This window comes from Catalinimonas alkaloidigena (assembly GCF_029504655.1).
Lineage (GTDB): Bacteria > Bacteroidota > Bacteroidia > Cytophagales > Cyclobacteriaceae > Catalinimonas > Catalinimonas alkaloidigena.
Window position 1 is genome coordinate 7,155,344 of sequence record NZ_JAQFIL010000001.1, and the last position, 115,343, is coordinate 7,270,686.

Annotated in this window: 92 protein-coding genes and 1 tRNA gene (2 of these 93 running past the window's edge); 26 read left to right on the forward strand and 67 right to left on the reverse strand. The window is 40.9% G+C overall.

The window, feature by feature from the left end; genetic code table 11:
- Both trkA and OKW21_RS29065 read left to right on the forward strand, forming a co-directional pair.
- Positions 1–1,185 carry the 3' portion of a Trk system potassium transporter TrkA gene (gene trkA, locus OKW21_RS29060; RefSeq protein ID WP_277486643.1) on the forward strand. 156 nt of this gene lie to the left of the window's left edge, so 1,185 of the gene's 1,341 nt are visible here — the last part of the coding sequence; its start codon lies off the left edge, out of view; the stop codon is at positions 1,183–1,185.
- Positions 1,182–2,642 carry a TrkH family potassium uptake protein gene (locus OKW21_RS29065; protein ID WP_277486645.1) on the forward strand — a complete coding sequence of 487 codons (1,461 nt, stop codon included), beginning with the start codon at positions 1,182–1,184 and terminating at the stop codon, positions 2,640–2,642. The genes trkA and OKW21_RS29065 overlap by 4 nt, the downstream gene beginning before the upstream one ends.
- A gap of 69 nt (positions 2,643–2,711) precedes the next feature.
- On the opposite strand, the gene OKW21_RS29070 is transcribed toward OKW21_RS29065, so the two are convergent.
- The 5 genes from OKW21_RS29070 to OKW21_RS29090 all read right to left on the reverse strand — a co-directional run bounded on the left by OKW21_RS29070 (position 2,712) and on the right by OKW21_RS29090 (position 8,276).
- Positions 2,712–4,430 carry a M56 family metallopeptidase gene (locus tag OKW21_RS29070; protein ID WP_277486648.1) on the reverse strand — a complete coding sequence of 573 codons (1,719 nt, stop codon included), beginning with the start codon at positions 4,428–4,430 and terminating at the stop codon, positions 2,712–2,714.
- Positions 4,423–4,797 (reverse strand): BlaI/MecI/CopY family transcriptional regulator, encoded by a 375-nt coding sequence (locus OKW21_RS29075; RefSeq protein WP_277486649.1) that lies wholly within the window; start codon positions 4,795–4,797, stop codon positions 4,423–4,425. The genes OKW21_RS29070 and OKW21_RS29075 overlap by 8 nt, the downstream gene beginning before the upstream one ends.
- Positions 4,798–4,945: 148 nt before the next feature.
- A complete protein-coding gene (locus OKW21_RS29080) occupies positions 4,946–5,284 on the reverse strand; it encodes a hypothetical protein (protein WP_277486651.1) in 339 nt (112 codons plus the stop codon).
- 223 nt (positions 5,285–5,507) lie between these two features.
- Positions 5,508–6,806 carry a nucleoside hydrolase-like domain-containing protein gene (locus OKW21_RS29085; RefSeq protein ID WP_277486653.1) on the reverse strand — a complete coding sequence of 433 codons (1,299 nt, stop codon included), beginning with the start codon at positions 6,804–6,806 and terminating at the stop codon, positions 5,508–5,510.
- Between the two features lie 33 nt (positions 6,807–6,839).
- On the reverse strand, positions 6,840–8,276 hold the full coding sequence (locus OKW21_RS29090; RefSeq protein WP_277487825.1) for a DUF1593 domain-containing protein: 1,437 nt from the start codon (positions 8,274–8,276) through the stop codon (positions 6,840–6,842).
- A gap of 519 nt (positions 8,277–8,795) precedes the next feature.
- Between OKW21_RS29090 and OKW21_RS29095 the strand changes: the two genes are divergently transcribed.
- The 3 genes from OKW21_RS29095 (at position 8,796) to OKW21_RS29105 (ending at position 15,412) form a co-directional block, all read left to right on the forward strand.
- Positions 8,796–10,694 (forward strand): aldolase/citrate lyase/malate synthase family protein, encoded by a 1,899-nt coding sequence (locus tag OKW21_RS29095; protein ID WP_277486655.1) that lies wholly within the window; start codon positions 8,796–8,798, stop codon positions 10,692–10,694.
- A gap of 75 nt (positions 10,695–10,769) precedes the next feature.
- The gene (locus tag OKW21_RS29100) at positions 10,770–13,676 is read left to right on the forward strand and encodes an FAD-binding and (Fe-S)-binding domain-containing protein (RefSeq protein ID WP_277486658.1); all 2,907 of its coding nucleotides are present in this window, start codon (positions 10,770–10,772) and stop codon (positions 13,674–13,676) included.
- Positions 13,677–13,723: 47 nt separating this feature from the next.
- Positions 13,724–15,412 (forward strand): L-lactate permease, encoded by a 1,689-nt coding sequence (locus OKW21_RS29105; RefSeq protein WP_277486660.1) that lies wholly within the window; start codon positions 13,724–13,726, stop codon positions 15,410–15,412.
- Positions 15,413–15,652: 240 nt separating this feature from the next.
- On the opposite strand, the gene OKW21_RS29110 is transcribed toward OKW21_RS29105, so the two are convergent.
- Both OKW21_RS29110 and OKW21_RS29115 read right to left on the reverse strand, forming a co-directional pair.
- On the reverse strand, positions 15,653–16,747 hold the full coding sequence (locus OKW21_RS29110) for a Gfo/Idh/MocA family protein (protein ID WP_277486662.1): 1,095 nt from the start codon (positions 16,745–16,747) through the stop codon (positions 15,653–15,655).
- On the reverse strand, positions 16,744–17,679 hold the full coding sequence (locus tag OKW21_RS29115) for an aldo/keto reductase (RefSeq protein WP_277486664.1): 936 nt from the start codon (positions 17,677–17,679) through the stop codon (positions 16,744–16,746). The genes OKW21_RS29110 and OKW21_RS29115 overlap by 4 nt, the downstream gene beginning before the upstream one ends.
- 241 nt (positions 17,680–17,920) lie before the next feature.
- On the opposite strand from OKW21_RS29115, the gene OKW21_RS29120 reads away from it, so the two are divergent.
- The 5 genes from OKW21_RS29120 to OKW21_RS29140 all read left to right on the forward strand — a co-directional run bounded on the left by OKW21_RS29120 (position 17,921) and on the right by OKW21_RS29140 (position 22,188).
- Entirely contained in the window at positions 17,921–19,024 is a 1,104-nt protein-coding gene (locus OKW21_RS29120; RefSeq protein WP_277486665.1) for a formylglycine-generating enzyme family protein, read from the forward strand.
- A 236-nt stretch (positions 19,025–19,260) separates the two neighbouring features.
- On the forward strand, positions 19,261–19,932 hold the full coding sequence (locus OKW21_RS29125) for a TetR/AcrR family transcriptional regulator (protein ID WP_277486667.1): 672 nt from the start codon (positions 19,261–19,263) through the stop codon (positions 19,930–19,932).
- Entirely contained in the window at positions 19,925–20,776 is an 852-nt protein-coding gene (locus OKW21_RS29130) for an ABC transporter ATP-binding protein (RefSeq protein WP_277486668.1), read from the forward strand. Before OKW21_RS29125 ends, OKW21_RS29130 begins: the two co-directional genes overlap by 8 nt.
- Entirely contained in the window at positions 20,773–21,474 is a 702-nt protein-coding gene (locus tag OKW21_RS29135) for a fluoroquinolone export ABC transporter permease subunit (RefSeq protein WP_277486671.1), read from the forward strand. Before OKW21_RS29130 ends, OKW21_RS29135 begins: the two co-directional genes overlap by 4 nt.
- A 3-nt stretch (positions 21,475–21,477) precedes the next feature.
- Positions 21,478–22,188, forward strand: a complete 711-nt coding sequence (locus tag OKW21_RS29140) for an ABC transporter permease (protein WP_277486672.1) — start codon at positions 21,478–21,480, stop codon at positions 22,186–22,188.
- A gap of 27 nt (positions 22,189–22,215) precedes the next feature.
- Here the strand turns inward: OKW21_RS29140 and OKW21_RS29145 are convergent, their stop codons facing one another.
- From OKW21_RS29145 to OKW21_RS29210, 14 genes are all read right to left on the reverse strand, one after another.
- A complete protein-coding gene (locus tag OKW21_RS29145) occupies positions 22,216–23,469 on the reverse strand; it encodes an alkaline phosphatase family protein (protein WP_277486674.1) in 1,254 nt (417 codons plus the stop codon).
- A 166-nt stretch (positions 23,470–23,635) separates the two neighbouring features.
- Entirely contained in the window at positions 23,636–24,214 is a 579-nt protein-coding gene (locus tag OKW21_RS29150) for a hypothetical protein (protein ID WP_277486676.1), read from the reverse strand.
- Positions 24,215–24,479: 265 nt separating this feature from the next.
- Positions 24,480–25,988, reverse strand: a complete 1,509-nt coding sequence (locus OKW21_RS29155) for a mannitol dehydrogenase family protein (RefSeq protein WP_277486679.1) — start codon at positions 25,986–25,988, stop codon at positions 24,480–24,482.
- 15 nt (positions 25,989–26,003) lie between these two features.
- The gene (locus OKW21_RS29160) at positions 26,004–27,719 is read right to left on the reverse strand and encodes a purine-cytosine permease family protein (protein ID WP_277486681.1); all 1,716 of its coding nucleotides are present in this window, start codon (positions 27,717–27,719) and stop codon (positions 26,004–26,006) included.
- Between the two features lie 999 nt (positions 27,720–28,718).
- The gene (locus tag OKW21_RS29165) at positions 28,719–29,744 is read right to left on the reverse strand and encodes a zinc-binding alcohol dehydrogenase family protein (RefSeq protein ID WP_277486684.1); all 1,026 of its coding nucleotides are present in this window, start codon (positions 29,742–29,744) and stop codon (positions 28,719–28,721) included.
- A 155-nt stretch (positions 29,745–29,899) separates the two neighbouring features.
- Complete coding sequence (locus OKW21_RS29170; protein ID WP_277486686.1) at positions 29,900–32,089, reverse strand: hypothetical protein; 2,190 nt, start codon at positions 32,087–32,089, stop codon at positions 29,900–29,902.
- Positions 32,079–32,711, reverse strand: coding sequence for a DUF4230 domain-containing protein (locus tag OKW21_RS29175; RefSeq protein ID WP_277486688.1), 633 nt, complete (start codon positions 32,709–32,711; stop codon positions 32,079–32,081). Before OKW21_RS29175 ends, OKW21_RS29170 begins: the two co-directional genes overlap by 11 nt.
- Positions 32,711–35,098: an N-acetylmuramidase domain-containing protein gene (locus OKW21_RS29180; protein ID WP_277486690.1), complete on the reverse strand. Its 2,388-nt coding sequence runs from the start codon at positions 35,096–35,098 to the stop codon at positions 32,711–32,713. The genes OKW21_RS29175 and OKW21_RS29180 overlap by 1 nt, the downstream gene beginning before the upstream one ends.
- A complete protein-coding gene (locus OKW21_RS29185) occupies positions 35,095–35,922 on the reverse strand; it encodes a DUF5675 family protein (protein WP_277486693.1) in 828 nt (275 codons plus the stop codon). The genes OKW21_RS29180 and OKW21_RS29185 overlap by 4 nt, the downstream gene beginning before the upstream one ends.
- 204 nt (positions 35,923–36,126) lie before the next feature.
- A complete protein-coding gene (locus OKW21_RS29190; protein WP_277486694.1) occupies positions 36,127–36,786 on the reverse strand; it encodes an HD domain-containing protein in 660 nt (219 codons plus the stop codon).
- Positions 36,787–36,840: 54 nt separating this feature from the next.
- A complete protein-coding gene (locus tag OKW21_RS29195; protein ID WP_277486696.1) occupies positions 36,841–38,034 on the reverse strand; it encodes a PepSY-associated TM helix domain-containing protein in 1,194 nt (397 codons plus the stop codon).
- 206 nt (positions 38,035–38,240) lie between these two features.
- Positions 38,241–39,293: a 2-oxoacid:ferredoxin oxidoreductase subunit beta gene (locus tag OKW21_RS29200; protein ID WP_277486698.1), complete on the reverse strand. Its 1,053-nt coding sequence runs from the start codon at positions 39,291–39,293 to the stop codon at positions 38,241–38,243.
- Entirely contained in the window at positions 39,290–41,140 is a 1,851-nt protein-coding gene (locus OKW21_RS29205) for a 2-oxoacid:acceptor oxidoreductase subunit alpha (RefSeq protein WP_420870128.1), read from the reverse strand. The genes OKW21_RS29200 and OKW21_RS29205 overlap by 4 nt, the downstream gene beginning before the upstream one ends.
- On the reverse strand, positions 41,137–42,921 hold the full coding sequence (locus OKW21_RS29210; RefSeq protein WP_277486701.1) for an FAD-dependent oxidoreductase: 1,785 nt from the start codon (positions 42,919–42,921) through the stop codon (positions 41,137–41,139). Before OKW21_RS29210 ends, OKW21_RS29205 begins: the two co-directional genes overlap by 4 nt.
- Positions 42,922–43,457: 536 nt before the next feature.
- Here OKW21_RS29210 and OKW21_RS29215 point away from each other — a divergent pair.
- Positions 43,458–43,529: transfer RNA gene (locus OKW21_RS29215), tRNA-Arg, on the forward strand.
- Between the two features lie 95 nt (positions 43,530–43,624).
- Positions 43,625–44,359, forward strand: a complete 735-nt coding sequence (locus OKW21_RS29220; protein ID WP_277486703.1) for an NUMOD1 domain-containing DNA-binding protein — start codon at positions 43,625–43,627, stop codon at positions 44,357–44,359.
- A gap of 227 nt (positions 44,360–44,586) precedes the next feature.
- Here the strand turns inward: OKW21_RS29220 and OKW21_RS29225 are convergent, their stop codons facing one another.
- From OKW21_RS29225 to OKW21_RS29295, 15 genes are all read right to left on the reverse strand, one after another.
- Positions 44,587–45,057, reverse strand: a complete 471-nt coding sequence (locus OKW21_RS29225) for a DUF6712 family protein (protein ID WP_277486705.1) — start codon at positions 45,055–45,057, stop codon at positions 44,587–44,589.
- Positions 45,057–46,286 carry a hypothetical protein gene (locus OKW21_RS29230; protein WP_277486707.1) on the reverse strand — a complete coding sequence of 410 codons (1,230 nt, stop codon included), beginning with the start codon at positions 46,284–46,286 and terminating at the stop codon, positions 45,057–45,059. The genes OKW21_RS29225 and OKW21_RS29230 overlap by 1 nt, the downstream gene beginning before the upstream one ends.
- A gap of 316 nt (positions 46,287–46,602) precedes the next feature.
- On the reverse strand, positions 46,603–46,992 hold the full coding sequence (locus tag OKW21_RS29235) for a hypothetical protein (RefSeq protein WP_277486708.1): 390 nt from the start codon (positions 46,990–46,992) through the stop codon (positions 46,603–46,605).
- Positions 46,993–47,015: 23 nt separating this feature from the next.
- Entirely contained in the window at positions 47,016–49,307 is a 2,292-nt protein-coding gene (locus OKW21_RS29240; protein WP_277486710.1) for a hypothetical protein, read from the reverse strand.
- On the reverse strand, positions 49,307–50,374 hold the full coding sequence (locus tag OKW21_RS29245; protein ID WP_277486711.1) for a hypothetical protein: 1,068 nt from the start codon (positions 50,372–50,374) through the stop codon (positions 49,307–49,309). The genes OKW21_RS29240 and OKW21_RS29245 overlap by 1 nt, the downstream gene beginning before the upstream one ends.
- A 110-nt stretch (positions 50,375–50,484) precedes the next feature.
- The gene (locus OKW21_RS29250) at positions 50,485–50,994 is read right to left on the reverse strand and encodes a hypothetical protein (protein ID WP_277486714.1); all 510 of its coding nucleotides are present in this window, start codon (positions 50,992–50,994) and stop codon (positions 50,485–50,487) included.
- A gap of 68 nt (positions 50,995–51,062) precedes the next feature.
- The gene (locus tag OKW21_RS29255) at positions 51,063–51,977 is read right to left on the reverse strand and encodes a hypothetical protein (RefSeq protein WP_277486716.1); all 915 of its coding nucleotides are present in this window, start codon (positions 51,975–51,977) and stop codon (positions 51,063–51,065) included.
- Between the two features lie 104 nt (positions 51,978–52,081).
- Positions 52,082–52,537 (reverse strand): SH3 beta-barrel fold-containing protein, encoded by a 456-nt coding sequence (locus OKW21_RS29260; protein WP_277486720.1) that lies wholly within the window; start codon positions 52,535–52,537, stop codon positions 52,082–52,084.
- Between the two features lie 28 nt (positions 52,538–52,565).
- Positions 52,566–53,864 (reverse strand): XkdF-like putative serine protease domain-containing protein, encoded by a 1,299-nt coding sequence (locus tag OKW21_RS29265; protein WP_277486722.1) that lies wholly within the window; start codon positions 53,862–53,864, stop codon positions 52,566–52,568.
- Between the two features lie 38 nt (positions 53,865–53,902).
- Positions 53,903–56,050, reverse strand: a complete 2,148-nt coding sequence (locus tag OKW21_RS29270) for a hypothetical protein (RefSeq protein ID WP_277486725.1) — start codon at positions 56,048–56,050, stop codon at positions 53,903–53,905.
- A 51-nt stretch (positions 56,051–56,101) separates the two neighbouring features.
- The gene (locus OKW21_RS29275) at positions 56,102–57,760 is read right to left on the reverse strand and encodes a hypothetical protein (RefSeq protein ID WP_277486727.1); all 1,659 of its coding nucleotides are present in this window, start codon (positions 57,758–57,760) and stop codon (positions 56,102–56,104) included.
- A complete protein-coding gene (locus OKW21_RS29280; protein WP_277486729.1) occupies positions 57,760–59,946 on the reverse strand; it encodes a hypothetical protein in 2,187 nt (728 codons plus the stop codon). Before OKW21_RS29280 ends, OKW21_RS29275 begins: the two co-directional genes overlap by 1 nt.
- On the reverse strand, positions 59,946–60,428 hold the full coding sequence (locus tag OKW21_RS29285; protein WP_277486735.1) for a hypothetical protein: 483 nt from the start codon (positions 60,426–60,428) through the stop codon (positions 59,946–59,948). The genes OKW21_RS29280 and OKW21_RS29285 overlap by 1 nt, the downstream gene beginning before the upstream one ends.
- A complete protein-coding gene (locus OKW21_RS29290) occupies positions 60,428–60,874 on the reverse strand; it encodes a hypothetical protein (RefSeq protein WP_277486737.1) in 447 nt (148 codons plus the stop codon). The genes OKW21_RS29285 and OKW21_RS29290 overlap by 1 nt, the downstream gene beginning before the upstream one ends.
- Positions 60,875–61,805: 931 nt before the next feature.
- The gene (locus tag OKW21_RS29295) at positions 61,806–62,510 is read right to left on the reverse strand and encodes a hypothetical protein (protein ID WP_277486739.1); all 705 of its coding nucleotides are present in this window, start codon (positions 62,508–62,510) and stop codon (positions 61,806–61,808) included.
- 54 nt (positions 62,511–62,564) lie between these two features.
- Here OKW21_RS29295 and OKW21_RS29300 point away from each other — a divergent pair, with 54 nt between their 5' ends.
- Positions 62,565–63,344, forward strand: a complete 780-nt coding sequence (locus tag OKW21_RS29300) for a hypothetical protein (protein WP_277486740.1) — start codon at positions 62,565–62,567, stop codon at positions 63,342–63,344.
- Here the strand turns inward: OKW21_RS29300 and OKW21_RS29305 are convergent.
- Complete coding sequence (locus OKW21_RS29305) at positions 63,307–64,785, reverse strand: hypothetical protein (protein WP_277486742.1); 1,479 nt, start codon at positions 64,783–64,785, stop codon at positions 63,307–63,309. The two genes, OKW21_RS29300 and OKW21_RS29305, sit on opposite strands and share 38 nt — an antisense overlap.
- The gene (locus OKW21_RS29310) at positions 64,772–65,317 is read right to left on the reverse strand and encodes a hypothetical protein (RefSeq protein WP_277486743.1); all 546 of its coding nucleotides are present in this window, start codon (positions 65,315–65,317) and stop codon (positions 64,772–64,774) included. The genes OKW21_RS29305 and OKW21_RS29310 overlap by 14 nt, the downstream gene beginning before the upstream one ends.
- 613 nt (positions 65,318–65,930) lie before the next feature.
- Between OKW21_RS29310 and OKW21_RS29315 the strand changes: the two genes are divergently transcribed.
- A complete protein-coding gene (locus OKW21_RS29315) occupies positions 65,931–66,668 on the forward strand; it encodes a hypothetical protein (RefSeq protein ID WP_277486744.1) in 738 nt (245 codons plus the stop codon).
- On the opposite strand, the gene OKW21_RS29320 is transcribed toward OKW21_RS29315, so the two are convergent.
- The 5 genes from OKW21_RS29320 to OKW21_RS29340 all read right to left on the reverse strand — a co-directional run bounded on the left by OKW21_RS29320 (position 66,669) and on the right by OKW21_RS29340 (position 69,927).
- Positions 66,669–67,682: a hypothetical protein gene (locus tag OKW21_RS29320; protein WP_277486746.1), complete on the reverse strand. Its 1,014-nt coding sequence runs from the start codon at positions 67,680–67,682 to the stop codon at positions 66,669–66,671.
- Between the two features lie 91 nt (positions 67,683–67,773).
- Complete coding sequence (locus OKW21_RS29325) at positions 67,774–68,025, reverse strand: hypothetical protein (protein WP_277486748.1); 252 nt, start codon at positions 68,023–68,025, stop codon at positions 67,774–67,776.
- A 114-nt stretch (positions 68,026–68,139) separates the two neighbouring features.
- Positions 68,140–68,355, reverse strand: a complete 216-nt coding sequence (locus OKW21_RS29330; protein WP_277486750.1) for a hypothetical protein — start codon at positions 68,353–68,355, stop codon at positions 68,140–68,142.
- Positions 68,356–68,513: 158 nt separating this feature from the next.
- A complete protein-coding gene (locus tag OKW21_RS29335; RefSeq protein ID WP_277486752.1) occupies positions 68,514–68,675 on the reverse strand; it encodes a hypothetical protein in 162 nt (53 codons plus the stop codon).
- A 232-nt stretch (positions 68,676–68,907) separates the two neighbouring features.
- Complete coding sequence (locus tag OKW21_RS29340; protein WP_277486754.1) at positions 68,908–69,927, reverse strand: hypothetical protein; 1,020 nt, start codon at positions 69,925–69,927, stop codon at positions 68,908–68,910.
- A 1,718-nt stretch (positions 69,928–71,645) separates the two neighbouring features.
- On the opposite strand from OKW21_RS29340, the gene OKW21_RS29345 reads away from it, so the two are divergent.
- Both OKW21_RS29345 and OKW21_RS29350 read left to right on the forward strand, forming a co-directional pair.
- A complete protein-coding gene (locus OKW21_RS29345) occupies positions 71,646–73,331 on the forward strand; it encodes a hypothetical protein (RefSeq protein WP_277486756.1) in 1,686 nt (561 codons plus the stop codon).
- A 188-nt stretch (positions 73,332–73,519) separates the two neighbouring features.
- Complete coding sequence (locus tag OKW21_RS29350; protein WP_277486757.1) at positions 73,520–74,059, forward strand: hypothetical protein; 540 nt, start codon at positions 73,520–73,522, stop codon at positions 74,057–74,059.
- A 219-nt stretch (positions 74,060–74,278) separates the two neighbouring features.
- Here the strand turns inward: OKW21_RS29350 and OKW21_RS29355 are convergent, their stop codons facing one another.
- Positions 74,279–74,572 carry a hypothetical protein gene (locus OKW21_RS29355; protein ID WP_277486758.1) on the reverse strand — a complete coding sequence of 98 codons (294 nt, stop codon included), beginning with the start codon at positions 74,570–74,572 and terminating at the stop codon, positions 74,279–74,281.
- 78 nt (positions 74,573–74,650) lie between these two features.
- Here OKW21_RS29355 and OKW21_RS29360 point away from each other — a divergent pair, with 78 nt between their 5' ends.
- Together OKW21_RS29360 and OKW21_RS29365 are read left to right on the forward strand one after the other, a co-directional pair.
- The gene (locus OKW21_RS29360) at positions 74,651–76,678 is read left to right on the forward strand and encodes a hyaluronate lyase N-terminal domain-containing protein (protein ID WP_277486760.1); all 2,028 of its coding nucleotides are present in this window, start codon (positions 74,651–74,653) and stop codon (positions 76,676–76,678) included.
- Complete coding sequence (locus OKW21_RS29365) at positions 76,678–79,551, forward strand: SGNH/GDSL hydrolase family protein (RefSeq protein WP_277486761.1); 2,874 nt, start codon at positions 76,678–76,680, stop codon at positions 79,549–79,551. The genes OKW21_RS29360 and OKW21_RS29365 overlap by 1 nt, the downstream gene beginning before the upstream one ends.
- A gap of 231 nt (positions 79,552–79,782) precedes the next feature.
- Here OKW21_RS29365 and OKW21_RS29370 read toward each other — a convergent pair whose 3' ends face one another.
- A complete protein-coding gene (locus OKW21_RS29370; RefSeq protein WP_277486763.1) occupies positions 79,783–80,343 on the reverse strand; it encodes a hypothetical protein in 561 nt (186 codons plus the stop codon).
- A complete protein-coding gene (locus OKW21_RS29375; RefSeq protein WP_277486765.1) occupies positions 80,343–81,662 on the reverse strand; it encodes a phage integrase SAM-like domain-containing protein in 1,320 nt (439 codons plus the stop codon). Before OKW21_RS29375 ends, OKW21_RS29370 begins: the two co-directional genes overlap by 1 nt.
- Before the next feature lie 410 nt (positions 81,663–82,072).
- On the opposite strand from OKW21_RS29375, the gene OKW21_RS29380 reads away from it, so the two are divergent.
- Positions 82,073–82,732 carry a hypothetical protein gene (locus tag OKW21_RS29380; protein ID WP_277486766.1) on the forward strand — a complete coding sequence of 220 codons (660 nt, stop codon included), beginning with the start codon at positions 82,073–82,075 and terminating at the stop codon, positions 82,730–82,732.
- A 14-nt stretch (positions 82,733–82,746) separates the two neighbouring features.
- Here the strand turns inward: OKW21_RS29380 and OKW21_RS29385 are convergent, their stop codons facing one another.
- The 4 genes from OKW21_RS29385 to OKW21_RS29400 all read right to left on the reverse strand — a co-directional run bounded on the left by OKW21_RS29385 (position 82,747) and on the right by OKW21_RS29400 (position 89,402).
- Positions 82,747–82,914: a hypothetical protein gene (locus OKW21_RS29385; protein ID WP_277486768.1), complete on the reverse strand. Its 168-nt coding sequence runs from the start codon at positions 82,912–82,914 to the stop codon at positions 82,747–82,749.
- Between the two features lie 11 nt (positions 82,915–82,925).
- Positions 82,926–84,257: a TlpA family protein disulfide reductase gene (locus tag OKW21_RS29390; protein ID WP_277486770.1), complete on the reverse strand. Its 1,332-nt coding sequence runs from the start codon at positions 84,255–84,257 to the stop codon at positions 82,926–82,928.
- Between the two features lie 94 nt (positions 84,258–84,351).
- Positions 84,352–86,028, reverse strand: a complete 1,677-nt coding sequence (locus OKW21_RS29395) for a DUF885 family protein (RefSeq protein WP_277486771.1) — start codon at positions 86,026–86,028, stop codon at positions 84,352–84,354.
- 233 nt (positions 86,029–86,261) lie between these two features.
- Positions 86,262–89,402 (reverse strand): VPS10 domain-containing protein, encoded by a 3,141-nt coding sequence (locus OKW21_RS29400; RefSeq protein ID WP_277486773.1) that lies wholly within the window; start codon positions 89,400–89,402, stop codon positions 86,262–86,264.
- 349 nt (positions 89,403–89,751) lie between these two features.
- On the opposite strand from OKW21_RS29400, the gene OKW21_RS29405 reads away from it, so the two are divergent.
- The 3 genes from OKW21_RS29405 (at position 89,752) to OKW21_RS29415 (ending at position 91,410) form a co-directional block, all read left to right on the forward strand.
- A complete protein-coding gene (locus OKW21_RS29405; protein WP_277486776.1) occupies positions 89,752–90,768 on the forward strand; it encodes a pirin family protein in 1,017 nt (338 codons plus the stop codon).
- Between the two features lie 209 nt (positions 90,769–90,977).
- Entirely contained in the window at positions 90,978–91,154 is a 177-nt protein-coding gene (locus OKW21_RS29410; RefSeq protein WP_277486778.1) for a hypothetical protein, read from the forward strand.
- A gap of 31 nt (positions 91,155–91,185) precedes the next feature.
- Positions 91,186–91,410 (forward strand): hypothetical protein, encoded by a 225-nt coding sequence (locus tag OKW21_RS29415; protein WP_277486779.1) that lies wholly within the window; start codon positions 91,186–91,188, stop codon positions 91,408–91,410.
- Between the two features lie 17 nt (positions 91,411–91,427).
- On the opposite strand, the gene OKW21_RS29420 is transcribed toward OKW21_RS29415, so the two are convergent.
- The 12 genes from OKW21_RS29420 to OKW21_RS29470 all read right to left on the reverse strand — a co-directional run bounded on the left by OKW21_RS29420 (position 91,428) and on the right by OKW21_RS29470 (position 106,712).
- The gene (locus OKW21_RS29420) at positions 91,428–92,873 is read right to left on the reverse strand and encodes an aldo/keto reductase (RefSeq protein WP_277486781.1); all 1,446 of its coding nucleotides are present in this window, start codon (positions 92,871–92,873) and stop codon (positions 91,428–91,430) included.
- On the reverse strand, positions 92,874–94,376 hold the full coding sequence (locus OKW21_RS29425) for an APC family permease (protein WP_277486783.1): 1,503 nt from the start codon (positions 94,374–94,376) through the stop codon (positions 92,874–92,876).
- A 64-nt stretch (positions 94,377–94,440) separates the two neighbouring features.
- Positions 94,441–95,346 (reverse strand): hypothetical protein, encoded by a 906-nt coding sequence (locus tag OKW21_RS29430; RefSeq protein ID WP_277486785.1) that lies wholly within the window; start codon positions 95,344–95,346, stop codon positions 94,441–94,443.
- Positions 95,347–95,403: 57 nt separating this feature from the next.
- Complete coding sequence (locus OKW21_RS29435) at positions 95,404–99,543, reverse strand: hybrid sensor histidine kinase/response regulator transcription factor (RefSeq protein ID WP_277486787.1); 4,140 nt, start codon at positions 99,541–99,543, stop codon at positions 95,404–95,406.
- Positions 99,544–99,924: 381 nt separating this feature from the next.
- Positions 99,925–100,272 (reverse strand): hypothetical protein, encoded by a 348-nt coding sequence (locus OKW21_RS29440; RefSeq protein WP_277486789.1) that lies wholly within the window; start codon positions 100,270–100,272, stop codon positions 99,925–99,927.
- A 526-nt stretch (positions 100,273–100,798) separates the two neighbouring features.
- Complete coding sequence (locus OKW21_RS29445) at positions 100,799–102,301, reverse strand: sensor histidine kinase (RefSeq protein WP_277486791.1); 1,503 nt, start codon at positions 102,299–102,301, stop codon at positions 100,799–100,801.
- Between the two features lie 486 nt (positions 102,302–102,787).
- Entirely contained in the window at positions 102,788–103,111 is a 324-nt protein-coding gene (locus OKW21_RS29450; protein ID WP_277486793.1) for a hypothetical protein, read from the reverse strand.
- Between the two features lie 237 nt (positions 103,112–103,348).
- Positions 103,349–103,774 (reverse strand): Fur family transcriptional regulator, encoded by a 426-nt coding sequence (locus OKW21_RS29455; protein WP_277486795.1) that lies wholly within the window; start codon positions 103,772–103,774, stop codon positions 103,349–103,351.
- Between the two features lie 154 nt (positions 103,775–103,928).
- Positions 103,929–104,351, reverse strand: coding sequence for a Fur family transcriptional regulator (locus OKW21_RS32830; RefSeq protein ID WP_420870129.1), 423 nt, complete (start codon positions 104,349–104,351; stop codon positions 103,929–103,931).
- 1 nt (position 104,352) lies between these two features.
- Positions 104,353–105,027: a GTP cyclohydrolase I FolE gene (gene folE, locus OKW21_RS29460; RefSeq protein WP_277486797.1), complete on the reverse strand. Its 675-nt coding sequence runs from the start codon at positions 105,025–105,027 to the stop codon at positions 104,353–104,355.
- A gap of 44 nt (positions 105,028–105,071) precedes the next feature.
- Complete coding sequence (locus OKW21_RS29465; RefSeq protein ID WP_277486799.1) at positions 105,072–106,277, reverse strand: GTP-binding protein; 1,206 nt, start codon at positions 106,275–106,277, stop codon at positions 105,072–105,074.
- Between the two features lie 30 nt (positions 106,278–106,307).
- Positions 106,308–106,712, reverse strand: coding sequence for a MerC domain-containing protein (locus tag OKW21_RS29470; protein ID WP_277486801.1), 405 nt, complete (start codon positions 106,710–106,712; stop codon positions 106,308–106,310).
- Positions 106,713–106,825: 113 nt separating this feature from the next.
- On the opposite strand from OKW21_RS29470, the gene OKW21_RS29475 reads away from it, so the two are divergent.
- Genes OKW21_RS29475 through OKW21_RS29485 form a run of 3 tightly spaced genes read left to right on the forward strand, consistent with a single transcriptional unit; the run spans position 106,826 to position 109,114 of the window.
- Positions 106,826–107,452, forward strand: coding sequence for an ABC transporter ATP-binding protein (locus OKW21_RS29475; protein ID WP_277486803.1), 627 nt, complete (start codon positions 106,826–106,828; stop codon positions 107,450–107,452).
- The gene (locus tag OKW21_RS29480; RefSeq protein ID WP_277486805.1) at positions 107,449–108,675 is read left to right on the forward strand and encodes an ABC transporter permease; all 1,227 of its coding nucleotides are present in this window, start codon (positions 107,449–107,451) and stop codon (positions 108,673–108,675) included. Before OKW21_RS29475 ends, OKW21_RS29480 begins: the two co-directional genes overlap by 4 nt.
- Positions 108,665–109,114: a DUF3299 domain-containing protein gene (locus tag OKW21_RS29485; RefSeq protein ID WP_277486806.1), complete on the forward strand. Its 450-nt coding sequence runs from the start codon at positions 108,665–108,667 to the stop codon at positions 109,112–109,114. The genes OKW21_RS29480 and OKW21_RS29485 overlap by 11 nt, the downstream gene beginning before the upstream one ends.
- A gap of 91 nt (positions 109,115–109,205) precedes the next feature.
- Here the strand turns inward: OKW21_RS29485 and OKW21_RS29490 are convergent, their stop codons facing one another.
- The 5 genes from OKW21_RS29490 to OKW21_RS29510 all read right to left on the reverse strand — a co-directional run bounded on the left by OKW21_RS29490 (position 109,206) and on the right by OKW21_RS29510 (position 114,615).
- Positions 109,206–109,682, reverse strand: a complete 477-nt coding sequence (locus OKW21_RS29490) for a DUF4625 domain-containing protein (protein ID WP_277486809.1) — start codon at positions 109,680–109,682, stop codon at positions 109,206–109,208.
- 80 nt (positions 109,683–109,762) lie between these two features.
- Positions 109,763–110,713, reverse strand: coding sequence for a DUF4625 domain-containing protein (locus tag OKW21_RS29495; RefSeq protein WP_277486813.1), 951 nt, complete (start codon positions 110,711–110,713; stop codon positions 109,763–109,765).
- Positions 110,714–110,820: 107 nt separating this feature from the next.
- On the reverse strand, positions 110,821–111,630 hold the full coding sequence (locus tag OKW21_RS29500; protein ID WP_277486814.1) for a DUF4625 domain-containing protein: 810 nt from the start codon (positions 111,628–111,630) through the stop codon (positions 110,821–110,823).
- 2 nt (positions 111,631–111,632) lie between these two features.
- Positions 111,633–114,038 (reverse strand): TonB-dependent receptor, encoded by a 2,406-nt coding sequence (locus tag OKW21_RS29505; protein WP_277486815.1) that lies wholly within the window; start codon positions 114,036–114,038, stop codon positions 111,633–111,635.
- A 154-nt stretch (positions 114,039–114,192) separates the two neighbouring features.
- Positions 114,193–114,615: a hypothetical protein gene (locus OKW21_RS29510; protein WP_277486816.1), complete on the reverse strand. Its 423-nt coding sequence runs from the start codon at positions 114,613–114,615 to the stop codon at positions 114,193–114,195.
- Between the two features lie 258 nt (positions 114,616–114,873).
- On the opposite strand from OKW21_RS29510, the gene OKW21_RS29515 reads away from it, so the two are divergent.
- Positions 114,874–115,343: the 5' portion of a carboxypeptidase-like regulatory domain-containing protein gene (locus OKW21_RS29515; protein ID WP_277486817.1), read on the forward strand. The gene runs 85 nt beyond the window's last position; the window shows 470 of its 555 coding nt (coding positions 1–470); the start codon lies at positions 114,874–114,876; its stop codon lies off the right edge, out of view.

Here is a 115,343-nt window from a genome sequence, read left to right on the forward strand (position 1 = left end):
ACCTCCTTCAGAGTGCTCAAAGATGCTAATGTGGCAGAAGCAGATTTGCTGATTGCGGTGACAGAGTCGGAAGAGGTAAACCTTGCCACTTCTTTTATCGCCAAGCAACTGGGTGTCAAGAGAACAGTAGCGAGGATCTCCAATGAAGAGTATCTGATGAGCAAAGAAACCCTGGATCTGCGTAAAGTAGGGATTGACGAATTGATTTCGCCCGAATCACTGGCGGCACGTGAGATCAGGCGCCTGCTGCGTATCGCGGCGGTTACTGACTCTTTTGAGTTTGATCAGGGGCTTCTCTCTCTGATCGGCATTACCATTGACCGAGCGAGCCCTTTACTGAATCATTCCCTGGCTGAAACTTCACGTCTCAATCCTCATAATACTTTCGTAACGGTAGCCATACTCCGAGATGGTAAAACGATCATTCCTCGTGGAGATACCCGCATTGAGCCTAATGACCATGTGTATTTTATTGCAGAGCCCAACGGAATAGACAGGGTACTGGACCTTACCGGTAAGAAGAAAATTGAGATCAAGAATATTATGATCCTGGGGGGAAGTAAGGCGGCTTACCATACCGCACGTAAGCTGAGCACCAACTATAATGTTAAACTGATAGAAAGAGACAGAGATAAGTGTTTTGAGCTGGCCGATCAACTGCCTAAATCACTGATCATCAATGGAGACGGCAGGGATGTGGAAATCCTGGAAGAAGAAGGTTTGGCAAATATGGATGCCTTTCTGGCGCTGACAGGAGACTCTGAAACCAATATCATCAGTTGCCTGGTAGCCAAAGATAAGGGCGTGAAAAAAACCATCGCGCTGGTAGAGAATATAGATTACATCCATTTGAGCCAGAACATTGGCGTGGATACGATGATCAATAAAAAGCTTATTGCCGCTAATTTTATTTTCCGTTACATCCGTAAAGGAGACGTAGTTTCTATTACCGGCATACACGGGGTAGAAGCGGAAATACTGGAGTATGAGGTGAATAACAATTGCAGAATCGTAAATAAACAACTAAAAGATCTGGAGTTTCCTAAGGAAGCAGTGATTGGAGGGGTAGTGAGAAATGGTAAGGGGCAGGTAGCCATGGGTAATTTTCAGTTTGAACCTAATGACCGCGTCGTAATTCTGAGCAAAAGAGAAAGCTTGTCAGATGTTGAAAAGTTTTTTAAATGAAGTTTAACTGGAAGGTTATCATCAATATCCAGGGAGCTCTGCTGATGTTTATTGGGGGGTTTATGCTCCTTTGTCTTTTAGTCTCTTTTTTTTATGATCAATCTGCCTGGGAAGCCATTCTGGCCGCGGCAGGTGTTTCTTTTACCGTAGGCTTAATAACCTGGCTGGCTACCAGAAAGCAGGAGAACAAAGAACTGCGAAGTAAGGACGGTTACCTGGTGGTGACCTTAAACTGGCTACTGGTGTCATTCTTCGGTTCCTTGCCCTATGTGTTTAGCGGTACGATCCCCTCCTATCCTGATGCGTTCTTTGAGTCAATTTCGGGTTTTACTACCACTGGAGCTACCATACTTACCGACATTGAAGCATTGCCCAAAGACATTTTGTTCTGGCGAAGTCTTACCCAATGGATAGGGGGTATGGGCATTATCGTGCTGGCAGTGGCCATTCTACCGATTTTAGGGATTGGAGGCATGCAACTCTTTGTAGCAGAGGCTCCGGGCGTAACGCCTGATAAGCTTAAGCCCCGTATCCGTGACACTGCAAAAAGGTTGTGGCTTCTTTATATCGGATTAACTGCACTGGAAACGGTGCTGCTGATGTTTGGCGGCATGAATTTCTACGAATCTATCAACCACGGACTGACAACGATGGCTACCGGAGGCTTTTCTCCCAAGAATGCAAGTATTGCTTTCTACGAGTCTCCCTACATACAGTATGTGATTATAGTCTTTATGTTTCTGGCCGGTACCAGCTTTTCTCTGACGTATTTTGCTTTCAAAGGAGCTTTTAATAAAGTCTGGCAGAATGAGGAGTTTCGTTACTATCTTTTTTCAGTGCTGATCATCATTCTGGTGAGTACAGTAGCTATCTATGTGGTGAGTGATGCAGGCCTGGAGAAATCCTTTCGTGATGCAGCCTTTCAGGTCGTTTCGGTCATCAGTACTACCGGCTACATTACTGCCGACTATACTTCCTGGGCTCCTCTGCTGACGGTGATTTTTTTCCTGCTCATGTTTATTGGCGCCTCAGCCGGGTCTACGGCCGGAGGCGTAAAAATTGTTAGGCACATCGTTTTGCTCAAAAACAGTGTTTTGGAGATGAAAAGGCAGGTTCACCCCTCAGCCATTATTCCGGTACGTCTCAATGGCAATGCCATTACACAGGATATCACCTTCAACGTACTGGCCTTTTTTATCATTTACATCACCATCTTCGCGGTAGGCTCAGTAGCCATAGCCCTGATAGGCGTAGATTTTATGACTGCGGTAGGTTCAGTAGCAACTTCCTTGGGCAATATAGGTCCCGGCCTGGGTACTGTGGGGCCGGTAGATAACTTTGCGCACCTACCGGGGGCTGCCAAATGGATTCTTTCTTTTCTCATGCTCCTGGGAAGGCTGGAGCTATTTACTGTATTGATCCTATTTACGCCTTACTTCTGGAACAGGAATGTGTAGATGGTGGCTCCATAAAAAAAGGACTCATCATTGAGTCCTTTAAGATCAACTACATTAATAGGTAAGCTTTTAATTCTCAGCAATGGATATCGCCATAGGTAGTCCCTGACGTATGGCATCGTACATGGATTGATATTCTTCACTGGCAGAACGATTCTGAGAAATTTCTGAAAATCTAATACCATACGTCTCCTGTGCCCGCTCATCATAAATCTGATAGAAAGCTTCTTTTAAGTGGTACAAGCTTACCAGATAATCTCTATAGCTATCATTGTCACTAAAGCGGGCACTGACTACATAATTGGTATTTTGCTGTGCTATTTGCTCTTTGGCAAATGCATATACTTTTTGCTGGTCAGCGGCAGCCTCATCCTCTTGCATCTGAATTTTCAGCATGCTGATATTATGCTCTTTCGCATATTCATCAGTGATTTTAGGAATACGATAGCCTACTTCTTCTTCGATCTCTGGAGCGGGAGGTAAAAAGATAGGAACCGCAATTTGTTCTCCATTGGAACTCTGCCCCAGATAGATGATTTTCAAACGATTCGCCTTCCTCAGTTCATTTTGCACTTTGCGTACCAGCCCCATTGACTGGTTCTGGTCAATCTGTGTGACTATCACATCATCTGGTGCAGATAAGCTTTTGGCCACTGAGATGATCTGCTCTACTGCTACCGGTTCCTCGTTGATTAACACTTTATTATCTGAAATGCGCAGCTTGAGCGTGTTTTCTCTACTCCAGTCAAACTGTCCTGCTGCGGAGGTGGGTAAAACGGGAACATCCATGTTATTTCCGGCTAAGGAAGCAGAGTTTGAAGATTCGGTTAAAACCTGATCGTCCATGCTGGTATTACACTGCATCATCACCAAACTAAAAATAATGCTGGCGGATAGTACCATTGCCACTTTGGCTTTACCGGCCCATCCTGATTTTTCTATAGTCATCATGCTTATTCTTTTTTTAACGAATGATAAATTAAAGTTATGTATCAACCCGTGAGAGTTGACGCTGATCAATTGTCTCAAAAGCAAGGTCTGATACGTAACTAGGGAGTAACCCTGATCAATCGTTTTTTTATCTGCTATATATTCATGTGTTCCCTTCAGAGATTTTATGAGCTGCCATATTACAGGATTGAACCATAACAAGGCGGCTGCCAGTTGAACAATGAGTAAATCCAAAGAATGTCTTTGCTGTATATGCGTTTTTTCATGCGCCAGTACCTGGTCAAAATCTTTACTATCAAGCATAGCCTGATGAACAAAAACTGAATTCAGGAAGGAAAAAGGTGCGATCTGATGAGTCACTTGAACCACTGTCAGGCCATCCACTGTCTCTTTCTGACTGGAATTCTTAAGTCTCAAAATCCAGCAATATGACCATATCAGCCTTAAAATAACCGCAGCAAAGCCAACACCATACACGATATAAGTTATGTTTAGGAACAATGTCTGCTTATCCTGAATTGTATTGGCTGGATTGCTGTATGTTTTCTCCCGAATAGAAGCGTTGCCCAGACTTTCATGTGTCCAGATATCAAAAGCATCATGGTAAGCTATTCGTACATCCCGCAGTTTAGCAATGGGATTGTCAACAACACTAGCTGATGCAGTTAGCAGATCAAAACTCAATAATGGAATTAAGAAGGAAAAAACTACTATAGCTAACAGAAAGAAGCGGTTGAGACTAAAAAAGGTCTCCTTCCTAAGCAATAGCCAATACAAGGCATAAAGAAGCAGCAGTACGCCACTGGCTTCCAGCAGGTATATAAATAGGCTACTCATTTTTCTGTGACTTAAGCTTTTCCAGCATCTTCATTACTTCATCCAGTTCTTTTTCATCCAGCTTTTTGCTTTCCGAAAAAAAGTTAACCACCTGTTTCAGCGAGTTATTGTAATAATCTGAAACTAATCGGGATAACTGCCCTTTGCGGTACTCCTCCTTAGAGATCAGTGGATAATATTGATGAGAATTACCGTATACATGATAGTCTACAATATTCTTCTGCACCAGTACCCTTACGATGGTAGAGATTGAGTTATAAGGAGGTTTAGGGTCGGGATATTGTTCTTGTATATCCTTGATAAATCCTTGTTCAATATCCCAGAGAATCTTCATGATTTTCTCCTCTGCCTTAGTCAGTTCAGTCATCACTTATTGAGTTTATTGATCAGCTAAAACAAGGATACAACTTAATATTAAGTTAGTCAACTTATTTTTAAATTATTTAACTTAATATTAAGTTTAACAAAAGTTTTAAAGAAGTTTAATATAATTCAGGATATAGCATGCCAACTCCCTACCCCACCCTCACATTGGCAGCAGGACATTTGAAGTTTTCAGTAGATCCCCGGCTGCTGGGGGCTAGGGCAAGAGTCTGCCTGGAAATACAGGCACAATAATCAAAGAGTTGCCGGCATTGCTTTGCGACTTCTTCAAAACCAGTAGCGACAATCAAGCCTTTTATCTCAAGCTCTTTGGCACTAATGAGCTGGCGTACCATGAATTGTTCATCGTCCGGATTGGCTCTCAGGTCTCTGGTAGATCCGGGCTTATATGTTTTATTGCCTGAATCTTTCTGAAATGTGATTAGCGACTTTACCGGCATCAACCAGAAAAATAGGATCAAATGAATCAATGAACTGTTTGCTTTCGTACTACTAATGACTTTTAGGGTAGTGTGGCGTCACAAACTTTGTTTTACCGCACTAGCGTCAAGTAACCATCAACTGTAGCATGCTAATGATCTGCCACTTCATAGGTCCTTTTCTTGGTAAAATGTCTGAACGCCAGCTGTCCTGCAAAATTCTGTAAAGGATAAGCTGACCCTTATAAGAGAAATTGAGAATTGAATACTAATTTTAGATATCAGATTTAAGCCATTTCCATCTTTTTGCCCAGTCTAACAGATACGCTTCACGATACCTGGCTATAGTTTTTGCTCCTTGCTGATCTTCAATGAACAGATTTGGTTCTTGTCTGTCGCTGTACCAATGGTCTCCCAGATGATAATCATCCTGATCGGGTGTGCCTGGCCAGGGATTGATACTTACATACTGCCCATGCTGGCTATCTAGTTCAGGAATATTACTTGCTATTAGGTAGGTGCCCTTTTCTGGTCTTTTCGGCGAGTAGCGTATCCCGTAGATGCCATTGCCAAGATAATATCCCGGCCAAACCTGATCCCATATTTCCATCATGAAACAAACTGAGTCTTGAGGTATATTTTTTTCGGGTCCCTTAAATCTCCATTCCAATACTGCATAAGCTGCTACAGTATCCTCTGTGCTGCTATTACCCTCAAACACAGCGCGTGAGCTATGCTCAATGCGCGTGAAACTTCCACCCCAGCTTTCAGTTGTAGGATCATCAGGATTGCCATGCATCAGGTAAGCAAGTGAGGGGGTATCACCCATCTTAATCCTTCCATCATAATAACTTTTAAATGCTTTGCCCATAGCGCCCCGCCCCTGTATATAATTGTCGTAATACGCTTCTCCACTGATATTCTGGGGAGAGGCTTCGTCCATGAACCATCCTCGGTAAGTAGCGTTAGCCTCTATCATCCAGAGATCGGGATGATGCTCAGCAATATATGCGTAGGCATTGACGCTCCATTTTTTGTTAGGCCCTCCTATCCAGTATACCCTGATGTTTTCTTTGATATCCGGGGCATCATGCAGAGCCTGAGCTATATCTTCCAGCCCACCCCAGACCAAAACCCAAAGCGGATGGTCGCTTGACTTCCGTGCGCTTTTTATCATCCATTCGGAGCCTTCAGTAGCGGTAGCATAACCTTTATATGGGGCTGAGTGTATTGCTCCCTGCTTACAGACAGCGCTTAATGCATCCGGTTCAGGAAAACTGGCTGAATGTGCCTTCAACTGGCCAAAGTCTTTTTTGTAGAGGTCAATCATATCCAGTATATCCTTTTTGCGTCCCTTCCCAAAAGGCGAAGATACCAAGCCCTCTATCTGGAAAAGATCCGCATACATGAGCAGGTGGATCATAGATTGAAAATCATCAGGATCGGTTCCTCCTATGTCAGTACTAATCAATACTCTTGGTTTAGACTCATCTTGCGCAGTACTATAATATGGAATCAAGAGTGTACTGATAAAACAGACACAACTCAGCAATTTTACATATTTAATAGACATTTTTTTTCAGGTTGTTCTTTTAAGTTCTCAGGCTTATTTATCTTCTGTAACATTAATAATCACTCTTTTGTAACGGGTGAGTGCCGGCTCTCCATCATCAGTAACGGCCAGAATAATATGCATTGTACCCAGCCTTGAGCTTTTAGGAATGACAAAAGATGCATCTTTCTTATCTGAATTCTCTATTTTCAGAGTGGGGGCCGTTCTGCCTGAAGATATTGCAAAAGTTCCAGGCTCATCGTAGTAGAACCATTTGAACGAGAGGGAATCTCCATCAGGATCGGTAGAACCTACAGCGCTTAAATCAACCTGATCGCCAACTTTTGCTGTCATTTGCTGCTCATGATTGAGCTTAGGTACTGGAGGATGGTTGGCTTCTTCATAAGATTTAATTGTCCAATCCATTCTGGCAGCAAAATCATTCTGATACGCTTCTCTCCATCGCCAGATAGTAGCTTTGTTATTAGTATGCCAACTACTGTCAGCGCCAAACACTTCATCTTGTGCATTATTCCAAAGAGGGCGTGTTTCAGCTTCAAGGAACCACTTTTCTGTGCGGGGCTGGTAAAACTCATAACGTCCTCCCCAGCTTCCCCAATCCGGATGCTCTGGGTCTCCCAGTCCGTTGTTGATGAGATACATAAAACTGGGTGAATCACCTTCCATCAAATACTCTACCTCCGGATATTCTGAACCCAATGGCCCCTTGCTCCGGATATGTTCATCCAGCCATGGATTGGAAACTATTTCAAAATTTCCACCGGCAAATCTCCCATGAAAACGATCACCACTAATACCCGTCCAGGTGGCATGGTGATAGCCTCCTAAGGAGTGGAAGCCGGGGCTGGCGATATAGAAAAGCTCAGGGAAATTTTTTCTTATCCAGGGCCCGCTATCATCCTGATCAGAGATCGTATACACTCTGATTTTAGATACAAATTTTTCTAATGCTTTCGGAGAGCGTGTCTCTCGCACTTTCCATAAGGCCTGGGCAAGACAATTCGGCCCGCCCCATATCTGTACCCAGACCGGGCGCGTATCCTCCTGGTCTACTGCTTGTATAATTAAGTCAGAGCCAGGTGAATCCATTCCTTTGCCCACGGCATTCATTCCATAATCAGCACGTCCTTCTCTGACAATTGACATTAAATAGTCAGCAGGAGGATACCCTTGCTCATGTTTTTCAAGATTATCTCTTACTTTACCATAAGCTTCCAGAATTTCGTGAATTCGCCAGGTGGCTATTTCGTTTTGCTGATGTACTGAGGTGGTTGCAATCAAGCCTTCCGCCTCCCATTGGTTGGCATAAGTAAGAAACCTAACCAAAGACATGGCATCATCAGGTTCATTCTCAATGTCAGTGAGCACAATCACTCTTGGCTTCTCAGATGCCGGCTGTGCTAATAGTTTGACACACCCGAGAAGCAATATTATCGTCAGACATAGTTTTAGGTAGGTTGTATTTTTCATCATGTCATAAATGTGAATCAAGAGTAAAAAGAGCAAATAAAGAGAGAAGTCTGTTTATCCAATATGGACATAAAAGATAAATTGAGACACTTCTACAGCTATGTTTGCCAACATTATGATACAAAACTTTGGCTGCATTGCCAACGCATGAATAGTAATAGAAAACAAATTTTCACTGTCCAAGAACTCATTACATTGATTTGTTCAGAAGATTATAGTTGTATCCTCAGTGGCTATATGCATTGTCGTGTTTTATTATTGATACACATTCCCAGAATACGATTATAGGTTTGCCGCTACTGCCTGCTGTCATCCTCCCTCTATCTACCCTGAGGGGCAGGAATTTTGGTGCTCAGCTTTTTCTCATCGCCACTAATGCATATCTTGAGCAAAGACGACGCTGATTCAGAAAGATCCTTGTGCTACTGGTCAGAGACCGCAAGCTGATACAATAACTCAAATAATACCAAATTTTTTCACTGCGAAAGAGCAATGAAATATATAACAACCTAAACACCAATGATGACTAACAACAACCTAAACATTCGGGACAACCTTAAGGAAGCGTATAGTGATGTGTATACGGCCGAGGCACTTTCTGCCCTTGCCTCCATGGCTCACTTTAACAGTGACATCAAAGCAGTAATGGCTTCCCGAATCCAGAGAAGAACAGAACGCCAGCAAGCGAAAAAAAGGATTAGTTTCTTAGAGCCGGATAGTTTGATTCCCCGTACCCAGATCAAAGTGCAGGATGCCCGTGAGGGTAAGTTTGAAGGGGCTGCTATTCCTCAGGACCTGCAAAGGCAGTGGATACAGGGTACCGGTCCGGCAGCAAAACCCAATGCTCCTGTAGAGAGCAGCATCCGTAATGTAGCTTATGCACTGCTCTCCGGAGCCGACGGCTGGATGTTTGATGGAGAAGATGCTCTGGGACAAACCCAAACCATGTCGCTGGACAATCAACGGAATTTGAAGCTCGCCATCAGCAAAGACCCGCTGTTCCTGAAAGTTGCTGGGCAGGTAGCCACAGAAATGAACCGCTGGGCACAGGGTTTCTTCGGCAGAGACATAGTCAAGGATTGGGAAGAGCAACTCAATTTTACCACCAAAATATTCCGCGCCCGTGGCCTGCACCTGGATGACCGCCACATCAGAGATGCCGATGGTAATGCACTGGCAGCCTCTATTGTAGACTTGACTTTATATGTGGTGAACAACCATGCCGCACTACAGAAAGCGGGTTCATCTATTGTGTTATACTTACCCAAAATTCAGACTGCCGAAGAAGCTGCTGTGTGGAATGCGATGATGGATGCACTGGAAGAGCATATCAGTTTAGCAAAAGGAACCATCAAAGTGTATGTGCTGGTAGAGCAGTTAGAAGCCACTTATCAGCTCATGGAAATCAGAGCCGCCCTGGGAAAGCATTTTGTAGGATACAACACCGGGCGCTGGGATTACATCAACAGCGTTGCCGATGCTATGGCCTGGGATCAAAGTTTCATCAATCCTGACATAGAAGCCATTGGCATGACATATGGCTATATGCGCAATTATGAAGACCGCGTACGCCGGGCTGTCAATACGCCGGATCTAACTGGAAACTTTGCCCTATGGCAGGGAGGCATGGAACCTAATATTCCGGTAGGCTCGGAAGAAGGCGTATCGGCCAGCATGAAAAAAGCTCTGGCAGGGGCAGAACGCGAACAAGGGGAAGGTGCCAGCGGTAAATGGGTAGCCCACTGGAAAATGGTACACATCATCAGGCCGGTATGGGAAAAAGTAGATGAAGCAAATCAGTTGGGCAGAAAATTTCCTCCTCTTAATTACAGCCAGCAGGCGGCAGATGGGCTAATTCAACTGGAACCCGCGCCTACTACCATCCGTGGAGCGCGTAACCTGATCAGTGTGGCTTTGCAATATGGCAATGCCTTTGGTCAAGGCATGCAGGCAGCAGCTTTGAAGCCGGCAGATTTTTTTGGCAATGATGACGTATTGTACCTGATGGAAGACATGGCTACCGGGGAAATCAGGGTGAGCATCCTCTGGGAGTGGATACACAAAGGGGCTGAGCTTACTGAAGATGACCCGGAGACCGGTACCAAAGCAGGAGACACATTCAGCAGACCCTTATTTGAGAAGCTGCTGGAGGAAGAATACCAAAAACTGCTGAATGCCCGGGATAAAGATGTATACGACTCTTCCAAAACGACTACGCTCCCCATTTCAAAAGAAATCGTGGAAGTATACACGCTCAGCGAAATAAAATTGCCCTGGTTCATTGACCTGCTGAACATCAATCTCAACAATCAGGATTTGGATGTGGCAAAGCAGAGAATCAGACAGTACAAGGATGCTTTCGAAAAAGATGGCACCCGTATTACGGAAAACCTTGACTTTATGCTGCCTGAGAAGTAGCGAATCAGTATATTCAGAAAACAGTGAGCGTTTTGATAGTGGGTTCACTGCAAACAACCTAAACTACTTTACTTTATGGATGGCAAACAAGCGGTGTTGTCACAGTTAAAAGCGTGCATCAAAGGGGATATTCTGGACGATGATTATTCTCTAGGCATGTACGCTACCGATGCCAGTATTTATCAGATCAAGCCCCTGCTCATCATCTTACCCAAAGATGAATCCGATGTTAAAAAGGCAGTAGAAATTGCGGCAAAACATAAAATTAAGTTGCTGCCCAGAGGTGGTGGAACCAGCCTGGCCGGACAGACCGTAGGCGAAGCGCTGGTGCTGGACTTCTCCAAGTATATGAACAAAATTCTGGAGATCAATACCGAGGAAAAATGGGTGAAGGTGCAGCCGGGTATGGTCAGGGATGAGCTCAATGAGGTGCTTTCAGCCTATAACTTGCACTTCGCTCCCGATCCGGCTACTTCCAGCCGGGCCAATGTGGGGGGAATGGTGGGCAATAATTCTTCCGGTACCAAAAGCATTCTCTTCGGCAAAACGGTGGACCATGTCCTTGCTGCCAGAGTCTTGCTCGCTGATGGCACCGAGCTGTATCTGCATGAGCTAAGTTCTGAAGCCTATGCGGAGAAGGCACAGCAAAATGACAGGGAAGGGCAGATTTATCGTGGCTTCCGGGAAACCATTCAACAGCAGGAGGCTGAAATCAAAGCGCGCTTCCCCAAAGTGATGCGCAGGGTTGGGGGCTATAACCTGGATGAATTTGTATACACTGACCGTTGGAATTTAGCCAAACTCATTAGCGGTAGCGAAGGTACACTGGCGATTTCCCTGGAGCTTAAACTCAATTTGGAGCCCCTTCCCAAATACAAATCAGTGGCCGTAGTGCATTTTTCAGAATTACCGGAAGCCATACAGGCGGTACAGCCCATGCTTCCCTTCCAGCCTTCGGCGATTGAGATTTTAGATGAGACCGTGCTGAAGCTGAGCAAAGAAAACCTTATGACCCAGCAGCATTGCCATTTCATTGAAAAAGAGCCTGCCGCCATCCTGATTGTAGAGTTTTTCGGAGAAACCTATGAAGATGTGATGCAGCGCCCTCAGGCGATGATTGAAGTGTTGAAAAGCAAGAAAATAGGTTATGCTTACCCGCTTTTCCCGGAAGGTAAAGAGTATGATGATGTGTGGATTGTACGAAAAAAAGGGCTGGGATTGATGCTGGGGATCAAAGGAGAAAAAAAGCCTTTGCCCTTTATTGAAGATGCCGGTATACCGGTAGCAGTACTGCCCGAGTATATTGACAAAGTACTGAAGATTTGTGAAAAACATCATACCCAAGTGGCTATGTATGCGCATGCCAGTGTGGGTGTAATTCACGTCAGGCCCATACTGGATCTGAGGCAGGAGCAGGATATAGAAAACCTGAAAAATATTGCCAACGAAACTTTTGAACTGGTGGTCAGCTATGGCGGCTCATGGAGTGGTGAGCATGGAGACGGATTGGTAAGAAGCGCCTTTAACGAGCACTTTTTTGGTGAGCAGCTCTATCAGGCGTTCAGGGAGATAAAAAAATTATTTGATCCGGAAAATGTCATGAACCCCGGCAAGATTGTAGAGGCCCAGACCATAGAGCATAACCTTCGCTACGGCACAAAATACGCTGATCAGCCCGTAAAGACTGAATTTCAATACCGCTTTGAGAACAGCTTCAGAGAGGCGGTACATATGTGTACGGGTGTGGGCGAATGCCGTAAGATGCTGGGAGGCACCATGTGTCCCAGTTTTAAAGCCACCCGAGACGAAGAACACTCTACCCGGGGCAGGGCCAATGCCATGCGCCTGGCGATGTCCGGCCAACTGGACCAGGAAGGGCTGGGCAGTAAACGTCTGCACCAGGTGCTGGATCTGTGTCTGTCCTGTAAAGCCTGCAAGTCAGAATGTCCCTCCAATGTGGATATGGCAAAAATGAAAAGCGATGTGACCCAAATTTACTACGATGAACATGGGATTAGCTTACGCGATCGCCTGATCAGGGACTCTTCCAAAGCAGCGGCGCTTTTGTCAGGGACACTCTCCAAAGGTGTAAATACGATCCAGCAATCGGCTGTGTTCAGGTCTGCCATGCAAAGCCTGGCTGGTTTTGACAAGCGGAGAAGCTTACCCAAATATGCCCAAGAACCTTTTTACAAGTGGTTTGAAAAGAATAACCATAAAGACAAGCGCAGTAGTAGTAAAAAGGTTGTACTGTTTGCTGATACATACCTTAATTTTCATGAACCACAGATCGGGATTTCCGCTCTGGAATTGCTCAACTCCTGCGGCTATGAAGTGATACTCGCCAATGTCGGTTGCTGCCAGCGGCCCAAAATCTCTCATGGCTTTCTAAGAGATGCCAAAAAGGAAGGTGCCGAAACTGTTAAAAAGCTGAAGCCTTACCTGGACCAGGGTTTAAACATAGTGGTATGCGAACCCAGCTGTGCCTCTGCCCTCAATGATGATCTGCCCGACCTGCTGGAGGATGAAGCCCTGGCTAAGCAACTCAAAACACAGGTGATGATGATTGATGTGTTTTTGGCCAAAGAAATCGCCTCAGGAAACCTAAAGGTAAATTTTGAAGCTGTAGCCGGGGATATGCTCATTCACGGACACTGCCATCAGAAAGCGCTTTACAGTACCAAAGCCATGAAATCCATTTGCGAACATACAGGGCAAAAAGTAGGCGAAATACCTTCGGGCTGCTGTGGTATGGCGGGTTCTTTTGGCTACGAAAAAGAACATTATGACATATCTGAAAAAATCGGGGAGAGCATCCTTTTTCCCGCGGTAAGGGCTATGGAGGAAGGTAGCACGCTGGTAGCCAATGGATTTAGCTGTCGTCATCAGATTGAACATTTTACCGGTGTAAAGCCCAAACATTGGGTAGAGGTGATCAGGGCTGTTTCTCCCTCAGAGGAGGCAGAAAATTCAGAGAGTTAAAGCCTGGCTTTCATCAAACCTTAGACTAACCATATCCAGATCAGACTATGTCACTTTCTTTATTATCCTTTCTTGCCCTTTTGCCCATCATGGTGGTAGCTGTCCTCCTGGTAGGGTTTCGTCTTTCCGCCAGAACCAGCATGCCGCTGGGCTTTTTGCTCACGGCTGTAGTGGCATACCTGGCATGGGACTTTCCCCTCACCAGCATTTTAGCTTCCACCATTCAGGGGCTTTTCATCACCTTTGACATTCTTTACATCATATTTGGTGCTATTTTATTGCTTACCCTGCTCAACTATTCCGGAGCGATCAGGGTAATACGGCAGGGCTTCGCCGGTGTCAGCGAGGATCGGCGCGTGCAGGTGGTGATCATCGTCTGGCTGTTTGGCGCTTTTATTGAAGGGGCGGCAGGTTTTGGCACTCCGGCAGCGATTACCGCACCTTTGCTGGTGGCTATGGGTTTTCCTTCTATGGCTGCCGTGATGTTAGGGATGATGGTACAGAGTACTCCGGTGACCTTTGGAGCCGTGGGTACGCCCATATTGGTAGGTGTAAGAGGTGGATTGGAAGGAGCTTATGTGGAAGGTCAACTTCAGGCGGCAAGTCTTAGCTTTTTAGATTATATTCAGTTAGTCACTACCCACGCAGCGGTTTTACACGCTATCACCGGTACGCTGATCCCTTTATTTATGATCTGCATGATGACGCGCTTTTTCGGCGCAAAGAAAAGCTGGAAGGAAGGGCTTGCCCTATTTCCCTTCGCACTGTTTGGAGGATTATCCTTCACAATTCCTTATGTGCTGACCGGAATTTTCCTGGGGCCGGAGTTTCCATCTCTGTTAGGATCCTTAGTGGGAATGCTGATCGTGGTGACCGCTGCCAAAAGAGGCTTTCTGCTGCCCAAAGAAAGCTGGGACTTCCCGGAGAGAAAAAGCTGGCCCAGCTTATGGATGGGCACCCTGGATATCCAGCTGGACGATGAAAAGAAGCAAGCTTCATTATCACTGATCACCGCCTGGGCACCTTACCTCTTTGTAGCCGGGCTGCTGGTCTTAAGTCGCCTTCCTCAGTTACCTTTTAAAAACCTCCTGACCAGCGTAGCCATCAGCTATGAAGAAATTCTGGGCACCGCCATTTCGGCCAGCAGTACGCCTCTGTATTTGCCGGGGACTATCCTTTTGGTGGTAGGGTTAATTACCCTCTTCCTGCACCACATGAAACTGCCGGACGTCAGAGCTGCTTTATCAGAAAGTGGCAGAATGGTGCTGGGGGCGGGATTTGTATTGATTTTCACCGTGCCCATGGTGCGTATCTATATAAATTCCGGTATCAATCCGCTGGATATCCCGGGTATGCCTATCGTGATGGCAGAATGGGTAGCCTCTCATGTAGGACAGGTATATCCTTTGTTTGCGCCTTCCATCGGTGCCTTGGGAGCTTTTATCGCAGGGAGCAATACCGTAAGCAATCTTATGTTCAGCTTCTTCCAGTTTGGCGTAGCAGAGAGGTTAGCCATGCCTACCACCCTCATCGTCGCAATGCAGGCAGTAGGCGCGGCAGCAGGAAATATGATTGCCATACACAATGTAGTAGCAGCTTCTGCTACAGTAGGTTATTTGGGCAAGGAAGGGCTTATACTTCGGAAAACCATTATTCCCACCTTGTATTATGTGGTTGTCGTTGGACTTCTGGGACTGATTTTCTTAAGTTTTGTTAGAGGTATGCAAACCCTTTGACTGAAGGTTTGAGAAAAGCACAATGACAGCAAATATTTACAGCTAGTTGGAGGAGAATACTACCCGAAATTGAAAAAGTAATGCTAAGCTGATAAAATTTTAAAAAAATAAAGTTTTGCGTTCCGGGTTGACCACCCCCGTTTCAGTTATCTATTAATCAACGTCAATAAGCCTCTCCGGTGAGAATTCAAAAGGTGAATGAAATAGCGGCCCGAAAGCCGCTTTCAACGGTAGGGATTTTTAAGAAATTGCTACCTTATCATTCTGTTCTACCGATCTATAAATAGCTTCTACGACTCGAATATCTTTCAAGCCTTCTTCGCCGGGAACGAGTACGGGCTTGTTGTTGAGGATCGCCAGGGCGTCATCGTCCATCTGCTTGGCCTGCTGCATATTGGGCAGCTTTTCATTTAGTTTCTTACCATCACTGGTTTCACCCTGTATCCCATTATAGGCCTGAAAAGGCTCCAGCTTGTACCAGCCTTTGCTGCAGTTGACCATCAGGCTATTCATGCTTTTGCCAAAACTGGTGATACAATCCGCCGTGACACCCCCGGGAAACTCCAGGTCGAACTCCATGGTCTCCTCCACTTCGTGGTAAATCTCAGGGCGGGTAGTAGAAGCGCGGGCAGTTACGGCAATGGGTTCCATTTGCGTAGAATAACGAGCTGCATTCAGAGGGTACACGCCCATATCGTACATGGCTCCACCACCCATGGCTTTCTTCTGCTTCCAGTGGTCGGTTCTGCCTTCACGGTACCCGGCAGCGGCGCTCACATCTTCTACCTTTCCGTAAGTTTTATTTTTGGTAAACTGAATAATCTGCTGCGTATTAGGTTCATGTTGCACACGATAACCAATACTGAGCTTGGTTTTATTTTTATTGCAGGCATCTATCATATTCTGGCATTCTTCTTCCGTCATAGCCATGGGCTTTTCGCACCAGACATGCTTACCCGCTTCCGCTGCTTTGATGCTGTATTCGGCATGCATGGAGGGAGGCAGCACGATGTAGATCACATCTATATCCGGATTGTTGGCTACCTCATCCATGGTTTCGTAATTGTAGATATTCTTATCAGGAAGGTTGTATTGGGCTTTCCATCGCTCTGCTTTGGCGGGTGTACCGGTTACAATGCCTCTCAGTTCGCAGTGCTCAGTCTGCTGCAATGCTGGCGCTAGCAAATCAGTACTGTAATAGCCCAGCCCCACCAGGGCTACGCCTAATTTTCTGTTTTGAGCGGGAATGATGATGTTTGAAAAAGCGGAAGTGCTGAGCGCCAGCCCTGACATTCCGGCTAAACTTTGTCCTAAAAATTTCCTGCGGTTGATCATTGTGTATGTTGGTTATAGTATGTAGTCATTTTTTTTCTGGTAAGAGCATCGGGCAGCGGTGCGTATCCGGCAGCCATATTTTCCTTTACATGCGCCACCTGCGTGGTAGCAGGAATGGTACAGCTCACATGCGGATTGGAGATGATATATTTTAAAAAGAAAGAGGCCCAGTTGGGCATGTCCCACTCTCCGGCCCAGGGAGGAAGCGGCACGCCCCCGACTGTACGAAAAAGCGCTTTGGTCTCAAAAGGCTGGTTGATGATCACGGCTACACCTTTATCGGCTGCTAGTGGCAAGAGATAATCTTCAGCAGCAGTGCCCCGTACAGAAAGATTGATTTGTATAAAATCCAAAGGCTCGCTACGTATCAGTTTAGCCAGCTCATCATGAGCAGCATCCACATAATGGGTAACACCCACATATTTGAGTTTCCCTTTATCCTTGAGCTCTCTCAGCGTACGGATGTGTGTCTTGGAATCCCGGATATTATGTACCTGCTCTAATGCAGGCCATTTATGAAAGAGACTGACTGATTCGTCAATCTGGGATTTTCCTGCCTGTTCCCCATTAGTCCAGACTTTGGTAGCTACCCAGAGTTTATCCTTTACACCTAACTCTTCTGCTAATGCTCCAATCACCTTTTGAGAACTGCCATACATGGGCGAACTGTCAATCACGCCTCCGCCTAAGTCGGCAAAAGTGCGTAAAACCTTTCGCATGGGAGCACGCTCGCTCTCCGAGCTGCCTACATCAAAGGTAAGCCAGGAACCCATACCGATAGCTGGGATACGTTCACCCGTAGAGGGAATGGTACGAAAGATGCGCTCTTTGTTCTCAAAAGCAGCTATATCCGGCATCAGACACAAGCCTGACAGCGAGGCAGTGGTAGTTTTTAAAAAATCTCTACGTGGCAAATATGCTACAGGCTTCATCCGGTTAACGTATTGCTTATCAATTGCTTTGTATTTCTAATATAAAAAAATCTGACGGCTTGTGCTTATGTGAACTTAGCCTTCTAAGTAATAGTTTTTAAACCGTAATTGCACACAGCTTTAATTCATTAGATGAAATGCGTCCATTAAAATCTTTTCTGATCAAATGATATTGTTTAGATTGAACGCTCTGAATTTTTGTCTGTAGCTTCACACTTTACGACCTACAATGAACTCTGAAATGAATATCACAAAATTCCCTATCCTATTCGCGATTTTATTGTTTGCAGTTTCCTGCAATCAGGACTCTCAAACTACTACGACAGAAGAACAAACTAAAACGACTTCCAGCACTTCCTCTGACCCAGCTAAGCCCATGCCCGGCGAACAGCCTGAAGGCATGGTGTGGATACCAGGAGGTAAATTTACGATGGGTAGTGAAGATGAATCTGCTACCCGTGTGGAAGGTCCTGAATACCTGGTAGAAGTTTCGGGATTCTGGATGGATACGCATGAAGTGACCAATGCAGAGTTTAGAGCGTTTGTGGAAGCTACCGGCTACCAGACGATTGCGGAACGCCCGGTAGACTGGGAAGAACTGAAGAAACAGCTTCCTCCCGGAACGCCCCGTCCTCCAGAAGAAGCCTTGCAACCGGGCTCGCTGGTATTTGCTCCTCCTCATCAGGCGGTTCCTTTAGATGATTACTCCCGCTGGTGGAGCTGGCAGACCGGTGCCGACTGGCAGCACCCTCATGGACCAGGAAGCAGTATTGAGGGCAAAGACAACTATCCGGTAGTGCATATCGCTTACGAAGACGCCCAGGCTTACGCTGAGTGGGCAGGCAAGCGCCTACCTACTGAGGCGGAATGGGAATATGCTGCCCGGGGGGGGAATGGCAATGAAGCTTTTGCCTGGGGAGACGAACTGATGCCCAATGGCAGATACCTGGCTAACTTTTTTCAGGGAAATTTCCCTTACAACAACAGCGGACAGGATGGGTTTGCTGGTGCTGCACCTATCAAAAGTTTCAAGCCTAATGGCTATGGACTTTATGATATGATCGGCAATGTGTGGGAGTGGAGCTCCGACTGGTATCGCCCGGATACACATGCCCGTAACCAACTGGCAGGAATGGCCGCTTGTAAAAACCCGACAGGTCCGGAATCCAGTTATGACCCCACTGAGCCATATGCTGAAAAGCGGGTGATCAAAGGAGGCTCTTTCTTATGTAGTGAGCAGTATTGCAGTAACTATCGCCCCAGTGCCCGTATGGCTACCTCTATAGACTCAGGCCAGGAGCATTTGGGCTTTCGCTGTGTCAAAGATGCTAATGCGCAGATGTAATGACAGTATGCGCTGTCAGATCTGATTAATGTAGCTCACATATTTCCTTATTCAGTACACTTTTGCTCAAGCGTGTTTAGCTATTAGCTCTTCACGCTTTTTGCTTTTATAGCTTCGCCTCCAGCCCCTCTACACAAATAATTTCTGGTTTCCCATAAAAATAAATATGACTGCATGGTCACATTTATTATGCATTTTCCTTATCTTTATGACCATGCAGTCACATTATGCTGTTTATGCCTAGAGAAACCTTTCATAAACTCAAAGAAGAAAAGAAAAAAAAGCTGATAGATGGCTTTCTGAGGGAATTTAGCATCAAAACCTACGATGAAGCATCGCTTAGCTCAGCAGTCAAATCACTGGGCATAGCCAAGGGAAGTATCTATCAGTACTTTGACAACAAGCTGGACCTCTTTCTTTTTCTGGTGGGGGAATGTAGCGCGGTGAAGCAAACATACATTGGTCACCTGAAAAGAGAAGATTTTCCTGATTTCTGGACGTATTTCAAAGCTTTGTATGAAGAAGGAGTGAAATTTGACCTGGAAAATCCGCTGCAAAGCCATTTTCTGCACAGCCTGGCAAAAAATATCAACTCCCCTTCTATCCAGGAGATCAATGATAAATTTCAGGAGCAGACCATTGCAGCTTTTGCCGAGATGATCCGCTATGAAGTGACACATGGACATTTCAGAGATGATCTTCCACTGAGCACCATGGCATTCTTTCTCTATAAAACCAGCCTGAGTATCAATGATCATATGCAGCTATTCTATGATGTAAATCCGGAAGTAAGTATCCAAAAAAAGATGGCTGTGTATGCGGATCAGAAAGACCAGCTGCTTATGAAAACTGTAGACGAATATGTTCATCTGCTTCGTCAGGCATTTGACCCCCAGTCCAATGATTAAAGTCAACAACCTTTCATTTACTTATCCCGGCAGTACTAAAGCAGTATTGAAAGAGCTGAATTTTGAGATCAGTCAGGGAGAGATATTCGGTTTCCTGGGACCATCGGGAGCCGGAAAAAGTACCACACAAAAGATCCTCTACAAGATACTGCATGGTTTTGAAGGAGAAGTACTGATAGAGGACAAGCCCGTAAACCAATGGGGCAAAGAGTATCAGGAACGCATAGGTGTGGGCTTTGAGTTGCCCAACCATTACCTCAAGCTCAGCGGAAAGGAAAACCTGGAGCTGTTTGCCACTTTCTACAAGAAGGAAAAACTACTGCCTATTCCTGATTTATTTACGATGGTAGATCTGGCGGACAGCATGGACAAAAAAGTGGAAGCTTACTCTAAAGGGATGAAGGTGCGCCTCAACTTTATCCGGGCTATCATGCATAGTCCGGATATTCTTTTTTTTGACGAACCTACGGCCGGCCTGGACCCCGTTAATGCGTATAAAATCAAAGCGCACATCCTGAAAATGAGAGAGGAAGGGAAGACCATTTTTATCACCACCCACAACATGAGTACTGCCGATGAACTCTGCGACCGGGTAGCTTTTATCGTAGACGGACAATTACGGGTAACCGAAAAACCTTCCGTACTGAAGCATCAGCATGGCAAAAATGTAGTAAAGGTAGAGCGAAAGGATGCGCGGACAGCAGAGTTTCCTATGGAGCAGCTAGGGGCGAATGAATCCTTTTTAAGCTTTATCAGGCAGGATGAATTACTAAGAATCAATACCCTGGAGGCTACCCTGGAGGAAGTGTTTATTCAGGTTACCGGAAAAGCACTAAAGGCATGAAAGCATTGATACAACAGATGAAATGGCAGTTCATGATCATGAGCCGCAACAATATCATCTCCATCAGCATAGTGGTCACTGTGATTTACGCACTCATGTTCTTTGCCCTGAAAGGATTAGAGAATATGGATAAAGTACTTACCCTGCTGATCCTGAATGATCCGGCCATCATCGGTATGTTTTTTATCGGGCTGTCGGTAATTATGGAGAGGAATCAGCAGGTCCTTTCTGCTTTGTTTGTGACCCCCATCAATCATCATATCTACCTGCTCTCACGTATACTTGCTTTGTCCATTGTAGGCTGGCTGTGTGCGTTGGGCATGGCCCTGGCAGCCGTAGGTACTTCTTTTCATTTCTTACACTTTTCTGTCGGGACTTTCGGGATTTGTATACTTGCCTGCCTGGCGGGTTTGTATCTGGTCTGCTACACTTCAGAATTTATGCACTTTACGCTACGGTCCATCCCCCTGCTGATGATCTTTGTCAACCTGCCCCTGCTTAATTATTTTGGGGTAACCGACATCTGGTTTTTCCGGCTCATGCCTTCTTATGGCAGCCTGAACCTTATTGCCAATGCTCATCAAGGCCCACTCGCATGGCCTGAGCTAATCTTTAGCTATGGGGTCCTCGTAGGATGGTCAGCCTTGCTGTATTGGGGAGTGTACCGCCTCTTTATGTCCAAAATTGTAAATGCCTGAGTTATGCATCAGTTGATTAAGGTTTCCCTCAGTGATTTTAAGCTGATCTTCAGAGATGCTTCGCTACGGGTTTTTCTGTTTTTGCCCGGCCTGATTTACCTCTTGATCAATCTGTTTCTACCCTGGCTGGTCAGTCGTTTTGAAGGTGTAAGCGAATATGTGCCCTATGTGCTAATCGTAGCCACGATTGAAAACACCCAGATGTTTGGCTTCATTTACAGCATGGTGCTGATTGACGAAAAAGAGACAGAAGTGGCTAAGGTCTATGGGGTTTTGCCAGTGTCTAAAATAGGTTTTATCCTTTTCCGCCTGATCATCCCTTGTCTGCTGACGGTCCTGCTCACCTGGATACTGCTGATCATACAGCCCTTCTATGTGCTTTCTTTATGGGCAGCTTTCTTGTTTTCCATCCTGGCGGGGCTGATCGTTCCGGTCTATGCGCTGGGCATATCCATATTGTCCAAAAACAAAATGGAAGGCATGGTGTGGATCAAGATATTCAACATTGCTGTAGTGCTTCCGGTAGTAGCCTTTTTTGTACCGGAGACTTTTAGCTTTCTCTTTGGTATATTTCCTACCCACTGGGCTTTTCAGGGCTTGAACCAATTGATTGGCGGGGAGGCTTATGCCTGGTGCATGCTGGCAGGCTTTGTATACTTTTTGGTCCTGCTGCTATTTGCCGCCCGCAAGTTTAGCAAAGTACATTTTGCTTAAGGTTTGTTGCTTACTTACTTCTAAGTATTATTTTTTGATAATAGACTGTAACACAGCTCCCCTGCCATCAATGTCTTTGGGGACACTTAGCCCCAGTAGTTGGGCTACCAGCGGGTACACATGTATATTTCTGAAGGCCGGCAGTCGTTTCCCTGCCTTGATCTGGGGGCCATGGGCATAAAAAATACCACCCATTTCATCCACCACATCCGGATCATAGCCATGTACTCCTGCATAAGCAGGCTGGGCATACCTTTTTCTTATCTCCTCCTGGGACAGATTTTTAAAGTAGAAGCCGGGCTTTGCCGTCAGTAACAAATCTCCGGCGGCAGTATGCTCATAATGCCAGTCTTCCGGAAACTGCTGGCGGGTGTAAATATCATAAGCGCCTTTATCAGCTTTCAGTATTTGATATATGTTTTCTGCCTGCGCCTGGTCTTTGGTATAGATGTGCAATTGTGAGCCTCCATTCGCCGCTTTAATATCCGCATCCGCTAACTTTTCTGTAATCGCCTGGCTAGAAATAATTGTCTGTACCGATTCTTCCATGGTATACATGCCATGATCAGAAACCACAATTACATTGACCGGCAGAGAAATATGTTGAAGCTTTTCCATAATACTGCCCAGGAGTGCATCTGCTTCTTGCAAAGCTTCCGCGATTTCTTCTGACTCCCCTCCATATTGATGTCCCTGTGTATCAATAAATGAAAAATACAGGCTGATCAGGCGGGGCCTTTCTGCTTCGGGCAGACGGAGCCATTCCATGACCTGATCTACCCGCTCCTTGTTTGGTACATCCTCATCATAACGGTAGTAATAATCCGGATACATGCCCTGTATAGGGGCTTCAGAGCCTACCCAAAAGTAAGACGCTGCTTTCAAACCCTGAGACTGTGCCAGTTGCCAAAGAGGAGTGCCTCCATAAAAGTTTGGGTTTTCAACTGCTTCTCGATTGCTGACCGCATATCCTTTCTCTAAATCGGGGCAGTAAAAAGTATTGTCTACCAGCCCATGACGCCCCGGATACATGCCTGTAACCAATGTATAATGATTAGGAAATGTTTTGCTGGGAAAGGACGGGAGCAGGCGCTCAGCGGAAGCTCCGGTTTCAATAAACTCTTCAAAATGAGGCATGTCATGGTCCTGCACATAATCATACCTGAAGCCATCAAAAGAGATCATCAGCACATAGGGCTGGACATCCTGGATCAATGCTTTATTGCAGCCCGCCAGTAGTAGCATGGCAGGAGATAGCAGGAGCAGTAAAGAACGTGTCATGCAGTCATCAGTTTCAATAAAAATTAACTTATAAGAATGAGTAGCGGAACAGGCTTGTACAGCCTGTTTTTTGGGCTGAGGTATTAAAAAAAGACTTATAAAGGTTGTATTCGCCACGCAAAGCTAATATAGTGCAACTACATTTACTACAAATTATACTGAAAGCTCAAGGCATGATGGAAGAGGCACATTGCGTATTATAATAATTGATAACTTCAAAAGGAAGCTTAAAAAAACCTGATTCCAACTTACGCTGTAGTTCCGGGCAGTCTGAAAAATAAGCGCGCAGCACTTTCTTCTTCAAGCCAAAAATACCCTGCGTGGCACGAACCATCATCTTTTCATCGGCACGTTTGAAGAGAGGGAAGCTGGAAACATAATCGTCAGTTCCATCAATCCATTCATATTCATATAGGCACAACGGACCTTCTTTCAGTACCCTCAAAAATGTTTCTTCACCTCCATAAGGCACAACCTGGTAATAACTGTTCAGTATGCTAAAGGCTTGTGCTTCTTCCAAGCGGTATTTTCGGTATGTTTCGTTGCCTGCTTTATATGCACTAAGGCTAGATAATGCGTACTTCTTCCGTTTACCCTCTGTATCCCAATATCTGATTTTGTTTAAAAACTTTAGTCCGCCAAAAGTTTGCTTGAGTCTCTGTACCTGTCCATAGAGCGTGTCTCCATTGGCAAGCACCACGTATCCTTCCTGAGCCAGTTCCTGGCAATATGCAGAAGATATCAAAATTAAACTTAGCAGGAGTGTAAACAGATATGGCATAAGAACAATGAAGTATTTGAGAAAGCACACATATTTTTAAAGAACTTCAAATTTCATGCTGATCAGGATTAATGTAGAAAAAGCCAAAGGTATTTTCTGGCTGGGAAGAGGCAGGGGGTTAGCTAGGCGCAGGGCAGCATGACATTTACCTGATTGGGGACTTCGCTATTTGTTCTTCCTGCAGCTTGATGAATAACTTAGGTAATCCTTAGCATTACGAAAGATGCCCTTAATTTTGAGTTTTTTGTGGTATATCATCATTCATCATAGATACCATGTGTTTGGAAATATCAGGCTCATCGTAAATTTGCTTTACCAATTTCGTGTACAATTTGGTAAACGACTGCTTATCAATCAGGTCTCCAAAGATTTCATCCAATCTCAAAAAACTCAACACATCCTGGCTTGTGCCTCGGGCTGCTTCATGAAGCTGCTCTTGCATTGCATCCATAATCTCCAGCGGCTCATTGTTTCGGTTGACCTGCCGGTCGCTGTAGTAACACCACGCAGCAAGTACCAGGGTAGCATAGCGGATGCTTCCTCCATTTTGTATATTCTCCTGAAGGGTAGGAATGAGAAACTTCGGGAGTTTGGCCGAGCTTTCTGAGCAAATACGTGCTACACTGTCTTTAATATTAGGGTTGGAGAAGCGCTCCTCCAATGTATTTTTATACTTTTTTAAGTCAATACCTGCCACAGGATCCAGCACCGGTGTAGCTTCCTCATCCATAAATTTTCGCATGAAAGAGGCAAAAACAGTGTCGTCCATACAAGCATTGATGGTAGGGTGACCATAAATCGCCCCGGGAAGCCCCAGTACTGAATGTCCTGCATTTAGCAACCTCAGCTTCATTTTTTCATAAGGAGTGACGTCAGGTACAAAATGAACCCCTACCATTTCAAAAGCGGGTCGCCCGTTGGAAAAAGTGTCCTCTATGACCCACTGGATAAAGGGTTCGCAGGTGACCGGCCATTCATCTTTCACCCCATATGAATCGCTTAAATAGTCAATATCCTGTTGTGTAGTGACCGGGGTAATTCGGTCTACCATGGAATTGGGAAAACAGACATTCTCTTTAATCCAGCCGGCCAGCTCCGGATCCTGTTTTTCGACAAACGCCAGCAAAACATACTTCGCCACATCTCCGTTGTGCTCGACATTGTCGCAGGACATGAGGGTAAAAGCAGGGAGCTGATCCTCCTGACGTTTTTTCAAAGCTGCAGCAAGAAATCCGAATACGGTTTTGGGATTTTCGGGATGCTTCAGATCGTGTTGAACGTCTGCATTATTGAAATCAAATTTGCCCGAAGCCTTGGTGTTATATCCTCCTTCAGTTATTGTTAAAGAAACAATTTTTGTGTCAACGTGCGCCATTTTCTGTATGGCCTGCCGGGGTTGATCCACAGCCAGAATAAACTCGTTAATAGACCCGATAACCCGGCTCTCAGTGTCTCCCTTCGGGGATTTACTTATGAGGGTGTACAGACAGTCCTGCCGCTCAAAAACCTCAGCTATCTTTCGGTCAGCCTCGCGTAAACCAATGCCACAAATGCCCCATTCCCGGGCATGAAATTTCTCCAGCAGTTCATCGGTATAGAAGGCTTCATGCGAGCGGTGAAACCCTCCCACTCCAATGTGGACAATCCCGCAACGCACTTGCTCTCGATTATAGCTAGGACATTGGATCTGTTCTGAAATATACTTAAGATTTTTTTGATTCAGTTGAATGGTTTTCATGCGCTTATAATTTAACTACACCTTCAATGATTTTCCACGCTTCATCGCCCAGTAAGCGGTTGCGAAATACACGACAGTGCAAATGAATCCAAAGAAATAGAAAGTCTCTCTTTTTACTTCATAGGAACGCATATCCGAGCTTCCAAACAGTACGTTTCCGGCCAAGATGAGCGTAAGCAGTAGTGCAACAATAGCTACCGCATTCAGGATTTTGGACAAAACCGACTTATCTTTTATCGGGTGACTTTCCTGACGTGCTTTGTATTGCTGAAATTGTTCAATTTTCTCATTTTTTTCAATCTCTTTTGCTTCCGCCTCCGGGTATTTTTCTTTTGCACCATACTGTCCGGCTAAGAAAGTATATAGGAGAACAGTAAATAACCAGGTTGGGATGAACAGGTAATAAAAGGACATGATGCCTAACACATTCAATCCAAAGCCCAGTGCCAGTCCGGCCCCCCAAGATATGATAGCGGGAGCGCTACCTGCTAGCTGGTTATAGGAACGCCAGTATCGGGTATAGCCGATTCTTGGAAATATCTGATGTTCAGCAAAGACAATGGCACCAACGGGTACTACCAGGAGGCCGGCATAGGTGAGCAGAGGTAGTATTTGGGAGAAAACGAAAGGGAAGCATCCGATGATGACCATTGCTATACCAACAAACAAGGTAGTCTTCCTTCGGGACAAGCTAGTAAATATAGATTGTGCGGCCAGGCCAGCACGATATAAATTGGTGATAGCAGTGGTCCAGCCTGCTACAATGACAATCACAAAACCAGACCATCCCAGGGCATAATAAGCCACATCTCCCGGATCAAGTTCAACTATTGTTTTGCCTACTATTACTGCTGCTCCGGCACCCATGATTCCAGCGGAGATCCAGGCAATGTAGTGTCCAAACATCATTCCGGTACTGGTAGCTAATCCGTAGATCTTTTTCTTGGCAAAACGAAGCAGGGCCATGTCTATGAGGCCAAAATGGGTAATAGTATTGGCTGCCCAGGCAAAGCCCATCACCTCCACTAAGCCGATGCCCGCTTCTCCTTCACTATTGATGCCGGTCCAAATGGATTGATCCCCCATACTGATAAACTCCGACCATGAAGTGGGCAGGGGTTTTCCCAACACGTCCAATGCTAAGGCAGGCAATAATACACATGCCCCACTGAGAAACATGGTGAATAGCCAGGGAGCACAAATTCCTGAGAATTCTGTCACCGCATTAAAACCGTAAATGGCTACCGCAACCACTACCATACCAACAATAATCACCACCAATATGAACCATACATTTGTGGGGTACCAGTTCAACTGAGCAGGAATACCAAATAAAAACCGAACGGCCGTTGCCGAAACAGTGACCATAGCGGCTGAAATCACCGTAAAAATAATCACATTTACCCAGTCATACAGTTTAGACATGGAGTCGCCAGCGATCTTGTTGAGGTATGCATAAAGACTGAGGCGGGTATCCACCGCAATGGGAGAAGTAATCAGGGTCCAACTCAGGACGGCAAGGATATTACCGATGAGCAACCCCAAAAGAATATCCGCGGTTTTGGCTCCCAAAGCCACAAAAGTAGCTCCAATGACAAACTCAGTGGCCGCTACGTGCTCTGCCGCATATAGTCCTGCAAAATGTGTCCAATTGTGTAGTTTATGTTTGGGTACCGGCAGCTGCTCTTCGTGTATTTTTTCAAGTTCAGAGATATCAGTAGTATCGATCATAGGCTAGTTTTTTTTAATCATTGCTCCCGGATGCACTACAAATATTAGGTATCAGACATGGGCTGCAGCGAAGCGATGGGGGCGGCCTGTACAATATTGTTTTAGGTTTAATTCATTTTTAATCTCTAATGAAAAATGATGATATCAGAATAGGAGCTTCTCCAGTTTCAAGCTGCTGCAATTTACGAAAGCTGTTCATTCTATTGCTGAATTGTACATGTCAGGGCATCTTTTTTTAAGTTATCCATGTTTTTCAATTCCAAAAACCTTTTGGAAGTTAGCATGCAATGAACTGTAAGCCTTAATCTTAGGAGTCTGGATTTACATGAAATTCATTTTCAGGACTATTTAATGTGCACACCAACATCCGAATAAGCATTACTCCCTCCTATTAATTTAACTTTTACACGCTCAAGCTAAGGGGCTTTCTATACTTTTAACCTGTAATATATAAAAATGGAGGGATTTATGTCTTTTCCCTTCTTAGACTTTGGCATCACACATATGAAGAGTAGTCCATCAGGGCAAAACGGATTACAAGCTTGTCCAGCATGCTCTTGCATGTATTGTGATCAAATCAAAAAAGTCATCCTAAGTGGCGGAAATGATGCTTAAGTAAGTTGAGGTACAAGGGACATCTTTCAAAGATGTAAGGGGACTACTAAGGAAAGCAGGCCTGACTCAAAAAAATGAACATAGTATCCCTAAGGAAGTATGTCCATATCTCAGGGATGAAAAGTGACTTTAAAGCAAGATATGCTCGCTGGTCAACATTGACACGTATTTCTTATATGCAAACCCAGTCTTTTTGTACGATTATAGACTGAAAATGAAGTAAGTATTGAGCGGTACAAGCTGTCATTTGGCAGCAAGGCACAGGGGGCGACCAGGAAGATAAGCTGAATTCCTGTAGGGTAAAGGTCCCTGAGTGATGACTAAACTGCTAGTTTTTGTTGGCTGATGGCAAAATCGGGATAATAATTAAAAGCTGCTTCTTTGTTAATACTCTTCATCCACCAGGATCACAATCTTTCCGATAGCTTTGCCGGATTCCAGGATACGGTGTGCTTCTTTGAGATTTTCTACTGTGAGGCCGTTCATGGTTTTGTTGAGTGTGGTTTTCAGAATTTCCTGATCCATCAGGTCCGCTACAGAATTGAGGATATGATGCTGCTCTACCATATCTTCTGTCTGGAACATGGGGCGGGTAAACATCAACTCCCAGGAGAAGGAGATACTTTTGGATCGAATCGCCCGCATATCCAGTTCTTCCTTATTTTCTACGATGGAACAGATGCGTCCCTGCGGCTTGATCAGCTCGGCCATAGCATGCCAGTGTCCGTCGGTGTCAGCGAAGTTAAGGATGTAATCTACGTTTTGAATGCCGCTAGCCCGTACAGACTCCACAAGCTTATGATGATCGGCGACCTCATCGGCTCCAAACCGAAGGCACCAATCTCTGGTTTCATCACGTGATGCGGTAGCAATTACTTTGAGTTGGGTCATCTGCTTCAGCATCTGTATGGCGATAGAACCCACTCCACCAGCCCCACCAATGATCAGAATAGTCTGGTCTTTGCCCTTTTGTCGCTGGATATGCAGGCGATCGAAGATGGCTTCCCAGGCGGTAAGTGAAGTCAAAGGCAAAGCTGCTGCTTCGGCATAGCTTAGTGCGCTGGGCTTTTTTCCGACTATGCGTTCATCCACACATTGGTACTCCGCATTGCTACCCGAGCGGGTGATCACTCCTGCATAATACACTTCTTCTCCGACTTCAAACAGGCTTACCTTATCGCCTACGGCTTCTACCACACCTACGGCATCCCAACCCAGTATCTTGGGTGGGTCTAAGGTCTTATCTACAGCGCTGTTTTTTCGCACTTTATAATCTACCGGATTTACAGCAATGGCTTTGACTTTTACCAGCAGATCATGGCCTTCAGGGTTGGGTTTGGGGGCTTCAAACGCAATAAAGTTTTCTGCTTCTTCAATGGGTAAGGAGGTTTTGATGCCAATGGCTTTCATATTGCTGAATTAAAAATTTTTTTAACAATCCAATCAAATTAGTAAGAGAGAAGATTCTTGGATTGTTTGCTGTTTTTAGCAATTTTCTACGATGATCCAACTTCAAAAGTTATTTTGAATACTACCTTACGAAGGTTTGGCTAAAATGTGTCCACTTAGTTTTCCAGATAGTCTTTCACTTCAGCAAAGCTAAACTCCAGACGCCTGCGGTCGGATAGCTTCGCCTGTACCCACTCACTGGCCCTGACGATAGTACCTTTGTTTCTAAAAGTATGATGCTGTTGTCTCAATAACTGGTAATAGCGAATCATCTCTTGGATCTGCGTGTCATTGAGTATAGCTGTAAATTTGCTGGTATCCAGTGGTAAGATTACCGGATCGCCATTGAAAACAAAATACAGTGAATCAGCCTGTAGGCCATTTTCGGATTGAGCTAAAATATGTTTGTTAATGAAATGCTCAGGAGAAATGTTCAGGCTTTGCATCACATCTGCGGGCTCGTCATTATACACCCACGTAAGATGATGACTTGCTGCAAGAGTGGTATCTTTTGTAGAAGAAACCTGCGCTCCTAATAAGGCCCGGGATCGGATGAAGTTCGTGAAAGTATCTTTCTGATAGTGAAAAGGATGCAGCTGACCCAGCAGGTATTGAAGTTTGGTGATGCTATCGTTTCGGGATAAGCTCAACTGCAAACTATCTCCCAGCCAGGTTGTATCCAGCACGGTATAAGCAGTGTCTACATCTTCTCTCCACGTTATACTATCATCCGGCACAAAGACGGTGTCCCTGATACTTTCTATCCATTTGCTTTTCTCCATCAGGTAGCTCAGCGTGGCATTGTACTCCATCATAAAACTAAGGCTATCCTCGTACCATAAGCTCAGGGAGAGGGTATCTTTTTTGTGCTGAAGATTATTCCAGCGGACCTGCTCCAGTGTTTTGCGTTCCTGCGGGTCAAGTGTTTGGTCAAGGGCCATGCGATAGCCAGCAGCAGAATAGTAACCGAAGGGAGTATCCATATCTTCAAAGGGCAGGTTTCTTAGCCTGCCGATGGTAGATTTCAGCAGGTTTTGCTTCACCTGTATCTTTTGCAGATTATTGGTGCGGTTGAAACGCGTATCTCGTAAAGAATCGATCAGGCGGATCTCTTCCGTGATCAATGAATCCAGCAGCATAGCTTCGTAATAGTTGACAAATTCATCCTGAGCTATTTCATCCGCTATCTGCACCAGCTTGTCATGATGGAAATGCACCTGCTTCACTTCCTTACCGGTCAGCAGGGAGAAAAAGCTTTTCAGGGTTTCCTCTCCCTGCTTTTGCGCATTGCTCAGAATATCCGCCCGATGGGCATAAAGCGTAAGCTTGTGGATACAGTGCTCTTTTACCTTTTTTGCATCTTTGAAGCTAATCCTGCCATTGTAATCAATAATCTCAAAACCAGGAATACCTTTTTCAGGGATAAACCAGGGATTGATATCCGCATTCAGAATCTTGGGTTCAAAGCCAAAGAAGTGCAGCTCCGAAGATTCTTCATGAAAGTAGAAAGACTGTTCGTCTAAATTAGCAAAATCAAAGCCCGCTTTCACCCAGCCCCGGCCCACCATGGCCAGTTTTTTCTTTTGCTCTACTTTAGGCAGTTCGGAGGTGAAATCCTCGTTGTAGAAGGCAATGAAATCCTGTGCATTCTCAAATCCTTCGCTCAGATATACCTGTAAGCCTGCCGAATTAGCTTTTGAAGTTTGTGCCACATTAGTGTACAGCATAAAAAGTACTTGTTCTTCATGCCGTTCTTTCACATCCCAGCTTTCACTTTCGTCATTACCCATTTGCTCACGCCAGAGGTATTCTATCACTTCTCCGTATAGGTTGGTTTGCCGGAAATCAGGATTGTGGTGCTCTAGTTTATCCAGAATATTTTTCCGGTCTACATCCTGCTTAAAAATTCTGCCCCAGTTGAGAAAGTTGAGGTGAGGATATAAGTCTTTGTTCTCTTTATACTCCCGTATCCTTTCTTCTCTTGGAATCTGTTGAAACTGATAAAGATTATATAAAGCCAGCTTAAGATCGGCATACATGAGATTGGCCCGCTGATCTATTGAATCCCGCTTTATCAGACTGAGCCGGGACTCATCAATAGAGGCAATCACTTCACCATAATACTCAGCAGTAACAAGCTGGCCAATCTCCCTGATCTCAGTCACCATATTGGTGGTAGTGCCCAGTTTCAACCCTCCGCCGAATATCCCGAAAGGATTCCACAGGAATACCAACAGCACCAATGCTATGATCAGGACAGCATCCAGTATAAACCTCCAGTTTTTGAGTATCAGGCTAATCATCATCTTCTGAACTTTCCTCTGCCGATAGCAGATTTACCTGGTCAATCACGAGTTTATTACTTTTGAACGTGATATAAATTTCCTCATAGTCCAAAGCTTTGAGCAACTGCCTGAGTAAAGTGCGGGTATGCTCCTGCGTGGTCTCTACGATGCCCATGTATTCCAGATTGCTGCGGATGTCCAGCTCAGCCTGCCGAAAAAATTCTTCCTGATCTTCTATACTGATGGTATTCAGAAAGGCACGGGTATCAGAAATCAGCGAATCTTCCACGAAGCTGGAAGGGGGATAAGAGAAGTTAATTACCTCCACCGGGGGCAGTTGCAGGCTAATACGTTTACCTTCTATTACTATATCTTCCTGCTCAATCTTACTTAGGTCTATGCCCGATTTAATTTTGGCCTGTGAATAAGCCAGGAAGCGGGCTTCACTCAGCTTGATAAACCAGGAAAGCTTACGGGTTTTGGTGCCATGCACAATTTTGTCTACCGTAAATTCCGTAGTAGCCAGGTCACTGGCATTCTGAATTTTACCGACTACCAATCCCCGTTTATCCTGTTGGCATGCTGACAGGCAGAGGAACCCAACAAAAAGCCAGGAGATCATATGGTAACTTGTTGTCCGCATCAGGCATGGAATTTATAGTGGATCTCCCTGACGATATTGAACAGGCAACGGGCGATTCTTCTTTGCCCCTGCGTGCTCAACAAAAACTCCGCTTCCAGCCGGTTATCGTAAAACAGATTTTCCACCAAAAAGGCCGGACACCTGGTTTTCCGAAGTACGTAGAAAGTCTCAGACTGTTCTTCTTTTTCTTTGTCCTCGTCGCCGTCGCTCATATCCTGTCTGAATTTGAATTCGGGAAAATCATGCTTATACCATTTGGCAGCGATACTGGCTAAGGCATCACTTTTGGTCTCCCCTACGCTGGTCCATACTTCAAAGCCCCGGGCATGATTGCCCTCCCCTTCCAATGCTTTGGTAGACGAGTTGCTATGGATGGAAAGAAAATAACAGTTAGGGTTCTTTGCGAACAAGGTATTGGCCTGGTCAACTCTCTCCTTCAAGCTTACATCTTCTACTGTGTCTACGGTCAGGTCGTGACAAGCGATGCCCGCCTCTCTCAGCATTTCTATCAGAATTTTACCAATCTTACGGTTGATCTCTCCTTCGTAGATCTGGGTGCCATCCGAAAACTTATAGCGTTTCCCAACCGAAGCAGGGGTGGTATATTTTCCGTTTTTAAGCCCGCCGTGCCCGGCATCTATGATGGGAATAAAGCCTCCTCTATGTAGAGGGGTGGTCGTTGTCCCATACTGGATTACGTACTTTTCGTAAGCAGCCTTTAGCCGTACATCATATTTGTTCTCTTTGTAGCCCCTGCCATTGTAGCCATAAGCGAAAGTAGCCCAGTCATAATTACCCTGATTGTCCTCAGAGATGTAGTCAATCAGGCGTTTGCCCCGGGCGGTTTTGGTTTTGATGAATTCCAGAAAGTCCAGAAAATGATAGTATTCTGAAACCTCCTGCTTTTTCTCAAAGTCAAACACATCTTTATAAAAGTATGGGTTACCTTCCGCTACTTTATCGGGCTGAACTCTCCCTCGGATATAATGCTCCAGGTTCTCACCCAGTATCTGAAAAAGCCCCCAGGAAGCAGAGTAAATGGCTGCTCGCTGGATATTTTTATCATCTTTACCATTGATTTCTTTGGCCTCTTTTAAACGATCATATTCACCTGTGCCACCTTTATAATGTTTGGTGGTCCATTTTTCGTAAATGATATCAGGATGCTCTGCCTCCAGTAGCTTAGGATTTATCTCTGCTTTCTCCAGCCATTGCCAGAATTTATGCCCTTCAAACAATATCTTAGGCTTACCGTCAGGCAGGTGTCCTCTGCCGGAAGATTCTACAGCGATGATAGCCTTTACTACCGGCATGGAGAGTTTGACCTGTTCATCTTTCTCCAGGTGCAGCAGAGCTTTTTCTATTTCCTCATCACTGAGCACCCTGCTGAAAAGATTGTCCCTGATCTGCACAAACATCCCCCTGGGTTTGTCTTCATCCTTTACTGGTGCTTTTACCGACAAAGCCTCCCGCATTTTGCCTAGGAACGGACGCTTCTCCTCATCCTCGCTATGAGAAAATGAACGCTCTTCCTCTACAAAATCCATGTCATCCTCATCCAGCTGATTGGTAAAAGGCCGTGGCTGTTGCTGTTCATCGGAGGGGCCTCCCTGAGCAGCCGGCGAAGCAGGGCGACTCCATCTTTTTTGCAGGTATTTCAATGATTTATCGCCAAAGTAAAAGGCAATCATCATCAGGAAGGCGGTTTCAAAAAACTCAAACTGCTGCCGTACCAAAGCCAGTTCGTTAGCCGTATATTCACTGCCAAAGCTTACTATGAGTAGCGAAAGGCCGCCAAAGAGCAAGGTAAAGGCGATCATCCCCCGCACTGTGCCGGGCGGCAGGCCAAAGGTCTGGCTACGGTAAGGATTTTTGTCAGGACCTTCCATTTCCCCAGGGTTCACCGGATAACCCATCTTTGCCATCTCTCGGGCTTCAAAAATCTTATCCCAGTCTTTGTCCGTAAGGCCGTAATTAATATTGTAATTGTAAACCGCCCACATAAAGTACCTCAGAAATACAGCAATCCAGATGATGGACACCACCAGCCCTACTGCCTGAAAGAGGTTACCATGTTCTATGTAAATAAACAACCCCCCGAATATGCCGATCACTGTGAGCAGGAGGGTAAGGACATTCGTACCGGCAAAGAAGAATTTATGATAAGGATTGCCGCTCTCAGTCTTTCCTTTTACTTCAGTACTGAAGTATTTGAACACTGCACTGTAGATCAGGCTGATGCCAACCACCACCACTATGCCTACCGGCAATAATACGTTTGAAGCTTCAGCCCCACTGCCCCAAAAGATAAAGAGGACTATTGCCAGCACGATGAGAGCAATGAAGATGATATGCGTCCACATAAGGGTTCTGGAGGAGGCTTTCATGTTGTTTGGAGTTTACTGCGCTCAAACCAGTCCTCATCCATTATGCTGATCCGCACCTCTTCACCCGACTTAAGTAGCGCGCCGATGGTTTTATAAAATCTTTCGTAAGCTTTTCTTGAATAAGTTATCATTTTTGAAGTGCTGGCTGCATCAATGCCGTCGGCAATCAGCAGGCAGCCTTCCGTATCTTTATGGGTATTGCCCACATGCAAATAGACATTCTGAAAATCCGGTATGTTTTTGATTTCCAGGTGATAATCAAACCAGGGGCGGCTCTTTTGGTACTGCCTGGTCAGCGGCGTGAGGTTTTTGTTAAAATCCAGAGGGTACACCCCTTCCGGGACTCTGGTCTTTCCCGCAATTTTTTCTTTCCGAAAGGTATCCTCCAAAGTATAGGCAAAGAATTTCTTGCGCAGGAACAGCAAGCCCAGTGTAGACTCTCCGTCATCTATGTAGCGCAAGACCGTCAGGGTATTGGCAGATAGAGAGGCATAAGCACTTTCTCCGGCATTCAGTTGTTGTTCAAGCTGGGCAATTTTTTGTTGTAGCTGATCTATTTTGGGATGTGTTTCGCCGGATGGCTTAGTGCTATCTACAACAGGGGGAGGAATATTTATATTCTTCTTTTCTTTATCCTGACCAACGGTTTCACGCTTGAATAACTCTTTTACAGATTGAAAGCCTTTCTGGACCAGCGCTATGATGTAGCCGATAAAACCTATGATCCATAACCAAACCTCTTCCAGCAACTCAGGATTAGTGAGAAATAGTAAAATAGCGACCGTGAGAAGCGCTATAAATAATAATGCCGCGAGGCGTGTCAAGGTGGATAGTTTAGGTCGATAGTCTATCCAAAGTTATAAAAAATAGTGGGATTTGAAAGTTTTCACTAGGTATTATTTCCCATTCATAAATGCTTAGGCAGCCGACTAATAAGTCAGTTTGTCGCAATGAAATTGTCGTAATGAAGTTATCGCAATGAAATGGCCGTGGTATCTAAGCGTATAATCTGCTATTGGGTTCTGCACCTAAACACTGCCATTCCATTCCTGGTAAAACTCCTCAAGAAAAGCTTCCATAAATTGATGTCTATGTTCGGCCATCTTTTTGCCAGTTGAGGTATTCATCCTTTCTTTAAGTAGCAGAAGTTTCTCGTAGAAATGATTGATGGTAGGGGCCTTGCTCTGCTTATACTCTTCCCTAGTCATAGTAAAGTTAGGCTTTATCTCAGGATTGTAGATTTCCCTGTTTTTATATCCTCCGTAATTGAAGGTCCTGGCTATACCAATGGCTCCCATGGCATCCAGCCGGTCAGCATCCTGGATGACATCCAGTTCCGGGGATTTGAATTGCTGAGGGGCTCTACCCCCTTTGAAGGAAATGTTCGCAATGATATTTTCAACCTGCGTAATTATGGCTTCTTCAACATTCAGCGTACTTAAAAATTCTCTTGCCTTGGGAGGGCCAATTTCTTCATCACCATCATGGAATTTTGAGTCCGCTATATCATGAAGTAGAGCGCCCAGTTCAACCACAAACATATCAACATCTTCCGTTTGGGCGATGTGCTTTGAGAGGTTCCAAACACGAAAAATATGCCACCAGTCATGCCCCCCTTCAGCATCAGATAAGGTCTCTTTCACAAAATCTATGGTCTTTTGAATTACAGTTTCCTGATCTACAAGCATTATTACATTATAGGTTTTTGCTGAGTTGGCAGGCAGCACACCAGTCGTTCAAGCTTAGGCTGAAGTAGTGACTGCTTTTCGTCTGCTTTGCTTTTTTTTCGCTTTTTTCTTCAGCTTATTAATCCAGATTATCACTCCCGTAATAGGCAGGGAAGTAGCCACGAGGCAGGCAACAAAATAGATTATCTTGGAAAAGGTACCGTACACATAGCCCATATGCAAAGGCTTGATGGAGGCAGCAATCCTTTCGTTGAAGGGCTTCTCGGCAAAAATCTCACTAGCCAGAACTTCCCCACTATACTGGTCTAGCTGTAGCCTGTCAGTAGCTGAAGGAGCAAAAAAGCCGGTTTTATGTTTGGAGATAGAAACTGTTCCAACTGAATCTTTAGGCAGAGAAATCTGATGATCTCCTTTATAAGGAAGCGTTTCGTTGCTGATGTGCATAAGCTCTGCTACTGTCAAAGGAGTCGCATTTTGAACGGGTAAGGTTGAACTCAGGGGTTCTCCTCCCCCTCCTCTTCTCCCAAATACCTGCGTCCCCAACACTTCTCCCAAACCATCTCTATACCATTCAAAAGACCAGCAGAGGCCGGTAAGGGCCATAATGAGCAAAAGTATGGAAGAATAAAGGCCCAATGAATTGTGCAAATCATGATTGATTCTCTTCCAGTTCGCATTCCATTTGATTTTGAGCCCTTGTTTCCATGATTTTACTTTTTGCGGAACCCAGATTACCAAACCACTGAGAATAAGAAAAACAAAAATGAGGGTGGCAACTCCCACGATGGGTCGGCCAATAGCACTATCCAGGAGCAACCAACGATGTAGCCTGAACATAAACATAAAGAAACCGGCAGCCGGACTGTCGGATGTTCCAAGTACTGTGGCCGTATAAGGATTAACAAAATAGGTAGTTCCCCTACGTTCTTCTTCTGATTTTTTGATACTTACCGCATAAGGCTCATCCTCTGCATGAGGTATGCTAATGGAAGCAATGATCCCTCCGGGCTGCTGCTGTAATTGTTCTATAATGGCTTCAGCAGTCATGGGTTCCGCATCTTCCGGCACATCTATGCTGTATTTTTCGGGTTCAATCAGCATTTCTACCTCTTCCCGAAAGGTATAGATGGTTCCACTCAGGCAAACTAAAAACAGGATAAGGCCACTGCCTATTCCCATCCAAAGGTGAATGTCGTTAAAAAGTTTTCTGGTGCGCTTCCAGCCGGATGAGTTCTTTACTTTTGCCATAGTAATGCAGAGTCTAAATTTTATTTAGACCAAAAATAAATAGCAAAACACTTTTGTTACAAACAATCTCTAAAGAAATTTCACGGAAATCTACAAAAGCAGGAATTCTCCCTATCAAATTCTATAAACTCACTACGATTTCCCGGACTGAGGAATCAGGGTGTTTATAAATTTGTGTCCTAATCAACAAGTTTGCTCTCATTCGCTTAACGGAAGGAGGCATTGATCTTGTCCAAAGCTTGTTGGCCGGGCATCAGGTCTTTTTCTCTCAAACTATTGAGCGGTTGCTCTACGGTATCCAGTATCTTGTGCAAATCTTTGCTTTTGGGGTCAATATAAAGCAGGCCAGTAAGGATTTCACCCTTAGCTTTAGCTTCCTGCAAACGGTTTACCGCAGAATCCCGATTCGTAGGGTTCCAGTGAGGGCTAAGCTTACTGAGTTGTATCAGGGAACCATCGTGCATGACTACTGAGGATGAAGTCCCCTCCTCATAATCTATGGTGATTTCATCTTTCTCCGGCACATAGTCCACAGTAGAAGTAGCCTCAATATGATCTCTTACAAAATCATAAGACTTGGTAGAACCATTATTGTTATTGAAGGTAACACAGGGAGAAAGCACATCTAATAAGGCAAAGCCGGGATGAGACATAGCCGCTTTGATAAGGGGGACCAGCTGTGTCTTATCGCCTGAAAAGCTACGCGCGACAAAGCTTGCGCCCAGTTCAAGTGAAAGACCTACCAGATCAATAGGCTCAAAAGGATTGACTGAACCGGCTTTACTCACTGAACCTAAATCTGCAGTGGCTGAATCCTGTCCTTTGGTAAGGCCATAGCAGCCATTGTTCATCACAATGTACATCATGTTCAGATTGCGTCGGAGTACATGGCAAAACTGTCCTAAGCCAATAGAAGCGGTATCTCCATCACCCGATACGCCCAGGTAGATCAGATCACGATTGGCCATATTGGCCCCGGTAGCGATAGAAGGCATGCGCCCATGTACCGAATTGAAGCCGTGTGAGTTGCCCAGAAAATAAGTCGGCGTTTTGGAAGAACAGCCAATCCCTGACAGTTTAGCTAATTTGTGCGGTTCCACGCCCATCTCATAGCAAGCCTGGATAATGGCTCCGCTGATAGAATCGTGGCCGCAACCGGCACAGAGGGTAGAGATAGCCCCCTCGTAATCGGCTTTACGAAAACCGATTTTATTTTTGGGGAGTCCGGGATGACGAAAGGCAGGTTTTACGAAAGTCATAATGTTTTGCTTTTGTGGTTATTGGTGCTGATCAGCGGGGCGGTAGCCGGTAACTTTTTCATGATCTGCTGAATAATGGCATCTGCCGTAATCGGCATACCTCCGTAGTTTAAAATAGGCGTTAGTTTTTTGGGAGAGACTTCCAGTTCGTTGACCAGCAATGCACGAAACTGCTTATCGCGGTTTTGTTCAATCACAAATACTTCTTCATGGGAATCTACAAAGTCTGCTACCGTACTATTAAAAGGAAAGGCTTTGATGCGCATGGCATCCAGCACAATGCCTTTTTGCTTGAGCAAATCCATGGCTTCCAGGGCTGCATAAGAAGAAGTGCCGAAGAAAATGATGCCTCGCTCATTCTGATTACTTTGCTGAAAAAGCTCAGGAGCAGGTATATAGCTTTTAGTGGTCTCCCACTTTTTTGCCAGTCTATCCACGATGCGTTCATATACATCACTGTCTTCTGAATAGCGGGCGTACTCATCACGGGAAGTACCCCGCGTAAAGAAAGAACCTTTGGTGGGATGCGTACCGGGAATGGTTCGGTAGCAAATACCATCATCATCCACATCCAGATAACGGCCATATTTTTCAATCTTCTCCAGCTCATCCGCACTGAGCACTTTACCCAAATCATATTTACGCACATCGTTCCACTTTAGCGGGGGCGACATATGGCTGTTCATCCCTAAATCCAGGTCAGACATCATAATGATGGGTGTTTGCAGCTGGTCGGCCAGATCAAAGGCAGTAGCCGACATCTCAAAACATTCTGCCGGAGTGCTGGGAAAAAGCAGCACATGCTTGGTATCGCCATGCGAGGCATAAGCCGAAGATAAAATATCAGACTGCTGCGTACGGGTAGGCATACCGGTAGAAGGTCCTCCCCGCTGTACATTGACCAGTACCACCGGAATTTCGGCAAAATAAGCCAGTCCGATAAACTCACTCATGAGCGAAACTCCCGGCCCGCTGGTGGCGGTAAAGGCACGGGCACCATTCCAGGTGGCCCCGATCACCATGCCCATCGCTGCCAGTTCATCTTCAGCCTGAACGATGGCGTATTTTTTCTTCCCCGTTTCAGGGTCAGTGCGCAGCTTTTTGGCATAGGTTTCAAAGGCTTTGACCACTGAAGTAGAAGGCGTAATCGGGTACCAGGCGGCTACGGTAGCCCCGGCATAGATTGCTCCCAGGGCGGTAGCGGCGTTACCGTCTATCATGATGGAATCTCCTACATGATCACGACGCTCCAGCCGGATGTCCAGCGGGCAGCTGTAATGTGCTTTGGCATACTGATAACCCAGGTCCAGCGCTTTGAAGTTAGGGGGAATCAGCTTTTCTTTTCTGCTGAACTGCGCACGGATGATGTTTTGTATCACTTCCATCTCAATAACCAAGAGTGCTGCCAGTGCACCTACATAGACAATATTCTTGAAAAGCTGCTGATGCCGGGGATTTTCATAATGCTCCATACACATCTGCATCATGGGGATGCCGATGTAGTGCACGCCTTCGCGTATAAAGTCATCGTGCAGCCTCTTGGTGCTGTCATAAACAAAATAGCCCCCTTCTTTGATGGAGGCTATATCTTTAGCATAGCTCTGGGGGTTTACGCCCACCAGCAAATCCACACCATCCCTTCTTCCCAGATATCCCTGCTCGCTGACGCGGACTTCGTACCAGGTAGGCAAGCCCTGGATGTTTGAAGGAAAAATATTTTTGGGAGAAACAGGTATGCCCATCCTGAAAATTGCTTTGGCAAACATCTCATTGGCACTTGCCGAACCCGTTCCATTTACATTGGCAAAACGAATCACCATATCGTTAACCGCACTCACTGTCATCATAACACCTTGGTAGCTTTGGTTACATTGTATAAATATTTTTGCATGTCCCAGGCTGTGGTGGGGCAGCGCTCTGCACAGAGGCCGCAGTGGAGACAAACGTCTTCATCTTTGACCATCACTCTTTTGGTAGGGAGTATGTCAGAAACATATAAGTCCTGGGAGGTATTTTCTGCGGGAGCGTTCAGTCTGGAACGAAGGTCATCCTCCTCACCATTATCTGTAAAAGTGATACAACTGGTCGGGCAGATATCTACGCAGGCATCGCATTCTATGCAGGCATCTTCGGTGAAGACAGTCTGCACATCACAGTTGAGACAGCGTTGCGCTTCCTTATAGCCGGTAGGCTCATCAAAGCCCAATTCTACTTCAATCTTGCGATTGGTCAGTGTGATCGTTTTCTGCGCATGCGGCACCGGATAACGCTTGTCTATCACCACCGGACTGTCATAACTCCACTCATGGATACCCATCTTCTGCCGGATCAGGTTGGTCATCGGCGCGGGGCGGTCCATCACATCTTTTCCCTGACAATACTGATGCATAGAAATCGCTGCCTGATGGCCGTGGGCAGCTGCCGTAATAATATTCTCCGGACCAAAAGCAGCATCACCGCCGAAGAAAACCTGGGGTAAAGTAGACTGAAAAGTAGTCTTGTCCAGTACCGGAATATCCCATTTGCCGAACTCAATGCCCAGGTCTCTTTCTATCCAGGGAAAAGCATTATCCTGTCCGATGGCAATGATCACATCATCGGCCTCAATAAACTCATCCGGCTCTCCGGTAGGGATAAGCTTACGTTTTCCGTTCTCATCATATTCTGCTCTCACCTTACCGAAGATGACTCCTTTGAGTTTGCCATCTTCTATCACAAACTCTTTGGGAGGCATGTTATTCAGAATAGGAATGTCCTCTGCCTGCGCATCAGATATCTCCCAGGGCGAAGCTTTCATTTCATTGAAAGGGCTACGCACCACTACTTTTACCTCATCTCCACCCAGCCGGCGAGAGGTACGGCAGCAGTCCATCGCGGTATTACCACCGCCTAATACGATTACTTTTTTACCGATCTTATCCACATGACCAAAGGCGACACTGGCCAGAAACTCTATGCCGATATGAATATTCTTGGCAGCTTTTTCACTACCAGGCAGCTTGAGGTCACGACCTTTGGGAGCACCAGTGCCTACAAACACCGCATCATAGTCTTTATCCAGTATCTCTTTCATGCTAGACACATAATGGTTGAAGTGGGTATGTATACCCATATCAATGATGTAGTTCACCTCCTCGTCCAGCACCTCTTCGGGCAGGCGAAAGGCGGGAATCTGGGTGCGCATCATGCCTCCGCCTTTGTGCCATTCGTCGTAGAGATGAATCTCATAGCCGAGCGGAGCTAGGTCGCGGGCTACGGTGAGCGAAGCTGGTCCACCACCGATCAGGGCGACTTTTTTACCATTTTTCTGCTCAGGAGCCTTAGGCATTCGATGTTTGACTTCTCCTTTGTTGTCAGCCGCTACGCGCTTGAGGCGGCAGATGGCTACCGGCTCTTCCTCTTCCGCCAGGCGTCCACGGCGGCAGGCCGGTTCACAGGGGCGGTCGCAGGTACGGCCCAGTATGCCGGGAAAGACATTAGACTCCCAGTTGACCATATAGGCATCGGTATATCGCTCGGCAGCGATCAGGCGGATGTACTCGGGAACGGGAGTGTGAGCCGGGCAGGCATATTGACAATCCACCACTTTGTGGAAGTACTCGGGGTTGCTCGTATCAGTAGGTCTCAAATCATTATGTTTTAAATCAACAAAGCCAAGCGTTACATCTGGCTTAGGAAATACTAAAGAAACTTACAAAATATAAGCAAACTTTGCCAAAATTAAGAAAAAACAAAGCTTAAAAATGAAATCGGTAATTTTACGCGCTGTGCTTGTTCTATGTTCCGCATTAAAAAATTAACACATGGAATAAGAGGTTGGGTTAAACAAAAAAAATGCAACTATCCATCACCTGACGGTTAGTTGCATTACTGTTGTCGAATGAAGTCTCCTCCAATTCGGCTATGCTGATTTGTTCTCAAATTAAGTATTTTTGTTGCTTGAAAAAAGTATTATCACCAATTAAATATACTATTGATACATTTTCTTTAAAGCTTTATATGGTTTTGGAAAATTGTTATAATGAGCGATGATCAGGGAGACGGGCATAGTAACTAAGCTCGCTCAATCAAGTGAGCTCTAATGGGGCTATATTCCTTAATGTAATCCTGAGTTTTTGAAAATTCATTCGTTGGAGTCAGACTATTCTTTTATCTTTGCGCCATGGTTCCGTAGTAGAATGGATACTACGTGGGTCTCCGGAACCCAAGATGCAGGTTCGATTCCTGCCGGAACCATTAAATAAACCTCCATACGCTGTTTAAACGCAGATTTGGAGGTTTTTCCTTCTAATTCAATACATATTCGATACACGGACATAAACCTCTTGACAGTGGAAGGAGAAAAAATTACCTACATCTATGTTCTAAAAAATCCCTTTTCAAACGAGATTTTTTACATAGGAAAGACAATTCAACACGATAGAAGACTAAGAGATCATATTCAGGATGCTAGATTAGACAGATATTCTACTCCTGAGATGAGAAAATATATCAGGGATATACTAGCATTAGGTAGTAAACCTCGATTTGAAGTAGTCTATACTGTAAAACCTGATCAAAAATGGTGGGATGTAGAAAGGGACTTTATTAGAGAGTATAGAAAGAAATATAAACTTTTTAATGTGTGCGATGGTGGCTTTGGTGGTGCATCTTATAATAGGTTATCTGAAAAAGGAATGCTTAAGCTTCAGAAAAGATTTTCAAAAGCTGTACTCTGTTATGATGCTAAAACAGGTGAATTTATACAGGAATATATATCTGCTAGAGAAGCAGCACGACAACTAAATCTTTTTTCAAATCAGGTAACACAAGTTTGTAAAGGTAAATTTGCCCATACCGGAGGATTTATTTTTAGATACAAAAAGAAGTATGCAAAAAATAAAATAGCACCTGCAAAAGGTAGAGGTAAAAAAATTCTTCAATATGATTTAAACGGGAATCTATTAAGAGAATGGCCTAACCCTTATCAAGTAAAGAAAGAATTAAAAATACATGATACTTCTGTACTAAGATGTTGTAAAGGTGAACAAAAAACTAGTTACGGTTTTGTCTGGAAATTTGCCTGAATCAATAACACATTAACAAAGCATCATATTTGAATAGTACAAGAAAATAATTTTAATCAAATATTTGTATTATTCAATTTCGTTTCTGTTCAAAGATCATATTTTTTTCAATACAGTATATCAGAAAAGCTTTTCATTGCTCAGAAAGGCTTATTTTGCCTGAAAATACTATTATAATTTCTGTACAATCTGTTAGGTATTATTTTCTATTTCTTTGTTTTGTGCAATTAATAGAAATATATCCCAGAAATGTTGTCTCTGTTACTTACTTGATCGGTTGAGTTATTTGTCTTTTTGTTATACAACTCATAACTACTTTCTTCCAAGTGTCTGATCAATATAGCTGTAAATTCCTTTGCATATTCTCTTATTTCTGATCTGAAAAATTTGAAGTCTTCACCACTAATGTTTTCAGCATATTCAGAAGTACGTTTTACAAGTCCCTTATTTGTCATGCGAAGCCATAAGAATAAAGCAGATTCATAATATACCCAAAACGCTAAGGGAGTTTTGATTTGCTCGTAAAGTTCAGGGTAATTAGCAGGGTTTTCTATAAGTGCATTATACAAGTCTTTTCCCAAAATCGGTTTTATATGTTTTTCCTGTGCGATAGAAATCTGAGGAAAGATTAAATCATCGCTAAGATTCTGTTCTATTGTTGTAAGCTGTTTGACTTCACTTGCTGTAATTAGATTCATTATGCTGTAGGTTGTTCTGTAGTAGGTTGATTATTTTGATTTGATACTGGTACAGGTGGTAGACCGAATAACATTTCCCTTCTTTCATCCTGAGTAAGATTTTGTAATAGGGTTTCAGGATATAACTGTATAGGTAGTTCTGTTTTCAAATCTATAGTACCCAAACCATTCACAGATAAAATTTTGTTTATTCCATCTATCAGTAATTTTTGTAAACTGTTTGTAACGTTGTTTTTGAATAAATTGTAGGCTATGAACAACTTATTCGCATCACCTCCCAAATCACTACCTTTTGTCGATATCCCTGCAAGTTCCTGTGATGATCTATGTCCGGTAGAAATTTTGCTGATAGTTGTATCTGTTAAATGTTGAAATAAATCGGGATTATTATTAGCCTGTACTGGTAAAATCTCAACTCTATATTCATCAGCACTGTAATTAAATACAACTTTAGAAGTATTATGACTTCCAGTAAATGAATTTAAAAATTGATCTTTGAACCACTTTTTTTGTTCCTCGCTAGGACTACCATATACATTAATTATTGCTGAAGAAAAGAAACCGTTTGAAATGCTTGCCAAATGAAAAGTGCTTAACTCTTTTTCAATATCTACATAGTTCAAAATGCTGTTGTAGCTCGGAATTGTGATGTACGGATTACCTGGGGAGTATCTTCTTATTTCTAATATCTGTGTGTATTCCTCTTCTCCATTTTCGTCTTGACTACCTTTCGTTGAAAAGGCTGGATAGGTAGTGTACTTCTTGAATTTATTTTTATTATACCCTTTTTTCAAAGATTTTTCAGTAACTGCATACCTACTCACTTTTCCGTATTCATCCGACTCGATAGGTGTAACACAAGTACGATCTAAGAAATCAAATTCAACTATTTTTGTCCGGTCAATATTCCAGTTGACTTGAATATATGCTGTTTCAAACAGAGAGAGATCAAAAGATAACTTATCAATTAATTCATTGATATTGTTGCTGTTAAGAAATCGAAGGGTTTCACCTGATTTTTCATTTGTTACAATTTCACCTGCTATAAGGTCTTTCTTCAGGTTGATAAAGTTGCTGTGAGTTGCAGAATTGTAGTGATATTTTTCAACTAAAAGATCGAAATAATCAGCACCTGATTTTGTTTGAAGAGTGATTAGACCATTACGGTTTACAGTTTCAGTTGCAACTGTTTGCTCAATATTAGAGAGGTTAATTATTATACTTTCCAAAAGCTATTTTATTATAAATAGCTTCCTTTCAGTTATCTGTCGTTTGTATTAACCCAGTGGACCACCCATCACATAAGGCATTCCTGCATAATATATCTGTGAATATTCTGCACTACTATTTTCTGAAAACTTCTTAATTTTTACTGGTTGTCTCTTAATGTAAAATTTGTATCTCTTCATTATCTATATTCTGTATAGTCGTATTCGTCTGAATATTCTTGATTATATGTGTTATGCTTCGTGAATTTTTTCAACGTTATAACCTTTGCTACCTGCTTAATACAGAACTTTCTGACTTGCTTTTTCTTATCCATAATTAACTAGGAAAACCAGCAGGGAATGAATAAGGGAATCCTTCACCAGAATCGACAGTATAAGCTATGTCTTGTAATACCTGTAATTTTCCTCCAAAAGCCGTAAAAGGTTCACCTTCAGGTGAAATAAATTGTAATTGAAATTGATACAAATCAGCAGGAATAACAGTAAACGATGAAGGAATAATAATTACTCCTGTATTAGGTCCGGTAAATGTCACTCCTGTTTGATTCAGTCCGTAAGATGCTGATATTATTGCTTCACTGTAAGTATACTTTCGTACCTGAAAAAGCGCACCCCATCCTGCTGTAAGTACGATATCGTCATCGAGTATTTGAAAAGGTATTTCTAATTGATCTCCCTGAACTAACTTTATATTTTCACTAAGCAAAGTCTTTCTTTTTTATAAATAGTTTAAGCTACTTTTATAGCTGTCATAGAGTATCTTGTAACAAAAGCATTAGAATTCCCTCCTGTGCTAGTTCCATACAGGTAAAAATTAATATTATTTGTACTTCCAGTTCTGAATGTTGTAGAAACATTAAATATTTTTTGAGGATGTTCAGAAGCTGTTATAACATCTTGATGCGATTGTGCTAATACACCTGTATTACTTGAATCTAGTACACAATATATTCTAGTATCTACAGCTGAAAGCCTTTCAAATGAAACACTACAAGTAACTGTCACTATGTATTCACCTGTAGATACTGCATAATCCTGATCTACTAGTGTTGTTTGTGTAGTAGTAACTGTAGTATCGTTTGAAGCACCTATTTCATAATATGAATTAATAGAACCACCACCTGCACCAGTACTATATCTTCCATCAAGATCAACAGTTAACGTACTTAATCCTGATCTACCTAATGATAATATTCCTGTACCTGTATCAAAACTGAGAGAATTAGCATAGTTATTAGTATCAGTTGTTGAATATCTACCATCAAGATCAACGGTAACACTTCCATTTTGTCTGTTCAGAGTTAATACACCTGTTCCGGTATTGAATGTACTTCCAGTTACATAATTATTACCATCAGCACCACCTCCTGAAGGGATTGATTGTACACTAAGAGTTCCATCAGGTAATGCTACAACCATTCTTGTACCTGTCCCAGCAAGATTAGATATAAGTACATCTTTGCTTGTAGAGATTAGACTACTTGAAAAATTTTCAAAAGGTTTATTAAATAAATCGTTATAATTTTCACTGAATCGAGGAATACTAACCGTTACATTTCCGTTTTGTCTATTCAGGGTTAAAATACTTCCGCTATATGTAGCACCTGTTATGTAATTGTCTGTATTCTGAAAACTTGGAATGTCCTGAGTAGTAATCAGATTATTTGTACCAAGTACCAACATTTTCGTACTAGCTAAATTTTTATCCCATCTGACAGAATCCGGTAAAATAAGTTGATCACTATTAATCTGAGTAAATCCGGTACTGACTGTCATTACAGATTGTCCATTAGTACGCATCTGAATTGAATCTGAATTAATAGCTACTTCACCAGCTAATGCGCTATTTTCTGATGATAATTTTAAGGTTGATGAGTTACCAAATACCCTAGTATTGACCTGAATGTTATTATTGAAAACAACAGTGTTGTTTGTAGTAGCTCCTACATCTGTCACTTGTTGTAAAGTAGGTGTACCAGCATCGTTAGTAGTACCTGTAATGGTAATTACATTGTTCTCAATTGCTATACCCTGACCAAGTGTCAATTCTCCTAGATATCCATCATTTGAAAACCCTGCTATAGTTGTTCCTGTAATTTGTCGGTTACTGAACTTTGTCAATCCGTTGTAATCCATCTGAATATACCCTGTACTACCAGATAGATATAATTCAGATGCTGTTTTGATAATTAAGCTTTGAGGCGCACCACCTCCGCTAAGGTCTTTTTGATGTATTAATCCGTTTTTTATTTCAAGTACTCCTGCTATATATTTACTTCCTTCAAACTCACCAAAATTGTTAACTGATGCTATATCATGAAAATGAATTATATCTTCTTCTATCCTGAATTGATCATTATTTGAATTGAATGCATTGAAAATATATCCGCTATTACCATTATCAAACTTGAAGTAGTCAGCAGGTAGACTTACAATAGTTACACCTGATTCAGTGTACTGAGTATATGTATTACTAATATATCCTGTATAACTTTCACCTCCCTGAATAAAGTTATCAAAAACAGTAGTAGATGCTGAACCACCTTGTACAATTCCGTTTTCAAATTCAACAGTAACCGCTGTTCCTCCTGAAATTAGATATTGAAACCCTCCAACGCTTGTTTTTGATTCAAAGTATTTTGCTTGAATATGGTTTGTAGTAGTGTTTCCTTCATCAGTAACACTTTGAAGATCCTGTAAACCTTCGTATTCAGAAGCTAAAAGGTATCTTCCATCAAGATCAACTGTTAAGCTGGGTAATTCATTTCTATTCAATGTCAGTGTACCATCAGCAGTATTGAAGGATACACTTGTCACATAATTATTTGTACCTCCTGATGTTTCACCACTCAAATTTAGATCACTCAAATCTACTATAAGTGCATCAGAATTATTTTTCACCAGAATTAACTGACTGTAACTATTCAGATATGCATCTATTATTGTCTCATCGATAGCACTGTTTGTATTTTTTACAAGTGTAGATACTTTGTCGGTTGATAATATTCGTTCTAATGCCATTAGTTAAAATCTGATATTCTTGCATCTGCAATCGTAGGAATTGCAATATTATTTGTAGCGAAGTCGCTCATAGAGAAGTCATCGTACAGGGAACTTACTGTATATGTATTGTTTAATATCTCTGTGATATGATTTTCTGATATTTCTTTCATGTTATGTCTACTATATCCTGAAAATTCTAATTCATATGCTTGATTATCAGTAGATGCACCGTATTTCTTCAACCTAATTGATCTATCTAATCCAGCTACCCACCAGTGTGAGTTCTCATCTTTCACCACTACCAGTAAATTTTTCAGCTTAATAATATTTGTGATTTGTTCTCTTCTCAGTGCAGACAGATTGATTATGTTGAAAGTAAAGTTTTGTTGAAAAAGAATTCCTTCGGGACCTAGTTCTAAAGATTCAGATAATTCTGTTGATTCAGGATCTACATCGAATTGATTAAATAATAAATCTACTCCCTCTATTTTTGTAACTACATTGTTATTACTTATATCAAGTGCATATCTCAAATCAGCAGGATAATTCCCTATCCAAAGCTGATCAATTCCTGCAATACTGTATTCACAATTACTAATCAATGTATTACCAGAAAGGTACTGTGCAGCATATGTAAGGCTTACTTCCTGAAACCTTATCCTGTTTGTTCCCTCTAAAGTTAGATCATACCTGTTTTCACCTGTAGCATTTCCGGTACTACTTTCAAAAGCTGAGATTTTCAAACCTTTATCGATGCCAGCTATCCAACACTGATTTGAATAATCTTGTACCATCACTAACAATCTACTTTTTGTGAGTAGTTGTAATTCTTTCAGTTTACTTGCAGCTATGTGAAGATATTTCAGTGAAATGTTTTGTGTATAAGTTTTTCCTGCTGGGGTACGGTTCAAACTTTCTGACAAATTCACTTCATCAGAATCAACGTCAAAACTTAACCAAGAAAGTGATTCCGGTATATCTTCAATAGTGTGAAAATCATTATTGAGATAAAGAGGATTGATTTTTTTGTGAGAAGCTATCAAAAGTTTTTTGACACCTGGAATATTAAAGTCGATACAATTCAATAGAGTTGCTTTTCTATAAATAGCCACCATCCCAAATAAAAAAGTCCCTAACTGTAAGCTAAGGACTTAGTAAAAATTATGAAAAGCGGATTATTAATTGATTAGTATTATTAAGGTATTAATGCTTCTGCTACTGCTGAATCAACTATCTGATATCTACCCAGATTAGGACCTGATAGAGTTACAATAGTTGTGTGTCCATCACCGAAAGCTGTACCACTGTCATCAGTCATTGCTGTTACAGAAAGTCCAGTACCTTTCAAGCCGAATCCGTACCACGTACCTGTTTTATGTTTTACAAGCACTGTTAATTTTTTCATACGTGCTAGTGTTTCAAGTTCTGTATACTCTTCATCACTTAATGCAGAAAGTGTTAAATTAACGGTCTGGGTAAAATATGTATTAGTACCTTTGACAAGTTCTTGAGTAAAGTTTGCTGTCTGTTCCTGAGAATCGTATTCAAAAAATACTCCGTCCATTGCATCTACAGTACCACCAGTTGTTTCTGTCATTCCACTAATCAGATTGTAATCACCAATCAGAATATTATCTACCCCTCCAAAACTGAACTCAGTACACCCAGAAGATTTTTTTATGCTTTTACTTAATGTACAAGACATTTAGTTATATTTTTATTCAATGTTCTTTATGAAATATGATCCCCCATTAATAGGGGGATATATTAGTTTTATGCAGGGTTATATCTGTATACAACCTCTTCAGGATAAGCGATTTTAGTATCTACAGAACCATCTAAACGGAATGATATAATATCATCCTGAGTAGTTTCGCTGTGATCTACTACACGTACCTGATTATAATCGCTAACTAAGTCAGTACCTAGATAGAAATTATCTTTCATACCTGCGATAATACTATCATCATCTATTGCATGAGACTCAAACAAGCTCATTCCTAGATAAGTGAAAGGTTGATCAGCTGTAAATGTCTGCATCATTTGACCGCTACCTGCAATTTTATATAGTGCCATAGCTTTACGGCTCATATAGATAGCAGCTTCAGAAGGTTCAATTTCTAATTCGTGCAATGCTTCATATACTTTTGCTAATTCATCAGCAATATTTGAAGCAGTAAGAGTAGAACCTGTGATTTTAACAGCTTCAGTAGTACCTGCTGAACTCGATAGAATAGTTTCATATCCGTTAATCGCATCCATTACATTAGTAGTAGTTCCGGTTGTTTTAGTTGCAGACCAGATAGCTTTTTCTATCTTTTTGCTAACCATTTTACCCATTCTTTCTACTAACCATTCATCGAAAGTAAAATCGGTATTCTGAGCGCCTGGGGTCATCTTTTCAGCTTCCCACGTCTGGATTAATGCTCTTTTCTCTTCTTCTATGTGAACTGTAAAATTCCAAGGTTCCAGAACAAATTCTGAGTAAGAGAATTTTGAAGTACCTGAAAATTTTGCTTGATAAGGTTTAAGGTCAAAGTCTTCAAGTGACCTTTTCCCGATATTCGTTTTGTATTTGATGTTAGGCAGAATCTGCACCATCTGTGTATCGAGAGTAGGTGCGCCTAAGATTGCTTTTGAAATGTAAGGTGTAGCTAATGTTCCTACATAATTACTAGTAATTGACAATTCATGAATGTTTTCTTTTTGTTGTTATTGATAGCGCAAAGGCTAATATTTTTTTGTTCTTTATTCTTAAATAGTAAGTATTTCAAAAAATTGATTTTCCCCTGTTATGAATTCGCATTATCAGGGTTAAGTGCTGCAATTCTTGTTATATAAGCAGCGTATTCAGCAGGAGACATAGAACTGATTTTGTCAAACTCATCTAAGTCTGTTGTCCAGCGATTTTTTTCAACACTGAATACTTCTGTGAGTATTACTATATTATCCCTTCTGAAAGAACGCCATCCGGCCCTGTTAAAGTCATAGAACCTAACGGTGCTAGTATCTGAATTACGGGATCTGGGATGTTTGCTAATAGGGACTATAGAAAGATTTGTTGTAGCTGTTCGTGTTGCTGAAATGTTTCCTGCTCTTCCTCTGTCACGATTGTATTCGTTATTAGCATACCGGAAAATGAATCTGACTTTTGTAAGTTTTGAATACTTCTGAAAATCTGAAAGTGTACTAAGGGCAATCCTTTCTAATTCAATAGGATCACCCTCTACACTATCTATTTTTTTCAACGTTTCATGTACTTTTTTACTGAACATTCTAGTTCTGTGAGATTGTTTTTAAAGCATGGTAAGCATACTTTTCAGCTGTAGATAGTTTAGTGTAATCTTCAGTATCAGATTTTAAGCTTTGAGTAACTATTTTCTTCCCTGCTGGTAACTTACTAAGCTTAGTTTCAAGCTCTGTCTTTTCATTTTTCAGCTTTTCAATTTCAGATTTTGCTGTAGAAAGTTCAGCTTGTAACGCTTCTATCTGTCTACTCATTTCCATTTCAGGAGTTACAACTTCTACAAGTCTACTTTCTGCAATTACCATCGTTCTACCATCTTCAAGGGTATAAGAACCATCTTCAACCGATTCAGTTACTACATTTCCTTCTCCATCAATTTCAATTACATCTCCATTATCGAGTATATAAGATTCACCTGTAGATTCTTCTGGATCACTGTCTTCTGTCTCATCGATTATTTCTGCATCTGCAATTTCTGAAGCAATGTCTGCTACATCTTCGGTTGATTCAGCTGGGGTAAATGTTGCTACACCTTCTGCTACTACTAATGTTCCACCTTCTACAGGATATTCACCATCTTGTACACCTTCACTTATTACAGTTCCGGTTTCGTCATCAACCTCGATTGTCATTTCTCCTGAAACGTACGTAGCTAATTTGACTTCTTTTTCTTGTAATTCAGTTTCTGATTCTGATTCATACTCTACAAATAACGTTTTAAGTGCAGATAAGAATTTTGAAAATTTTGATTCTTCTTTTTTCATATTAGATTTTTTGGGTTTAGGTTGTTGTTCTGGGATAGGTATGTTGATATCTAGCATTGCTTCAATACTAAATCCGTTAAGTTCTCCTGATAATACTTTGCTGAATACTTCCTGATCAGGTACTTTATAAGACATTACCCAACTTCCTGCTGGTAATTTTTCAAGTCCGATAACCTGACTTTTATCTTTTTCAGAATCGCTTACTATCCAAGATTCCACGACATACATATCTGATCTTGAAAGTGCTTCTTTATGCTCAATATTAGTTTGATCACTACGTTTCTCTCTCTGAAATTTATCACGTAGCTTTTCAATTTGATCACTACTGAATGATAGATAATAAGGGAATCCTTCAGCACTATATCTGATAATCTTTTTATCTGGGATAAGTACAGCACCTGTAACAATCTGTTTGTGTTTATTAAATTTGAAAGCTTGATTCTGTTGCTTATTAAGTGCTACAAAATTTGACTCTATTGCAGGATCATTTACAAAGCTAACTGTCTGTACTCCTGAAAGCTCATCTTCATCATTAAGTTGAATACTATATACTGGAATTTCCAAAACTGATTTTTTATATAAATAGGTAGTGTTTATAAATCTTACAGGGATGCAGTTCTTTCAAGTTCCTTCACTCGATTATTAGTCCTGTTGAATTCGTTGATACCTACATTCACCTTTATATCCTTTTGATCACCTGTAGAAATTCCAGAACTCAAACTGTTATTAATAGTCTGGAAATCAGGTTCGTTTAATCCACCATCAGCATATATTTTGAATTTTTTCCTTTTACCTTCTCTGTTAATCCTGTCAAGTATATGCAGGTTGTTTGCAGTAGCTTGTCTATTAATGAAATACTCTTCCCCTTCTGCTTCTACCATCTGTCCAGAATTAGTATTAATTACATTTATCCCACCTTCACGATGAGATTTTCCCTTCAGCAAACCACCCTTAGCAAATTTCTGTTTAGCAATGATTCCGGTTTGTACAGCACCCATTGCACCCACTATTGCAGCAAGTACTACGTTAGGAAGTGCCTGAGTAACGCCAACTGCTGTGTTGATGATAGAACTACTTATCGCACGAATTTTATCAGCAATAGCTCTCTTTTTCTCAGCTTCCTGAATTTTCTTTTCTTGTTCAATCTTCTGCTTTGCTAGAAACTCTTCTCTTTTTCTCTCCTTATCGATCAGACCGATTATTTGATCTTTTCTAGCACCCTTCGCTGCATCCGCTTGCTGTTCCAGTGCTGTTATTTTCTGGATTGACTGACTTTGACTTTCTGTAAGTTGATCTAATTTTCTAGTACTTCTTTCTATCTGTCTATCAAGACTTGTAGTAATTGCACTAGCTATCTGATCATAACCTTCCAAAACTTTTGTACCTATTGCTGCTATTTTGTCTTCTAATTCAGCATCTTCTGATACTCCGAATAATCCTTCCAGCAAACTGGGTGTATCTTCATCTTCAGATAAGGTTTCATTATTTTTCTTAACAATTTCCTTAAGTCCTGGAAGAAATTTATCCTGCATCAATTTATTTAATTTCTGAAGTCTGGGATCTATCTCTTTTTCATCAGGAATACCGAAAATATCAGGTAGATCAGAACCTTCACTAAGCACTTTTTTAGTGTTTTCAGCATTCTTTTTTAACTCATCCAGTCTTTTTTGATCAGCAGTATTAATTGCATCTATACGGGCTTGTTCCTGCTCAATCAGGAATATTGTTTTATCCGTTTCTACCTGCTTATATTCATCAGAATCGGCCTTATACAAGGACTTTTTTAGCTCAAAAATTTCTAATTGAAGCTTTTCAACATCTTTTTTCTTAGCTTTTTCTATAGAAAGAATGCGTTCTTTTTCCTTTATAGCGGATTCTATAGACTCTTTTCTTAGTTTTTCATCGTGTTTGTACTGTTCCTCACGCATTTTCCTGAGTTCAGCAGCACGATTTTGGGCAACTCTTGTAATTTGTTTATCAATTGCTGCCTGAGAATCTGAAGATATTTCCTGAATTTCCTCAATGGCCTGTTTGAACTCCCCACGAACAAGTGCTAATGCAGCTTCACCTATGTTTTTGAAAACAGCTTTGGCAATTTCCCCTGCAATTTTGAATGCTCCACTGATACCACCTACACGATCAGAGAATTCTTTAAGAGGTTTTATACTGTCTGTAATCCATTTTGTAAGATCTTCCCAGTATGCCACCACAGCACCCAACGCAACTACAAACAAACCGATCCCAGTTGCAGCAAGTGCGATTCTGGTAGTAGTAGAAAAGGACTTTGCACCAACACCAGCTAACTTAAAATTTGCTAATGCTGATTGTCCGAATAATTTGTAAGCAGATGTAGCACCTTCTGTTATCTTTTTTACACCATCTAAAGCAACTACAAGATTCAATGCAGTTGCTTGTGCTTTCTGTATTTGTTCCGCTGTTTTCTCTCCGAATGCTGAACTTGCCACTGTAGCAATTGCAAAACCACCTGCTAAACCTTCACCAATTTTGAACAAGTTTTCAGCACGTTCAGCACTAGACATTGTAGTAAGAGATTCATCTATCTTACCTATCTCTCCCCGTGTTTGTACTAATTGTTTGCGAAGTTTTTCAAAATTATCAGAACCTAACTCTGAGGTTTCTAATTGTGCTTCAAGTTCTTTTGCAGTTTCCTGAAGTTGAGACATCGATTTGATTTCCTTATCCAGTCCATCAATCTTAATGCTATATATTTTTTGATTTTGTGTAGCCAAGTTGCTATCTATTTCATATAAATAGCACTGACATAGAAGGGTATAAGAATATTATCTGATTCTCTTAACTATCAAACTTGCAATATTTTCTACAGGATCATAAGCACGTATCTCTACAAGTCTCCAATCTACACCTTTATATCGTAAAGGGATATTAGGTTGACATTCTATCCAGTCTTTTTCTGACATATTCATATCAAATTCTAATAGATGTCCTCTATCATTGTTGAAGTATTTTGACCTGTAAAATTTGTTGTACAGGTTATTTTCATCAGCAGAATTATATGAAAGATTTATAGTATTACCTGTACTACTTGTTCTAGTAGAATTCTCCTGATAATTACTCGTAAATGTCATTTTAACTTTCCCAACGCTTTCCCCCATATTGAGATAATACCAGTTCTCACTGTCTGGGATAGTGGGTAATCCTTCATAATGTAAAATCCTAAGTCCAGAACCATAACTCATATTTTCAGCTACAGGAATTTCATCATAATAATGTGTTTCTTCACTTACCCTTTCCTGTTCAGTGATATAAGGAATAGAAAAAGGTCTGTTATTAGCAGATGTTTCAGCACCTGTAAGACTTCTTTTATTGTACCAAAACACAGGATTATAAATAGTTCCACTAAAAGGTAATGTAACCTTGTACCCTGAGTTCTGAGAGTTGAATTTTAGTGCCTGAGTACTGGAACTATCAGCAGTTTCCTTGAAGTTTACAGCAATATTCCTCTGATTATCTTCAAGTCTCTTTTCTATTACAGAATCAGCATAAACCTTTGATGTTATATTATAGCTATATTCAGAAGGGAGAATATAACTATCATATCTTTCCAAATACAAAGTATTCTGTTTCCCCAAAACTTGAAGGTTGAACATACTGATCAATCCTTTGATAAAATCAATCTGTTTTACATTATCAGGAAGGAATTCATGTAAATACAAAGTACCGTACTGATCAGCACGTTCCCATACATCAGCACTACCTGCATAAGGTAAAATAAGCTTGTTTATTTCAGCATCTTCTGCCCATGAACCTTTTAGTTTCCAGCCTATACCGGACAAAATTTTCTTTAATAGATTCACTACATAGAAGCTTGGAGGAAAATAAAAGTAAGGTGTAAAATTCACTACTTCTGTATTTCCTGAATCTACATAACTATTATATATGTTGCTGTAAGTACCGTACTGATTTTGTTCAGGTGTTAATGTATATCCTGACTCAACAGAGAAGGTTTTATAGAAGATTAAAGGAAATTGATAATCAGTTTGAGAGTTATCATACCCTGCTTCATTGTGTGCTTTTATAGTAGCTTCGTAGTTGTAACTAATAGGATCTATTTCTATATCTCTTAACGTTTTTTCTTCTAGTAGATCACTAAGAGAACCTAACTTACTATATAATACTACTTCGTATTCATCACCTGTAATACTGTTCACTTTTAGATTTCCTTCAAGTATTTTTTCAGAGTTTACGAGTACTGTAATATCAAAAACAGAATAGAACTTATCTATCACATAGAAATCATCTATAGAATTCAATACCAGATTATTCACCTTTGTTTTGGGAAGGTTGAAGGTATAAGAGAAGTCATTGAAACGTTTTTCAGGATTATTAAGATCTTCTACTATCCTGTTAAGTAAAATATTCAATGAATCTTCAGGAAGATCAAGTACAGTATTGTTACATATAAGAGTAAGAACGTTCATTATTGACTGATACTATTTTCAGGAATGCTTTCAGTTATTGATAGCGATATGCTATAGAAGTCTTCATCAGTACTTTTCTCATACCTGACATTTGAAGTAGTAACAGATACCCAAGAATCATTTTTGTTAATATATATCTGTGATGACTTAATTAGTTCTTTTAACCAATTAAATGTTTCTGTACTGACAATTCCGCTATTGAGTTCATACACATTTTGTACAACTACCTTTTTAGTACTGGTGATGCTGTCAGATGTAGACAATTTACCGTAGTAACTTCTATTGTAATTGCTAACGGTCCGAGTAATTGAATCTGTTACTTCTCCTACAAAACGGAATGATTCAAAAGCACCAAGTGAGTTTTGGAATAAGACATCAAAACCTGTATCACTTTCTTCTACAGATAATTCATAAGTCTGTACCTGATTAAATTCAGAACCACCAGTTTGTAATTTCACTTCAATTTTCCAAACGCTTTTTGGTTCACTACTTATTGAAAATACTGATGGACTAGATTCAAAGTAATATACACCACTACCTGTAATTGATTCTGTACTTAGTGTTCTCCATTGTGTTTGAGTATGATCAAAGAAATAAAATCTGTATTTGATAGATACATCTGTTACTCCATTGGTAGTAACAAAATATAAATAATCCTTTTGTTCCGAATGTACAGGCTTTAAATCAGGTGCATTACTTAGAAAAGGTCCCTGATTATAAACTGATAATGTATTCTGTACAGGTAATGGTAAAGATGCATTCAATACATACTTTGTAATTCCGCTAGTTTCAAAAGGGTATTGAAATTTATACCCACCTGTAGATTTAGCGTACAATTCACCTAAATCATAATCATACTTTTTAAGATGGTTAGTACTTTTAGTGAATCCTGTGCTTTGATAACTGGGAACATATGTGTTTACATAATTCTTAAGTATTCCGGCTAAGTCAAAGTGATTTCTAGGAAGTACATAAGGTTGTTCTATAGTTTTAATGTACTCCAGTTCATCAGCTTCATTTTCTACATATATATTTACATAGTATCCGTAATCTGACTTTGTTTCAGCTACAAATTTTGAAGATCCACTTTGAATAAGGGTAGATGAAATTCCTGTACTATTATCTATAAGAGTATCACCTGGAATAAGCTCATATTTACTACCTACTTTTTTGCTAGTAACTGTTACAGTCGCACCTGATGAATTTGCATAATAAAGCTTGTTCAAAATAGGATGATCATTTATAGCGAACCTCAGAGAATTAGCTACATCTCCTAAAGTGTTTCCTGATGTTGTGAAGAATTCCGCAAATGAAGGATCATCTTTTGCAGTGAGTTTTATGTCTATATTGTTGCTTTTAAATTGTATATAATCACCATCACTGATATTATTTGAAACTGTTATATCCGTTTTGGAATAACTAGGAGTATCATCAAGTATTTTAGAACTCAAACTTACCAGTATAGGATTCTCAGAAGCGGTTAATAATGCAGGTTGAGATTCTACAATAATATTATCTGTTGTAGTTGTTCCTGTATCACCTGTTGTACCTGAACTTGTACCTACCGTAGCAGTATCATTTGCAGTTGTACCAGATACATTTCGTACAAAAACATCATAATCACCTGCTGCAAGTCCTGTAAACCCACTTGTCGAAAAATAAGTACTACCTGAATCAATACTGTATTCAATAGTATCAGGAGTAACATTTGTACTTGCTGAAATTGCTAAAGCACCATCTGTTGCACCTGAAGATGATACATCCGTTACTTCAATATTATCTATAGTAATTTCAGATGCAGGTTCAGGAATTGATTGTTGATCAAGATAGAAATGTTCTCTGGTGATTTCAGAAGGATCATTGTATTCGTAGCAAACCTTATAAAAATCCTGAGGTAACGTACTACCTGTATAAGTTAATTTGAAGTAGGTTTCACCAGTTATAACGCTGCTACCATCTCCCTGACTATCTACAGTCCAGAATTCTCTGAAATCAATAGGAATACCTTCATCCTGATAAGTTGTTACTCCAGATGATACACTAATATCAAAATGTCGTAAACATTCATATGTAGATCCCGATCCGCAATTGTTATCACAATCATCTATTTGAACAGATACGTTAACAGCATCTATTGTATTATCTGCTTTTCTATAAAAGTATTTTTTAGTGCTATATGAAGCCATTATTTTTCGTTAAAGTATTGTGTTAATTCCGCTGTAATTGTATCAAGCAAATCAGCATCAATTGCAGTTTCAAATGTACGTTGTGCTGTATCATTGACAGCTTGTATAAAATTCCTTCCTCTAATCCCGTTCAAATAAATAGACCTCTGTATTACCCAAGCAAGCTGATTCTGAGACATTTTTGAATCACGAGGTCTGATATTATATCTTCGTATCCATTCTAGTAAAGCTTTGTAAGGTACACGTTTTGTGAATTTTTTTCTTCCCTGGGATAAGTATTCATAATAGTAATTTGCGAACCATGCCAACTCGAACTGATCAGGGTTATAACTTGAGTTTACAGAGTTAACAAGCCTACTGTTTTTCGGTACATTTTTTTCCAGCATCACAAATTTTATCTGTTTCTCAATGCTAGCAGCTAGATCAGAAAGCATCTGAATCATTCGCTGCTGGGTAGATAGTTGTATAGAATTATTTGCCATTACTCAGAAAGAAAGATTGTTGAATCGCATGATTTATTTAGAACAGTGATTTCAAATTCTGCACGTACTCCATATGAACTATCTGTTGTGTGATTGATCAGGATTAGAGAAGAAAAAGAAAAAGGATTACTGAATTGTATCGCTTTATTTTTCTTCAATTCAAAAATTATTTGCGATGCCCAATCTTCACACTCACTAATAATATCTATTCTTTGCTGATCTGTTATAGAGGAACTTTCAGGGAGTTGTGAGATTACCATACCTATTCTATACCGCTTAAATTTTTCATTTGTCTCAACGTTGAAAGGTAACTCAAGAAAACAACGGGGATATACATCATTACCATAGATCGTTTCATCTTCTGACTCTCCGAATGAAAATGAATTAATGTGCTTATGCCTATCAGCTATCTGTTCAAATGCTTGTACTATTTCTGAAATGCTCAAAATGCTATCTACTTTATTGTAAATAGCAGATAGGTGAAATGAGTTTGTTTGCTACCGTTTCATTAAAGCAAAAGTAGTTTATTTAGGAAGCATAAAATCAATACCTATTTTTTAGATAATTTCAATACATAACAAAGCAATCAGTTTTTCAAAATTTTAAGAAGGTAATTTTTTGGAAAAATTCTTAATCACATATAATAATGAATAATTAATTGATTTTCAGATGTTTGTATTACTTTTTTTTAATATAAAATTTAAACATACGAACATTCGGATGACCTGAAAACATAAAATCGACTTTGTCTTCTTGATACAAATCACCACATTTGTTTAGAGACAAATAGAGAGGTTTTTAATAAAAAGCCAATAATGAAATATTTAATTTTTGCTTTAGTATTTAGGAAGAATAATAAGCAATATAGAATTGCTTAAAAGATATGTGGTAGGATTCTATCCATACCATAAAAAAACCCAACATGTTCTGACCATGCTGGGCTATTTAAATTTTGTTTAACTTAAAATTATTCCGCCTATGGAACAATTAACTAATGAGGATCTACAGCTGTTAATTGACGTTGCAGCTTTGATCGTATCAATTATCACGCTATATCGAGACAATGATGACTAGCGTGAATCTTGAACAGCCCCTGGGTTTTACCTTGGGGTTGTTTTGTTTTAATAGACATTCTTAATAGTGTGTAAGACAAACATTATGTATGTATTACAAACGTATTACAGCCGTAAATGTGGTATAAATTTATTCCAAAATCAATATTAGCTGTCAGATTTTGTAATATTATCTTACAGTTTTTGTCTTAAATCTTACAACATGTAACTATAATAGACAAAATTAATACAATTTACTGCTGACTCTCTTCTCTAGTAATCTTTTCTAAATCCTTCATCATTTTTCCCTTCTCTATACTGTACACTAAGAAGGAAAAGATTTCTGAAATGCTCGTTCTAAGTACACTAGATATCTGCGTAACATCTTCTTTTGCAATCGAAACCACTGTCCCGTACCAACCCATTGATGAAGCGAATTCCGAGTATCTTCGATCTTGTCTTGTACTTGAACCTGTAGCATTGAAGAGTAAAGGGTATTCAGAATCAAATCGTTGTTTCTCGACAAAAAAAAACTGGCAATGGATAATGCAGTGATACAGGGAATATTTTTAAAGTGTTCAGCACGTTGCATTGCATCGTAATCACCATAGCTTTCACCTTCACGTTTACACAACACTGCAAGTAGATAAGGGATGCTATTCAGTTGTCCGTGTTCTTTCAGGAAGTTGTCATAGTCTATATACTCTCCAAAACAACTACTGGAAAAGTCCTGATTGACATAGTATGTTTCACTTAAGTATTCAAATTCTGTAATAGAATCAAAACTGTCTATGTCAACTGAAAAAAGATAATCAAGTGATTCTAATAAAGGATTCACCAGTTCTGTACCTGTATCACGTAAAATATTTTCAGGGATGGATGATAGATAACTGATTATCTGTAAATATTTGTTAAGGTTGCTTTCATCACTACTGATTATTTCCTGTACAATTAAGAATTGTTGAATAGTTATTTCTTCTAAGCTAGTAGGGAGAGAATACTTTTTATTATTGATTTCTATTTTCTTCAAGATGCCATTTTTATATAAATAGCTATCTTCAAGATTCAACAACCTTTACCAAACTTGAAACATACTAAAGAATTTAAACAGTTATTTATAGGGTTTATAGTCTGCTTTTTGACAGTTGCTTTAATTGATACGGTATTATCTGATTGTCCAGAGACTTGGAAATATGGATATGAAACTGGTAGGATAGTATCCAATCTTGCACTGGCTTATATAGCAAGTTTTATCTTTTACTACTTTGTTGTTTACCGGAAAGAAAGGAAAGATAGATTAAAGTTAAACGAAGCGATCCAACACCGAAATTTTCTAATATATCATGCAGGTTTAGACGTGTACAGATATTTACACTTATCTACAATTGAAGAAAATGAAAGAGGGGAAAACCTCTTCAAAGATTTATTAAATGTTCCTACTTCTCTAGATGATCTGGCTAAGGTTAGTAAAGATGATATTAACAGATTATGTAAAAACTCTAAGCCAGATGAAAGAACTGGTAGTATGTTTTCACTAGGAAAGTACTCACCATATAAAATTCCAGAAAATACTTTTAGAGAAAAAATTCTTGACTGTATTAATCGGGTTGAAGTCAACACCCAAAAATTATTGATTTTATCTTCTCATTTAGAGGTTGATCACATAAGAATATTAACGGCTATTTTAGAAACTCAATTAATTACAAATAAGAAATATACTTCATATGATGGTTCTCTTTCAACATTTAAAGATTTATGGGAATGGTTCTACCTTTTTTTTGATAAGAATCGTGAACTAGTCATGTACCACAATGACCATATAAAACCTATGAAAAACGGAAATCCCAGACACCACTACTATTAGATTTATCAATTGCAAATAACAGTGTATCAAGTCTATCATCATGTGGTGCTTTAGGAAATCCGCAAACCTCACTTAAGAAGTCATCTACATATAGACCTTCTACCAATATAACACCACCGGACTCGATAAATGCAGACTTACTTACTGCTCTAGCTTCTTTAGATATTCTGGGTTTATCTAATTCAATAGTATTCAAACGTGTACCTGCATCATCATTCCTTTGTAACTCAGAGATCATACTTTTACCTGGACCTGCACCTTCTATATAAACCCTGCTGTTACTTGTATACCTATTGTTCATGCAGAATTCCTTTATCCATTTTTTCAACTCTACAAATTCTTTCCAAGCAATTGCCACATTAAAAACGTATATGGTTTTATTGATACTGGTGTATGCAAGTATGGCACTGGGATCATTCTTTTTATCACTGGTATAAGCTAAGTCACAGGTGAAGTTTACTGAGTAATTCTTTTCTCCAACGATTTCGTAAAACTCCTTTGTACTGATTACTTTGAACCATGATCTTTTTAAAATGATACCTTCAGATGGTACAGGGTTTTGCATGTACTGACCTGAGAATCCTACAGTACCTAATTCCTTTTTGTAGTAGTCCAGTATACCCTGATCTAATCGTACAGGATCGAATAAACCATCTACATAATGTTCTTTTAAGTGACTTGGAGTAACGCTATCATTACATATAGCAGGAAGATTAATATGATACCATCTTTCAGGATTCCTTTCCAGCAAATACCCAGATAAATCTAAAGGATGTAACCGCTGTTGTAAGTTGATTATAATTCCATATCTGGGATCATTTAACCTGTTTGCAATAGTTTCAGAGAACTGGGTATTAACCTTTTCACGATAGATAGAACTGTTTGCTTGATCTTTGTCCTGAGCATCATCCAGAATTGTTATATCAGAATTAAAGCCCATGATACCACCTTCAATACCCACAGCTTTACGGGTCCCTCCCTTATCATTCATGTAGTTTGCCTTGCTGTTCTGATCCTGTCGTATCTGAAATAGATCACCAAACAGCGATTTAAACCACTGGGATTCTATCAGGATTTTACTTTCATGAGAGTTACGTTCTGCAAGTGTAGCAGCATAAGAGATAGTTACAATATCAAGTGAAGGTGCTTTTATCCATGCCCATACCGGAAGGATTACAGATATGATTAATGTCTTTGTAGATCGGGGAGGAACATTTATACAGATATCTTTTTCCTTCCTTCTCTTAGCTATCATTCGCTCGATTTCTTCCTGAAGGGTATCACACAGGAACTTGATATGAAAGTTGTCTACATACTCTATATCTGCTCTTAGTACTTTGAAAGCATCCTTAAAAAATGTGTGAAAAGAACGTTTGTATAATTCCCTCTGTACATCCTTTTTACTTACCCTTTTTTTAGTAACCTTTTTAGTCGTTGTCAATTACATCAGCATCTTCATAAGTTTGATTGTCATCGCTGCTGGATGCTGATTCCCCTAGTAACTTGATAAGCATATCTGTAGGTAGCTGGGAAAGGTCTATAGTATCATCTTCAGATTGAGTATTGTTGATAATGTTCTGTTGTATCAGAGTAGTGTTATTCTTTCCTACAATCGTTTCTATTCGCTTCCATCTACTATCCATTGCTTCACGTGCTTGTCGATAGTCAGAATCATTCATATGCTTTACTATCATGTCTTCCAACCTCTTAAGATCAGAACCAAATACATACCCTATATCCAGACCGTTCTCGTCTTTAATAAGATCCTTTGCTCTCCTTATATCATAGCGTATAGTTCTATCTGAAATCTCCCCGAATTGCTTCTGCACAGCTGTTGTGATCTCTGATACTTGATTGATATTAGATAGTAGTAACTCCTTTACAAAGTGCGCTCTCTGTTCAACTATATCACTACTCTGTCTACCTCCCCCAAACCTGTATCTGTCCTGATTTTGTTGTTGTAATTCCTCCATAAAATTTTATTGCAACACGGCAATATTTGCAAGTGTCTTTTTATGTAAATAGAAAGGATTCAGGAAGTGAAATATTAGACTGTTCTAGTGCAGAATCCAGTAAGGAAAATCTTGTAGGAATTGTACTGTGAATAGAATTATGTATAGTTGTCATAACGATTATATAACACTTATGACTGTCAACAATATCTAAGTGTCACGTTAGAATTATTCCCTTTAAATACTTTAATCGTTAGAATAAAAAGTTACTTAGGATTATTTAAACCAAATATTATAAAATCTGATAAGTCTTTTTACTGATAATATTTTATTCTTTTGCTAATCTCCTAACACAAATTTGGCAACAAGGCAATTATTCAAAATGGTATTTAACATAATAGATGATATTGCACAAATAACGTGATCTATGTAATTACTGCAGGATTGTATTATTCCGATATAAATACTTTTTGCAACAATATATTACGAAATAATTCGTAGTAAATAGAAGTGTTGGGGATGGTTGAAAGGGGAGGGAGTTAAGCAAGTTTACGGGTAAATTTTTGGGGTGATTTGTTCCTTTATTTTAAAGACAATATCTTTTGAATAAGATATTAATCCAGTTGAACCATAGATGAGAAAACTTGCTGACTACTTAATAAAATATATACCTTTAATTACTAGTCTTTTAATCATACTTGGCACTATCAACCAAATTTCTTATTACAATAATTTTGAAATTTTAATAATTGATTACTTAGAAATATCAGAAATATTAATACTATTTTTCAATGATATAATAACAATCTCCAGTTCAATTGGGTTTTTATTACTAGCATTCATTTACGATTTTTTTAAAAAAAATAAATATAATAACAATATAAAAACAAGAAATACTAATTATTTTAATAAAAGTTATTTAAAATACAAGTGGATAATATCCTATTCGGATTACCTTTTTTTTGTATTATACTTAATAGTAATGGGGATATCACTTATCTATATTTACAATAATAAATCTGAAAGTGAAGAAAGGTTTTACTTAAACCTTGCTTTCTTTAGTGTGATAATAATATTGATCAGTAAGGGAAATAAACATTTAAACCCTACAAAAAATTTATTAATATATTCTGTAATAATTATCCTAATAACTAATTTAATTAAAGCAAATGCCGATATTAAAGCTGATCGTGTAAAGGAAAGGGATCTATACCAATCCACTTTTTTCATTTTAGATGGTAAGCATTTGATTCAATCCGATAGTACCTGTTACTATATTGGAAAGACTAAGAACTACCTCTTTTATTACGATGCTGATCAGGAAAGAACTACTGTTTATCCTATGAGTAGGGTTAGTCAATTGACTCTTTAATTATTTCATTCCCAAATTTTTTCTAATTGTAGTACCTGATACTCCGTATTTTTTTGCCAATTTTCTTGCAGATAATCCGCTATTTTTCATTTCCTGAATCTGTTCCTGAGTAAAGAATATTTTTTGTGAGTTACTAGATTTTTTAGGATACTTCTTTTTAATGTTTTCTACCTTTTTAGGATCAGGAATATATACGGGACCTTCTTCACTTACTTTTTTTTCTTGTTTAGCATACTTAGTAGCACCGATAGAAATTTTGAAAAGTTTTGATAACTGATTTATAGTGAGTTGATCATAATTAAATTGAATGTACCGGATTTTGTCATCACTTAATGCTGAATCAGGTAGAATTACTTTTTCATTATCAATTACATGTTTATAGCTTAATCTTCTTTTTACTTTTCTTATAGTTTCTGAGCTAACTCCGTATTTTTCAGCTAATGCTATATCTGATTGATTGCTTTTTCTTATAATTAGTACCTGAGAAGGTGTAAGTGTACGTCTAGTGTTTTGACTGTATACAGACTTGTTTCTAATATCTTCAATTTCCTGAGGATCAGGTCTATATATAGATCCTTCTTCAGATACATAATTACAAGTTCTTCTTTGTCTTATAGCATCTACAGCAGATATTGTAGTATCTAGTAATTGTGCTAATTCTCGCATTTTAAGTTGATCAGGATTCTTTCTTATGTACCTGATTTTGTCATCAGATATAGAAGATTTTCTATAGTTCTTTTCTTCAGGCTTCTTCTTTTTGTAGTAACTTTTTTTAGGTTTTGATTTTGTAGTCTTAGGAGTGTCTTCTGTATATATGTATTGATGCTTATTAACTACAAGACTACTCATTCTGCTTACTTCTGTATTACTTAGTCTTTGTATATACTTTATAGTACTGACTGTTACCTTATACAGATTTGCTAAGTCTTCAAGCTTGTATAGGTCCTTTGAAGTGTGAATACTTTGAATATCATCTGCTAATAATATTTTCTTTTCCTGTAGTGTTTCTTCCATCACCTATAAATAGAAATCCCCCACCAAATAATGATGAGGGACCTAAAAACGAATATTCAAATGCCAAAGCCAAAAAGAAATTTTGACCTCGTTATATACGCATCAATTCATTTATATTAATGTCTTTCAGATAAGATCGTAGTCTATCAGCATTCTCAAAAATATCTACACCTACCGGTTCCCCTGTGCTTATCTCCCATGCTACTTCAAAATACTGTTTATTATATTCGTACAAGAAGTACACATATAATTTACCTGTCCTTTCTCCTATGAATGTGCATTTAGTATTTATAAACCACACTTTCTCATCGAGCGAAAACTCTGCAAATCTTTCAGTAAACATTATCTCCTTTTTTTTCCAAATATGGTAGGTATTCAAAAAGAAAAACAATGCTCTTGAAATGAGTAGTTACATCGTAATACTCAAGTAGAAAAGACAGATAATAAGGGAATCCTTTTAACTTATTAAATCACCAATAAAAATTCCATCAGCTTTTTTATACTCTTCTTCTGTATTGCTAAAAGTCACAATTTTCGGTGATTTCTCTTTATTTTCAATCATAAAGAGTTGAGTATCGTACTTTTTAACATATTCATTATACACTTTTTTTCTCGTAGAAAGTGTGTCATCTGAATGAAAAAAATAAGTGACTGGTAAATTTTTCTGTGACATGAAAAAATTGTTTAGTGATATAATACTCTATTATAGTGAATTATTACTTTTTTTCACACAAAAAAATCTATTAGACTGCAAAGAAAAACCCAGACTTGAACGGTCTGGGATAAAAAGTTTAATGGCATCACCCTTTACTTTTTTAATATAAATAGTAGCTAGTTCAAATTGAGGTTTACAAAATTCTCTTCATAAAAGGTTGATAGAAAAAAGTATTCTTCCTGATCAAAATTCATGATACCTGTCTTCAGCTTTTCTAAAATATCTACTATTACTTCTAAAGTATAATGCTCTTCTATATCTGTAGATATGTTTGACATATGTAAATGAGTATTCACTTTGAAGAAGGACAAATAGAATAGTAGATCAGAGTTTAATATATTGATACCGTTCATCATGACCGTGATATTATAGTGTAACCTTTTGCATACGGATAACTCTCTGTCAGAAGTCCGATTGCTACTAGATATTCACCTAGTCCATTACTTTCAATGTCTGTTACATCAACACATATTTGATGCACCTTACCTGCGATGTTTAATACATAATTAATCATTTTGTAACCTCATTATAAATATGATATACGTGTACTACGAGATCATTACAACTCTCAATCATACCCTTTTCTTCAAATGATGAATAGATATATGCAATATTATCGAATTGTAGTTCAAAGAGGTTTGTGTAGAAACCATTCTCAACAATTCTTTCTCTCAATTCTGAAAAGGATCTTTTTAATAAAAATCTGTGAGCATATATAGCATCTGAAATAAACTCTGAGGTAACTTCATCAAGAGTAATATAGTCTCCAGATATTTGGATGTTATTTATTCTCTTCTCCCATTTATTACTAAGCTCATCATATGATTTATGATTCTTATCTGGATTAGCATAAATAATATCAGGGTTACGTGGAATATGTTCTGGTTCATTTTTATCCCACCAATCATAATAACTTTGGCTAGAATCAATTTCTAAATTCCTGACAAGTTTCGTTAACTCTTCATATGAAATGAACTCGCCATCAAAATCAGGCTTTTGCATTACAAATCTTCCATCTACTAAAAATAATTCGTTGGAAAATTTAGGCAAGAACTTTTCTATTATTCTAGATTTAACTTCTTTTTTAGGTATGTTGAAGATTAGATTATCTACTATATGTCCATTGCCACCTAAGCTAAATTCTTCATATTCATCTTCATAAAAAATCTCTTTAATAGTGCTAGCAAAAAGCCCTTCATACTCATCAATCTTTTCTATCAATAATTCTATATCTTCATCATCTGATAAATAGAAGCTAATTTGATTTTCGTTATCATCTTCTAAATCCCAATTAACATCATTTCCTTGAGCGTTAACAAATCTCCTATAATCCCTTTCGTCAACTTTTGTGGCTTCGTCGTATGATTTTGATATAGAGAGGTAAATATCTTCGTGCCAATTATTTTTTGATGATACTAAATACATTATCTCAGTTTCGCCTTCAGGATAATTTTTTTGGTAATGATTCTCAGCTTCCCCGAGTGTCCATACTTTTTTGTCTTCGATAAATCTGTTTTCTACAGTTTTCATGATAATTAAAATTTAAATTGATAAAAAATATATTAATAAATAAAGTCCTTAGATACTTCTAGAATATCGTAAATACACACCATTTCCATGTCGCAGAAATACAGTTATCCCATATTTATTGCAGGTAGTATTATAGAAGGTTAGTTAATTATTCTGCTGAATTGATAATGTAAATGTATGAGGTCTAACGGTAATTGTCAAGTAAGCGTTGTTAGAACTATTTTAATTATATATCAATTATTTTTGATATATGAGCTAATTGAATTGTACTTTTCTTCTTTTTTTAATTAAAAAAATCTCGTTGTTTTTCCAGAAATCGGCATAATTTTTAATTAAAAATTTTGAGATATGTGAATACATTCAGGAAACGCAGGTTTGTCGTTTTTTACTGTTGCGCTAGAAGTAAACTTTTGGTAAATGAATCCGAAAGTCGACAAATAGTCAATATTGGATTTTTTCTCCACTATATCTTTCGATTTCCAGTATAAAAAAAGTTGAAAAAATTTTAAAAAAAGTTTTGGCAGCACCCATTTTTGGGTATAAAAAAACCTCCCCGTGATTAATCTGGGAGGTTTATAAAATCAGCAACTGATCTTATGGTATTTGATAAACTGTTACAAATCTTGAATCATTCTCCTTAGTAGGATTATTTACGTTTCTACCTTGAAGTGATGATTGTATAGTATTCCAAATATCATCAGTTGAAGATGGGTCAATACTATATGATAACATGTTAATAGCATTAAAAGGAATAGAGGGTAAATTCTTAGTCAAATAACATTCCCACTTTAAATTATTGCTTTCATACTGATTGATATGAAAATAAACTAAAGCAACTGTGTAAATCATAAATTTTACTTTTTAATTAAATAATATGTCTCCCTTCAGAGTTGGCCAACATTAAAGATTAATCAGCTATACAAGATTTGGCAGGAATTCTAACAAGTTTTGCAGTATTTTGTTAAGGAAAAAGGGAAGGGATCTTTTAGAAAAGGTACGCTGATTTGTACTGAATAACTGTAGATTTAGGCTGAACATTTTTCAACTTTTTTTAAAGTCCACACAACCCACATAATAGGGTATCTAATAATAGCTCATATTCACAACCTTTAGACAACCTACATAATAGGGAGTTATTGAAAAGGCTTCTATATGACTTTTCATAGTGTCAAATAAGACAACCTACATAGTAGGGAAAATATAAAAGAATTATAAAAAGCCTTTTTTTGGTAGTATCAGGGTATTTTTTCTCAAATATTAAAATACAACCTACATATACCGTAGGTATCTCTTCTTATTAAATATTATATTATTCTTATAGTATATATATACTCTTACTAGTATATGTAATTGTTACTCCTTATATAAAGAGTTATCTTTGTATTTATATATAAATGCTATGATCAATAAAGAAATATTAAATAAAGTCTCTCTAAGATTAAGAAGAGAGGGTATACATAATTATCTGAAAGGTTCTCAGTTACTTGTTAAACCTGAACATAGAGAATATTCAAAGATTTTATACAATCACTATGAGAACCAATATCTAAGAGAAAAATTAATATTAAATTAATAACCTTTTCTTTTTCGGGATCGTCTATTTATTAGTGAAAGCTTTTAAAAGAACTCAGATAGGTTTCTCACACATTTCCCTTCTGAGTTCTTTTTTCACCTAAAAAAATGCTGTGTCCATAAAAGCCTTGCAGAAAAATGTGTGAATGCAAATCAGCTTTAATAATGATTTTTATTTCTTTGCGCAAAGAGATATAATCAATTTTCTTAATCAGTCCCTACCGGACAATCTGAAGCCCTATAAGGATCGCTTTCTTTACCCTATCCATTTACTTAATGTAAACCGTATACTTTCTACAAAGTACGAGCATTACGATTATATACCGTTAATGTCAGAGCTTTTACAAGATATGTTAGGAAGTAGTAAGTTAAAGAGTTTTGACAATAAAAAGCCCTATTCATTTATCCTGAATTACCTAAAAGATAATGGGATAATTGAACAGGATACTAATGTAAAATACATTCCTGGTAAACGTGCTAAAGCATATAGGATTACAGAACAATACCGTTACTGTCAGATAAGACAGATAGAAATTGTAGATGATTACATGTTCTCTAAAGTTGTTAAATGGAAAGATAACCTATTTGATAGTTCAATCCCTTATCTAGCTGCTAATAGAATGAACTTGAATAGCCTTTCTATTGATGCGAATGCAGCTACTAAGTTTTTAGAGAAAAAGTATAGTATATCAGTTGATGATTATCTGTCTGGGGAATTAACTAATCAGGTACGTATCGATAAGGATCTAGCAGACAGATACGGCAAGTTTGAGCAACAATATGCAGCTGTAAATAAAATATACTTTCTACCAGATTTTAGCCGTAGTAAAGCTAATAATAGAGTACATACCTCTTTAACTTCCCTGTCTAAAAGCCTTCGTCAATTCCTGTACTTACCTGATGAAAAAGCTAGGTTATTCAGTATTGACTGCCGTAACTCGCAGCCATTAATTTTTAATGTTTTGATCAAACAGTTTGCAGATAGGCAGGGAATTGAAATCGATGGTGATTTACTCCTGTATAAAAATCTTACCGAAGGTGGTAGGTTTTATGAATATATTGCCGATAAAGTAGGGTATAAGCTTACAGATGATAATAGATCAGAGTTTAAGAAGAAATGCTTCAGTAGCATCTTTTACAATGAGTTCTATTCTAAAGGTGGAGGTAAGATTGAAATGATATTTCAGAAGCTTTTTCCTACGGTTTACAAGGTTTTAGAATATCATAAAACTAGTGGTACTAGTAGGAAAGAAGGTCCCCGTAATTTGGCTTTAAACATGCAAAAAGCAGAAGCTAATATCTTTATTGATATAGTATGTAATTTGTTACTAGATCATGATAAGAGCATGTTTTTTACAACTATTCATGATAGTGTAATATGTCTTGAACATCACATAGAAGTTGTAAAGAATGCTATTAAGAAAGCTTTTAGCGAATACAATATAGTCCCTTCACTAAGTACTGAAGTTATATCTGATAACCATAATCCTGAAGAGATTGAAGATAAAATTTGGAGAGTAAAAGATATAGTACCTGCTGAAACTGTAGCAAAATTTAATGAAAAACCTAGTGATGGTATCGTACCTGTGGAAAGCAAAAAGAGTTTTATAGATAAAGTAAAAAAATATGATGTATCAGACAGTGAGTTTAAGCAATTGCTTATTGAAAGATTAGGTGAATGTCAAGATTTTATACGAAGGTTAACATCTGATCAGGATGAATATATATCAGGTGATGAAAAGTTTGCTATGAAACAAGCATTTATAAATCTACGTGCTCCAGTTGATGAGGTAGAAGAGTTTAAAAAACAAAAAGAATTGGCAGTGGCATAAGTTTTTCTAACTGATTATCAGGTAGTTATAAAAAATTTAAGGTGTTTTTCGCCTCACATAGAGTTTTTAGGTTGAAGTGCATCTATTTATAATAAAGATGCAAACTTAATGAAATTCCGACTTCGACGTCGTACTGCTCTGTTGGGTTATGCATCTCCCACAGAGCTTTTTTTTGAAAATATTAAAAGATGAAAACTTATCAGAATAACAGATTAGAATTCTTAATCAAAGCAGATGATCTATACGTAACAGCCGACAGCGTATACAAAAAAATTGGCTATGATCTATCAAATAAACAACGCTGGTATCAAACAAACATCACGTCAAAGTACAATAGACATGATGACTTTTTCTATGATGAAAAGTTAGGGCTCTGTGTTCACGTTAAAGTGATGGAAAAGGTTTGTACTAATCTGTATTACAATCAGACGCAAGGCAATGCTATAGCAGATCAATTAAGTGTAGAGTACCACAATTTTGTCAAAACTCACGACTGGAAAGAATCCTCAGAGGACGAATTTTACAATACCGAAATCAACCCAAAAGTTTCTGAAGCACTTGAAAACATTCAACCTAAAAAATTATCAGAATATGATTTTAATCTTGAAGAACTCCCTGATCAATTAACGATCAACGGCAAAGAATACGTAGCACGTGAAGCTGTTGAGAAAGATTTTGTAGAAGCAAATATGAAATTAGAAGCGATGAAAAGTTTGTTGGCAGGATGAAAAGTAAAGTAATACTTCTACAGATAATCATTCTTTTGTTAATGTTCAATCTCTATATAAGTAATAAGATTAATTACGAGCATCGACAAATTCTGACAGAAATCTACGTCAAAAAGTGAAAACGTAACTATTTATAATTGCTTGTGTGACCTAACCTCCCCGATAAAATCACTCACGACTTCGGGGAGGTTTTTTTATGACTTGAATACTTAGAAATAATTATAGTCTTCTTCTCGACATTTCATTTTCAACTTCATTCAGTGTAAATAAACAAATCTCATAATCTTCAAAAATTTCATGTAACCCTTCATTGATTACATGAGTTTCAATAATATTTTCATTTAGAGCTACCATATTTCTGCGACGCTCAAGTCTACTAGCATTTTCTTTACATTTATTTCTTATTTCAATAATAAATTCTGGCAAAAATGTAAAATAACTTTCTAACTCTTTAGCAGAACAAACCCTTATTTCTCTAATTATTTCAGCTTTTAATTTGTCAGTTAATATCATATAATTTCATTTGAAGAATCCAAATTTATAATAAATACTATCTACTAATTCAGCACTATTTATGAGAAAGGTACAATATTGACTTTCTCAGGAACAACAAAAATAATCTTACGAAAATCTACAGCTGCTGAGTGGCAAGCTGCAAACACGGTGCTTGATAGCGGTGAAGCAGGATATGAAACAGATTCAGGAAAACTAAAAATTGGGGATGGTACTACAGCTTGGAATTCACTCTCATATCTCACTGACATTCCAGACAACTCGATTACAAATGCAATGCTGCAAAGCGGATCAGTTTCCGCTGCAATTCTTGCAACTAATGCAGTATCAAGTAGCAAGATTCAAACAGATGCAATCAGTACAGGAAAGATTCAAGATGCAGCAATCACTGAGCAAAAACTTAGTGCTGATGTAGTTACAAAGTTGAATCAGACAGGAAGTACTTATACAGGTTTTGATTCTGATTTTGCTGCAAAAGATACAGACGATTTAGCGGAAGGTAGTGTAAATAAATATCTACTCGATAACTCTGTAAGCACTGCAAAGATTCTCGATGATTCAGTAATAGAAAGTAAGCTTTCTTCAGATGTTCGCACAAAACTGAATGATATATCAACATCAGCAGGGTATACTTCAGGAATTACTACAGATATAACAATCACTAGCGGAAACTCATCTACGTATCACAATAAGATTCTTAAGCTTACTAACAGTTCTGACATTATAATAACAGTTAGTGAAGGATTAGATGAAGATTTTAATTTTTGGCTTGATAAAGTATCTGGTACTGGTGAAGTATTTTTTGATTTTTCAGCAGTCACAATTGAAGACAATATCAATCATCTGAAAATAGATGAGAATGGTAAGGCAATTGCAGGAATAAGAGCAATTTCAGCAGATACATACGGCTATGTAAAAGGATCTGACTTCATAACTAATACAGCACCTGTAGCATCAAATGTAATCATATCAGGGAATATACAGGAAGGTGAAGTAGTAACTATTCAAGCTGATATTACTGATGCTGAAAATGATCCACTTGGTACTCATATATATGAGTTAAGCACATATGATAATGATGGAAATGATGCACCTGTACTTGCTACAAAAAGTGTTGTATCTACTTCACAATCTCATCAACTAGCAGCATCAGGTTTAGCAGATAAAATACTGGGTGGTAAAATAACACCTGTAGCAACTGAGGGAATCAAAACAGGTACTACTGTAAGTTCTCCTTATTATGTCATAAACAGTTCAGCACCTTCCCTGTGGCTTCCTTCAGCAGATTCAGGAACTACAAAAATTTGGCTTACATCTCTAGCAGGAACATACAGTAACCAAGATACCCAGAACCCTACGCAAAGTGTGGTAGATGGTGGTGGATCTGGAATTGTTCAAAGGTGGGCTTCACAGGTAGGTAATTATTCAGGATTAGAAACTGTAGATGCACCTTCATTAGTATCATACGGTTCTACACGTGCTGTATATTTCAATAATCAGGACTTCCTGAATTTTGGGAATGTGTTTGATTCAATCGTGAATCAGCAAACCGCAGGTGATCACTGGGCACTGATTTTTATAGGTAGAATTGTTACAGCACTTCCTAACAATAAAATTCTTACAAAGCAAAACGGAACAAGTGCAGGTACATCCCTAAGACTAAACAGTAACAGAAGAAAATTGAGTTTGGCAGATGGTGAAGCAAATTGGTTAACACGTCAAAATAATTCACCTGACAACATCGCTCCTGCAAATTATTGTACAGTGTTCAGGCTTCAGCCTGGAGCAGCAGCGATAGAAGACAGAGCAAGAATCTTAGATGGAGGATATGATGCAGGCAGCAATGCAGCAGGTACGACTAATAACGGATCAGGATTAAGTTCTGGAGGTGCTTCTACTGCTGATTTAATAATCGGAGGTGGTGGTGATATAGATGTGCTGGGAATGGAATGGATACTAGCACATAATCCTACAGATGAATATTTACGCAAATGTGAAAGTCTTGTTCATCGTCACGGAATCCAGAATTCAATTTATAGAAACGGTACAGCAGCTACTACATTAAATACAGGACACCCTTACCTGTCAGGACAAGCTACAGTGTAATGATACAGCAACTAATAAGAAAAAATGTATCTGGTAGCACAGGTGGAGGGGAAGGTAATGAAGTAGAAAAACCTGCTGTTCCCTCCCTGAACGCTACAGGTGGTCAAAATAAGATTACACTTAGTTTTGATTCTGCACCTGATAATGTCACTAATAGATCGATAAAAGTTAGTTCGGATGGTGAAAATTATTCAACACTTGTATCGAGCAATGATGGGAGTTCATTCACATTACAAAGTACAAGTTATGTGCATGAACCCTTATTGAATAATGAGTTAAAATACTACAGATTAGAAGATAGTAATTCAGCAGGTACAACACCTTCAGCAGTAAAATTTGCTAGAACAAATCCGGTTCAAAATACTACAAATGGCTTTTCTACAGCTGTTCTACAACAGGTAAATGTACTTGATACGGGAAGTTCTGCACATCAAATAGAACTAGTTTTTGACAGAGCAATTAGCCTTACAAATTCTGAAGGTTTCAGGCTACTTGAATGTTCTGCAAGAATAAAAAACTTAGCATCAGGTAGTAATACAAATAGACTTGTATTCACTCTTACTGATCATCTGTTACCCTGGGATGAATTATCAGTTTTGTATTGGCAGGAAATCGGAAATGCAACAGCATCGGATGGAAAGTTAGCATATCAGAAAATTGAAAATATTAACAATCCTGTAAGTACGTATTACGGTACAGGTGATGTGTATTTTGTAGCAAGTAACGGCAATGATGGTTCAGGACAAGCTAATAATATTAATCAGCCTTACCGTTGGCCAAATGCAGCACTAGCTGATGCTCAAGCAGGTGATTATGTATTACTCAGAAGGGGAGATACATTTGTTCAATCAGTACGATTCCCTAGAAACGGACAAGCAAATAATTACATAACATTGTCTGCATATGGCACTGGTAATAAACCTGTAGTCAGAAACGAAGGTGATGTAGATCCTGGCTCAAATAATGCTAGAGGTCCCGGTACTGGTGTAGCAACCCCTGATCAGCAAAGGTTTTTGAAAACAAATGGGACTTCAATCATCATCGATAAGGATTACATAAATGTAAATGCAATTCATATCGACTGTGATAACGGAGGTGGAGAAGCAATTACGATGATGGATTATTGTGTCGATCCGATTGTCGGCAACTGCTTTGTAGATAGTTCTAATAATAGTGCAAGTAAAGGTATTTTAATAGGTAGACCTGCAAATGCTTGTCATAATCCTTATGTATATAATAACGAATGTCAAAGATTCAACTGGGGAATAAGGAGTTCTACAGATAACTGGGGGTTCAGGCTAAAAGCGGATGGTACACCTCGACATGAAGTTTTTGGGGGATTAGTAGAATATAATCGCTGTCTAATTACTAGACGTGATTGCATGGGACTACTTAGAGGAAATTATCATGGTCTGATTTATAGAAAAAACACTATTTCAGGTTGGGATCAGGATGGAGTAGACCATTTTGCAGCCTGGAATCTTATTAATGAATATACTCATGCTTATAGTCCTGCAAATGGAACAGGAAGTGCTATTAAAGCAGGAGGTACATCAGGGAACTATGATAGTCAGCAGGGAGGCACACAAGGGATTTCAGGAAGAGATGTAATCGTAAGATATGCTTATGTACATGATATAGAAAATAGCTCTGGCAACGGTTTCGGTATTACGAATAATAATAATATTCGGGGGAAGATTTATGGGTGTCTTGTAATAGGTGCTAAGAATTCAGGAATCAAAATTTCAGGAAGTATTGAAAGATATGATCTGTATAACAATACACTTCTAAAAATCACAGGAAATGCGTTGGATACTTATACAGCAGGAGGAAACGGGGATAAGGTATTTATGTATAACAATATCTGTGATGGTGCAGATTACGACATAAAACATAACGGACCTGGAAGTGCTACAGCAAGAAATAATATCCTAAAAAATGGTACTACAAATGGTTCTCTTAATACTAGCAACAATGTAACAGTCAGTAACTTTTCAACTCTTTTTGAGAACTATACTAATACTTCATCAGGAGATTATCATTTAAAATCTACAGCTAGTCAAGCAATTGATACAGGTTTTGATGTATCAAGTTTTGGGTATGATCAGGATTATGAAGGAAAGGATTCTTCAGCACCTTTTGACATAGGTTGTTATGATCATGCATCTACTACAACCCTGAATCAGACAACCATCTGGGGTTTGGGAGATAGCACAATGAAGCTTACAGGTGCAAAAGCAGGTTGGGGGGAATACTTTCAAAATTATTTAAGACCTGAAGCGACCTGGATTAACAAATCTGATAGTGGAGAATCTACAGCTAGTTTTAGAAATGAATCTCAGTTCTATGACAGCTTCAAAAATCAAATCAGTACAGGTCATTATTGTATTATACAGTTCGGACATAACGACAAATATTCGACTACAAAATCTACAACGGTTTCAGAGTTCAGGGAAAACTTAGAATTCTTTGTAACTGATATAAGAAATCGAGGTGCTATTCCAATTTTGGTAACACCTGTTGAACGTATGATTTTCAGTAATGGAGAAATTACAAGTTCACATGATCCTTATCACGAAGAGGTTATAAAAGTTGCTACAGGTCATACTGGTGGAAGTGTAACGTATCTGGATTTACAACAACTAAGCTTTGCAACTTTCGGTTTTGCAGGAGAAAATAATGTAAGAAATGATTTTGCTTCACCTGATTATCCGCCTTCGGGCACAGATGAAACCCACTTTGGAAGAGGGGAAAATGCTGAAAGAGTTACAAAAATGGTGGTAAGTTTGATTAATGATAGTAGTTCTGGAATCAAGAATTATATACAATCAGGGTGGAGTAATTTCACCTGGAATCCTTCAAATTACGCATAAAATAGAAAAGGCTAGTTTCAACTGGTTAGAAAAACTAGCCTTCTCTCTGAGATGTGTTTAAAATAACTATATGAATATACTTACATTTTCACTCAGAATAAATAGAGATATATACTTATATTTTTATAATAAAAAAAGGTCCGGCTCAAACTACGATACCGGACCTTTAAAAATTGTATGTTTAACTAACTATGTAATATAAATTTATATTTTCTATTTGAATAATACAAATTATTTAACCATTTCTTCAAGTATTCTTTTCAAATCGTTGTGAGTAATGAACTTACCTTTTTGATAACCTCTTTCATCAAACACTTCAATATTCAGTTTTTTGACGTATTTCTTAATAGTATTAATGCTCTTGATACCATAATTTTTTTCTTTTAATATTTCTGTGAAGCTTATATAAAAATTATGGGTAGGATCATAAGTGCTTACTATTTCCTGAACGAACTCAGGATCTTTTTCTAATTCTATATCTCTTAGCATAGCAGCAGTTTCCATGTATTCGTCGAGAAAATAATTATCTGAGTACTTTGCTAGATTGTGAACAAAGCTTCTGATCTTCCAAGATTTTTGTTCATAGGAATCACCTACATCGAAGATTTCAAATAATGAATTATAATGTTTAATGAACTCTATAAGAAATTCACGATACTTTTCTGCACGAAAAAATTGTATATAGACATTCCCTAAAAGCTGTAAAGCTTTGATATTATCAAGATGTTCATTTGCAGAATAAATAGTGAAGTAAGTGAGTTCAAAATTTTTAATTACCTTTTTTACCTTCATTACTCAGCTTTCTTTATGGAGTTATATATCTCTTCATGCTTTTCGTTTCCTTTTATCATCGATAGTGTACTCTTGTACTGATACCTTTTTCTAGCTTTTGATCGATGTCCAGTAGCAAGCCTACTTATTGTTTCATCAATCTGGGATTCATCATCTATACTAACTCTTGTAATTCGTGCCCATTTTGATGTTATATGATCGCACATCCTTTTCTTTTCTATCTTCTTAATATTTCGGTCTGCATCGTAGAATTTGACTTCTATTTCATGTGTCCAGCCTAATAATTCACCAATTTTTTTTAGCTGCAAGTTTATATCCTTTGCAGGTTTTTTAGGAGGTAGTTTTTCATCATACTTTTTTAAAATTTCTACACCATATCCTAAAATCGGAATATCTTTATGTTGCTTCTTATTCTTATGTTCGAAGTAGTCAAACACCCAAACTTCTCTTGCCTCACCATCGACCATGCGAAATTCTTTTCTAATATCATCCTGCTTTATTGCTAAGTAATCATGTACCCTAAGTCCACCCATTGCAATCATTAAGACAAAATGATCTCTAGTTACTCGTAAATGTGATTGTTTTTCAGAAAATCCATCATATTGAAATAGTTCAAGAAACATAGCGTAGTCACAACCAAAGTTTTCATCAAATAGAACTACAGGTTTTATATCCTGAATATCTTCTTTTATCTCTGTCACATACTGTTTAATTTTTCTGTTTCTCCTATTATATTTTTTTACAGTATTGAAGATTCTACCAAGTCTTGACATATACGCTTCAATTGTACTTATCTTATCTAACCCTTTTGAAATGTGGTTATAGAACCTTTCCAGCCAATCAAAATCTACATCAATTAATCTAGCATCTTTATCAAAAGACTCGATGTAATTCCGTACATTCTTTTCTGACTTTCTAGTATTAGAATTAGCAATATTTTGTAAATGAATGTCGCACCAATCCAAAAGTTTTTGATTCAAAATTACTTCCTCTGACTCTTCACTTCTCTTTACTTTTTCTGCCTGTTCTTTTTCTAACTTGATAGCTTTTTCCATCTCCAAACAGGTAGGTTCTACACCTTTATTCAGTAAAGATTTTTTCACTTTTTCCAGACGATCAGATTCAGAACGTAAAAAAGAATTAAGGCTTTCATCATTTTTTGAAATACCTAATTCCTTATTCCAATCTTTTGCAAAAACCTTGAAATTAGTTGGAAAACGTAATCTTGGTGGTTTACCTGGGTGACGGTATTCTATTGTTATTTTCTGCTTACCTGCTTTATCCTTAAAACTTAGCAGAATTGCTTTTACATATCCCATAGCTTAATTATTTACCAAATAAAAAAAGTCAATACACATTCAATACATGTGTATCGATACATTTTCAATACATATTCGATACAAAGAACGGGATATTTTTAAAATTTTAACAGTAAATTTTACAATAAATATAATTATTGTCTAACATATAATACCGTAAAATAATTTTTCACTGTCAAATACTGCTTTGGCGGATTCCTGCCGGAACCACTAGTCCCCCTTGTAAACCTTTGTATGCAAGGGGTTTGTTTTTGCTTCATCACCAAGCTTTTTTCCTGTTACATAAGGTCGGGTTTTATACTGCTCAAGCAATTGACGAAAACTTCATCAATCTCTCAAACAAAAAGTTTTTTCAGCAATTATGCTTGGGTGATCCTTGTAAAAAATACCTTTATTAAACGCTCATTTTTATGACTCTGAAAAAACACCTCTCTCCTCAGGCAATTCTATCAGGTATATTGATTTTTCTGGCGGCCTGTACTGCTACTTCTACCAATATTACCGGTTCCTGGAAAAGCCCTGACCTCAATAAAAAGAATTATGACAATATTTTCGTAGCAGCCCTTACCCAGAATATGAATGCCAAAGAAATTTTGGAAGGAGAAATGGTAGCCCTGCTGGAGCAGCAAGGCATCAATGCTACTACCAGCCTAAGCTTATTTCCAAATAACTTCTCAGCTGAGCATGCCAGCGATAAGAGGTTAATATTAGATAAAGTAAAAGCCAATGGCAATGATGCTATTCTGGCTATTTCACTGGTAGACCAGACGCATGAGAACCGTTATGTAGGAGGTAATGATACTTATGCGCCTACGCTGGCCTATGGTTATTACAATAACTTCCATACCTACTATTCTTATAACTACAACCAGATCTATACACCCGGCTACTATTCCCTGGATAAGATTTACTATCTGGAGACGAACCTCTATGATGTAGAAAATGAGAAGCTATACTGGTCTGCCCAGTCTGATACTTACAATCCGGGAGACATAGAGTACTTTGCTGAAGACTTTTCTGTCGCCATTATCGCTCAGCTGAAAAGAGAAGGTCTGATTGAAGTGGAATAAAACTATACCTGGGATTATTGATTGAGCAGCGCATAAATCTGATCGGCTACCTTTCCGGAAGAGGGAGGGTCAGCTTCGGAATCTTTGATTCTGCCTTCCTGATCAATCAGAATGTACCGGGGGATACTGCTTAATAAATATTTTTTCCAGATAGAGGACTCTCCCTCAGGTTCATTCAACATATGCTTTCCTCTTAAGTCCGGATGCTCTTCCAGGTATTCCAGTCAGGCAGACTCATCTCTATCGATACATACAGAAAGCTCACCCCTTCCTCTTCAGCAAACTCTTTTTGTAAAGCGATAGAAGCGGGAAACTCTTGGCGGCAAGGACCACACCAGGTAGCCCATACATCTATATATACTACCTTCCCTTTGAAGTCGCTCAAAGCCAGCCTTTTTCCATCAGGCGTAGTGCCATAGAAATCAGGAGCAGGGCTGCCCGTACTGATGGCCATCCAGCGCTCATACTTTTCTTCCAGAGTTGCCAGATAAGGTGAATTGCTATTATTTCTCAGAAATTGGTGATATAAGCTGTCAATATCAGGAGATATGCCCTTCCTATCCATCCATGAGCTGATATTCCAGGCCAGAAAATAGTCAGGAAATTTTGCCTGATCATATTGAGTACGGATAAGACTATCTATCATGGATGGCATTTGCTTGGGCATATTTTCTCTTTCCTCCGCACTCGTACCAAAATACAAGGGGTATGCAACAGTAGCATCCATACTCCTCTGTAGCAATAATGCATAGTGAGGCATCTGCTTTTTTATCAGATTGGTGTCGTAAGGAACTCTTTGGTATACATTGCTAAAAGCTTCAGGCAACTGATACTCTCCTACCGTTTCGCCATTACTTATGGCTTTCACTACAAAATTATTCTGTAACAAAAAGGCATATCTTACTTCCTCTTTCAGGACATCTATTTCATTCCTTTTCTCCATAAGCGCTTTCATGTCAGCATCCATATCCACGCTGTCTGCATATTGCTGCAGAAAGGTTTCCATGCTAAAGCGAATAGAGTCCAGCCGATCTAAAAATGCCTGCTGCTCAAGCTGCCAGATAAGCTTGCCTACCCTTCTGAAAAATGGTTTTCTGATCAGGAATGAACGCGCCAGATAATTATTCACTTCGGCCCCTTCGCCCTCAAAACTAAGGGTCTGTTCTGGAGCTTCACCATCTAACGTTATCATGAGAGAATCTCCCGGCTCCAGATACAGCTGATTATTCTTAGGGTGTTCTTTCTGTGTGGGTTGATAATCCAGGGTTGCGAACAAGCTATGTTCAACTGCCATGTTCATCTTTCCTATTCCGCTGGAGTCCAGCACTGCTTCAGCCAGTAGAACACTTTTCCCTGTGAGCATATCTATGGTCAGTACTTTTACAGTATCTGAGGCCAGATGCTTTGCCTGTAGGTGAATATTTACATGTGAAGAAGCCTCCTCTTGGCTTGCTTTCTCTTCCTGGCAGGCAGAAAAAATAAGGAAGGAGCAAAGTGACAGCAGTAGAAAAAGTGAACTTCTCATATCCTAAAAATTATAATACTTATTGTTCCAGAAAACACAGCGCATAATAAGATAGAGAAACTATGAGGTATTCACAACACTAAGCTGCGGTCACTTAGTCTGGCCATAGCTCTTTAAGCTCATCTGCTTTACCCAGATATTCATAGCGCTGCAAAGCAATGGGCACATTGCCATTGACCATCAGGAAATCATGAAAGTCACGCAGACTGAAGTCATCTCCCTGTTGTATTTTGGCATCGGCCAGAAACTTCATGATCTGAATTTTACCTATCTGATAGGAAATCGCCTGTCCGGGGGTAAGGCTAAAGAAACCTGCTTCCTCTACCGCAGTTCCTCTATCCATAGGTACTATCGTTTCCAGATAATTGGCGGCTTCAGGAATGTCATAATTCCCTACTGCCAGATTCACATCAATATCCACCCGCAGAGCACGTAAGCGCATAAAGCTGTACATAATCTCCCGGGTGCGAGGCCTGTCATCCAGTAAGCCAAACTGCAAAAGCATCTCCTCTACATAAAAACCAATTCCTTCAATGGGACCGGAATCAAAAAAGCGGCGGCGAATAGGGTTATCATTCTTCCAGGAGCGTACCAACTGAAAATAATGACCGGGCACTCCTTCATGTATGATGATGGGGCGAGGGTCTTGTGCAATCGCTCTGTAAAAGTAAGGCAGGTCCCAGGACGGATCACGAATATAGCTTACCCCATCAATATCCAGCCGCGATTCGGAGGTGAGATCGTCGGTAACGCCCATATGAGCCAGAGGCGTGAGGTAAGGCGTTAGTTCTTTGTTGAGATAGTGATTTACATCGGCAGGCACGCTCATGATGTTCATCTCCTCCATAAAATCACGAATTTCCTGCTCCTGTTCAGCCTCTTTGGCAATTTGTGCCTGAGCATTCTCAAAAATTGTGGGAGCGGGTTCATCCACATTGCGCATCTGCTCAAATACATCAAAAGCGACCGAACGACTCCATTCCATCGCCCCCATGGTCAGCAGTTCTTCGGGTGTAAATGGCATAAGGGCAATGTTCTTCAAAAAGTAATTATAGTTTTCCCTGCCTACCTCAAATGAATTGCCCATTTTGGGCATCTCTGCTTCCAGCCAGTCAGCATAGGCTACCAGGGCTTCGCCAGCCGCTTTTGTAGCTTTATCTAGTTTTTTGTGGTAAGATTTGTCAGCTACCTGTTGTAGCGCCGAATTGAGTTGGTTGAATTTCTGTTCAATCTCTTCCAGGTTGTTCAAAGCGATGACTGCTCCTCCGGCAAAAGGCTCGGTCAGATTGGCACGGGCATGTTCAAGCGTGGCCGGAATAGATTGCATGCGAAGGATGATTTCCTCCATACGTGCGTCATTCATTTCAGTATGCAATACTAGCAGTTCAAAAAGAACGCCCAATGTCTGATGTACATAGAAGTCAGGATTGCGGTAGGGGAGGCGCAGCACATTCAGCTCCCAGTTGATACGCTCTACCGCGGAGTGCAAGAGCAAAAAGTCAACACTATCTGACCTATCCCAGCCGCTCTGGTCAATCGCATCCAGCGCAGCACGGAACTGCTTATAATCCTGGTGATATTGTTGCAGAGCTTCGTGGGAATAATCAGGCACCCAGCCCTGTGGGCGTTCCACCCGATTGATATCATCACCGCTGGCAGGCTGCATTTTGGCCCGCCAGGTAAAAAAAGTTTCGCCAAAGCTTTGCAAATCGTCGTTGGCGAATGCAAAGAGGGGAAGGAGGCTTAGGGTAAGGATTCGGACTAAGGTCATATTTTCATACTTGTAATAAAATTGTGAATTTTCAACTATAATGATCTAAGTAGCTTATTTGCTTTGTTACTTTTTGTCATTGTCCCGGCGGGGAACCGCACAAAAAGTAACCGCGGCGGACCGTCAAAAAAGTCTAGCGGTTTCCGCCGGGAAATCTCCGAACGCTTCACCGCACATACCAATTACACGCCCGCCGGATATTCAAACCAACGCACAAAAAGCTAGCTGTTTAACTATTCATGATCAAACCAGCTGATGTCGGCTGCTTCAATCTGCTGACGGTAAGCTTGCCATGCGCTTGCATAAAAGTCATCTACAGCTTGCTGAAATTCGTCTACCAGCTTTTCAGCCTGTGCCACCAAAGCTTGGTCCTGCTCGGAAGGCTTATGCAGACGCCCCATCAGGGCATACTGGGCATCAGAAACGCTGGAGTAAGCCGTAGTTTCAAACGACTGCCAGGCGCCTACCTGCTTCTCCGGGCGCTTGCCCCTGGCCTCTTCGCTCAGCTGTTGCAATTCATCTTTGACCTGTTGAGAAAGCTTCACCAGAGCATCCGACTCCGAATAGTTCAGGGCATTCAACTGCGACTGAATCTGGTTGACCTTTTCTTCACTTTCGGCAATACTATTCAAAGCAGTACTGAGCTGAGCCGTGCTTTTGTCCAGGTGTTTGAGCAGGGCATAATGAGCAGCATCTACTTCCGGCTGCTCTTCAAAACGAGGATCGGGAATGACTTTTACTTCAGTGGTGTCGCTACTACCTTCATAATAAAGCACAGCCTGATAAGTGCCCGGAAGTACAGGAATATCCCGGCTTTCATCGCTCACATAAGCACCCGGAAGCTGAGCCGCCTGCTCATCCAGTTTCCAGGTGATGTAGTTTAGCCCCAAATCCAGTGCTGAGCGACCAAAAGTCTGTATAAGATTTCCTTCTTCATCATAGATTTCCGCTTTGACTTCCACGTTGGCAGCAGGTTGATCAGTGATGTAGAAAGGAATTTCTACTTTTTGGAAAGGACGGTTTTCTCCTTCAAAGGTAGTATGAAAGCCGGTCCAGATATTGCCGGGAGGGGCAATAAACAGGCCCTTCACCTGCACCACCTCATTGAGTGGCAGGGCAGTCAGTTTATCATTCAGCTTTCCAGCCGCGGCTTCCCGCAGACTGAGCAAGTCGTCTATGATCCAGATGGCGCGCCCAAAGGTACCTACGATAAGGGCCGATTCTCTTTGCTGTATGGCCAGATCCATAGTGGAGACTGCCGGAAAGCCATTTTGAAATTGTGTCCAGCTATTACCTTCATCCATACTAATCCATAGGCCATTTTCAGTGCCCAGAAATACCAGCTTAGGCTCTACAGGGTCCTGTATCACTGCCAGCGCATAGCCTTTAACATCTGTGTCATCTACCATGCGCTCCCAGCTTTTGCCAAAATTGGTAGTACGAAAAAGATAGGGCGCATAATCACCCCGGCGATAATCGTTAACCACCATCCAGGCCGTGGCGGCATCATAGCTTGAGGCTTTGATCCGGGCAATCCAGCTGCCTTCAGGCATCCCTTTTATATTAGCAGTCAGGTTTTGCCAGCTTTGTCCACCATCCTGCGTCAGTTGTAGCTGTCCGTCATCGGTACCTATCCAGATGGTTCCTTTATCTACCGGACTGGGGGCAATCGTCAGAATGGAATTATAAAATTCCGCTCCGGAAGCATCAATGGTCAACCCCCCATAGTCCTGCTTTTGCTTCTCAGGATTATTAGTAGTCAGGTCAGGAGAGATGATCTCCCAATTTGCCCCCTGATCAGTTGTTTTGTGTACGAACTGGCTACCGTAGTAAGCAGCATCCTGATTCCAGGGGTCACGGGCAAAGCCCGCATTCCAGTTGAAGCGTAAGCGGGTATCCAAATCAGTAGCCTGCGGTTTGATGCTTTGGTAGTAACCTGTGAGCTTATCATAGCGGAAAAGGTCACCATTCTGGGCAGTCCCGTAGCCGAAGCGAGAATTGGTGGAGTCAGGTGAAATGTAAAAACCATCTCCTCCCACCAAATACTGCCAGTAGAGCGTACGTATGCCTCCTCTCTTCCAAACATAGCCCGGCCCCGACCAGTTGCCATTATCCTGCATGCCGCCGTATACATTGTAAGGCATATCATTATCCACATTAATATGGTAAAACTGGGCCACCGGAATGGTTTCGGGAAAATACCAGCTCCTGCCATGATCATGGGTAATACCCAGGCCACCATCTCCTCCAATGATGAAGAAAGTAGGGTCGTTAGGATCTACCCAGAAAGCATGAAAATCTGCATGTATGCCTTTGGTCTCATCGGCAGGAATCATAGGAATGGAGTCAAAACTTTGCCCCCCATCATAGCTCAATGTCAGAGGTTGGTAAATGTTGTAAAGCCTGTTCTGATCCTGAGGGTCTACTGCTAAATCCTGGAAGTAGAAAGGACGGTTGTTGGTATAGCGAGGGTTGTCATTGATCATTTCCCAATGTTTTCCTCCATCATCACTGCGGTAGAGCGCGTTTTTTTCAGCTTCTATTTTAGCATAAATGCGGTCAGGGTTACTGGGAGCAATGGCGATGCCGATACGTCCCAGTTCCCCGGCAGGCAATCCGTTTTCTTTACCCAACTGCTGCCAGTTATCCCCCCCATCATAGGTGGCGTATAAGCCTGAGCCGGGGCCTCCGGAGGTAAAGCTATAAGGCGTACGCCGGTGCTCGTACATAGCAGCAAAAATCTTATTGGGATTCTCCGGGTCCATCACCATATCCGCCACGCCCGACTGTTCGTTGGTATAGAGAATTTTCTCCCAGCTTTCTCCGCCATCGGCAGTCTTGTAAACGCCTCTGTGCTCCCCGGGCGTAAAAGGATCGCCCATCACGCCTACATAGACTACATCGCCATCATGAGGGTCAATGAGAATACGGTGGATGGTTTTGGACTCCTCTAAACCTACAAACTGCCAGCTTTCTCCACTATCTATACTTTTGAACAAACCCTGACCGAGGTTCATAGAGTTGCGGGGGTTCCCTTCGCCTGTACCCACCCATACCACTGAGGGATTGTCCTGCTGAACCGCTACCGCGCCTATATTCATGGTGGGCTGATCGTCAAAAATACTTTTCCAGGCAGTGCCTCCGTTTTCAGATTTCCAAACTCCACCGGAAGCGGCACCTACATAAATGACCTTGGTAGGATGATCCACTACTGCATCTATGGCGGTAATTCTTCCGCTCATATTGGCCGGGCCTACATTACGGATGTTCAGGTTTTTGAAGTGCTCCGGCTGAAAGGTTTGGGCAAATGAGATACATAATGTAGTAAACCAACATAAAGCCAGGAAGAATAAAACACGAAAAGTAAAGGGCATAGGTAATTATCTTTGCTAAAGTTTAAATATGGGCAAATATAAAATCAAAATTTTTTCAATCCCCTGTTCCAGTGTTTAATTCGAAAGAAGGTTTAGCCGATGAAAATTATGAAGGGCTATGAGTGCACATTGGAATGACATACATCAGGAGAGACTATTCATCTTTCCCATCAAATAGGATGTTAATAACACTGGTCCAGGCTTACTGCAACAGGATTTGTAATAAAGCGTATTTCAGTAGGTAGGGGATAGTAGTTTTTGGAAAAGAAAACTACAATACCATAGTAGAAATATAAACATCAATTTGATGTATCTACAAATAATTTATACATGAATAAAATTTATAAAGATGAGTAAATCAGCAGTAATAGATATCAAAAAACTAGGCTTTCCCTGGGAGACCAGCGATCCTTTTCTTTTTTGTGTGCATCATGAAGATGCTTATCCTCAAGGCAATAAGGATATGGGGCCTTCAGCCTCACTGACAGGAAGAAATATCGGTCAGGACTTTGCCGGAAAAGACGGATGGAGCATGTACCACGGCTCTAAGGTTCCTGGCTTTCCTGCACACCCTCATGTAGGTTTTGAAACAGTAACGATCGCCCGCAAAGGTCTAATTGACCACTCAGACTCCTTGGGTGCTGCCGGGCGTTTCGGTGATGGAGATGTGCAGTGGATGACTGCCGGAAAAGGGGTGCAGCATTCGGAAATGTTTCCTTTGCTGAAGGAAGATAAAGATAATCCGGTGGAGCTTTTCCAAATCTGGCTCAACCTGCCCAAAGCCAAGAAAAAAGCTGATCCTCACTTTGCCATGTTGTGGGGAGATACCATTCCCAAGTATAAAACAAAAGATGAAGAGGGCAGGGAAACCAGCGTAGCCATAGTCGCCGGTAAAATTGGTGACTTACAGGCGCCACCTCCCGCCCCGGACTCCTGGGCGGCAGATCCTGAAAATGAGGTAGCGATCTGGAATATCCGTATGGAGGCGAATGCTCAGTGGACCTTACCGGCTGCCAAAAGTGCGGTGAACCGTACGCTTTATTTCTTTAAAGGTGATACCGTTGAGGTAGATGGGCAGGAAGTTGCTAATTACAAATCCATAAAGTTGCATGCGGACCAGGAGGTGAGGCTGAAAAATGGCGACGAAGAAGGACATTTACTATTGCTACAAGGTAAGCCTATCAGTGAGCCGGTAGTGCAGTATGGTCCTTTTGTGACCAATAGCAATGCGGAAGTTCAGCAGGTAATGCAGGAGTTTCAGCGTACACAGTTTGGTGGATGGCCCTGGCCTTCACATGAACACGTCCACCCCCGCGAAAAAGGGCGCTTTGCCAAATATGCTGATGGGAAGCTAGTAGAGAAGTAGTATTCTTATCATAAAGCTATCGCCCTTTAAATTTTCTGAAAGAGAATTTCCTTCTACACCCGGAGCACTACGCTCCGGTTTTTTTTATCTGCCCCCCTCTCCCAGCCTAACACTCTTTTCATTTTTGTTGAAAAAAAAATTGAATCAACAAACATAAAAGCATTATTGTCGTATATGATAGCATTACTATCAAATAAAATAATAAGACTATGATACTATCACCTTTCATCCCGGATATAGCAGAAGGAAAGCAGAAAGAGAAGGCACTTGCCCCTTTACAACCAATAGCTATTAGAAGATATAGGCAAATGAATACCCTGGCGGATATATCACTTGGCAGGATACGACGGTGGGGCTTACCATTCCGACGTCCTTTTTCTTTATAGCCTATCGAAGAAACCTAAAATTTGATTTCCGATGAGAACTTGTATGTTGACTTACAGCAAACTTATACTGGAGAAAGTAAGGAAAGTAAGCTTCAGTAAAGAATTGTACGAGCGGGAGTACAGGAAAGCCCTCAGCAAGCTTTCTGAAAGTGAAGCACGACAGTTAAGAGATTGGGCTGACAATAAGAAAAAATTAGCCAGTTTGTCGGGGTCAATGGTAAATCAATCTGCAACTATACTTTGCCAGGGTTTCTGAACTCTGGCAAAGTAATGTCATATCCTGGCTTCTGCTTCTATTTCTACCAGATAGCCTTCCCCTACCAGTCTGGCCTGTACCAAAGTGTTGGCAGGCTGAATGTCTTTGAAACGCTCGCCATGCGTTCGTGCTACCGCTTCCCAATCATTGATATTGTTTACAAAAATTCTGGTGCGGTCTACATCTTCCAGGCATCCTCCTAATGACTCAAGGGCTCCCTGAATTTTGTCAATCACAAAATGAGCTTGCGCTGCCGCATCTTTACCACCGATCATACGGCTGCCATGCGTAGCGGTAGTGCCTGAAACGAGAATACGGTCACCACTGCGTATCGCCCGGCAGTAGCCCGCCATATCTTCCCAAACTGTACCGCTGAAGATTTTCTTTCTCCCCTGATGTCCATCCACGACTTCAAAAGGGGTAGGAATACTTTCCAGATGATCACTTAGATCACCGGAAGCAGTGAGGAAGGGTGGCTTGCGATATTCATCTCCGCAACCTCCGGGGATAGGAGAAAGCGCAGACTGTGCTTCCCGGATAGACTGTAAATCTTCCGCATCCAAATGGATGTCAAATATGCGCTGGTTTTCCGCGATGTGCTCACTTTTGCCCAGTCGTGCTCCCAAAATAATGCCTGCTACCGCGGGTTGATTCAACATAAAGCAACTACTAATATTGGCTATGGAAGCATTATGTTTTTGAGCTACCTGATGTGCCACTTTGAGTAAATGCTGAAATTTCTTCCAACCACCGGCAGCATCAATAAATCGCTTGTATTTCATCTGCGACCAGGTGCTTAGTTCCTCCATTTTCGGTTCGGGCTTGTTCAGCCATTTCTCCGAAAGAAAACCGCCAGCTACCGTTCCAAAAACGAGCAGTTTTACCCCATACTGCTTACATACTTCTGTCATGCTTTGCGCTGCCCGCTGGTCTATGAGTGAATGGCACACCTGGTTGGATACAATTTCAATACCGCTACTCACCGCTACTCTCAGGTGAGCAGCATCAAAGTTGGTCAGGCCGAGATGGCGTATCAGGCCCTCTTCTTTTAGCTCCTGTAGCCAGAACAGGCAGTCCAGCCAGTTTGGATCGGCATAGTTCCAGGCATGGAATTGCATCAGATCAATGGTTTCCAACTGCATGCGATCCAATGCCTTTTGTACTGCTTCCCGTACTTCCTGCTTAGAAGTAGGCCCCGGTCTGGGGACCCATTTGGTCAGCAGTTGTACCTGTTTGTCTGAAGCATGCTGCTTTTTGAATGTACCACTGATGATCTCTGCCGACCCATAATGATCAGCCATGTCAAAAGTGGTAAAGCCTGCTTCTACATAAGGTGTCATGGCACGCGCGCTTTCCTCAGGATCAAGGGTAGTCCCGTCTTTTTCCATATCGGCTATCTGCCACAGTCCGGTCAGCACCCGAGAGATTTTTAAGTCGGGAGCGAGTTCGCAGTATTTTTGCATTTATTCGGGAGGAAGCTTGGTAAACAATTGCCGGGTATCTACACCCTGCTTTTTTAGTGCTGCTAATTTTACGAAAAATATGATGGAAGCCAAGCTCATGACAATGAGCCAGATGGGGGTAGAATGAAAATACCAGGCCTCCGCTTCGCTGTTTAAGTCTTTCCAGCTATGGATAATCAAAAAGCCAGACAGCATCAGCGTGCCCATCCATCCTAAAAATTGCTGCATGCTCCGCTTACGAATTACCGTTACTTTCTCTGCCAGATCAGGATTGACATGCGGAAGACGCAGCAGCGTAATACACATCAGCAAAAAATTAACCATCATAGAAGTCACCATAATATCTATACCTAAGAAGAAGTCGCCGGCAAAGTGGCTTCCCAAAATGCCTATGCTGGCCATGATGCCACTCACAATCAGGGCGATATGGGGTGTATGTCTGCGGGAATGTACTTTTGCGATTTTTTTAGGAAAGATGCCATCTTCTGCCCAGGCAAACATCAGGCGGGATACGGAGAGTAACATGGCGGGGAGATCATTGATCAGGGCGATAGCTGCCCCGGCTACAATGGCTACCGCCAGGCTGGAAGGAAGCACATAGCTCAGCATACCCGGTGCGGTGATGTCTTTCTGCATGACCTCTTCGGCTATAAAAGACCAGGGCACGGTATGATAAACCGCTGCGGTAAAAAGAAAATAAAAGCTTCCCACCACTATGATTGCCAAAGCAATAGCCAGCGGCAAAGTGCGCGATGGATTCTTGGCCTCCCCTCCTGCCTGGGCAATGGAGTCAAAGCCAATAAAGCTGGAAAACAGAAGCGCAGATGCTGCAAGAAATGTATCCAAGCTAAAAGCAGGTGAAGCTGCTGCCTCATGCACTCGTCCTTCTTTGGCAAGCAGTCCGGCCGCAAAATCCTGCTGGTCAAAAATAAAACCGGCTACAATTACGATAGCGCCCAGCGCAAACATCAGGAACATAAGGGGAATCAGGGTGCGCTCATAGGATTTCGCTCCTCTTATATTTATACCCACAAAAATCCATAATAAAAATATTGCCAGACTCACCCGTATCCATCCTTTGTCCAGCAGTACAGCCATTTCCTGCCAATTCATACTGACGGCCACATCTCGGATAAAGGGAATGATAACATAGGATACTACGCCAATGACAATGGATAAGCCGAACCATTGGGAGAAGCTGGCGACAAAACCGAGGTAAGGGTTGAGCCCGCGGCTGGCGTAGATGTAACTCCCCCCTGCCCGGGGCATGGCTGAAGCCAGAATACTATAGGCAAAAGCAGCGAATATGGCAGGTATCGCGGCAAAAAGGAAAGCAGGCAGCACGTATGGACCGATACCCGGAACATTCCGCTGGATCATAAATGGCACTACATTGATGGAGGCGCCTAGCATGGAGCATATACCAGTTGCGGCCAGACCCAGCAGGCCCATTTTCCTGACTAATCCATTTGTTTTGGTCTTGGATTGAGAAGTACTGATCATAAGGGCTGCTAAAATGCAACATTTCAGGCAATATTGCTATCCCTCTTTGAATCAGGCCTTGCATCTACTTTGAACGGTATCTTTGCATCAGGCCATTTACATATTTCCTGAGCTGTAGATGATCAGCTTTGCCAGTAATTTTATAAGGATAAAAGCCTATGACAAAAGACTGAGGCTCACTGAGCAAAGCCTGAGTCTGAGGCCCCCTGCCAAAGCCAAAGACTGTCATTCCATCCTCACTATCTACTCCTCGCTCACTATTGCCCATATAGCTAATCAGATCTTGATGTTCATCAGGTTCTATCTGCAACATAAACAGTATCCGGTCCACCTGCTGATGTCCGACATACATCCACTGATATTTTCCAAAGTTTGCTGTGCCCTTAGATAAATCCGGATGTTGAGTTTTAGGTCTGCTCAGACTTGAGTCTCTTGAATCTGACCCAAAATAATACTGCTCGGGAGCATACTCACCCCCCGCTGCACCTTCGTACAAAAACCAGTAAGCCTGCTGCGGATCTGTCTTTTCAATTTCTAATACCGCATGATCTTCATAGAAAGTCCAGCGCCACCTCCACTTTCCGCTCTTGCTTTCCGTCACGATTTGACGCTCTCCATCTACGAGGCTGGTACACTGATCAAAACCGGGATGCCCGGCACCACCATCATCTGACCGGAACACCAGATTGGGCAGGCCGCGATAAGAAGAAGCTGCTGAGGCAGGATATGCATTCCAGGGCTCTTTCTTAAAACCAATCCAGTCATTTCCTTTCTGATCGATCATACGGGAGAAGCCTCCCCCTACTTTATCGTAATAATAAGTGGCAGTTAGCGTATATACGATAAAGTGGGGCCGTTCTTCATAATAACCTTCTTCTATTCTTATTGCATCCTGAGCATACAGAAAGCTCAAATCGATAGCGCAGATCAATACATATAGGCCAATACAAACTATTTTAGGCTTTTTCATAGCATAAAATAGCAGATGAAGGTGACATTTGAGAAAATGCGAACATAATTTTTATCACTACAATACCGTATGTGCTACATATTCGGAAGGGGTTTGTCCGTATTGCTTGTGGAAACTCTTGCTGAAGTAGGAAGGATCGTTGAATCCCACAGCATAGGCTACTTCTGCAATGCTGCCTGAATCCTGGGCCAGCAGCTCTGCTGCTCTTTTCAGACGCATCATGCGGATAAAATCTCCTGGTGCCTGGTTGGTCAGGGCTTTGAGCTTGCGGTACAGTTGTACCCTGCTCATGCCCAACTCCTTACCCATGCTTTCTACACCAAAAGTAAAGTCTGCCATGTGCGCTTCCATGATTGCCAACAGCCGCTGTAGGAACTGCTCATCGGCTGAGCTTACTTTGACCGAGCTGGGCTGCAGGGTAATCTCCCGGCTGAACTGCTCTCTGAGCTTTCTGCGGCTCTCAATCAGGTTTTTGATCCTGACCAAAAGCTCATCGGCTTTGAAGGGCTTGATGATGTAGTCATCGGCTCCGGTCTCCAACCCTTCTATCTTGTCTCCTCCGCTGGCTTTGGCGGTGAGCAGGATCACTGGAATGTGAGCGGTCTTTTCATTGGTTTTAAGTTTGGTACAGAGTTCTACTCCATCCATTTTGGGCATCTCCATGCTGGGCATCATCACATCACTTAAGATCAGGTCGGGGATGTGTTCAATGGCCTTCTTATAGCCTGCTGCTCCGTTTGCTGCTTCCATGACCCGGTAGACAGCCTGCAGGTTCTCCCGGATGAATGCCCGCACATCGGCATTGTCTTCTACGACTAAAATCAGAGGCGCTTCTGAATGGCTTTCGGAGATTGGTGATCCATTCGTTTGGTAGCCGGAAGCGGCTGGGGGTAATACCTGTTCTTTTCCATTACCCTCTTGACCTACTACAATTTCGGCGAATTCAGCCTGCCAGAGGGGAAGTTTTACTGTAAAGCAGCTGCCTTTTTCGGCTTCACTGCTGGCTGAGACTTCTCCGCCGTGTAGTTCTACCAGTTCCCTGACCAGCGACAGACCGATGCCACTGCCTTCGCTAGCCTGCTGGCTGTCATCTGCCTGGTAGAAGCGGTGGAAGACATGGGCCAGTTGCTCTTCAGACATACCTACCCCACTGTCCTGTACTTTGAGTTCCAGCAGGCTGAGCTGAGCAGCATCCTGAGGTTTCTGTACAGGAGTAGTGATTGATTTTTCCGCGGCATGCAGGCGGGCAGAGAAAGTAATACTTCCTCCTGCTGGTGTAAACTTGAAAGCATTGGAAAGCAGATTGGTGATGATCTTCTCCAGCTTGTCAGCATCAAAGTAGACTACAGGATGATCATTAGGGTACTGAAAATGATAGCTAATCTGCTGTCGCTCGGCCAGGGTGGTAAAAGACAGGCCGATAGACTGGAGGAAAGGTACAATGGCGCCGGCTTTTACTTCTGCCTGCATCCTGCCCGCTTCCAGTTTGGAGAGGTCCAGCAGCTGGTTGATGAGGTGCAGGAGTCGCTGGGCATTGCGCTGCATCATGCTGAAGAGGGAGTGCTCTTTGGCATAGGCAGGCTCAGTCATCAGTTTGTCAAGTGGACCAAGTAGCAGAGTGAGGGGGGTACGGAACTCATGAGAGATATTGGCGAAGAAGTGAGACTTGAGTTGGTCTACTTCATGCATTTTCTCGGCTTCCATGCGCTGTATATTCAGTTCATGTCTGAGTCTTTCTCTTTTCACCGTATACTGTCTAAGGCTGTACAGAAGGCTCAAGCCCAAAACAGTATACAAAGCATAAGCCCAGCCGGTCTGCCACCAGGGCGGGAGGATGGTGACCACTATTGTTGCTCCTTCTTCGTTCCAGATGCCATCGTTGTTGGAAGCTTTGACCCGGAAAATATATTCTCCGGGATCCAGATCGGTATAGCTGGCAAAGCGGCGGGTATCACTGTAGACCCAGTCTTTGTCTACACCTTCCAGCATATAGGCATACTGGTTTTTCTCAGGAGCATCATAATTGAGCGCGACGAAGTCAAAAGAGAGGAAATTCTCATCGTATGCTAATTCAATTGATCCGGCAGGGACTTCTCTATCTTCATCCATCACCTGGAAGCTCGTGATGTAAATCGGAGGAATAGTAATATTATCCTGAATGCTATCCGGGTCAAAGATGACAAAGCCATTATCAGTACCAAACATTAACTTCCCGCTGCTGCTAAAAGAGCCTACCCCTGCAAAGCTTGAGGGTAAACCATCACTCACATCAAAGTTTTGGAAGCTCTTATCTTCAGGATCAAAATGACTAATTCCTTTATTGGTTCCCAACCATAACTCTCCTTTATCATCGCCAACTATACTAAAAACAGTATTACTGGGAAGTCCCTCTCTGGTAGTAAAATGCGTAAAAGTATTGGTACCTGGGTCAAAGCGGTTAAGTCCTCCCATCCGGGTCCCTATCCAGATGATGCCTTCATCATCTTCATAGAGTGTCATCACACTTATATCATTGAGGTGTTTCGGTGATGGAGCGTCAATGGGAAGGTGATGAGTAAACAAGTCTGTCTCAGGATTTAAACGAGCGATGCCAGCCGCGGTAGCGGCCCAAATCTCTCCTGTATGGCTGGCTAAAATATCATTTACAAATAAGTGCTTGAGTCTGGTGGTATCTAAAGGATTATACTTATAGTAAACAAATTTTTTGCCCTCTGGGTCAAAAGATGCCATACCGGTTTTACCCCCTACCCATATCTTGCCAGAGGCCCCCTCATCCATATTCCATATCGGGATTTCACAATCATAATGTGTGAACTCACCTGTTTTCCTATCCAATAGATTCAGGGCAGTACCTGTTCCTACCCACAGGCGTTTTTTACTATCTTCAAGAAAGGACAAAACCTGATTGTCAGCCAGATCACCAGCAGCCTTATCTTTTATGGATAAGCTCTCTATTTTTTTAGTATTTGGGTCAAATTGGAATAGCGACCCTCTTGGGTTTCCATGTGGTTCACTGCCCGAATATCCCAGCCAGACCGTACCGGTATGATCTTCCAGCAAAGCACTTACTGCATTTTCATCATGAACATCTGAAGCATGGGCAGGAATCCTCTGATAAGTCTGGAACATGCCGGGAGAAGCACTTGCTTTATTGATTCCATGAGCTGTTCCTATCCAGTATGCTCCTTCTGAATCCTGATAGATTGCAAGAACATTTTCGTGGCTCAGGCTTGTAGGTTTGAGGGGGTCGTACTCAAAGTTAAGTACCTCATCGGTTTGTTTATTTATTCTGTGTAAACCCTCCGATCCATATACCCATAGGTACCCCTGGTTATCTTCGTATATGCCGTTCCAATATATCTTTTTACTTATTGAACCTTCAGGATCAAAGCGATTAAATACCAATTTATTCTCTTTCGTATCCATGCGAAATAGTCCTTCTGACTCACGTCCATGCACTCCAATATCAGTACCTATCCATAATACTTCTTCTTTATCCAGATACAGATAGTTACACCAAAAGTCCTGTGGGTCAATTGAAGGGTCCATTTCCACATAAGTAAATTCACCAGTTTCTTGGTGAAACTGATAGAGTCCACTGCTAGTACCTGCCCACATACGATTTGCTGAATCTCTGGCAATTGAAAAAACTGCCGGAGCTTTGCCTGATGTTGGGTTTCCGGGAGCAGGATATTGCGTAAATTCTTCAGTCTCTCTGTCAAATAGCGCTAACCCGCCGAAGCCACATACCCATAAATTATCATCCTGGTCTTCATAGATGGACATCAAATAATTCCACTCAAAAGAACTAAGCGGCATAATCTCATGGCGGGTTACTTTTCCTGTATGTTTATCTACCTCATGAAATCCTCCACCGCTAGTAGTTACCCATAATCGTCCTTCACGATCTTCATAGATATCACTAATTTGATTATGACGCAAACTATGTTTGGGATCATTAGGATCATATCTAAGTACTTCAAACTCGTACCCATCATACTTATTCAAACCATTTGCCGTACCAATCCACATAAAGCCTTCACTATCCTGGTATATGCTGGTGGCAGCGTTATTTGATAGGCCATTTTGCTCAGTAATATGCTCAAAACGAAAGCTTTCGTCCTGTCCGTGGCCAGTTACCGCAAAGAGGCAAAGCCACAGAAAAATAAGCGGATATTTTGTCTGACTGGTTTTCATAAGGCGGGAGGTTAGGTATATAATAAACTGACGCTTCAGAGAAAGCGTGGTGGTATAGAAATATTTTCCTGCTAAAACAGGATCATGATTGACCAGCCCTCTCTGGTTGTGGGAAATGTGATCTTAAAATTATTTGAAGGGAACACTCTCACAAATAAGGGCAAGTCATTTATAAAAAGTAATAATTTTTTTGATAAAATCCTTCTGAATTCCATCAGTTTTCCACAAGCTTTTATGATCAAATATGCTGCATTAATGGAGTAAAGCTATTCATAAGTCTGCCCAAAAGCTGGTAATTCTGTTGCAATTGTTGGTAAATTGGTAACAAAATGTAACGGGAATTATACAGCATGAGCAATAGATAACATTTTTCCCCTCGCACTAGGGACGATTGCTTGCAGACAGAGGTAGTATAGGTATAGGTAGATTTTCTTCAATCATATTAGCCAATTGCCTATCATAATGGTAGGCTTCAGATTCCCAGGGAGTCTTCCGTGAGTTGAAGTTCCCACCATAGTATTTTCTCCCGTTCCAGAACACTTCATTTTCGTCAAGCACTTCAAGTTCACCTTTTACATATTGTTTAACATGGATCATTTCATGAGCAAGTACCAGTCTTTGCATTTTTTCGTTCAGACGAGCATCTACCCGTACCACGAATACATTTATCACTTGTCCTGCGTCAATAGATTTTGTGACGTATGTGATTCCGGCTAAGTTGTCTGCCATGTAAACAGAAAATTTTACATGTAGATATACTTTTTCCCTTATGCCAAGGTATGCTAGATATTGCGATACCTGGTTGATTATTTTTAAAGAGTCTTTATTATTACAGACTTTGATAGTAGGCTGAGCCAAAGCAATATTTCCTGCCCATACGTTTAAGAATATTAATAAGAGTAGCTTTTTCATAGTGAAGGGGAATTTGAGGTTCACTGATGATATAAAGCTAGTGACTGGGTATAGCGAAGGGTTAGGAAAAAAGTCTCATTTACCAGTAGATTGGTAATGCTCAGAAACGATAAAGTAGCACCAGGCCAAACTACTGGAAGTATAGTTCCAAATCATGGTAATTTGGTAAACTTGTTTGTTGGAAATCCGGGAGCATAATTCCCTGTCAGGATATAGCAAAATAAAAGACCTTCCGCTTTCTTCTCTGAAAAAGTCGGGTGGATGGTATGTTTTAGTGTGGAGTTATGAACTGATAAAACGATTATTTATCACAGCTTACATCCCTCTTTTTACTGACGTAACCTTAGTTATCAAAGTAAAGCCTGAACAAAGTGCCTTCATTCAACTTACTCCTGACCTCTATCCTCCCACCATAGTTTTCTACCGTCCTTTTTACGATATACAAGCCTACCCCGCTACCCTCTACATGTCTATGAAAGCGCTTGAACATACCAAACAACTTAGCCTGGTGTGCCTGGCTAAGGCCAAGTCCATTATCTTTGATGCATAGGATAATTTGTCCATCTGATTTATAAGTCCTTACCTTTACCTCGGGCTTTCTTTTTGGCGAATGATATTTGATAGCATTGCTTAATAGATTATACATAATACATCTTAAACTGGCTTTGGCAAAGCTCAATTCTTCTACCTGCAACTCCTCTTTAATATCTACTTTGGCACTACTAATAGAAGACGCTAAGTCTTCTTTTACTTCTTCCAATATCTCTTTAAAGGAAACTATCTCTACCGGTTCTTCCAGATTCTTTTGAGCCTTAGTCACTTCTACCAGGCTATCAATAGTGCTCTGGAGTCTTGCAATGGATGTTCCCATTTTCGCAACAATTTGCCTGTCATGCTTATCAAGCTTAGGGCTTATCTTACTTTCTACCAGTTGTAGTAAGCCTTCCAGATTGGCAATAGGGGATTTAAGATCGTGTGAAGCAGAATAGACAAAATTGTCCAGATCCGTATTTACCTTGTGTAGTTCTGCGTTCTTCCTCATGAGTTCCTCATTCCTGACTCTATCACTCAGGTCTCGGGTAACTTTGGTAAAGCCGATATGTTGATTCTGCTCGCTATAAATAGGCGTGATGACTACATTGGCCCAAAACTTACTCCCATCTTTTTTGATTCTCCACCCTTCATCTTCAAACCTCCCTTTATCCATAGCTTCGACGAGCTCAAAATTAGGGTAATGGGACGCTACCGCATCCGGAGGATAAAACCGTGAAAAATGACAGCCTATAATTTCTTGTGCTTCATAACCCTTTATTTTTTTTGCCCCTTCATTCCAGCTGGCAATTTTACCCTCAGGGGTCAGGAGAAAAATAGCGTAGTCTTTAACTGAAGCAATTAACAAACGAGACCGTTCTTCACTTTTTTGCAGCTCATTTTGTAGCTTTTTTTGCTCGGTCAAGTCCCTTGTTACTTTTGAGAAGCCGGTTAGCTTATTATCGCTGTCGTAGATAGCAGAGATAACCACATTGGCCCAAAACTTACTCCCATCTTTTTTGATTCTCCATCCTTCTTCTTCAAACTTACCTGTTTCCCTTGCAACTTTAAGTTCATGTGCCGGATGATTTATTTTAAGCGCTTCCTCGGGATAAAAAATAGAAAAGTGCTGACCAATAGCCTCCTCTTTAGTATAACCATTAAGCTTGTTGGCTCCTGAATTCCAGGTGATGATATACCCTTTGGGGTCCAGCATAAAAATAGCGTAATCCTTTACACTCTCTATCAACAGCTGATATTTCAACTCATTCTCTTCCAGAAGCTGTTGCGTATGTATGGAGGGAAGCTTACTCATTATTAATGTTTTGACAGTGAGTCAGTAAGAAAAAAATAACCGTATCCGAAGATAAAGATAAAAAAGTAATCCTTTACACAAACTTTGCATTAAAACGCTCACTCCTTAGTTGAAAGCTAGAAATCCCAAAGTAGTTGCTAAAATTCAGGAGGCACGATAGCAGAGCTCCTAATTATGAACCAAACTTTACTCTGTAAGCTCAGAAAAGAGGCCTTTGCTCCAAAAATATGGAAATAAGGTAATGCATAACCATACCTTTATAGCACCTGGATATCGGGTGAAAAGATATGCAGCATTGCCTTCTTATAAATTATTACTCCAACGACACCGAGGTATGTATTTCATTTATACCCGGCAATTTTTGAATTCAGAGAAGTCAGTTATGCAAAAAAATAAATCGCTATAAGGATTTGCTACATAACAATTAACCCTCCCTTCAGAAAGGAACATGAAGAGGTTTAGAGTAATTTGAGGGCCTTTTATGAATTATTCAGATGATAAAAAGGCATTGATGTATTCGGTGCCTTCGTGCACTAATCCTTTGCCTACACTATTGGATTGAGGAGCATAGATAAAATATGCGTTACCTTTGGTTTCAGTACTGGACATAATGACTGCTTTACCATTAGCCAGAAGTTCCAGCGCTTTTCTTGAATATTTGCTCAAGGGGACATCCAGTTTTTCAATGGTTTTAGTTGCCAAATCTACCAGATGATATTCAATCACAAAGCCTTGCTGATAGTCACCATATTCGGTGATTGAGTCACTTCTAAATATCTGTACGATGGCTTTGTTATCATCCACAGACAACCTGCCCCCGCTGTGATATTCGTTGAATTTCGGTCAGGTTGAAGAAATAATCAGCGGCAAATGCATTTTCAGCAAAGCCAGGTGCGCTCACTACACTCTATCCTACGCCGGCGGTTCTGGAGTCGGTGATCAGTTTCATGAGGATAAAATGAATACCAATTTTACTGCCTCTCATACCTACCGACTACCAATAGAGGTAGCTTTACTTATTTTATCTGATGAGCTATATTTTTCTGCTTAGTGGTTACAGGTTTTACAGATGCCACTTAGTGTGTAATTAACTTTATGAACAGAAAAATTATCAGACACTTTTACTTTAGGCACTTTTACATCTTCCAGACAGTAAGTCTGCTGACATTCTTCACAGATGAAATGAGCATGTTTCTCTGTATGCTGCTCATCCGGGCAATGCTTCCCGCATAATGCGTATTTGGTGCCTTGTGCGTCTTCAGAGGCACGGTGTAAAATACCATGTTCTTCAAAAGAGTTCAATGCTCTATATACTGTAACCCGGTCATGCTCTGTAGTCATCTTAGCCAAAATATCACTTGCGGAAAGCGCAAAATCATTATCCAGGAAAAACCCCAGAATTTCCATTCTTATGGGAGTTTTCTTCAATCCATGCGCACGTAATAGGTCGCCTAGCAGTCCTTTATTGTCCATATCTTATTATGGTAAATTAGCAGTTGTTTGTCAAAGCTAACACATAGTTAATCTTTAAAGTTTTGTGACCTACATCATTGTTTCACTTTCTTTGGGGGCCTGATCTTCGCTCAAGATAATCGTAAAGTGATTTTACACTTGAGTTTAGTTGTCTCTATGAATGATGGTTTCGCCTACATTGCATGCATATACCCTTCATCAATAAGGGCATTTCTTCTATTTCAAACTGATTTAAGGAATGAAGATATTCATCTGGTAGGGTGGGCAAGCATACTATCTTTCCACAATGCTTACAATGTAGATGAGGGTGTATCTGATGATTGCAATGATGCGCCTGATGATACACATACATAGCTTTACCATGCTGATTTATTATTTTCATCAAGATGTGAGCATCTACAAACATGTTTAACGATCTGTATATGGTGACACGGTCCATCTGAAAATAAGCTTCTAAACCATTTAAAGTATAGGCCTTGGGTTGTGAAATCAGCAACTGAAGCAAAGCAATTCGCTTGTCAGTTGATCGTATGCCATTGCTTTTCAGAAGTTGGATAGCTTGCCTGGCAGCGTTCATCTTAACCGATCATTTTGTGAAATTCATCTCGCATCTCTTTATCGGAGAAGGCGCCTCCGTATTCTATCGTTGTCGTTCTGCTGGTAGTATCTTTCACCCCTCTTGAGGAGACACACAGATGTTCAGCTTCTATAAGCACAATCACATCTTCGGTTTGTAAACACGCTTGTAGCTCCTTATAAATCTGTAAAGTCATGCGCTCCTGTACCTGGGGTCTTTTACCGTAATATTCTACCAGACGGTTAATTTTGGAAAGGCCAATGACTTTTCCATGAGAAACATACCCCACATGGGCTTTACCTACAATGGGTAAAAAATGATGTTCACAGGCAGAATAGAAAGTGATGTCTTTTTCTACCAACATTTTACTATACTGATACTTGTTATCAAATACAGACACAAAGGGTTTATTTTCGGGATTCAGCCCGCTGAAAATTTCCTCAACGTACATTTTAGCCACCCTATATGGGGTTCCCTTCAGGCTATCATCCCTAAGGTCCAACCCCAGCTCTTCCATGATGCCCTCAAAAAGTTTAGTGATATTTTCTATTTTTTGGCTGTTGGGCTTTTGAAATGCATCAGCACGAAGAGGAGTTTCTACAGAGGTCATCAGATGTTGATCTCCTGCAATTTCAAAAGCTTCTTTTTCGGTTTTTACCACTTGATTATTATTCATATTGATTTTTTTGGTAAGCTGAGAAACATTTTATGTATTCCCTTCTAGATGGGGACCCAATCAGGAAAAGGGTCTTTAAAAGAATGGCCGGACTGGGCCATCAACCACTCTTCTTCAGTACACAGGCAAGCTTCCAATTCCGCAGTGATAAGATCCTGATCCAGATGTATACCGATGATGACTAGCTCATTCATACGGTCACCGAATACGCCATCCCATTTTTGCTCTATTTCTTTTTTTCTTTCCTGAAACAAAGGATGACTGATTCTATCCAGAAAGGACAAACTGACCCACCAGACGCCTGCCGGTTCTGCGCGTAAAGAACCACCCGCCTGACTCCAATTGAAAGCCTGGTCTGAGCGGGTTGCCAGCCAGAACAGCCCTTTGCTACGGATAATATTGGCACTCCATCCTCCTTGAATTAAATTCCAGAACCTTTGGGGATGGAAAGGCATACGGCTGCGGTACACAAACGAAGATATGCCATACTCTTCAGTTTCAGGAGTATGTTCATTTTCCAGTTCTTTGATCCATCCCGCCGCTCCGGCTGCTTTTTCAAAGTCAAATTTGTGGGTATTGAGAACACGCTCCAGAGCAACATTTCCATTGATTGTAGGAATTATGTCTGTCGTGGAATTCAGTTTTCTCAGTATCCCCTTCACCACATTGAGCTGCTCCTGATCTATGAGGTCAGTTTTGTTTAAAATAATAACATCGGCAAACTCAATCTGATCAGTGAGTAAGTTCACAATGGTACGCTGATCGTTAGGATCATCCTCATTGAGATTTCTGTCCTGCAGCGTTTCTGTACTACCAAAGTCTTTGAGAAAATTTAATGCGTCTACCACGGTGACCATGGTATCCAGCCGGGAAAAACGAGACAAGTCAATGCCCGTAAGCTCATCTACATAAGTGAAGGTTTGTGCCACTGGTATAGGCTCGGAGATACCTGTACTTTCTATCACCAGATAATCAAAACGTTCTTCTTTGGCGAGTTGCTCTACTTCTACCAGAAGGTCTTCCCGCAGGGTACAGCAGATACAGCCATTAGACATTTCCACCAGCTTCTCATCGGTACGAGAGAGCGTATTTTCATTTTTCACGAGCTGAGCATCAATATTGACTTCGCTCATATCATTGACGATAACGGCCACTTTCATACTATGTTTTTTGTGCAGTATGTGGTTTAAAAGGGTGGTTTTACCTGCTCCCAGAAAGCCGCTGAGCACAGTGACAGGTATTTTTTTCATGTGTTAAAGATTATCATGAGAGAAAAAAAATTAAACAGCTTGCTTATTTCTGGTTTGAGATGACCGGGCGAGCTTCCAATTAACTAAATGCGCCAGTGCGACAGTTGTCGCTCCCAGAGCGGTGAATAGGATTTCCGCCCAGGCATTAGGAAATGTATGCCCCAGGAAGATGAATGCAAAGCCTGAAAGCACAATCCAGAAGGGGCTAAATTTCCTATGGTGTCTGAGGTATCCGTGTATCAGAGAAAGTGTAGCGATCAGCAGGCTGATTGCAATAATGCTATTTTCCAGCCAGGGATCCTGCAAAAACTCCAGATTGGCTAAAGGTGCTAATGCCAGCAAAAATGGTAAAATACCGCAATGGATAGCACAGAGAAGCGAAACAGAAAGTCCTATATGATCCAGAGAAACTTTGAATAATTGATTTTTGGTCATTTGATGTTTTTTTTACTGCAACAGAGTTGCAAATATAGAATCTTAATTTTTTATTGCAACATAGTTGCGTTTATATTTTATGATTTAGTTCTTATTCAAGATTCTGATACATTATGTTTAGCACTGCATCCTTAAAGTTTGCTTACCATACTGCTCCGCCATTTCATTTTCCTGATATAAGGCTGGTGGATGGTGAACATTTACTGATCTTGGGTGAGTCCGGAATAGGCAAAACCACCATGCTTCACCTGATGGCAGGGATATTAAAGGCACAGTCGGGAGCCATTGAAGTGGATGGAACCAATATCTGCACCTTATCTTCTCAGAAGCTGGACCGTTATCGGGGGCAGCACATAGGATTGATTTTTCAACGCCCTCATTTTATACATGCTTTATCGCTTCAGGAAAACCTGAGTCTGATACAACACCTGGGAGGCGTTTCCAAAGACAGCAAGCGCATCAAACATGTACTGGATCGTCTGGGTATCGGGCACAAACTGCATCAAAAACCGCATCAGTTGAGTCAGGGAGAGCAGCAGCGGGCGGCAATTGCGATGGCCATTGTCAATCAGCCTTCACTCATACTGGCCGATGAACCTACTTCCAGCCTGGATGATAAAAACTGTTTTAAAGTGGCAGCATTGCTGAAAGAACAGGCTACCGCCACTGGCGCTCATCTGATCATCATTACCCATGATCAACGTCTGAAGACCCTATTTCAAAAGTCAATTACCTTATGAATATCACGAAATTAAGTGTAAAGAATATGCTCAGCAAACCTCTCAGCACCAGTATGAGCCTGATACTACTTACACTGGGGGTGGGGATGATTTCTTTGCTGATCCAGATTAACCATCATATTGAAGAGCAGATGAAAAAGAATGTAAGGGGAATTGATATGGTGGTAGGAGCCAAAGGAAGTCCGTTACAGCTTATTTTATCAGCCGTATTTCATATGGATGCCCCTACCGGAAATATCAGTATGCATGAAGCCGAAGAGCTGATAAAACATCCTCTTATCAAGTCAGGTATTCCTCTTTCCTATGGAGACAGTTATCAGGGGTATAGAATTGTAGGTACAGATCGGCAGTATCCTGAGCTGTATGGAGCACAGCTACAAGAAGGGCGTCTCTGGCAGGAAGCCTTTGAGGTAAGCCTGGGGGCTACAGTTGCCGAAACATTGGACTTAGGTATTGGAGATACTTTTGCCGGAGCGCATGGCCTGGCTGAAGGTGGCGAAACCCATGAGGGTCATCTTTATGAAGTGGTTGGCATATTCGGCTATACTAATTCTGTGCTGGACCAGTTAATTCTCACGGCTACCGAAAGTGTCTGGGATGTGCACCATCATGAGGAAGAAGCGCATCAGGAAACAGAAGAGGCCGGTCATGATCACGAAGAAGAACATGAGCAGGAGAAAGAAATTACGGCCATGCTGATCAACTTTCGCAACCCAATGGGCATGATACAGATGCCTCGTAGAGTCAATGAAGATACCCAGATGCAGGCAGCTCTCCCTGCTTTTGAGATCAACCGCCTGTTCAGTCTGATGGGAGTAGGCATAGACACACTGAATATGATCGCTTTGGTCATTATGGGCGTTTCAGGGATCAGTGTATTCATCAGTCTGTACAGTGCCCTCAAAGACCGGCAATACGAAATGGCCCTGATGAGAGCCTATGGCGCTTCCCGAGGGCAATTGTTGTTCGTAGTATTACAGGAAGGGCTGCTGCTTTCCCTGCTTGGCTTTGTACTAGGAATGCTTTTCAGCAGAGTGGGGTTGCTTCTGGTTTCCGCTTTTATGCAGGAAGCTTACCACTATCGCTTTTCCGGGGCCTCTCTCATGGCCGCTGAATGGTGGCTGTTGCTGGTGGCTATGGGGATCGGGCTGATCGCTTCCATCATTCCTGCCTGGCAGGCTTCTTCTATTAACATTTCTAAAACTTTATCTCATGCGCACTAAAATGATCATCGTGATGATGTTTATGTTTAGCACCATCCACGTTTTTTCTCAATCTAAAATCAACTGGAGAGTGCTTGCCAACATAGAGTATGTGGAAAGATACGTAGCGGCTGAGGACTTCTATGGCTATCTTCCCGAATTTAGTGATGAGCTAAAAGCCCTGGAGGGAAAAGAAGTTTCTATCAAAGGTTTTATGCTTCCTATAGATCCTGATAACAATATGTTTCTTCTTTCGCAGAATCCTTTTGCTTCTTGCTTTTTTTGCGGAGGAGGAGGGCCGGAGTCAGTGGTTGAGTTAAATTTAAAGCCCGGTCATCCCAATTTCCGCATGGATCAGGTGGTGACTATGAAGGGTAAACTTAGGTTGAACAACGAAGATTTTGAACAAATGATGTATATATTGGATGAAGCTGAAGTAGTAGAAATCCCTGAATACTAAATTTCATACACTACATAATAAGCGAATGACCAAATGATTTTTCCAAGTTGTCATTTAGATATGCGAATTATGTAGAAATGAACTTACCGATCTACTCTATTTTGATGCTTATCCCTCGTATGGTTTGCCATCCTTCCTCATCTGTCAGTCGAATCATGAAGTGGTAATCTCCGCTATCCACATCTTCAGGAATCTCCATCTCAAATTCTGCTACATATTCACGCTGCCCCTCCGGAATGGGATAGTTTTGTATGAAAAGAAAGGGATTCTCCGCCTCTTTCACCGGCTCCATATCACAGTCGTTGACTTCCGTACTGTGGGTATGATGGTCAAAATTATGATGGATGTCAATGCTGAATGATCCCAGTTGAACATTGTCGGTAAACCTGGCTTTGAAAGTAAAGGTTTCTCCCTTTGTCAAAATGCTACACTGTTGCGGAAAAGTTTCTGCAAAATCCGCATCTATTACCGGATATTCTGTGTCTATCTCTTCCTGGTACTGGCAACTGCTCAGTAGAAACAGTCCAGGCAATAGACTATAGATCAATAGGTTTCTGAGTAAGTTCATTTTTCTTAATGCTTATGTAATAAGATGTTGATAAGCAAGAAGTAAAGGCACCGTGGCCCATACTTCTTGTAATGCAACTATTAAAATCCTTCTATAGTAACTCCCAAATAATGATATACGCTTATGTTATATGTGGAATTGGTGTACACCACACCAAAGTAATATTCCCCATTTTCCCAGGCTTTTTCACCGTCAATAGGATTAGATTCCGGAGCGTTGTTATCAACTGATGCACCTATTGTAAATTCTGGTGAAGGACGAATAAATCCTCCCTGGCCGTCGAATATAACATTACTAAAGTAATCTACATCTTCTTCATTTTCATGTTGAAAAACATCATAGACAATCACTTTTGAAAAATCAATATCATCTACAATTCTTGGAAGATGGTCTGCAGATTTCTTGACAAACAGAAGGTACATTGTTCCATCTCCTTTCACATTTTTGATTTGTGCGGAAGATTTAAGGGTATCCCCTTGAGCATACGTTACATCTTCCGGGTTTTCGAGTGATTCATTCACATACTGATAAGGTCCATCTTTTATAAAGAAGTCCCATAAATACAAATAGGGATCAACCGGAAGATTTGCAGGGTCAATCAGGTTTACTTCATAGGTTTCTTCCAGTTTTGTTCCATTTTCATCGGTTATAGTGATGATAAAATCAAACTTACCTTCTGGGGCATCTTCAGGAATATCAAAATGTTTGTGAATGGTACTGTTTTTAAGCCCTTTAAATTCATCCCAGGCAATCTCAAAGGACCAGTCATGAGTGTACGTCTCGTTTTCAATGGGATTGATATTGATTTGTACCTTATCAATTGTGCCTCCTGCTACAACTTCCGCATTAAGATGAAAATCTCGACCGATTACGCCAATGCCATTGTTGCCGGAACCAATCTCAACTTCATCAATACTGGGCATAGTAGCCGATGGTTCATCGTCATCAGAACAAGCGGTTACCAACAAAAGGGACACTACCCAAAAGGGCAGGATTAATTTTTCAAAGGCAATGGTTAGTTTCTTTTTCATTTATTTTATGTATCATGTTGAATTAAAATTCCAGGAAGGGAATCTAAAAGGTATAGCACCAGCACCGCCGTGCCTTTCAGCAGGCGGGTGGACTAAAAGTTCATGTATCAGGAAGCAGTAACTTCTATATGTGATTCAAACTCCTTCGTATTTCCTTCTTCATCTTCTATGGTGAAAATAATATGGTACTCACCGGCAGGAGCATTAGCCGGTATATCAATATGCTCATGAAATTCTACCTCTGTTTCCCCATGATAGCCTTCTTCAAACTCATTTTCATAATGCCACTCTTCTTCGCCTTCTCCTACAGTAATACCATCTACATGAATATCCACAATGACATGATGAACGCCATGTACCGCATTGATCATAAACTCTGCATGCATGTCGCTGCCACGTGCTACTGTCTCGTCTACTGAAACATCGCTGTAGGCAATCACATCCATGATCTCCAGTTCTCCTTCAGTTTCCGTACTATTTCCTGCTTCATCAGTAACTTTAAGCGTAATATGGTATTCCCCTGCGGGGATATTGGCCGGGATATCTACATGCTCATGAAAAGTAGGGTTGATAACCTGATAAGCAACATCATCAAAAATCTGCTCAAAGTCCCACTCTTCTTCGCCTTCTGCCACAGTAAGGTCGTGCCCATGTATAGAAACAGTAATGCTACTTACAGTAGCTTCTGCCATAATTTCTGCTTCCATATGAATGTCAGATCCTTTGTAAGCTACCTGGCCGGTACCGTGTTGACTTCCTTCGCCAAATTCAAAATTAGAAATCACCGGAGCCATAGGTGTAGGTTCATCATCTTCACTACAGGACACTAAAAATGCGAATACTGAAGAGAGGAGCATAGCTCTCAGGACTACTGAGAATTGCAGGTTTTTAACTGTGTGTTTGTTCTTTTTTAGCATAGTTATTTGTGTTTAATTGTAAAAGGTATTTTCAAAGACAAAATGATATTTCTACCGGCCTCGGGCAGCCCGATCAGCCGGTAAAAACTGGTATGATTCATATAGCTGGTATTGAGCAGGTTTTGCACCTGCAGATTGATGGTAACAGGTGTAGTATTCAGATATACCTCAGCGCCTGCCTGCACATTGAGCAGTTGAAAGCCTGGTGTTTTTTTCTCAGGCGGCACAATATTGTCTTGCCGGGAGGTGAGGCGATAGTCAACAGAGAAAAATGGATTTTGCACAGTACCGTTAAGTTGGGGCGACCAACTCAGGTTAAACAAAGCCGATGGAGGTGGAGAAAAAGGAAGGGTATAGCCCCTTTTATCGCCTGACATTTGCAGCGCATACAGGTATTCACCCAAAAATTCAAAGCGCAGGCTTTTAGTAAGATTCCCTGTAAGCTGTATTTCCCCCCCGTAGCGTACCACTCTGCTCTGTGTATATTCAAAGACCTGATTTCCCGCTCCATAGAGATAATCATATTCAGCAGTGGGATTGAGGTAGATGTAATTAGAAAAATAATTGAAGAAAGGCGTTAAAGATACTGACCAATCCTGATCTGTCCAGCTCAGGCCCAGATCTGCCTGATAAGACCGTTCCGGGTCCAGGTCGGTATTGCCCCGTTCGTAGCTGAAATAATGATAATTCACACCATTGGCACCCAGTTCTTTGGCAATAGGCATCCTGAAACTTTTGCCAAGGTTAGCTTTCAAATCAAATTTATCTTGGTTGTAATTCATTCCGGCTGACCATACCACACTATTGAACTCACGAGTAAGGTCATTGGCCCTGACAACATTGAGGGAAACAGTTTCGCCATTTATTTCTGCATCTGAAGTAAACCAGTCCTGATAATGAAACATGCTGATATGGCCAAAGTCATAGCGCAAGGCAGCGTGAAACAACAAATTTTCTTTCCATTGATACTTATCATATACAAAGGCTCCCAGCGTAGTCTGACGGAAGGCAGGTACCAGAAAACCCCATCCGCCAATGGTATTGTCCTGATGTTCTGCATTCAGACCCATGGTCAGGCTATGTTTACCTATCCACAGATAATCTCTCAGGTTGGCCGTATAGACTTGCTTATCAAACTCTCTTTCCAAATCCTGAGGTATGTTCGTTTCCTCCGGATAGGTAGGTGGCATGTAACCGTGGTTGACGTATTGATTAAACTCCTGACGGAAGTTGTGCTGATAGCCCAGTTCCGTTTCCAGCAGGTGACCGTTTAGGTGAAATGTACTTTTGTTGATGAGCTTAAGATGGTTGACCTGCTGCCAGGGGTACAATATGTCACGTCCGGATTTGTCATGCAGTTCGGTATCCACCTGTCTGGGTTCCAGGCCATGGGCGTTGGCAAAAAAACCGCTTTTGCTATGGATATGGCTGATGTAAAAAATAGATCGCAGGCTATCACGGACAAAACCTGTATTCAGGTGGAGGTTAGTTTCCTGCCCTGCTGAGTTGCGCAGTTGATTTTCATGCAGGTCTACGGCAAAGTCATACACATAGACCCGCTCGGTAGGCACCCGGTAATCCCCATAATCCTGATACGTCATGCGGGTGTCAAAAAACCAGGCATCATTTCGTCCATACAGGTTGATGGAAGTTCCGAATAGCGCATTGTTGCTTTTGCCTACCACATCCACTGTCCCGCCCAGCGATTGAGAGGGAGGCACTGGTTCAGGCTTGATATCTATCGCCCCACCGATAGCATCAGAACCATAAACAAAAGAAGCCGCACCTTTGATGACTTCTGCCTGATGCACCGCAAACTGATCAATCTCCAAACCATGATCTGCGCCCCACTGCTGGCCTTCGTGCTTTACCCCTTTATCTACCACTACCACTCTGTTGAAGCCAAGCCCCCGAATTAATGGTTTGGATTGTCCTGAACCAATGCCGATGATATTGATCCCTGGGAGTCGCTCCATGGATTGCATCAGGCTACCACCTAAGTTTTTCCGGATAAAAGCGTCATTGACCAACGCTATGTTAAGTGATTCTTCTTTTTTGAGGCGCTTAAATGGATCGTCTTCCACTACAACTTCATCCAGTTGACGTGAAGAAGTGCTAAGATGAATAAACACGGGCGCATTCAGGCTGCCTGCCTCAACATCAATGCGCTGAGACGTATAGCCCAGGTGGCTAACAGAGAGGGTATACCTCATTTTGCTGACTCCTGAGAAGCTAAATTCTCCTCGGGCATTACTCGTGGTGATTTTGTTTCCCGGAGAAAGTCTGAGGGCAGCGTCTTCTACCGGACGCTCTTGTTCGTCAAGAACTACCCCCTCAATGCGCACAGCCTGACCTGATGCCACTACAACAATACCCGATAGCAACATCACTAAAAAGAATTTAAACATAGAAATGACTTACCTATACAGGTAGAATTGAATAAGCAGGCTTATCCAACCCATTACCATAGGCTTTTCTCGTCCGTTTTTAAAAAATAGTATAGCTATTCCCCTCCAGCACAGGATTGATAGCTCATGAATGAATTTTGAGAATGAGAACTATTTAGACAGCGGGAGGGCCGCGGAGAGGCTCCTTAAAATCATTAATTTTAGGAACAGAAAAGTGGTAAAAAGAATAAAAGCTTTTATTGCTCCATGAAACTAATTCAAGGGCGTAAAAAGTAAACCCTTGATGAGGCTGAACCAGAGCGTCTTGAAATTGACAATTTTCATTTGTGTCAAAGTGAGCCTGATGCTTACAACCATTGATGGTATCCTGATGATGTACCGTACGATGGCAAGGGTCCAGCTCCAGGCTGGTAGAATGGTGTTCAGAGGCTGAATGATCGTGAATGATGTTATGAACCAACTCTGGCCCAAGGCTACTACCCAAGTAGACAACCAGCAACAATGCACTCAACACCGATTGAATACGCAAGCGGATAGCCTTGTTTTGTCTTATGTCACTATGGCCCAGTCTGTTCATAACAATCACGCAAGCTAAACACACAAGTCTACAAATGCAACAAAATTGCAGTTGTGTTCTGTTATTTTTACAGATATCTTTCAATAAAAACCTAAGCATTCTGAGTAGCTAATTCTAAATTGATTGGACAAGAGTTTTTAACAAGTGAGCCCAAAAATCCTATCTCTTACCCTGAGGTTATTTTTATAAAATTTAAACGCAAATTACTTGCGTTTAAATTTTATCATTATATTCGCAACCTTATTGCTTTTATCTGATATGTGTTTCCAACCAACCTTCCTCTTAATCATTGCCAGTGGCTTATGTTATGGGCAAGCTGCCTCTGTATCCGGGAGTGTGTATTCAGAAAATGGAGAAGCGATACCCGGGGTTTACGTTCAACTCAATGGTAAGCAAGCTACAGTTACCGATGAAAAGGGGCTGTTCAGCTTCAAAAACCTAAAATCCGACGAGTATGCTATCGTAGCCTCCTGTGTGGGGTTCCAGGCAATGCAGAAAACCATTCAGCTAAAACAAGGGGAAGCCTTGATGGTCAAATTTATCCTTAAAGATGATATTACACAGTTGAATGAGGTGACCGTTAGGGGGAAATCAGAAGCTCGTGAATTAAGAGAGAGTACGACAAGTGTTACAGTGCTTGAGACCAGGAAGCTCTACGCTCAGAGTAATACTACCAGCGATGTGATCAAGCAAATTTCCGGAGTGAACGTCCGTCAAACCGGTGGTTT

Bases quoted from the DNA above. Each gene is read 5' to 3' on its own strand.
- OKW21_RS29065 (WP_277486645.1), top strand. From the start codon at position 1,182: ATGAAGTTTAACTGGAAGGTTATCATCAATATCCAGGGAGCTCTGCTG.
- OKW21_RS29070 (WP_277486648.1), bottom strand. From the start codon at position 4,430: ATGAGTAGCCTATTTATATACCTGCTGGAAGCCAGTGGCGTACTGCTG.
- OKW21_RS29075 (WP_277486649.1), bottom strand. From the start codon at position 4,797: ATGACTGAACTGACTAAGGCAGAGGAGAAAATCATGAAGATTCTCTGG.
- OKW21_RS29085 (WP_277486653.1), bottom strand. From the start codon at position 6,806: ATGTCTATTAAATATGTAAAATTGCTGAGTTGTGTCTGTTTTATCAGT.
- OKW21_RS29090 (WP_277487825.1), bottom strand. From the start codon at position 8,276: ATGAAAAATACAACCTACCTAAAACTATGTCTGACGATAATATTGCTT.
- OKW21_RS29095 (WP_277486655.1), top strand. From the start codon at position 8,796: ATGATGACTAACAACAACCTAAACATTCGGGACAACCTTAAGGAAGCG.
- OKW21_RS29100 (WP_277486658.1), top strand. From the start codon at position 10,770: ATGGATGGCAAACAAGCGGTGTTGTCACAGTTAAAAGCGTGCATCAAA.
- OKW21_RS29105 (WP_277486660.1), top strand. From the start codon at position 13,724: ATGTCACTTTCTTTATTATCCTTTCTTGCCCTTTTGCCCATCATGGTG.
- OKW21_RS29110 (WP_277486662.1), bottom strand. From the start codon at position 16,747: ATGATCAACCGCAGGAAATTTTTAGGACAAAGTTTAGCCGGAATGTCA.
- OKW21_RS29115 (WP_277486664.1), bottom strand. From the start codon at position 17,679: ATGAAGCCTGTAGCATATTTGCCACGTAGAGATTTTTTAAAAACTACC.
- OKW21_RS29120 (WP_277486665.1), top strand. From the start codon at position 17,921: ATGAATATCACAAAATTCCCTATCCTATTCGCGATTTTATTGTTTGCA.
- OKW21_RS29125 (WP_277486667.1), top strand. From the start codon at position 19,261: ATGCCTAGAGAAACCTTTCATAAACTCAAAGAAGAAAAGAAAAAAAAG.
- OKW21_RS29130 (WP_277486668.1), top strand. From the start codon at position 19,925: ATGATTAAAGTCAACAACCTTTCATTTACTTATCCCGGCAGTACTAAA.
- OKW21_RS29135 (WP_277486671.1), top strand. From the start codon at position 20,773: ATGAAAGCATTGATACAACAGATGAAATGGCAGTTCATGATCATGAGC.
- OKW21_RS29140 (WP_277486672.1), top strand. From the start codon at position 21,478: ATGCATCAGTTGATTAAGGTTTCCCTCAGTGATTTTAAGCTGATCTTC.
- OKW21_RS29145 (WP_277486674.1), bottom strand. From the start codon at position 23,469: ATGACACGTTCTTTACTGCTCCTGCTATCTCCTGCCATGCTACTACTG.
- OKW21_RS29155 (WP_277486679.1), bottom strand. From the start codon at position 25,988: ATGAAAACCATTCAACTGAATCAAAAAAATCTTAAGTATATTTCAGAA.
- OKW21_RS29160 (WP_277486681.1), bottom strand. From the start codon at position 27,719: ATGATCGATACTACTGATATCTCTGAACTTGAAAAAATACACGAAGAG.
- OKW21_RS29165 (WP_277486684.1), bottom strand. From the start codon at position 29,744: ATGAAAGCCATTGGCATCAAAACCTCCTTACCCATTGAAGAAGCAGAA.
- OKW21_RS29170 (WP_277486686.1), bottom strand. From the start codon at position 32,089: ATGATGATTAGCCTGATACTCAAAAACTGGAGGTTTATACTGGATGCT.
- OKW21_RS29175 (WP_277486688.1), bottom strand. From the start codon at position 32,711: ATGCGGACAACAAGTTACCATATGATCTCCTGGCTTTTTGTTGGGTTC.
- OKW21_RS29180 (WP_277486690.1), bottom strand. From the start codon at position 35,098: ATGAAAGCCTCCTCCAGAACCCTTATGTGGACGCATATCATCTTCATT.
- OKW21_RS29190 (WP_277486694.1), bottom strand. From the start codon at position 36,786: ATGCTTGTAGATCAGGAAACTGTAATTCAAAAGACCATAGATTTTGTG.
- OKW21_RS29195 (WP_277486696.1), bottom strand. From the start codon at position 38,034: ATGGCAAAAGTAAAGAACTCATCCGGCTGGAAGCGCACCAGAAAACTT.
- OKW21_RS29200 (WP_277486698.1), bottom strand. From the start codon at position 39,293: ATGACTTTCGTAAAACCTGCCTTTCGTCATCCCGGACTCCCCAAAAAT.
- OKW21_RS29205 (WP_420870128.1), bottom strand. From the start codon at position 41,140: ATGATGACAGTGAGTGCGGTTAACGATATGGTGATTCGTTTTGCCAAT.
- OKW21_RS29225 (WP_277486705.1), bottom strand. From the start codon at position 45,057: ATGAATCTAATTACAGCAAGTGAAGTCAAACAGCTTACAACAATAGAA.
- OKW21_RS29240 (WP_277486710.1), bottom strand. From the start codon at position 49,307: ATGGCATTAGAACGAATATTATCAACCGACAAAGTATCTACACTTGTA.
- OKW21_RS29250 (WP_277486714.1), bottom strand. From the start codon at position 50,994: ATGTCTTGTACATTAAGTAAAAGCATAAAAAAATCTTCTGGGTGTACT.
- OKW21_RS29275 (WP_277486727.1), bottom strand. From the start codon at position 57,760: ATGAACGTTCTTACTCTTATATGTAACAATACTGTACTTGATCTTCCT.
- OKW21_RS29280 (WP_277486729.1), bottom strand. From the start codon at position 59,946: ATGGCTTCATATAGCACTAAAAAATACTTTTATAGAAAAGCAGATAAT.
- OKW21_RS29285 (WP_277486735.1), bottom strand. From the start codon at position 60,428: ATGGCAAATAATTCTATACAACTATCTACCCAGCAGCGAATGATTCAG.
- OKW21_RS29310 (WP_277486743.1), bottom strand. From the start codon at position 65,317: ATGGAGGAATTACAACAACAAAATCAGGACAGATACAGGTTTGGGGGA.
- OKW21_RS29315 (WP_277486744.1), top strand. From the start codon at position 65,931: ATGAGAAAACTTGCTGACTACTTAATAAAATATATACCTTTAATTACT.
- OKW21_RS29320 (WP_277486746.1), bottom strand. From the start codon at position 67,682: ATGGAAGAAACACTACAGGAAAAGAAAATATTATTAGCAGATGATATT.
- OKW21_RS29325 (WP_277486748.1), bottom strand. From the start codon at position 68,025: ATGTTTACTGAAAGATTTGCAGAGTTTTCGCTCGATGAGAAAGTGTGG.
- OKW21_RS29330 (WP_277486750.1), bottom strand. From the start codon at position 68,355: ATGTCACAGAAAAATTTACCAGTCACTTATTTTTTTCATTCAGATGAC.
- OKW21_RS29335 (WP_277486752.1), bottom strand. From the start codon at position 68,675: ATGTCAAACATATCTACAGATATAGAAGAGCATTATACTTTAGAAGTA.
- OKW21_RS29340 (WP_277486754.1), bottom strand. From the start codon at position 69,927: ATGAAAACTGTAGAAAACAGATTTATCGAAGACAAAAAAGTATGGACA.
- OKW21_RS29345 (WP_277486756.1), top strand. From the start codon at position 71,646: ATGCAAATCAGCTTTAATAATGATTTTTATTTCTTTGCGCAAAGAGAT.
- OKW21_RS29350 (WP_277486757.1), top strand. From the start codon at position 73,520: ATGAAAACTTATCAGAATAACAGATTAGAATTCTTAATCAAAGCAGAT.
- OKW21_RS29355 (WP_277486758.1), bottom strand. From the start codon at position 74,572: ATGATATTAACTGACAAATTAAAAGCTGAAATAATTAGAGAAATAAGG.
- OKW21_RS29365 (WP_277486761.1), top strand. From the start codon at position 76,678: ATGATACAGCAACTAATAAGAAAAAATGTATCTGGTAGCACAGGTGGA.
- OKW21_RS29370 (WP_277486763.1), bottom strand. From the start codon at position 80,343: ATGAAGGTAAAAAAGGTAATTAAAAATTTTGAACTCACTTACTTCACT.
- OKW21_RS29375 (WP_277486765.1), bottom strand. From the start codon at position 81,662: ATGGGATATGTAAAAGCAATTCTGCTAAGTTTTAAGGATAAAGCAGGT.
- OKW21_RS29380 (WP_277486766.1), top strand. From the start codon at position 82,073: ATGACTCTGAAAAAACACCTCTCTCCTCAGGCAATTCTATCAGGTATA.
- OKW21_RS29385 (WP_277486768.1), bottom strand. From the start codon at position 82,914: ATGTTGAATGAACCTGAGGGAGAGTCCTCTATCTGGAAAAAATATTTA.
- OKW21_RS29390 (WP_277486770.1), bottom strand. From the start codon at position 84,257: ATGAGAAGTTCACTTTTTCTACTGCTGTCACTTTGCTCCTTCCTTATT.
- OKW21_RS29395 (WP_277486771.1), bottom strand. From the start codon at position 86,028: ATGACCTTAGTCCGAATCCTTACCCTAAGCCTCCTTCCCCTCTTTGCA.
- OKW21_RS29400 (WP_277486773.1), bottom strand. From the start codon at position 89,402: ATGCCCTTTACTTTTCGTGTTTTATTCTTCCTGGCTTTATGTTGGTTT.
- OKW21_RS29405 (WP_277486776.1), top strand. From the start codon at position 89,752: ATGAGTAAATCAGCAGTAATAGATATCAAAAAACTAGGCTTTCCCTGG.
- OKW21_RS29410 (WP_277486778.1), top strand. From the start codon at position 90,978: ATGATACTATCACCTTTCATCCCGGATATAGCAGAAGGAAAGCAGAAA.
- OKW21_RS29415 (WP_277486779.1), top strand. From the start codon at position 91,186: ATGAGAACTTGTATGTTGACTTACAGCAAACTTATACTGGAGAAAGTA.
- OKW21_RS29420 (WP_277486781.1), bottom strand. From the start codon at position 92,873: ATGCAAAAATACTGCGAACTCGCTCCCGACTTAAAAATCTCTCGGGTG.
- OKW21_RS29425 (WP_277486783.1), bottom strand. From the start codon at position 94,376: ATGATCAGTACTTCTCAATCCAAGACCAAAACAAATGGATTAGTCAGG.
- OKW21_RS29430 (WP_277486785.1), bottom strand. From the start codon at position 95,346: ATGAAAAAGCCTAAAATAGTTTGTATTGGCCTATATGTATTGATCTGC.
- OKW21_RS29435 (WP_277486787.1), bottom strand. From the start codon at position 99,543: ATGAAAACCAGTCAGACAAAATATCCGCTTATTTTTCTGTGGCTTTGC.
- OKW21_RS29440 (WP_277486789.1), bottom strand. From the start codon at position 100,272: ATGGCAGACAACTTAGCCGGAATCACATACGTCACAAAATCTATTGAC.
- OKW21_RS29445 (WP_277486791.1), bottom strand. From the start codon at position 102,301: ATGAGTAAGCTTCCCTCCATACATACGCAACAGCTTCTGGAAGAGAAT.
- OKW21_RS29455 (WP_277486795.1), bottom strand. From the start codon at position 103,774: ATGGACAATAAAGGACTGCTAGGCGACCTATTACGTGCGCATGGATTG.
- OKW21_RS32830 (WP_420870129.1), bottom strand. From the start codon at position 104,351: ATGAACGCTGCCAGGCAAGCTATCCAACTTCTGAAAAGCAATGGCATA.
- folE (WP_277486797.1), bottom strand. From the start codon at position 105,027: ATGAATAATAATCAAGTGGTAAAAACCGAAAAAGAAGCTTTTGAAATT.
- OKW21_RS29465 (WP_277486799.1), bottom strand. From the start codon at position 106,277: ATGAAAAAAATACCTGTCACTGTGCTCAGCGGCTTTCTGGGAGCAGGT.
- OKW21_RS29470 (WP_277486801.1), bottom strand. From the start codon at position 106,712: ATGACCAAAAATCAATTATTCAAAGTTTCTCTGGATCATATAGGACTT.
- OKW21_RS29475 (WP_277486803.1), top strand. From the start codon at position 106,826: ATGTTTAGCACTGCATCCTTAAAGTTTGCTTACCATACTGCTCCGCCA.
- OKW21_RS29480 (WP_277486805.1), top strand. From the start codon at position 107,449: ATGAATATCACGAAATTAAGTGTAAAGAATATGCTCAGCAAACCTCTC.
- OKW21_RS29485 (WP_277486806.1), top strand. From the start codon at position 108,665: ATGCGCACTAAAATGATCATCGTGATGATGTTTATGTTTAGCACCATC.
- OKW21_RS29490 (WP_277486809.1), bottom strand. From the start codon at position 109,682: ATGAACTTACTCAGAAACCTATTGATCTATAGTCTATTGCCTGGACTG.
- OKW21_RS29495 (WP_277486813.1), bottom strand. From the start codon at position 110,713: ATGAAAAAGAAACTAACCATTGCCTTTGAAAAATTAATCCTGCCCTTT.
- OKW21_RS29500 (WP_277486814.1), bottom strand. From the start codon at position 111,630: ATGCTAAAAAAGAACAAACACACAGTTAAAAACCTGCAATTCTCAGTA.
- OKW21_RS29505 (WP_277486815.1), bottom strand. From the start codon at position 114,038: ATGTTTAAATTCTTTTTAGTGATGTTGCTATCGGGTATTGTTGTAGTG.
- OKW21_RS29510 (WP_277486816.1), bottom strand. From the start codon at position 114,615: ATGAACAGACTGGGCCATAGTGACATAAGACAAAACAAGGCTATCCGC.